The organism is Fusibacter ferrireducens (genome assembly GCF_015352425.1).
Taxonomy (GTDB): Bacteria; Bacillota; Clostridia; order Peptostreptococcales; family Acidaminobacteraceae; genus Fusibacter_A; species Fusibacter_A ferrireducens.
Genome location: NZ_JADKNH010000004.1, coordinates 82,013 through 197,355 on the forward strand (window position 1 = coordinate 82,013; position 115,343 = coordinate 197,355).

Here is a 115,343-nt window from a genome sequence, read left to right on the forward strand (position 1 = left end):
ATACAGGTGCAACGCTTTCTCTATATAAGCCTGATAGCACATTGGTATCATCGAGTCCAACTGCAAATGGGGATGGCACATATCGATTTAACGGACTGGCAGGCGGCACATCCTACTATGTTCAGCAAAGTATCAATAATGTCGTCAGTGCAGCCTCAAGTATCGTCACAGTATCGTCACCATCAGCTCCCACAGCAACGGCAGGGCAAGAACTTATTTCGGTAAGCGATTTTACATTGGGAGCAGATTTGAAATTGTATCTGACATCGGGTAGTGCGATTATTGCAACAGCAAATAATATAACGGAATCTATTTACGTCTTTAACGATGTTGTGCCGAATAGCGCTATGTACTATGTAACGCAAACTGTAAATGGTGTGGAAGGCTCAAAATCTACTTTAACGACTTCAACTCTAAGGACGCCAATTGCCACAGCAGGCATTGGTTACGTGGATGTGAGCAATGTGTATACAGGTGCAACGATGACTTTATACACGACTTCAGGTTCTGCGATAGATATCACGCCAACAGCGAATGGAGATGGGACTTATCGCTTCAACGATCTGGCAGGCGGGACATCCTATTATGTTCGTCAAAGCATAAATAATGTCATCAGTACGGCTTCAAGTACTGTCACAGTATCGTCACCATCAGCACCGACAGTAACTGCAGGACTAGAGAGTCTTTCTGTGAGCGATTTTATACCAGGAGCAGACTTGAAATTGTATTTGACATCAGGCAGTGCAATTATTGCAACAGCAAATAATGTAACGAAATCCATCTACGTCTTTAACAATGTTGTTCCTAATAACGCGATGTATTACGTAACGCAAACTGTAAATGGTGTGGAAGGGGCAAAAACAACTTTAACGACTCCAACTCTAAGGACACCAGTTGCCACAGCAGGTATCAGATATGTGGATGTGAGCAATGTGTATACAGGTGCGACATTGACTCTATATTCAAATTCAGACTCAGTGATATCCACCACTCCAATCGAAAATGGAGATGGGACTTATCGGTTTAGCAATTTAACCGATGGTGCGTCACATTATGTTCGACAAGGTATAAATGGTATTCTAAGTGCGGTTTCTAACACCGTTACAGTTGCATCACCTGATGCGCCAGGAGCTCCAACTGTGACCGCGGGTGTGGAAAGTCTAATTGTAAGTGATATTATTTCAGGCGCAAATCTAAAACTTTATACGACATCAGGCAGTGCGATGGTTGCCTCGGTAAATAATATAACAGAGCCCGTTTATACTTTTAATAATGTTGTCCCTAATAGTTCAAAATACTACGTCACCCAAGTCTTTGACGGTGTAGAAGGGACAAAATCGAATGATGTAACGCCAACTTTGAGAACACCAATAATCAACGCAGGTGTTGATTATGTGGATGTAAGCAATGTTTATCCGGGTTCAATTGTAAAAATATATACCACTTCAGGGGCTTCAATTTCCATTACGCCAACATCGAATGGGGATGGCACTTATCGTTTTAATGGATTAATGGCTGGTGTAGCGTATTATGTGGATCAAACTATAAATGGGGTTGTAAGTGCCGTATCTAATATCGTTACGGTGGCAGTACCGCCAACAATACCATCGGCACCAACACATGTGGTAGCTGTGGCAGGGGATGCTCAGGCAACAGTAAGTTTTATGATTCCAAATGACGATGGCGGCAGTCCTATCAGCAGTTATATCGTAACCTCAAGTCCGGGCAATATAAAGGCGACGGGTAATGGGTCACCGATTACAGTGACAGGCCTTACAAATGGAACTCAGTACGTCTTTTCAGTTGTGGCAGTTAATGGTGTAGGTAGTAGCGTTAGTTCTTCAAATTCTAACGCAATCATACCACGCGCGCCTTCAAGTGGTGAAAATGATAAAGATGAGCCTGAGCCTGAAAAAACGCCAGAAACCAACATCCCTGAGACAGATTCTAATGGGGCAGAAGTTATTGTTAACGGTGTTTCAAATTCAACTGGGATACTGAAAGCAACAAATAATGAAAAGGGACAGACTGTATCCACTTTAGTAATTGATACAGAAAGACTCCAAAAAATATTGGACGAACAAGGCAACAAAGCAAAAATTATTTTACCGGTTAAAACGGATTCAGATATAGCTGTGGGCCTCTTAAATGGCCGGATGGTAAAAAACATGGAAGACTTAGAGGCGACTTTAACTGTTGAGACCAATTCTGCGACGTATACGTTGCCTGCATCTGAAATTGATATTGACTTTATTTCAAAACAATTTGGCCAAGAGATTTCACTTGCCGATATTGAAGTGCAAATAGAGATTGCGAAAACCCCTGCAGATGCTGTAAAGGTAGTTGAAAATGCCGCTGTAGCAGGTGAATTTTCAATTATGGTCCCTGCAATGGATTTCAATATAAGATGTACTTATCAGGATAAAACAGTGGATATTTCGAAGTTCAATGAATATATTGAAAGGACGATTGCGATACCAGAAGGCGTTGATCCGACTCGAATTACAACTGGTGTCATTGTTAAAGCAGATGGTACGACCTACCATGTACCAACAAAAGTATTTGAATCTGGTGGCAAATACTATGCCGTTATCAATAGTTTGACGAACAGCACATATACTTTAATATGGCATCCAATTGAATTTGAAGATGCTGTAAGCCACTGGGCAAAAGCGGCGATCAATAACATGGGATCAAGAATGGTTGTAAAAGGGGTTGATAAGACACATTATGCACCAGAAAACGATATTACACGTGCAGAGTTTATGACGATACTCATACAAGCACTTGGTCTTGCACCAGAAGCAGGTAAAAACACCTTTAAAGATGTGAGTTCAGAGGAGTGGTACACGGGCTATATTGAAGCAGCGCATTCATATGGCATCAGCGATATCGATATAGGCACACTCTTTAGACCAAATGATAAGATTACACGTGAGCAAGTAATGGTAATGATTGCAAGAGCCATGAAAAATACAGGATTACAAATAGCTGTAACACTTGAGGATCGTCAGCTATTTGATGCCAAATATACGGATTTAGATGAAGCAACACCGAGTACCCGACCAAGTATTGAAGCCTGTCTCAAAGCTGGAATCATTACAGGTAGAAGTAGCACTACAGTGGCTCCAAAATCCTATATAACAAGAGCTGAAGTTGCTGTTGTCATTGAAAAATTGTTAAAAAAATCTGATTTAATCGAGTAAATTTTATTCAGCATATTTTTACAAAAGAATTGACGTGGGATCGGTTATTTTGTAGAATGTAAAGTAATAAATCGTCGTATAACCCCATTAATACGGTATGGGGGTCTCTACCAAGCACCTTAAACGCTTGATTACGAGGAAGATGCAGTGTGCATTTTCTTCGCAATCAGGCGTTTTCTATATCCTCTTTTGAGTTGTCCATCACTTCTCGAAGTAGGGGTATATTCCACATTTAGTGGCTGTTTAAGGGGCTACTGAATGCAATCCAATCGGATTGTGCAAGGGTTACGTATGGTAGCGAAGCAGACTGAGTATACGTTTTGATTTAAAAACATTGGATATTCAAAATTGAATACGAAATTTAGATATAGTAAAGTTAATTTGATCAAAAATGACATCGACATATGTCATTCGGGTAAATAAGATTTAATATTTCAATAAGAAATGGAGGCGCAAAATGAACGCATTAAAAATACCAAAAGTTGAGTTGCATTGCCACTTAGATGGCAGTTTAAGACCAGAAACAGTATTAGAACTTGCAAGGCTGATGCATATTGAATTACCGGATGAAAGTATTGAAGCAGTGAGAGAATCACTTATTGCACCAAGTGATTGCGATTCACTGGATACTTACTTAAAGCGGTTTGATTTGCCAATAGAAGTGATGCAAACGGAATATGCGCTTGAACGTGTTGCTTATGAGCTCATGGAAGACGCTTCAAAGGAAAATGTGAAGTATATAGAAATTAGGTTTGCACCCCAACAACACATGAAGAAAGGACTCGACCATAAGACCATTATTGAAAGTGTTGTCAAAGGGGTTAAGAGAGCGGAACAAGCGTTTGAAATCAAAGGCAATGTGATCTTATCTTATCTGAGACACAGTGATGTACAGGGGATTTATGATATGATCGATGCAGGTCAATCTCTTCTTGGAGATGGCGTTGTTGCTGTGGATTTGTGTGCAGGAGAGCATGACCTATTTGCAAGTCGATTTAAAGAGGCATTTTCATATGCGAGAGAACTCGGCTATCGTGTGACGATACATGCTGGTGAGACTGGAATCGCACAAAATATGACGGAATCTATTCTATTACTAGGTGCAGAGCGTATCGGTCATGGGGTCGCCATGATGAACGATGCTGAGGCATACGAATGTGTAAAGTCAAATAATGTGATTTTGGAATGTTGTCCAACAAGTAATTTGCAGACAAAAGCCATCTTAGATATAAAGGCACATCCCATTGCGCAATTTTACGAAGATGGCATATTGGTAACGCTTAACACGGATAACAGAACCGTATCGGAGACAGACATGACACATGAGTTCCAAATTGTGCACACTGCTTTTGACTACGACACCGCATTTGATATTCAAATCTATAAAAACAGCGTTAAAGGTGCCTTTGCAGATGATGCTACTAAAGCATGGTTACTCACTCTACTTGAGTCATAATACCACCGCCGATTAAGAGCGAGTCTTGATAACAGACCATGGCTTGTCCACATGAGGGTGCCCTTACTGGGGACTCAACAGTAATCTCAGCGGAACCGTTTGCATGGGGTATCAAAATGCCCTCATAAACAGCAGACCATTGGCTGACGATAACCTGTACTTTCAAGGGAAAAGTATGATATGAATTCACAAGATTAAAGGACTTAGCAGTGAGTTTGTATTTCAGCAAATCACTTTCTTCACCCAAGACCACTTCATTGGATTCGGGTAATATATCTATGACCACAAACTTGCCAGAGAGTTCTTTAGCAAGTTTTCTTTTTTGTCCCAGTGTATAACTGGCGATACCCTGGTGATAACCTAAGAAATTGCCAGACTTATCCACAAAGCATCCACGATTCATGGCGCTGCTGCCCTGTTCTTTGAGAAATCGTGTATGTTCTTTATGTGAGATAAAACAGATGCCTAAACTGTCTTTCTTTTGAGCTGTTTTGATGTGTACTTTCTCAAAGAGCTGACGCACGGTTTCTTTTGAAGAGATATTTCCAAGTGGAAAGTAGAGTCTGGAAAGGGTCTCTTGTGTCAGATGATAGAGGTTATAAGACTGATCCTTCCTAGCATTAACCGCACGATGAAGTTCAAATTCCTTTTGAATTTCATTATAGTGAACTCTGACATAATGTCCCGTTGAAAATGCCTCAGCACCGAGTTTGATGGCATCTTCTATGAGTCTGCCGTATTTAAAAATACGATTGCAGTGAAGACAGGGATTTGGCGTGTGTCCTTTTTCATAAGTCTCAATGAAGTTACCGATAATCACTTCTTCAAAATCTTTTCTATAGTCCATGATGTGATGCTCAATACCAAGAGCCTCACAAACGCGTTTTGCATTTTCAATTTCTTCAAGTTGATGTTCAAAGAGGTACATGGTCACCCCAATAACCTCGTGATTTTGTGTCTTCAATAGGAGTGCAGTGGTACTGCTATCAATGCCACCACTCATGCCTACAGCAATTTTCATGTGAAGCCTACCTTTTTAATGTAATTATATTTCAATTTTTAACGTTCCAATAGACATTATAACGTATCAAGGCCAAAAATGCTTTCAAATGTTACTCTTTTATACCCATAAGAGGCTTATTTTATGTAAATATTAAAATAATTAATTTCAATATTTTGTAAATTTGTTATAATAGCATTGGAGGTACTTAATATGTCGAAAATTATTGGAACAAATAAACTTATGAAACATCTTAGAACCAAGCATAATATCAGAATAGTGGGTTCTTCTCATAAGCAAAAACTCCGTACCTTTGGTTATTATCACGGTTATAAAGGATATCGCTTCATAAGGACTTCAACCAATAAAATTCCATTTTCAAGTTTTGATGAAATAATAGCATTCAATCAATTTGATTTAGAGTTAAAAACGTTATTTTATCCATCAATTATGTTTATCGAAACTGCATTAAAAAATTATGTACTTGAAGAACTTTTAAAAAATGCTAAATCAAGTAGTTTTGAATCCATTTATGATGATAATTTAACTTGCTATAAAGCATTTTCTGCAACTGATCCTAAATATAGAAAAGAATTTCAAAAGAAATTAAGATTGAGAAATCAGATATACAATGTGCTTTCACGAGAATATAGTAATGAAAGAAAAATAGTAAAACATTATTATCATTCCAATAAAACAATTCCAATTTGGGCTATCTTTGAATCCATCAGTATGGGTGAATTTGGAACATTTACTTCTTGCTTGGATTCAAAAATAAAAAAATCATTATCTTCATCGATTGGTTTTAATCAATCATGTGATACAGATAATCGACTTACAGAAAAAATAATTTTTCAACTTAAAGACCTTCGTAATGCAATTGCACATAATGATGTCATATTTGATACTCGTTTTAAAAATAGCAATGCGAGCAATGAATTGAAAAAATGTTTGATGCTTGACACAGGTATAAATAATATTACCTTTAATACTCTTACAGATTACTTTATCTTGGTTGTATACTTACAGAAACTATTGAAAGTTTCTAAGACGGAACTTAATCGTTCTATAAATCAATTTGATCTTCTTCTAAATACATTTAGAACAAAAGTGCCTATCAATGTTTTCCACAAAATTTTTGAAACCAATTCTCGTAATAAAATAATTGCATTGAAAAGCTTTGTATAAAATATTGATTAACTTGTTAATCTGGTGTAAAATAACATTAGGAAATGCGGTGAATGTCTTCGGACTACACCTAAAAGAACTGGATGCGTCTGGTTCTTTTTTATTTTTTGTGTAATCAAAATATATCAATTGTGTTGCAATTAAATCAGTAGATGCACTTACTCACGATACCCCCCACATATAACTTACGCAGGTTCTTCCGCAGGCATGAGGACTGGGAACCGAAGTGAGTTATTGGTGGGGGTTTTGTGTTTAAACGTTCAAGCTGTTGTTTCAAGTCAATTTAATTTTTAACGTTCCAATAGACATTATAACGCACCAAGGACAAAAATGCTTTGAAATTTAGTGTGAAGATAAGCTCTTTTGATAGAATAATGATCATGAAAATGTGTTTTAAAGTGAACGGGAAATTAAAATTTGATTAGAAAAAAATGAAAATACTTCCTATAAAGTGTATAAAGCGGTAATGTTAAGTTGGATCTGCGCAGATTACATAATAAGTGGCCTTGAATGAGAAGGCTTTGGTTAAAATCCTTTTTGAACGAGACGCAATCTAAAACGCCTCCTACCGTGCTTTATGGTGTAGTTACTTCTTAAGATACTTGTAAAAAGATGGTGCAAAGGCGATATTAGATTCTATTTTTAGTTCTGATACTATCGACGTATTTAATGTGATGAGAGTAAATCCTGGTACTATTGTTTATGGCGGAATTAGTGCAACTTTTAATCAAATGGATGTTGCCGATTATGGGATAATAGGAAGTTCAACAAATTCATACAGTTATGCAAGTGGTCAAAATATATATCTAAAGACTGAAGGGGATTCTGGGTTTATTCAGAATAATACAGGATGGGCATATGTTGGTAAGGCGTTTATTTATAGCGGTAGTACTCGTAATGCTTCTGTGTATGTAAAGGGAAACTATAAAGGGATGCTTGAAACATCACAAGGTTCACTGGGGGCACTGCCGGGAAGTACATCATCAGCAATTTCAATAGTAGCATCTGTTTATGATATGGAAACAGGAGCGAGAGCCGCTCAGAGGACGATTTTATCTAGAAATATTTCAGGTATGTTTGATGCTGAGTATCCTACTGGAAATTACTATGATGAATTATCGGTATATTTACAAAATGGACACGCATATAAAATTGTACTTGAAGCCACTGCAGAGTCAAAAGCATTTGGGGTAACCAAGTCAAAAGTTGATTTTAAATTTTTCGATAGATCAATAAAAATGACAGAGTGTGGTGTTGTATTCTAATACTAATTGATTATTAAAAAAGTATTCAACATGATAAGAAAAGTAGGAGGAGAAAAGTGTTAAAAAAAGTAACTCAAAATTTGGTGATTTCATTTATTTTGCTCTTTATTTTTTCGATTGTAAACTTTGTTATATTTTTTAGTACACCTAATTTCGAGATGAGGGATGCGATAGATTTATATAAAGACAGTTTTTTTGATTTTAAGAACTTCGTGATTTTTTTGTCCCTTATTTTTTTCAATATTAGTGTATTGCGTATTTTGGTAGATTATTTTAGAAAGAAAGCTTAAAAAGCACTTAATATAATGAATGTCCGAATTTGCGATGGGAACAAGAACATAAAAAGAGACTATTCTCTAGTGTGGTTTAAAAACAATACTAGGATTGAGATTGATGTGAAAAAATAAATAGGAAGAACAAATGATGATACGGTAGAAATGAATGGGCATCAATTGGTGTTACCAGAAGAAGTATGTTATTTTAAAGGGAAGTCATTAATTTAAGCACTATATTCACGATAACCCCCCCACAATATAGATTACGTAGGTTCTTCCACAGGCACGAGGACTGGGAACTGAAGTATGTTATATGTGGGGGGGTTGTGTTTTAACGTTCCAATAGACATTATAAGACATCAAAGTCAAAAATGCTTTCAAATTTAGTGTAAAGATAAGCTCTTTCGATAGAATAGTGATCATGAAAATGTGTTTTTGAAGTGAACGAGAAATTAAAGTCTAATTAGAAAAAAATGAAAATACTTCCTAAAAAGAATATAAAATGGTAATGTTGAGTTGGATCTGCGCAGATTACATATATAACTACGAAGAGAATAATTAAATGAAAAAAGTAAGTCTGATTTTAGTAATTGCAATATTAGTTTTGGGTTATACCCATACAGAATCTGGAACAACTCTAGTTACAACGAATGCAATTACAGTTGTAATGGATATATATTTGAATGCTTTTTTGTCGGTATAGTGTAATTTTAAAATTCATTATACCGACTGAATTTTATTTCGAATTACCAAATGTTAGGAGTGTAAAAATGATTAAAAGATTTTTGAGATTTAATACTTATTCGGGAACGCTATTTATCATTGTGATACTGGTTATTTTCATGAGATTATATGGAACAACTTTGACAGTAACAGAAAGTAATTGGTTGGGAATGCACACTCAATGGGCGACTATTTTACTTAATTTACATAGTTTTTATTTTAAATTTATCGAGCCTTTTTTTGTCATCGTTTTAGTTCGCGCTCTTCAAATATATTTAGAAGATAAAAAAATAGCACGATGAATTTGAATTAAAATAATAGATCAAGATATAAAATGACAGCAAAGTGATTCGTATCAGCATCTGATATGTATCAGATTTATAAGTGAAATCACTGTCATCGATTGGTGTTACCAGATGAAATATATGATTTCAGAAATAAGTAAGCTAATTAAGCACTGTATTCATGCTAAAACCCCCACATATAACATACGTAGGTTCTTCCGCAGGCACGAGGACTGGGAACCGAAGTAATTTATATTGTGGGGGGTTATGTTTTAGTCATAAAGCGGGTTGTTAATCTTCTCTCTGATCACCCAAAAAAGCCACCGCAATCATATTGGGGCCAACATGAGAAGCAATCGTCATAGAGAGTTCTGAGATGATGATCTCGCATGGATTGATCTGCTCTTTGATCATATCTCTAAGAAGTGCCGCGTCTTCAGGACAATTTCCATGTCCTAAAAGGACAGTACCATTTTCACGGTCCATCAAATGGGTTTCAATTTTAGAGACTAAGAATGACATGGATTTTTTTCGACCACGCACATTGCCATAAGATTTTAATTTACCCTCATGGTCCACAATTAAAGTAGGTTTGACGTTTAATACATTGCCGACCATTGCAGACGCAGGCGAAATACGGCCTCCGCTTTTGAGATAGTTCAAGTCATCTACACCAAACCAATGGTTGAAGTTCATGCGATTATGTTCAACCCATTGTTTGAGTTCATCAATGGTGTGACCTTCTTTTAGACGTTTGAGAACTTCCACCACAATAGCACCTTGGCCGATTGAAGCAGAAAGTGTGTCCACAAGTTCGATTTTAGCATCGGGATAATCTTCTAAAACTAAGGATTTGGCCACACACGAGCTGTTGTATGTACCGCTTAATCCGGATGAAAATCCAATATATAATAGTTCATGACCCAATTCTATATTTCTTTTAAAGGCTTCCTCAAAACGATAAGCGTTTATCTGTGAAGTTGTTGGCATGAAGCCATTTCTTAAATAGTTATAAAAAGTGTTGTGATCAAGTGTTTGTCCAAGATCGTCTATATAATCAACACCGTTTATATGCACTGGCATACCGAGGATCTCTAGTATATCTTGATGCGCCCCAATATAGTGAAGTGGTAAGTCACAGCAAGAATCAGTGATAATTTTTACACTCATAGTTTACCCTCCTAGTTCATATACTATTTTAATGTAAATTGGGAGGATATTCAACATAAGACATTTGATATTTTGCTAATTAATCAAATTTTAATCTTAGCCGTATTTTTATAGATTAGGATGTAGGAAATAATAGCAATAATCTTGAGCAACATTGAAAAATAAATGCCATAGCGCAGGAATGGTTGTTGAGGGAACCAAAGTAAAAGCAATATAAAAGAACTGAAAGATACTGTGGCAATTTTCCCATAAATGTTGGAGGGGATTGCCTTTTTTTCATGCCTAAAATAGAGAATAGTGCTTCCAATGACTAATGAAAACTCTTTGAGATACATCAGTGCAGGCACCCAAATGGGCAGCACATTTTTCATGGCCATACAAGTTAAGACAGACAAGAGCATAAGTTTATCCGCCAGTGGATCGAGAAGTGTTCCAATGGTGGTGATGAGATGATATTTTCGGGCAATATAGCCATCTAGAAGATCGGTAAGTCCCGCTATGATAAAGACTGTAAGCGCAATTGCATTATGATCTTGTAAATAAGTGAATATAAAAATAGGGACCAATAGAATTCTAAAAACAGTTAATAAATTGGGTACATGACGCATTTTATCACCTCCATATACTCTCTATACCCCAAGTTTATATGATATATAGTAGTAAAAAAGCTTCATTTTTGATATCCGTGGCGATGAAGGGGAGAAAAGAGAAGTAAATTGCACAGAAGTTGTTAAATTTCTTAAATATCTTATTTCCAGCGTTAGATTTAACATTTATTAGGGTATAGATATTCTAGATTAATATTGGAGGGCAATTTATGAAAACACCATTGAAGCAACTTCTTGACGAACAATCCAAGTCTTTAAATAGAACGCAAATGACTGAGCAAGAGAAAAGAGAAGCTTTAAAAGGGCTAAGTGAGACTGTAATACAAATTACACAGTTTAAAGCCACAGAACGACCTTTTCACAATGCGTATTGGGATCATGAAGAGGAGGGCATTTACGTGGATGTCATTTCGGGAAAACCCCTTTTTTCATCGAAGGATAAATTTGATGCGGGATGCGGATGGCCCAGTTTTACAAAGCCGATTGAAGATGAAGCCGTGATTTATGAACTGGATGAAAGTCATTTTATGAAACGTGTGGAAGTGAAGAGTCAGTTTGCAGATATACACCTTGGTCACGTCTTTGATGATGGCATTGAGCCCACTGGACTTCGATATTGCATTAATTCTGCTTCGATTAAATTTATCCCAAAATCTCAAATGGCTGCTCTGGGTTATGAGGCGTATCTGGATTTGTTTCAAACAGAAGATGAAAAGTAATACAAGTGGTTGGAAATAAAGAGAATAGATCGAATGCATTGAGAGTATTTGAAAAAATGTGATGAGATGATTCCAACCGGAGTCTCTAAAAGTATCTGTAACAGAATTCTAAAGAGGAATTGAATAAAAAAGGAGGTTATTTATGAAAAAAATATTAGCAATTGTACTCATATTTGTTTTCGTTTTATCGGGGTGTGCGTCTAAAGCAACTGAGGCGACACCAGAAAACAAAGTGCTGAAAGTCGGTATGGAACTCAAATACCCGCCATTTGAAACCAAAGATGCCGATGGCAACCCGGATGGTGCATCTGTAATGCTTGCAAAGGCATTGGGTGAATATCTTAATAGAGAAGTAGAAATAGTAGATACGGCGTATCCAAGCCTGATTCCTGCACTTGAGCAAGGGGATATTGACATCATCATTTCATCCATGACCATCACTGAAGAGAGGGAAAAAGTAGTTGATTTTTCAGAACCTTACACCAACAGTCAACTGATGATGCTAGTCTACAAAGATTCAAAAGTTCAGTCTGCAGATGATTTGAACTCCAGTGATGTGACAATTGCGTCTAAAACAGGTACAATCGGTGCGCTTTGGGCTGCAGCAAATGCGCCTAACGCTAAAATACTCAACATTGACGAAGAAGCCAGTGCTGTACTTGAAGTGGCACAAGGCAATGCAGACGTCTTTATTTATGATCCCCTTTCAATCATTAGGCATCATGAGAACTACATGGAGACCACACGTACGATTCTAGAACCGCTACCGAATACTAAAGGGTGGGGGATTGCCATGAAAAAAGGTGAAAATGAACTTAGAAACCAAATTAACGAATTCATAAAAAAAGCCAAAACAGATGGCACGTATGATAAAATTAGAGAGACTTATCTAAAAGAGAAAATGCAGGAATTTGAACAGTACAATCTAGAGTTTTTCTTCTAAACGATTTCAAAAAGAGGATTGCAGAATCAAAGCAAAAAATAAAGTGCAAAGAGCTTAAAAGAGATGGACTTCACTAAAAGAAGCAACTCTTTTAAGCTTTAATTTTAAAAACGAGGTACGACATGAACTTACTCAGAAAAGCATTCAATTTTTTTTCAGCATTATTACTCTATATTTTATTTTTTTACTTTGTCATGGTGAGATCATTGGATAAAGGCGTGGATTACGCTGTTTATTATGAATATCGAAAAGTTATTTTTAATGGATGGCTAACGACAATTTCCATTAGCCTGATGGCACTTATTTTGGCGCTCCTAGTTGGACTTATTTTGTATTGGATGAGCATATCGCATTTTGGCGTCTTAAGATATCTCCAAGAAATACACAAGATGATAATCTTTGGAACACCTTTAGTGGTTATCGCCATTGTGGCGTATTACTATATTGGACATGCCTTTAATATCAGGTCCAAGTTCTGGGTTGGTGTCATCACGCTTGCACTTTACATTGGGGCTTATATAGCAGATATCTATAAGGGGGCTGTTGAATCCATTCATATCAATCAATGGCAAACAGCTAAGATGTTTGGATTTACGAAGGTACAAACCTATAGATACGTCGTATTCCCACAAGTTTTAATGACGATTTTACCACCACTTGCAGGACAGTTTGCGCTTACGATAAAAGGAAGTGCCTTACTCTCGTATATGTCTACAGATGAATTTTTAAACACCATTAAAACAGTACAAGCGGCAAGTTTTAGGTACTCAGAAGGTTTTATTATCGTCACATTGGGATATCTGTTGTTGACGATACCGTTAATTTTACTGGTCAGATATTTAGAAAAACGTATGAACTATAAGGTGGCAAAATGAATTTAGAGTTGAAACACTTAACTAAGAAATATCAAGATAAAACGGTTTTAGATGATATCACTTTAAAACTGGAAAACATACAGATTTTAGCGCTATTAGGTGCATCGGGTAGTGGTAAATCCACTTTGCTGAGGCTAATTGCAGGCCTTGAACCCTTCCAAGGTGGTGATATTATCGTCAATAATAATGCCATGAGGACTTCACCCTTGGATCAATTCAGAAAAAATGTAGGCTTTGTCTTTCAGGATCATAATCTATTTTCACATCTTTCAATTATGGAGAATATTTTGTTGGTGCTTGAAAAAGTGCATAAAAGGAAAAGAGCAGATGTCATTAAACCGGTTTCAGAATTGCTTGAAAGATTTGGACTGATCGAACACGCGCATAAATTGCCACATCAAATCAGTGGTGGACAATCCCAGAGGGCATCTATCGTAAGAGCTCTTGCCATCCAACCCGAGTTGATACTACTTGATGAACCCACATCGTCACTAGATCCTGTGTTAACGTATGAAGTGCTCAGCGCCATTAAGCAATTGGCGGAAGATCAAAAGGATTTTATCATTGTGACACATGAAATTGGGTTTGCAAAGAGTGTGGCAGACTATATCGTATTCATGGAAAATGGTAAAATCGTGGAGCATGGCTATCGCTCCATATTGGATCAACCTCAAAGTGCGGAGCTTAAACGATTTTTGGACAAAGTACTCACTTTCATCCCCACTTAAATTCAATTGTAAATAAAATATGAATTATAGGGGACGGTACTTGAATTTTGATTTGAATATGGTAAACTAAAACCATAAAAGAGATTGAGTGGTGATGATATGGCACGAAAAGCGAGGGATGCCGAGGTGTATGGGTTATATCATATTTATCAATTAGGCAATCAAAATAGAAAGCTTTTTGAATCCCATGCAGATCGACAGAAATTTTTAGAAATATTGAGTAAGGCGAGAAAACGATTTGGTTTTAAACTCTATGCCTATTGTATCAAAACCTCAGATCAATATCATTTGATTGTGGATACCAATGGCAGTGATTTATCAAAGGTGATGAAATCGATTAACATTGCTTATGCCATGTATGCTAAGTGCGATGGAAAACTCTTTAGAGATCGTTATAAAAGCGAGGTCATAGAGACACCAGAAGCTTTAAACAGGATTATGGAAGCACTTCACAAAGAAACGCCTAATAATGAGTACAACAGTTATTGTGTTTATGAAAGCCAAATGGATGCCAATTTGTTAATCGACATCGAACCCTTATCCGTCCTCACAGATGAGCAGGTTGACATTGAAGATGCGATTTCAGTCTGTAATCGCAACAGAAATCAAGAGAAACAGCCCTGTGAGAACTGCATAAAAGATTTTGATGAAGCACAAAATGCACTTTTGCAAAAAGCTTCCAATGAAGGGTATGCCTTAACGGAAGTTTTTAGTGATAAAGCAATTCGAAACCAATATATTCATTATTTTAGGAAACACAGCTTATTGTCGTTAAAGGAACTGGGGCAGTTGTTTGATGGTTTAACCGAATCGACAGTTTGTAAAATATTGAGTCAGAAATAAATTTTTAGATATGGATTGCATGGCAGAGTCATGCAATTAAAAATAAACTGATATTCAAGAACCGTCCCTGAGACGTCATCAGATTATATGAACAAAGGAGAATACCCATGATGGATTTTAATTTGAATTTGAATTTTGGAAGTCAAAAGAAAAGTGACTCCGTTCAATCGGATAAACTATATGATTTACTGATTATAGGGTCTGGACCAGCAGGCTTAAATGCGGCACTTTATGCAAAGCGAAAAGGGCTTGAAGTTGCAATCCTATCCACAAAAATGGGTGGTCAAGTACTTGATACTTCATCGGTTGAGAACTATTTAGGCATTCAAGGCGCCTCAGGTGAGGATTTAGTGCATGAATTTATCGCACATGTGAATACTTTAAAGGTCCCTATTATCAAGGATGAAAATGTTAAACACATTGAAAAAAAAGAAGTTCAATTTCAATTGACCTTGGGCAATGGCACTGTATATAAATCAAAAGCTGTGATTGTTGCCACAGGCAGTAAGCCGAGAGAACTTGGCGTAAAAGGTGAAGATGAATACAAAGGTCGTGGCGTTGCATATTGTGCGATTTGTGATGGACCGTTATTCGAAGGTCGGGATGTCATCATAGCCGGCGGCGGGAATTCCGCTGTTGAAGCTGCAATTGATCTCTCCAAAATCGCAAAAACAGTTACTGTGGTGCATCGAAGTCAGTTTAGAGCAGATCAAATTGTCATCGATAAACTTAATTTAGCTGAGAATGTCAAGATTCATCTTGAAACTCAAATTACAGAAGTTGTGGGTGAAAATTTAGTGACAGGCGTCAATGTCATAGATAAGAAGACAAAGGAAACCTTTTTTATACCTGCGGAAGGCGTGTTTGTTGAAATAGGTTATTTGCCGAACAATGAGCTCGTAAAAGATCTTGTTGACTTGAACGACAAAGGTGAGGTAATCGTCAATGCGAAAAATGAAACCAGTCTGGCAGGTCTCTATGCTGCAGGAGATATAACAGATACCCCTTATAAGCAAATCATTGTGGCGGCAAGTGAAGGGGCAAAAGCAGCCTTGTCAGCCAATGACTATATAAATCATTTATAACTAGAAAGAGTGAATTTTGGCAATATAGGGGTAAGTAATATCCAATCAACACTTTAACTATAGATTTAAATAAATAGAAACTCAATTATATGAATGCACAGAGCATGTGCAATAAGGAGGAAAACATGGCATTATTAAATGAACAATTAAGAGCACAATTAAGTGAAGTTTTTTCTGCAATGAAAAAAGATGTGACTTTGGCAGTATTCACCAAAGAGGGTGAATGCAATACTTGTACTGAAACCGTAGCTTTTATGGAAGAAATTGAGTCGTTAAATGACAAGATTCACTTGAAAAAATTTGATCTAAATGTAGATGCAGAAAAAGCAAAAGCATTTGAAGTTACTATGGTACCAAGTATTGTTCTTTTAGATGATCAAGAAGCTTATTTGGGCATTAAATTTAATGGTATTCCTGCTGGACATGAAATCAACTCTTTTATACCAGGTATTTTAGAAGTTGCAGGTGCAGGTGAAGCGTTGCCAGAGGCACTGTTATCTGAGCTCACAGCACTTACAAAGCCTGTAAACATTAAGGTGTTTGTCACTCTAAGTTGTCCTCACTGCGCAGGCGCTGTCCAAAAAGCGCATAAACTTGCACTTGAAAGTCCAGTTATCACAGCTGAAATGGTGGAGGCACAAACTTTTGGCGAGTTGTCGAATAAATTTAATGTTTCAAGTGTCCCTAAAATTGTGATCAATGATCAATATGAGTTTGTGGGCAACCAACCACTGGATGTTTTTTTAGAAGAAATCAGAAAGACACAATCATAAAGAGAAAGCATTTATTTCAGCATTGCTCTTTAGAGGTGAATAAAATCGTAATTAGGGGAAATACCAGTTGAGGTGTTTCCTTTTTTTATGCTATGATTAATGGAACATGAAATTTATATTTTGGAGGTACATGTGGAGAAGAATAAAATGGGCTATATGCCTATACCTAAATTAATATTGACGATGTCTCTACCGGCGATCTTTTCCATGATGACACAAGCGCTTTACAATATTGTGGACAGTATTTTTGTGGCGCAGATTGGTGAAGCGGCGATAACTGCATTATCGTTGGCATTCCCCGTACAACTTGTTATTGTTGCATGCTTTGTGGGGATGGGGGTAGGGATCAATTCACTGATTTCCAGAAGTCTTGGGTCAAAAAATTATGAACAAGCTGCATTGGCGGCAGAACATGGCTTCTTTATAGCCAGTATATTGTATGGATTTGTGGCTTTAATGGGTGTTTTAGTCATGCCGTCATTTGTGAGGATGTTCACAGATGATCCCATCATTATAGAGTATACGATTCAATATCTTGAAATTATCATGGTCTTTGCGTTCGGCCGAATATTTGCACAAGCTGGTGTTAGCATTTTACAAGGCTCTGGAGAGATGGTTATTCCGATGTTTTCACAATTAATTGGCGCAATAGGAAATATTATTTTAGATCCAATTATGATCTTCGGCCTTTTTGGATTTCCAGCTCTTGGCGTAAAGGGTGCAGCAATTGCCACGATCACCGCGCAGATTATATCCATGATCTTTGTACTATTGATGGTCTTCAAGTTCAAACGCGTGTTGGCATTTAAACCTCTTTCATTTAGAATCAATCACAACATCCTAAAAAAAATCTTGGTGGTGGGTCTACCGGCTGCCATTATGCAAGCAGTGGGCTCCGTAATGCTCACAGGATTAAATTTAATATTGGCAAGTTTTACAACGACTGCGGTTGCAGTACTTGGTATCTACTATAGACTTCAATCCTTTATATTTCTACCTATATTTGGACTTTCTCAGGGCATGATGCCCATTATTGGTTTTAACTATGGGGCAAAATCAAGAGATCGATTATTAAAGGCACTTAAAATGGGCATGGTCATGGCCATTATTTATATGACATTGGGTTTTATTGTATTTCAAATATTTCCAAGGCAACTCATATTGTGGTTTAAGGGGACAGATGAATTGCTTCAAATTGGTATAAGAGCATTTAGAATTATAAGCTTAGGATATCCGTTGGCGGCAGTATCCATTGTTTTGAGTACAGCCTTCCAAGGTATGGGGCAGGCGCATCTTAGTATGATGGTTTCAATTTTCAGACAGATCGTTTTACTATTGCCATCGGCGTGGCTTTTAGGGCACTTTGGATCATTGGAAATGGTCTGGTTTGCCTTTATCATTTCAGAGATTGGCGGCGTTATCATGGTGGTGTCCTTTTTTTATAAGCTGTACCGTAGCAAAATAGAACCACTTTAACCAAAGGGAGAACAGAAAGATGTATTATTTAATATTGGGCATTGCAGTGATTGTCCTCTCAGGATACAGTGTTGCAGAATACTTTAATAAAAAAATAATCTATCCGCGCAATTGGCAGTACGAAGAAACCCTAAAAAAAGAAATCGAGGATGGCAGAATTTCAGAAGGTTACTTTGAGTCTCTTTTCAAAGTACCTTTTGAAATTAGATCAGAATATGGCTATGTCATTAGAGGCTATTGGATTCAAGGACACGAAGCTACAGCCTCAAAAACGATTATCATATGTCATGGCATTACGAACAATCTCATAAGATCGCTTAAGTATTTAGAACCCTTTATTTCCAGAGGGTATAATGCGGTGATCTATGATCATAAAAATCATGGCAAGAGCGGCGGTCAATACACCTCATTTGGTGTGGAAGAAAAAAGTGATCTCAAACGGATTGTGGATTATGTCGTCAAGAGGACAGGTGAGGCGAGTATCATTGGTACACATGGTGAATCCATGGGTGCAGCCATAGCGCTTCAACATGTGGGCATAGATGAAAGGATTTCATTTGTCATAGCGGATTGCTCTTATAAAGACGCGAAATCAGAATTTGCCTACAGACTGCGTGTGGAAAATCATCTGCCGGCATTTCCAATATTAACACTAGCTTCTGCATTGAATAAGATAAAAAGAGGATTTTCATATGATGAAATAGCACCGATTGAGGCTATTAAGGACGTTCAAAAACCAATTTTGTTCATTCACGGGTTATCTGATGATTACATTCCCTATAGTCACTCGAAAGAGATGTATGACCTAAAAAGAGGCGCAAAGGCACTTTATCTAGTACCAGAAGCAAGACATGCCATGTCTATTGCAGTAGACAGAAGTGAATATTTAAATCAAATTAATCATTTCTTGGATCAATACGGTTTCTAAAACTCAAAAGAAGACTGATCGATTGAAATGCCTTCTCTAAGGCCGTCGATAAAACCTTCGTACAGAATGCTCTTGTTATCAATCTCAAATAAATCTATCGTTTGCACTAAACCGGGTACTTTATCAAAAGTGACGATCCCATGTTTTTTGAGCATGGCATAGACAAATTGAGAGCAAAAGTAATGATAATTTCTATCCAAAGGTCTGTTGAGTAAAATACCAAAGAGGCCTAAAAAATTGTACCTATATAAATGCTTATTGGTCACAAAACGCTCCACATCTTTTAGTAGGCCATCATATTGGAGTTTAGTGACATTGACTTCAAATATGAGACATTCACTTTTACCATATTTTTTAAAGACGCCATCATATATGTTTTCGCGTACAAATCCACCAGAAAAAGGGTTGTTGGGATTTGAGCGGCCAAATGAGTACATAGAGGTAAAAGAAGCATCAAAACTGATAGAGGTATGAACATATTTAGTTGCTGAGAAGTATTTTAGCGTACGTGCCAACCATGTACCTGTTTTGGTAAACACAATATAGATTTTCTTTTGATTTTCTGTTAAATTCATATGATCTCCCTGAATCGCATATATGTTTATGCAAAATTATAAAGTTATTATATACATAATTCATATGACTATTATAATACATCAAATGCACAAAGGATACTTAAAGATTTATTTCTGTATAAAAATGTTATTTTTATTTAATAGAATGGGTATATATGGTACGGAAGATCAGAAGAGAGAAGGTGAGCAAATGTTAGACGATTTAAATTATAAAAAGATTTTAGATCAGCTATTTGATGGGGTTTACATTGTGGATAAGGAAAAACGCATCATATATTGGAATGAAGGCGCCAAGCGCATTTCAGGCTTTAAAAGCGAAGAAGTTATCGGCAGGTATTGTCATGATAATATCCTCAACCATGTGGACGAATATGGCATTAATCTTTGTCTCAACGGTTGCCCATTACATCAGACGCTTAGTGATGGGAGCAAACTCGAACTCAATGTTTATCTTCAACATAAAAGAGGGCACAGAATTCCTGTTAAAATTAGAAGCTTTCCTGTCTATGAAGCGGATGAAATTGTTGCATCTGTTGAAGTTTTCACAGAGAGCTTTGATCATAATAAAAAACCAAACGCTGCTTTTATGATGGACAGCAATATTTTGAAAGAAGTCCTAACAGATCCACTCACAAATTTGCCAAACAGGCGGATGATTGATCACTATTTAAATTCCAAGATGGAAGACTACAGGGCGCTTGGAATTCCTTTCGGCATTGTCATGATTGACATTGACAGTTTTGAAGAATTTAATAATACTTATGGTGAAGATTTATGTGACCAAGTGATACAAATGTTGGGCAGAACATACAGTAAGGCCTTTAGAATAGCTGATCTCGTTGGAAGATGGCGAGAGGATGAATTTATATTTGTATTTACGGGCATTAAAAGTGGGGCACTTAAAATGCTTGCCGAAAGAATTCGGATGATTTCCGAAAACTCTTCTCTACGCGGAGAAACTTTTAAGGATATTGAAGTAACAGTGTCTGTTGGGGCGACATTGGTACATCAGGATGATACAGCGCTTAAAATGACCACAAGGTGTTATGAACGCGTTAAGAAGAGTAAGGCAAAGGGTGGCAATAATATCACCATGAAATAAAGATAAGTTGGGGTAGGTTATGACGGACTTTAATAGGTATCTTTTGCAAGAAGGCAAGCATGATTCCAAAAAAAAACTTGCGTTGATTTTTATTCTTGTGAGCATGTTTTTTTGCTTTGCATATACAATCGTTTTCATGCTGTTGGGGGCAATAGTGCCAGCTGTGATCCAATTGGTTACTGGAGGATTGTTTGTTTTAGCGTATTTTTTATTGAAATCTGAGTGGGAAGTCAGTGCAAAAGTTTTGGCAATAGTATCTAGTTTTCTGGTGACGAGTATTCAGTCGATTCTTTTTTTTGGGAATGCTTATGGATTTCAGTTTATGATTATTGGACACATAGTCGTTGTGGTGATGATTTTTAACTATAACCGAAAATACGCAAATAGTCTGTTGATTGCTTATTTATTGCTTTCAATGAGTACTTTTATCTACATTGAGAATTTGGAGTTTGGGATCTATGAAAATTTAGTGTCGACGAATTTGGAAAAATGGTTTTATAATACGGCTGCTGGCGGGACAATTATTGCATTGATTATAATTATGTATTTTTTTTCTAAGGAAATCGATCAGGCTAAAGAAGACCTTTTCGTAATGACTTTGACAGACGAACTCACCAACTTATACAATCGCAGAATTTTCATGGAATATGGGAATAAACTCTTTGAATCCAATTTAGAGGCTCAATTCACATTATTGCTGATTGATATTGATCATTTTAAAGTCATCAATGACACTTATGGACATAAAAGTGGAGATGAGGCATTAAAGCAACTGTCATCTATCTTTAAAGAGCAGATGAGAATGTATGATTTGGTCGCAAGATATGGTGGTGAAGAATTCGCAATAATATTGCCAAGGACGGATCGCAAATCGGGTGAGCAAATTGCAAATCGAATTCTGAGGGCAGTGGCAAATAAGCCCATAAGAATTGGCGTTGATCAAGAGATTCATATAACAGTCAGCATTGGCATGTCGGATCGGTCCATACCTCATAAGGATTTTTCAAGTATGATTTCTAAAGCTGATGAGGCTTTGTATCACGCTAAAAATCAAGGGAGAAATCAGGTTGTCCTCCATCCTAAAACAGAGTTTGCTTGAAATGAGCAAAGGGAGATTTCAAAATCTGCTAGGATTTTGAGATCTCTCTTAATTTTGAGACCTCCCTTATATGTTGTGGATTAATCCTCAAGGTAGATGCGTTCAAAATCGGATTTGCTCACTGGACGGCTAAAGAGGTACCCCTGTGCAAAATCACAATTAAATTTTTTTAGAATTTCCATGTGCTCTAGTTTCTCGACGCCCTCTGCAATGACTTTTAGGCCTATCCGATGCGCCATGTAGATGATCGATTCTGTTATGGCACCTGTCTTATCATCTTGACCAAGCGAATAGACGAAGGATTTGTCTAATTTTAGATAGTCAATCGGCAGTTTCTTGAGATAACTCAATGACGAATAGTTGGTTCCGAAGTCATCCAGAGCAACTTCAAAATGGAGCGCTCTTAGGGCTTCTAATTTGGCAATAGTTGTGATACTATCATCAATCGCAACATTTTCAGTAATTTCAAAGACGATTTTTTTGGGTGCAATATCATAAGCAGCAAAAATTTCGTCAATATGATTTAAAAAGGCTGAACTCAGTATCTGAACACCAGATAGATTGATCGATACTTTACCATAATTCAATTTTCTTTCTTCCCATTCTTGTATATGACGGCAAACTTCTTTGATTACCCAATCGCCGAGTTCTATAATAAAGCCCGTTTTTTCTGCAATGCCAATAAAACGGTCTGGAGGAATTATGCCTTTATCAGGACTATTCCATCTGAGGAGTGCTTCTGATCCAATCATTTCATTGGTGTTCATATTGAATTGTGGCTGATAATACAGCTCAAATTCTCCTGCTGTAAGTGCGTTCTTCAGGTTGCTTTGAAGTTCTACATATTCAAGAATTTCGTCGTGAAGCAAGTCTCTAAAAACAGTGGTTTGATTTTTACCATTATTTTTTGAAGCGTACATGGCGGTGTCAGCTTTTCGAAATAGGGTCTCGAAAGTATCGCCATGATCTGGCGTATAAGAAATACCTATGCTACAAGAGAGATGAAACTCTCTTCCAATGAGAGTCCATGGGGTCCTAATAATTTTGAGGATTTGTTCAGATAATTCGATCAAGGTATCTTCATGATCAAAATCTATTATAATAAATCCAAATTCATCTCCGCTAATTCGGGAAAGCATGTAATAGTGAAGCTTTAAATCATGAAATTTGGAAGCCATTTGTTTTAGAAGCAAGTCACCTTGATTGTGTCCCACCAGATCATTGATCATTTTAAAATTATCGATATCTAAGTAGATCAGCCCAACTTGGTGTTTTTGAGCAATCAAATTGTTGACGACCTCATCTAATCTTGCACGGTTGGGCAGACCTGTAATGTGATCATAATAGGCAAGGTATTCTATTTTATCTTGAGTTTTCTTGGCGTCGGTAATATCTTTTATGGCGCCAACCATCTTAATGGCGTTGCCTTCGCTATCCCAAATGGCCTTACCAGTGTTTTGTACCCAGATGTAGCCATTGGATTGGGTTTTCAAGCGAAACTGTGTATCGTATAGGGTCATGTTTTGATCTAAATAGGCATAAATTTGATTGAGAACAGTATTTTTTTCATTTGGATGTAATATTTTTTCGAATTCCTCCATTGTAAAATGAGGTGTTTCAAGAACTTCATAACCTAAAATCTCAAAGAATTTATTGGAGACAATAAAGATACCGGATTTAATATCCCAATCCCAAATGCCATCGTTTACACCTTCAAGCAGAAGTTGATAACGCTCTTTGCTTGCCTTGAGTTCGTATTCTCGGGTTTTAAGTTCCAGTATGTTATCGGAAAGGGTTGTTTTAGCCTTCTGCAGGGACTTAAATTGCAAGTCCAATCTGCGGGTGAGGTCATAATCTGTTTTGATGCGCTTATAAATAAGGCTAAACAGCAAAAATGCAGTGACCATAATATAAAGCCACCCCTTATAAAGACTTATCCTATAAAATTGATCTGCACTTGAGCTCACAAAAAGTAGAATTTTATCAGACAATAAAATCCATAGCACGCCAAAAATAGTGTAAGTAATCGTGATTTTAAGTGATGCCCACAATGGAGATGATGCAGAGGGCATCCATTTGTTTTCAAAAAAATGAAATTTTTTTGGAGATTGTCGATTTTGGGACATTTTGACCTCTTTTCGAAATTAATACTCAAAATATATGGATTATATACCCGATTGAAGAATTAAAAATCAAAGGTATTTTATAGATGGGTGTTGTCATTTGTATCATAACAGATTAGACTAAGGTTGAGGAGTAAAAATGGATAAAAAATTATTGATATGGTATCAAGAACATAAACGGGAAATGCCTTGGAGAGAGACACACGATCCCTATTGCATTTGGCTTTCAGAGATTATGCTTCAGCAGACTCAAGTGGTTACAGTAATTGATTACTATAATCGCTTTATTAAAAGATTTCATGATGTTAAAAGTTTGGCTGAGGCAGAGGAACAGGAAGTTCTAAAGTATTGGGAAGGTCTTGGGTATTACAGCAGAGCTAGAAACTTGCATAAATGTGCTCAAGCAATTGTTTCTATTCACGGAGGCCAATTTCCTAGAGATTATAAACAATTATTAAAATTACCTGGAATTGGACCCTATACGGCAGGGGCTATTTTAAGCATTGCTTTCAATGAAAAGGTACCTGCTGTAGATGGAAATGTCATGCGGGTTTATTCTAGATATTTTGAGCTGTCATGTGATATTTCGGATTCCAAGAGCCGAACAATTTTTGAATCCAAGGTAATTGAGACAATGCCAGAGGATGCAAGACACTTCAATCAAGCCATTATGGAGCTTGGCGCAACGATATGTACACCTAAAATGCCCAAATGCGATGTCTGTCCAATTGCATCCAATTGTCTGGCCCGATCCACTAATTCTCAATTGACTTATCCCATCAAAACTCAAAAAATAAAGAAGAGACATGAAAAGGTCTCTGTATTTTTGTTTGTGAATCAAGGGCGAGTGATGATTGAAAAGAGAAATGATGCTTTGCTGCTCAAAGGCCTTTGGGGATTTCCAACGCATCATGTTGCAATGTCTCAAAAAGAAGACGATTTGACATCAGAAGTTTTATCAAATGAGGCGATGATGAATTGGATTCATGCGAACTATGATTTTAGAGGTCATATTGTAACAAGAGTACCTGCAAAAAAACATGTCTTTACGCATTTAGTGTGGCATATGACGTTAATTGTAGTCCAAATAGAATCGCCTAGAGCAATCGATTACCCTGAGATAAAATGGGTAGAACCTTCTAGTCTTGAAGCATTTCCATTGCCAACAGCATTCAAGAAAAATCTGTCCACTGAAATGCTAGAAGCATTATTTCGATTATAGTGCTTAAACTTGCATAAGTCTTAACCTTAAGGAAGTAGATATGATTCGTAAAATGGAACTTGAAAGTGATTATGAGAACGTTAGAGAAATGGTCTATAAGATGCCTGCCCAAAATTATTTTATATGCATGGCATTTGAGATGTCGATTTCACCTTTTAGAGAGATTATGCTCTGTGAGGATAACCATCATACATTGACTATGGTCCTGTTTTATAGAAAGTCTGGCAATTTACAGATTGCCATCCATCCTGATTATAATTTTGATCATGAATGTGGCCAAGCTGTTTTAAAAGAATTAAAAGCGCATTTGAATCATTTCACTTATCAAAAACTGATTATCTCAAAAAGTATTTTTAAAAAAATTGAGGCAGGCGTTCCTCATGAGCAAATAGAAAAGCAGGCGGAAATTCATCATCTCATCATGAGTCATCCCTATGAAATGAATCTTGCTTTTGAGAGCACATACAGATTTAGAAAGCTGCAATGTGAAGATCTAGATGAAGTTGAATCACTGTATAGAATGGTTTTTAACGGATTTGCAAGTAAAGATTATATGAAACAAAAAATCAAATCAGGTCGTGGCATGGGTTATGGTGTTTGGAAAGATCAAAAACTGGTAAGCGCCGCACAAACGGATTTTGAAAATAGAATTCTTGTAGGTGTTGCAACGCATCCTGCATATCAGCACTTGGGCTTGTCTAGAAAATGCGTTCAAATTTTGCTCAATGCCATTTATACGAATCAAAAAGAAATATATTTACAAGTGGAAAATCCAATAGCGATTAGATTCTATAAAACACTGGGATTTAATGTCGTTGATCTCACACTTTATGTGACTAATTTCTGAGAATTTGGGTATAAATATTGTGGCGTTAATTATAATTAGAGTATCTGAATTCAGTTTAGCATAAACCTTCCACACGATGCTGAAGCGTGTACTTCCCATAAATGATATCATCGGGAGAGGGGATGGTCCACTTTTGATTTTTGGCACTCTAATGCATGAGCTATTTTAGAAAAGGAGTGAGTCGATTGAAAGAAATTATCATGTTTACCAGTAATACCTGTCCACATTGCAAATCTGCCAAAGCGTATTTAGACGAAAAAGGCTATAAGTATATAGAAAAAAATGTCCAAGTAGATCAATTTGCGAGACAAGAGATGATGGCTAGAAAAATGATGGGCGTTCCAGCTTTTATCATTGGCAATGAGAGCGTCGTCGGTTTGGATCGTTTCAAGATTGATGCCTTAATTGACTATACGGTTGAGACCTGTCCACATTGTAGCCATAGAACAAGAGTGCCTAAAGGCAAAGGCAAAGTTAAAATCACGTGTAAAAAGTGTACAAATGACTTCGTGATTCAAACTCGAAATATGTAGTATTTTATATCAGGTTTTATGTCATATTTAAGGAGACAACTGTAATTATGAAAGCATTGCTGCTATACAATCCAAGAGCGGGACTTAAAGGATTTCAAAATCAACTGGATTATATAATAGATCAGTTTCAACGACGCGATCTCTTTGTAATGCCCTATCGATTGAATCAAATCAAAAAATTAGAAACCTTTCTTCGCGGAGAAATTGAAACACAGTATGATCGTGTTATAATTGCAGGTGGTGATGGTACAATCCATCAAGTGGTGAACACGCTTCTTAAACTTAATTGGACGCGCCCTATAGCTATTTTTCCAGTTGGGACAGCAAATGACTTTGCACAAATGTTCGAAATCCCAAAAACTATAGAGGGCATGGTTGATAACGCGCTTTCTCAAAACTGGGTTGATTGCGATGTGGGCGTAGCCAACGATCAGTATTTTATCAACGTAGCCAGTTTTGGCTACTTGGTTGACATCAGTCAAAAGGTCAATGAGCAGATCAAGAATATCATTGGTGTTTTGGCCTATTATCTAAAAGGCATTGAGGAGTTTCCAAAATTAAAACCGTTTGATGTGACCATCTTCACAGATGAAATGGTATATGAAGAACCCATCTATTTTGCGTTGATCATGAATGGCAAGTCAGCGGGTGGTTTTAGAAAAATTTCGCCAACATCGAGGATAGATGATGGCGTTCTGGATGTTTTGCTCTTCAAAAAATGCCCTGTTCTTGAAATAATGCCACTTTTGATTCAGGTTTGGAACGGGGAGCATCCTGAAAGTCCCTATATCGAATATTTTTCGACCGAACGGCTGAAAATTATGTGTGATGAATCCATATGTTCAGACTTGGATGGAGAAGCGGGAGTCAACTTTCCAATGGAAATAAGCATTCAATCAAAACGCTTGCAGATCATTACTACGATTTAACAAAAAGTTTATATTTCCGCTATGGAATACACCACTTATATAAGTTATGATTTAATGCATAAAGAATAGAGAGAACCTTGCTTGTCAAGGAGAGAAAGCGGAGGTATTTTATGCTTGTATGGAAAAAAGAATTCGAATTTGGAATCCCGGCAATAGATGATCAGCATAAGCGTTTGATTGAAATTGGCGGCAGTATGTTCGAACTCGTAAACGATGATACTCGAGATGATTATTTTGATGAAATCGTTGCGATGCTAAAAGAGCTTGAAAATTACACGGTTAATCACTTTAGAGATGAAGAGGCCCTGTTTGATGCAGTGGGGTACGTGGGTTCGATGGCACATAAGTTTGAGCACAAGATATTTGTCAAGAAATTAGAAACCTTTATGTCTGATTTAGATGCAGTGGATTCTAATCAAAAGGAGACTTTACTGAATCTCTTGAATTTTATTGCGGACTGGCTTGTGCTACACATTGTGAAAACAGATCGTGAGTATGTGCCTTTGTTGTTGGCCGCTCAAAAATAAGCTGTAAAAGGGGGATGCAATAATTAACTTTCGGGTTTCTTATTAAAGACTCCTTTTTTTCTTTTTAAATCACAATAATTGGGTAATAAGTACTTAAACGAAATTTAGAAAAGAGGGATGATATGAAAATAGGTTTAATAGGACTCGGTAAAATGGGATATGCACTTGCTCTGAATATGAGGGACCAAGGCGTGGATGTCCATGTTTACAATCGTTCAAAGGAGAAAGTGGATCACATTAAAGAGGAGGGCATTCAGGGCTTTTACGATCTAAAGACACTGGTATCACACTTAGATGAGTCCAGAAAGGTGATCTGGCTTATGGTGTCAGCAGGAGAAACAGTGGATGCGTTAATTGACGAACTCATCCCTATGCTCAAGCAGTCGGACATCATTATTGATGGCGGCAATTCCAATTATAAAGACACTCAGAGACGTTACGCAAAATTAAATGAACTGGGCATCGATTATGTGGATGTCGGCACAAGCGGCGGCATTTCTGGTGCACGCTATGGCGCTTGTCTCATGGCAGGTGGCGACCCAGAGCCGGTGGAATATATCAGCGACATTTTGCAAAAGATTTCAGTTAAGGATGGCTACGGCTATTTTGGTGCTTCAGGGAGTGGACACTACGTCAAGATGGTTCATAACGGCATCGAATATGGCATGATGCAGGCTATAGGTGAAGGCTTTGACATACTAAAGGCTTCTGAGTATGATCTTGATTTTGAATTGACTTCAAAAGTGTGGAGCAATGGTTCCATTATTGAGGGACTTCTGATGAAATTAATGCATAAGGCCTTTATGGAAAGCGAGACACTAGAAGGCATTAAAGGCATTGTAGATGCCTCTGGAGAAGCAGATTGGACGGTTGAAGAAGCACTGAGATTAAAAGTATCTGCCCCAGTGATTACGCAGTCGCTATTTACAAGATTCAAATCAAAAGATGACGATCGATTTAGTGAAAAATCAATTGCAGCACTTAGAAATCAGTTCGGTGGACATAAAATATATAAAGAATAGGGTGGTCAAATGATTTTTACAATATTTGGGGCAACCGGGGACTTAACAACAAAAAAATTGATGCCGGCACTTTATAAACTACACGAAGATGATCAGATGCCCACTCATTTTTTAGTCAACTTGATTGGCAGGCAGATTTACGAAGAAGAGGCCTTTATAGAGCATATAAGGGCACAAATAGAAGGCAATTATCCAAATTGGGATGAATTTAAAACACATCTTCGCTATATCCAAATGGATTTTACGGACCCTGATGCCTATGTTGCATTTGCAGAGCATATGATGTCTGTAGCAGGTTATGAATCGCAAGAGCGCATCTATTATTTGGCCACAGCACCTCGGTTTTTTCCTATGATTGCAAGTGCACTTGTTGGCAATGGCCTTGTGGTTAAGGGCAATATGAGAGATAAGATCATTTTTGAGAAACCCTTTGGAGAGAATCTTGAAACGGCGAAGTCTTATAATCAACTGCTTTTAGGGTTGATAGAAGAGAGTCAAATCTACCGTATAGACCACTATTTGGGCAAAGAAATGCTTCAGAATGTCTTGATGGTGAGGTTTGCAAATAAAATATTTGAAAGCATTTGGGATAGTGAGAATATAGAACATATCACAATATATGCTTTTGAAAAAGAAACAGTTAAGCAAAGAGGTGGATACTACGATCGCTCAGGTGCGCTTCGAGACATGGTCCAAAATCATCTATTTCAGACATTGGCGCTGGTCGCAATGGATTCTCCAAATGGTCTCAATGATAGATTGATCAAGGATGAAAAGGTTAAAGTGCTTGAAAAATTAGAGTTTTCAAGTCCTATGATCTTTGGTCAATATAAAGGCTATCTCTCTGAAAAAGGCATTCCAAGCGATTCAAAAACAGAAACCTTTGTGGGCCTAAAAATGTTCGTCAATTCCCGCAGATGGTCAAGAACACCGTTTTATCTCGTAACAGGTAAAAAAATGAAAGATAAACGAGCAGCGGTGGTAATCACTTTTAAAGAATCTAATTGCTTTTTTGAGAGTGGGCAACCCGCGAAGAATACGCTTACGATAGAGATTGCCCCCAGAGAAGGACTGGCACTTACTTTTAATGGTAAAGCGCCGGGTCTTCAGTCTTATGTGATGCCTATGAAAATGGACTATTGTCATCTTTGCAATGTCGTTGGGAATACGCCAGAAGCTTATGAAAAATTGATATTGGATGTTATTCACGACGATGCGTCACTCTTCACGAGATGGGATGAAATTGAAAGCTCTTGGAAGATCATCGATCAACTGGAGCAGCTTAAGACCTATGAGCCCTTATATCAATATGAAGATGAATCAGAGATGTTGGCAAAATTAAAGTCTGAGTGGGGTGACTTTTTAACTTACTTATAAAATTAAACGCGTGTGCAGGTGGCAATTGACCTTACAGCATGAATGAGGTTTAACTTTACCTGACAGAAAGGAATTCTAATGAAAATAAATAAATGGCTGGATGTCACCATGACAATAGAACCTAATATGATGGTCTATAAAAATTTAGAAGCCAAAAAACCAACGATTATCACAAGAGCAAATTATGAGACGCATGAACATTACGAAAGCAGTATTTCTATGGATATGCATACGGGGACACATATTGACATGCCCCTTCATATGATCAAGGATGGGGAAACATCAGATACTTTTAGTTTAGATTATGTAAATGGCAAATGCTTTGTGATTGATCTGACTCAGATTGAAGAAAATCATATTGAAAAGGCCCACTTAGAGCCTTATGAAGCGCAAATCAATGCAGGGGAAATTGTCATATTGAAAACAAAGAATTGCCTTAAAGATGAATTCGACTTTGACTTTGTGTTCTTGGCGGAAAGTGGTGCACAATATCTGTTGGAACAAGGCGTTAAATCTGTTGGGATCGATGCACTAGGCATTGAAAGAAGCCAGCCAGAGCATCCAACACATAAAATTCTTCTTGGCAATCACATCTATATCATTGAAGGTCTTGCATTAAAAGCAATAGAAGAAGGACCTTATAAGTTGTTGTGCTTGCCTATAAAAATAGCAAATGTTGAAGGCCTACCTGCAAGAGCTCTACTAAAACCGCTATAAAAACATTGAGATAAAAATATTTAAATCTGAAATACGAATTTTAGTTCTATTAGAGGAGATTGAAATGAAGAGAATTGTATTAGCAGGAGGCTGCTTTTGGGGTATGGAAGCTTATTTTGAACGTCTTAATGGCGTGGTAAAAACAGAGGTGGGCTATGCCAATGGAGATACAAAAGAACCCACCTATAAAGAAGTTTGCAGCAATACCACAGGACATGCAGAAGTTTTAGATATAAATTATGATCCTGAGCGCATAAGCTTAGAGACTTTGCTCATGCATTTTTGGAAAGTTATTGATCCCACACTTTTAAATCGACAAGGCGGCGATGTTGGTTCGCAATACAGAACAGGTATTTACTTCGTCGATGAAGCAGATGTGCCAACGATTGAACGTTCTAGAGATGAAGAGCAGAAAAAATACGAGAAACCAATTGTGACAGAAGTGTTACCACTGGACTATTATTATCCAGCAGAGACATACCATCAGATGTATTTAAAGAAAAATCCAGGTGGCTATTGTCATATTAAGCTCGACTAGAAATGTGAGTAAAGGCGTAGACAATCCCATAAGCATTGGGGTGTGCTACGCCTTTTAGTCTTTTAAAATTACAATTTGTGCAGTTTAATTTTAGTGCCATTGGGAAGTGCCTCTAAAAGAACATGATATGCTTCAGGGACTTTTCCAATGACGTTGACACGTTCATCACTGGGAAAGTTGGCTTTTGTCAGCTGAATTTCGCCAGAATAGCGTTTGTACTTTATATTGTCAATGGTCAAGGTTCCCTTATGCCGATCTTGACAATTGTACGGTGGAATCGTCATACCTTGAGTGGCGTATGCTCTGGACTCTTTAAATCGAATAAGAGTAGAAGGCGAGTCCGAACGGATGGTAAAAATGGTATTGTCAAGATGATTATAATTTGCATCAAGGACAATGGGAATGGAATAGACCTGATCAACGCATGCTTCATGAATCCAATCTGATTGCTGATCTGAAATCGTGCCATCGCCCACAAAGACCCACTCTACTTTATGTGTAAGCGACATACTTACAAATGCGGCATAGGGTGTTAGATTTCTATGGTACTCAAGTGTTGGCAGGCCTTCAAATAGCGGTCCTCTCTTGATCAGATCTCCAGGAATAAACGCTATTGCCTTGATGCCGAAAGCATTTAGGATGAGGTTTTTTTTATGAAATTGCTGAACATCTAGGCCCGTTTCCGGCCTAGGATAATAGTTGTGCATGGCATAAAATTGCTGCGGTAGACCATGAAGCACTTGTAGCCAATCTTCTTGAAGGGTGGATGCATTTAAACAAATGGAAACAGATTTAGAAGCTTCTACGATTGCTTCAAGTGTAAAGCCATAATCCACACGAATAATCTGTAAATTAAGGGATTCACTGAGTTCTTTCAAAGAGTGACATCCGAAAATCGTCAAGGTCCGTGGGGATACATCTGCCATTATTTTATAGCCTAAAGAGGTACAATAACTCAACATTTCAAGAACGTTTTCTGTGTAATCATCACAGAATTCTTCTGCTATGTGCAACGAAGTAAAAATAGTGCTCCCTTCTCTAAAAAGAGAAGAGAGCTGATTTTTTTGTTGCTGCCATGTGGTGGGAAAGATGGCATATCCAATTTGTTTAAACATTTGCAACATCCTCATCCTTGATGACAAAATAAGTGATTACAAAACCGCCAATATAAGAGATGACGAGACCGAGGAAGAAATTCAACATGCTTTCTGGTTTCATAATTGGAATTGCCACGAGTCCAGAAGGCCCCCATGCGTTTGCCAATACTTTTGTAAGCATAATGTATGCACCACCAAATCCAGCCCCAAGTCCTGCTGTGAAGAAGGGTTTGAAGAGTGGCAACGTAACACCGTAAATCAAAGGTTCTCCAACGCCTAAGAAGCCAGCAGGCAATGCACCTGCAATGACCTTTTGAATATTTTTATTGTCAACACGTTTGGCAATTAGGAATATTGCAATTGCAGCGCCCACTTGACCTGCGCCTGCCATTGCAAGCACTGGGAATAGAGATACACCCCCCATTGTTTCAAGTTGAATTGCATAAATAGGAATTAGACCGTGATGTAGTCCAAGAAGTACCATTGGTAAGAATAATGCCGACAATACATAGCCGCTGATAACGCTGACAATAGGATTTGCAGAGTCGATAATGACACTGAGACCTGAAACCAAAAGGTCAGAGGCAAACCCTGTCACAGGCATGATCACAAGAACAAAAATGAGTGCGGTAATAAAAAGTGATAAAAAAGGTGTCAAAATAAGATCGAGGACATCCGGTACGCGCTTTCGAATTGCTTTTTCAATTTTAGATAAAATCCAAACCCCTAAGATTACCCCCATGATACCGCCTTTACCCGTTGTTAGAATGGAGTTTAGCGGTACTTCTGCATTATATAAGCCAAAAATAGTTGAAATTGCAACAATATTTCCGCCTATTGAAATAGCGCCAATCATTCCCCCCATACCTTCGGTAGCGCCAAATTGTTTTGCAGAGTTGATACCCGTATAAATGGCGAAATAGCCTAAGAAACCACTGCCAATTAGAGAAAAAATCAATTGCAATACTTTCCAGAAGCCGTCACTTGCAAGAACCTGTTGACCTTGAAGTGTGGAGATGAGCGATGAAAAGCCGTTAAAAAGTCCGGCAGCAATAATGGCTGGAATAAGAGGAATAAAAATCTCTGCAATGGTCCTGATCGCTTTTTTTACAGGATGTTCTTTTTGGAGTGCCTTCATTGCAGCTTTATTGTCTTGCCAATTGCCCAAGCTGTCATTCACCTTTGTGAGACCGAGTTCATCTGTACAGATATCTGCCACTTTTTTTGCTTTACCGGGCCCCAATACAATTTGATAGGCGTTGTTTTCTTTGACAAGACCTAAAACACCTTCCGTTGTTTTGATCTCCGCTTCCTTCACACGCGAGGGATCTTTTACTGTAATTCTCAGACGCGTCATGCAATTTGTGGCTTTGAGGACATTGTCTTTACTACCGATGAGTTCTACTAATTTTTTTGCAAGTTCGGTGTTATTCATGTTTTTCCTCCTTTAGTGAATAGTTACCTTCTAATGCATTTCGAATATGCCCATTTGATTTTTCTAATAAGTTTTGGGCTTCTTCAAAAGAACATTGAAGGAGAATCATAGTGATGGCAATTTTTACACTGCCTTTTGACTTTTCTAGTGTGCTCTGGGCTTGACTGCGTGAGCATTGGGTGGCATCTATAACGATGTTCTCTGCACGTGTAACCAGTTTGGCATTGGTTTGCATCACATCGACCATGAGATTCTGATAGACTTTTCCGATGCCAATCATGGCTCCTGTGGAAATCATATTGAGAATCATTTTTTGAGCCGTTCCAGCTTTTAGTCGAGTGGACCCTGTAAGCACTTCTGGTCCAGTGACAGGTTCTATGGCTATATCAGCTTCCTTACTCATTTCGGAGTTTTTATTACAGGCAATGATTGCTGTTTTGCAACCCATTTTTTTTGCATACTTTAGAGCATAGATGACATAAGGGGTTCTACCACTAGCAGCAATGCCAATCACAATATCATTTGCGGTTAAGGCAATTTTCTTTAAATCGTCCTCTCCCAGCGTAGTACTGTCTTCGGCACCTTCAACTGCTGTAATAAAAGCACTTTCGCCTCCAGCAATTAGACCTACAACTCTCTCGGGAGAAATGCCAAATGTTGGAGGACATTCTACAGCATCCAACAACCCCAACCGTCCGCTGGTACCTGCACCAATATAGATGATCCTACCTTGATGCTTTAAAGCATATGTGCACCATTCAATAAGTGTAGAAACTTCTGGGAGCACTTCTTGAACAGCTTCAATAATGTGACGATCTTCCTTATTCATGAGGGTTGCAATCTCGATAGGGGTCATATGATCTAGTGTCATTGTTCTTGGGTTTCTTGTTTCTGTAGTGAGTTTTTTTAAATCTATCAAAATATTTTCCTCCTGTTGTCACTCTCTTCGTGTGCTGTTTTATCAATATGTGTTTTTTCGAATTGCTTTACACTCAATTCATATTCTTTGTTGATAAATGCGGTATAAAGTATATCTATAATGTTTAATTGAGCAATTCGCGAAGACATGGCGCCACTGCGAAAGATAAATTCTGTAGCAGCCACACTCAAGGTATAATCTGCTAGTCGAGATAGGGGATTGTCTTCAAATCGTGTTATGGCAATTACGGGAGAACCATTATCTTTAGCGATCTCCACACAGCGCAATACTTCTTCCGTCAGACCAGAATAGCTGATTGCAATAGCGATATCATCCTGAGTCATATTTTTTGACTGTAAAAGTTGTGCATGCCAATCTTCACTGAGGTTGCAGGGTTTGTTAATTCTTAAAAACTTTAGATAAGCATCTTTTGCAACTAAAAGTGAAGACCCCATACCGAAAAGACAAATTGTTCTAGCGTTGATTAATAGATCAATACATTGTTGCAAGGTGTTAAGGTCTATGAGTTTACGCGTATTCTCTAAAGAAATGATATTTTTATAGGTCACTTTATCTAATATGGTTTCAAGAGCGTCATCCTTGCTGATTTCTTTGCCCTTTTCATCAGAAGTTGATTGCCTCAAGGCCAATTCATAAACTAGAGATGTATGCAATTCCCTATACCCCTTGAACCCTAATTTTTGGCATAGCCTAATGATCGTTGAAGCGGAGGCATAAGATTCGCTTGCAAGCGCGTGAATACTGTAGTTAGAAACAGCTTCTGGATTTTCAATTAAAATTTTAATAACGGATTTTTCGGCACCACTTGCCTGATTTCTATATTCTTGTAGTCGTACTAAAACACTTTTCATTGGAGGCCTCCTTTGAATCATGTACGTGAATCAGTACATGATTTCAGTATAATCTGATGGTATTAAGTTGTAAATAGATGCGCATTTTAATAAAATAAAATTTCATACAATGACTTTTTATATGCCAATTTATCAGAAATCTTGGATGATAAATTGACATTTGTATATGGCTGTCCAAATTTATTAATGATACAATCAAGTCAATGATGCATTGAAAGAGAGGTATTCGCATATGTTTGGTTTTAATAAAAGGACATGTATTCATTTTTTACCGGTTGCAAAGGGCAAGACGATTCGTCTTGAGGAAGTCCCAGATGCTGTTTTTTCGCAGAAGATGCTGGGTGATGGGTATGCTGTAATTCCAAGTGAAGGCGTGATTTCAGCACCAGTATCTGGTACGATAGTTCAAGTGTTTCCAACATTACATGCAATCGGCATTGAAACAAAAGAGGGCTTGGAAGTTTTAGTCCATATCGGTCTGAATACGGTGACGTTGAAAGGGGAAGGATTCTCGCAGTTATGTGAAGTGGGCAAAAAGATCAAAGCAGGTGATCCCTTAGTCAGAGTCGATTTAGCATTGTTAAAAGAAAAAAATATTTCAGAGATTACGCCTGTTTTGATCACCAATATGGAAAAAGTAAAATCTGTCAAAATATTTGAAGGAGAACACGTAAAGATAAGCGCTGAAGTTAATTTGGTTAAGTAAACAAATCCGGCTCTAGTATTCTTTAAATTTTTGTCTTTAATTTATAAAATTATGTTCTTAAAAAGAGGGCTTCTTAGCAAATAAACACAAAAAATCATCTCAATTCATGAACGGAGATGATTTTTGATGGTTTATCTCATTTTATTTTGAAAACAAATCCGTCGCAATTTGAATACCGGTCTTAGTCGTCGCAAGTCCGCCTAAGGCCGTTTCCCGAAGTGAAGAAGGCATGGATTTGCCCACGCGATACATGGCGTCCACAACTTCGTCGAATGGAATGATGCTCTTAATTTCTGCAAGAGACATTTCAGCGCAGAGCAGAGCGTTAGCAGCCCCAATGGCATTGCGTTTGGCACAAGGACTTTCAACTAATCCTGCAATGGGGTCGCAGACGAGTCCAAGAAGATTCTTAAAGCACATTGCAGAAGCATTGAAGACTTGTTCTACACTGCCTCCCATCATGTGAACAACGGCAGCAGATGCCATGGCAGATGCTGTGCCCACTTCTGCTTGACAACCTCCTTCTGCACCAGAGATCGTCGCGTTTCTAGCGACAATGCTCCCCACCATATTCGCAGCGAGAAGGCCCTTAATAAGTTGCGCTTCTGTGAGATCAAAGCGTTCTTTTGCAGTGACTAGTACAGCAGGTAATACGCCACATGAACCCGCTGTGGGTGAAGCGACGACTTTGCCCATGGAAGCGTTCACTTCCATAGTACCTAGAGCGTAAGCAGCAGCCTTGGCAATGGTTTCGCCACAGACAGTCTTTTGGGATTCATATCGCTTTTTCAGTTGAATGCTATCATTGCCTATGATTTTACCGTGAATATGATTGTCCACATCGTTAATGCCTGAAGCTACGGCATTTTCCATAACTTTTAAGACCGATTTAAGATAGCTTTCAATATATTCTGGCGTCTTTTCAGTTTTTTTGGTTTCATAGGCCAGTGCAAGAGCATCCAAGCTGACACTACTTTTGTGACAATAATCTATAATGTCTAAAGCACTTGTTAGTTTCATACGCCCTCCTATTCATATATTTTTTGAATGACATTTACCGAGATCATACCATCAATTTGGGTGAGTTCATCCACGACATTTTTGGGAATTCTTTCATCTGCTTCTATGATGCCAATGGCCTTTTGGCCTTTTTCTTCTCGATAGAGTTTCATGAAAGCAATGTTAATGCGGTTTTGAGAAAGTATAGTGGATATCTTGGCGAGCATGCCTGAACTGTCTTTGTGATGCGTCACAAGCGTATTGAACTCACCTGTAAAGTGGACATCAATACCGTTGATTGACTTGATGATCATCTTGCCACCACCTATTGAAATACCTGTAATTTCCCAGGTCTCTAGCAAGTTGGTCTTTGCATGTATTAAAACGGTATTAGGGTGTTCAGAATCGTCATCCGAAGAGATAAACTCATATTTTAATGTTCTATTTTCTGCAATCTTAAAGGCATCTACAAGGCGCTCATCATCAGGTTTAAATCCTAAAATGCCACCCAGTAAAGCCACATCTGTACCATGACCTTTATAGGTTTTAGAGAACGAACCATAGAGCACAAAACGAACTTCCACAATTGGAGACTTGATGATCTTTTGTGCAGCATATCCGATTCGACAGGCGCCGGCAGTGTGCGAACTCGAAGGCCCAATCATAATGGGGCCGATAATATCAAAAATATTATAATCTTTCACTGAAAACCTCCAATAGTTTTTTAAATATTTCTCTTTGTTAATAATTAAATCTATAATAACAAAAAAAATATATAAATGCGATATAGATTGTATAAATATTCTTTGATCATAGAATTTGAATTGGAAGAGCATGTTGACCATTGCTTGGATAATGAGACAATAGCGGGTAAATTCAATCCTGTTTTGTACTGATGGCTTCGAGCCTGAAAAATACATGAATATAAAAAAAGCTATGCTGACAGTATCGAACCCCTTTTTTTCTTCATGAACGGGCGTTATAAAAAATTTGATTATATGGGGTTGTAGAGGTTATAATATCTAAATAGAAAGTATTATTTGAATAAATAAACGGGGTGTGGATACTAGGAGGGCAATATGAAAAAGATAAGAACGAAATTGATTTTGATGGTTTTAATTAATATGTTGCTTATAGCCGCAATTGTTGGTGCAACGGCAGTTTATTTTATTCATTCAAGTAATATAAGTCGATTAAATCAACTTGAAGGTAAATTGAGAGAAAACTATGATCTGAATATCAAGAGTCAAGTTGAAATTATTGTTTCTGAGTTAAACGGGATACAAAAGCAGATCAGTGAGAAAAAGATTACATTGGCTGAGGGACAAGAGATTGCAGCAGATGTGATTCGAAACGCTCAATATGGTGAAAATGGTTACTTTTGGGCAGATACAGTAGATGGCGTAAATGTCGTCTTGCTGGGGAAAAAAGATGTTGAGGGCAGCAATAGACTTGACCTTGAGGACAAACTGGGGAATAAAATTGTTCAGCAGATGATCCAAATAGCCACATCAAATGGTGAAGGTTTTTATGACTACTATTTCCCAAAACCAGGTGAGACAGAGGCACTTCCTAAGCGTGCATTTGTGAAATTATACGAACCTTTCAATTGGGTTATTGGCACAGGTAATTATATAGATGATATTGATGTCTTTGTTGTTAAAGAAAAAGGGATTGTTACAGAAGATGTCAGTCGCATTATTTTATTACTCAGCACCTTTATCATCGGTGGATTGGGTATTGGATTTCTCGTTTCTTTTGTCATGAGCAATTCCATATCAAAACCTATTTTGTTGCTGGCGGAACTTGTGGATAAGACGGCCAATCTCAATATTAAAGATGATACAGGGTATGACCACTTGGTAGAGTATAAAGACGAACGCGGTGTCATCGCACGTTCTATAGCCAATTTAAGAGCGGTTCTTAGAGATTTGGTTAAAGAAATGAATGCGGATTCCATACGGTTGACAGGTGCATACAATGAGCTCAGTGGGATTGTGACACAAGGACGAGAAGGGATTGATGCGGTGACGCAAACTGTAGCAGACTTTGCAAAGGGTGCCAATGAGCAGGCGGAGGATGCACAGGAAGCGGCAATTAATATGGATAGTCTTGCAAATGAGATCAATCAAAGCGTTAGGAGTGCTGAACAACTCAGAAGCTATACCGGTGAAGTTACAGAAAATAACGCTTCTGGTGTTAAACTCATCAGAGAACTCGATGAAAAGTTTAAGGGCACGAAAGAGGCCAATGCCAGTTTGAATGAAAATGTAGGCACACTGACTGTAAAATCGTCTTCTATTGTTCAAATTACCAACACCATTCAACAAATTGCAGAGCAGACTAATTTATTGGCATTGAATGCAGCTATTGAGGCAGCAAGAGCAGGCGAAGCAGGTAGAGGTTTCGCAGTTGTGGCAGATGAGATTCGTAAATTGGCAGAGGAAACTTCTAAATCCACTTTGCAAATTGATCAAATTATCCAGGAAATTCTTGGCGAAATTGATGAAACTGAAATCAATATGCAAAATGCAAATCAAGCGGTTGAAATTTCAGGAGAAGTACTTCAAAAGGTACAGTTCTCATTTGATGCAATTGAAAAATCCATGGTGGACACTATTCTGCAATTGGATAATATCACAAAAAATGTCCATAACGTCGATCAAAACAAGGATAGGGCAATTGAATCCATCAACGGGATATCGGCCGTTACAGAAGAGAATGCCGCGGCCTCTGAGGAAATCTACGCAACGATGGATACTCAGGCAGAACTTATGCGACATATTCAAGATAATGCATCAGAGGTGGGTAAGATTGCAGGCATACTGACAGAAATTATTAGTCGATTTAATGTATAGTTTAAGGGTTAAAATCTAGGTTTTGAGCATCTTTTAAAGCACGATGATTTCAAATTAAAAAGCACACTTACTGCAGCAATAAAATGCGCATGAGTGTGCTTTTGATATTATACAATTTTAGTAGTCCATTCTTCCAAATTCCAGACATCTGTAACAATATCTCTATAGAATTCGGGTTCATGGCTGATGAGTAATACAGAACCTTTGTAAGCTTGCAATGCTCGTTTAAGCTCTGCCTTTGCATCTACATCCAGATGGTTTGTAGGCTCATCCAAGATGAGAAAGTTAGTTTCACGATTAATCAATTTGCAAAGTCTTACTTTAGCTTGTTCACCACCGCTTAGGACAACGACTTTACTTTCAATGTGCTGATTGGTTAAACCACATTTTGCAAGTGCTGCTCTGACCTCGTATTGCGTAAATGCAGGGAAGGACTCCCAGACTTCTTCAATACAAGTTTTATAATTGGCATCCTTGATTTCTTGTTCAAAGTAACCAATATGAAGAAATTCGCCAAGATCGACTTGCCCTGAAAGCCCTTTGATTTCACCAATAATGCTCTTGAGTAAGGTGGTCTTCCCCAGACCGTTGGCACCAGTAATGGCTATTTTCTGTCCTCTTTCCATTAAAAGATTCAATGGGCTACATAGAGGTTCGTCATAACCAATCACAAGATCAGTGACTTTAAAAAGCATTTTACCACTGGTACGTGCCATTTTAAAGTTGAATTCAGGTTTTGGTTTTTCTTTGGCAAGTTCAATGACGTCCATTTTATCTAATTTTTTCTGTCTTGACATGGCCATATTTCTGGTAGAGACACGTGCTTTATTTCGAGCTACAAAATCCTCAAGATCTGAAATTTCTTGTTGCTGTTGCTTATAGGCAGATTCGAGTTGTTTCTTTTTGGCCTCATAAATGCGCATATAGTTGTCGTAGTCGCCAACATAGCGATTGAGGGCCTTGTTATCCATATGATAAACTAAGTTGATCACACTGTTTAAAAATGGAATATCATGTGAAATTAAGATAAAGGCATTTTCATATTCTTGAAGGTAGCGTTTAAGCCATTCAATATGCTCTTCATCAAGATAGTTTGTAGGCTCATCCAGCAACAAGATATCTGGTTTCTCAAGCAACAATTTGGCCAGAAGTATTTTAGTGCGCTGTCCACCGCTTAAGCTCTCCACAGGTTTATCTAAGCCGACATCCAGAAGCCCAAGACCTCTGGCGATTTCGTTTACTTTTGCATCGATTACATAAAAATCGTTGTGATTTAAAATATCTTGAATCGTGCCGACTTCTTCCATGAGCTGATTGAGTTCTTCTTCATCGACCTCGCCCATTTTCATATACATATCATTCATTTCCGCTTCTAGATCAAAAAGATATTTGAAAGCGCTGTCCAATACATTTTTAATGGTCATGTTTTTTTCAAGAACCGTATGCTGATCTAAATAACCGACTCTAACACGTTTAGACCATTCAATCGTCCCTTCGTCAGGTTCAAGTTTATGGGTGATAATATTCATAAAAGTGGATTTACCTTCACCGTTGGCGCCAATGAGGCCGATATGCTCCCCCATTAAGAGTCTAAAAGATACATTATTAAAGATTGCTCGATCGCCAAAGCCGTGGCTCAAGTTCTTTACTGTTAAAATACTCATATAAAATCCTTTCTTTAAGTCCCAATAGTCCTTTGATATTATATAATAAAAGATGTTAAAAAAGCAAAAATAATTTTTAATATGTTTAATCAGTATAGAATAACTCGAAGATAGAAGATGTAAAGAGAGGATAGATTCACATGAAGGTAAAAAAGATAACAGAATTGGACTCATTGAAATACTTAAAGGGCTATGGCATTGACTATATCACGAAAGAAGGCAATTCTGCATATTGGGAACTTGTCTCTAGAGCTGGGATTGAACGTCTTGAATCAGAAATATTTCAAGGGAAAGTCTATACGGATGGGGCCATGATCGTGGCATCTGACAAGGCAAGAGAGCATCTCGTTATGATCAGAGAATACAGAGTATCTGCTGGGAAATATCTATATATGTTTCCAGCGGGCCTCATAGACGATGGAGAACAAATTGAGCAGGCTAGTATTCGGGAATTTAAAGAAGAAACAGGCCTTACATTCAGCCCTGTGAGTATTTCAACACCGAGGTATGTATCCGTTGGGATCGTGAATGAGCGTGTCAATGTCGCCTATGGTTACTATTCTGGGACTGCTAGTACGGCATATCAAACTGAGCATGAAGAGGCTGAAATTATCTTTGTAGACCGTGAAAAAGCAAATCAAATTTTAGAACATGAAGAAATCAGCATACGATCGGCGTTGATATTAGAGCATTTTTTTAAATTAAATGTCTTTATTGACGGTTAGAATTATGTTTTTAAAATGTAAACAAATTAAAAAGACATGGATTGGCAGCAAGAAGTGTGATATAATGACTTGTTGATGAAATCACCTGATTTCGCAACCCGTTGATAATACGTAAATGATTATTAAAGATGTGCGAATGCGCATCTTTTAACCATTTTGTTAGCAGAAAATCTTTCTGGATCGTAAGGCATCCAGAATTCTGTGGATGTAAGATTGAGAAAGGAACAATTAAATGAATAAGATTCAATTCAGTGAACTGAAAGTTTCAGAAGAAATTCTGAAAGCCGTTGAAGCTATGGGATTCGAGGAAGCTACTCCTATACAGACAATGGCGATTCCCGTAGCATTAGAAGGTAGAGATTTGGTAGGTCAGGCACAAACGGGTACAGGTAAAACAGCAGCCTTTACAATTCCGATGCTTGAAACGATTGATGTGTCAAATCGTGGTGTTCAAGCACTTATACTCTGTCCAACACGTGAGCTTGCCGTACAAATTTCTGAGGAAGTAAGCAAAATTGCAAAGTTTAGAAGAAGCATTAGCATTATGCCTATTTATGGTGGACAAGATATTGAAAGACAGATTAGAGGTCTTAGAAAGGGCGTTCATATTGTAATTGGGACACCTGGTAGAGTATTAGATCATCTTAGAAGAAAAACACTTAAATTAGCAGATTTAAAGATGCTTATATTAGATGAAGCAGATGAGATGCTCAACATGGGCTTCAGAGAGGATATTGAGCTCGTACTGGACAGTGTAGATCATGAAATCCAAACCATGCTGTTTTCCGCAACAATGCCAAAGGAAATCATGAGAATCATCAATAAATACCAGAAAAATCCAGAAATTTTGAAGGTAGCTCATAAAGAACTGACAACGCCAAATATCAAGCAAGTTTATTTGGAAATGAAAGATAAGGATAAACTTGAGATTTTAAGTAGGCTTGTGGACATTTATGATTATAAATTATCTATCGTATTTTGCAACACAAAGAAACGTGTGGACGAAGTAACCGATATGCTACAGGCAAGAGGTTACCAATGTGATAAGATCCACGGTGATATGAAGCAAGCGTTGAGAATGAACGTTATCAATAAATTCAAACGTGGTGATATTGATCTCTTAGTTGCGACAGATGTTGCGGCAAGAGGACTTGATGTTGAAAATGTCGAGGCCGTATTCAATTATGATATGCCAAGCCATGAAGAATACTATGTACACAGAATCGGCAGAACAGGTAGAGCAGGTAAAGAAGGCGTCTCATTTACCTTTGTAACTTACAGAGAGTATCATTTGCTTAGAAATATTAAGCAGTATACAAAGTCAGATATCGTTCATCATCCAATTCCAAAGATTACAGATATTGAAGCTATGAAACGCGAATTGTTCCTTAGAAAGGTAAAAGAACGTATTGAAGAAGGTCTTGATGCCAAGTTCATTAAGATCATTGAAGAATTTTCTGATGATGTCTTTTCACCAATTGAAATTGCAGCTGCATTACTTCAAATGGAGCTTGAAATGGAAAAGACAAAAGAAATTGATTCAATAGACAACGAAAAGAAAGTTAGAAGCGGTAATTCAAGATCTGATTCAAGATCAGACCAAAGATCGGGGTCTAAGTACAGAGGCAGAAACTCTGGACCGATGATTCGTATGCACATTAATGTGGGTAACAATCATCATGTGCGTCCAAGAGATATTGTTGGTGCTATTGCCAATGAAGCCAAAATTGATGGCAGTCTCATTGGCAGTGTGGATATTTATGATTCATTCTCATTTGTTGAAATTCCTGAAAGCCATGCAGACAGTGTTCTGGAAAGAATGGACAAAAGACAGATTAAAGGAAAACCTATTTCGATTGAACGTGCTAAGGGCAGAACGAATGATAGAGGCAAAGATCGCGGCAAAGATCGTGGGAAAGAACATCGAGGTTTCAGAAGTAAAGAAGGTAATTTCGATGGCGATAAAAAAAGGGTGCGTGTTAAAAAAACAGTAAAGAATTAATAGAATTATGAATTAGATTTAGAATGATAGAGTTCAGTGCATTATGAAAATGTACTGGACTTTTTGTTTTTTTTGATTTGAAAAAGGTATATATAAATTGCGAAGTAGTGGGACATGTTGTTAGTTATTGTTAGGGGAGTGAAGTACATGAAAAAAATATCGACTAGAATCATTCTTGCAATTATGTTAACGTCATTTATTTTAGTATTTGTTATGGGGACAGTAAGTTATCTCAGTGTGAAGTCAATTCTTATTTCGGATGCAGAACAAAATTTAGTAGGTATTGTTGATAAGAATGCAAGCGAAATCGAGGCGTCCATAACGAGTGTTGTTACTTTGACAAATCAAATTTCAAATATTGTTGTCAGCAATATGGACTTTGACAAAGTGAAAAATAATGAAACTGAAATGAAAAATTTCAAAAGTGGTATTGAGACTGTTCTAAAGGGTTCGATCCAGTCGCTTTCAGCACAAAGTGGATGGATTATCTTTGATGATGCTGTCATTAAAAATCCTGGCATCGTTTCGTTTGCAAAATCAGATGATGGCACTTATAAGAAAGATGAAGAATACAATGCTAGAGAATCTGGATACGGTGAAGATGCGTGGTTTAAGGGTGCTATTGAGAATGGTAGCAACTGGACGGAACCGTATTATTGGGAACCTTGGGATGCTATGGTGATCTCCTATAGTCAAAGCGTTTCAAAAGATGGTCAAATCATTGGTGTTGCAGGGACAGAATATTTTTTTGACACTCTTAAAGAGCGTTTAAGTCAAATTAAGATTTATGATACGGGCTATGCCACTTTAATGGATAAAGATTTTAACTTTCTCTATCATCCAGATGAAAAGGCAACTAATTTAAGAGAACTTGCTGGTGGTGATCTCAGTTACCTTGCAGATGAAATCCAAAGCGGGGATACATCTGGCTTGATAAATTATACGTATCAAGGCAAAAAGAAAATTTTGTCCTATTATAAGCTCAGCAATGGTTGGTATCTAACTGCAAATCCTGTCTTATCTGAAATCTATGCGGATTTAAATAGGTTGACCTTTGTTTTTGTCATCATAGGAATTGTTGCCGTTGCAGGTGCTGCTCTAATTGCACTTTTTATCGGGAAAAAACTTGCAAAATCAATTGAACAGTTTAGAACGGCTTTTGAAATTGGCTCAAGTGGAAATTTAACAGCCCGAATTGATATCCGAGAGAAGGATGAATTTGGGATCATGGGGGACCATTATAATAGTTTTATTGAAAAAACACATCAAGTGGTTTCAGAAATTGGCAGGGTTATTCTCAGAGCCGAAGAGAGTAACGATCGCATACACAAAGGCATGGACAATGTTATTCATGGTGAAGAGAGCATTTATAAAAATGAAATCAAAGCGCCAATTACACTTGGCATAGATCAACTTCAAAGGCGTCTAAGTGAAGTTTTGGATAACGTCAAAAATCAGGTGGCAGGGACAGAAGAGTCTTTGGCGGGGCTTGAAGAGATTTTAGCTTCCACAAGAGATTCATTTTATAAGACAGAAGCAGCACTTGAATACTCTGAGAAAACAAGTCAGATTGCAACTTCAAGCTACTCGAGCATTGAAACAATGAATAATAATATGGGAACAATTGATGTCAATGTTGCCAATGCCAATACTCAAATCGTCAAACTCTCTCAACTATCCGAAGATATTGGGGGAATATTGGTGACAATTAATTCCATTTCAGAACAGACGAACTTACTTGCTTTAAATGCAGCAATTGAAGCTGCAAGAGCTGGAGAAGCTGGCAAAGGCTTTGCAGTGGTAGCTGATGAAATACGTAAACTTGCAGAACAGACGAGTTCAGAGACTGATAAAATCAAGAATATCATTGAAAACATCCAACAAGAAGTCAAAGTGGTACAAAAGGCAAACGAGAAAGTCAGTCTAAGCGTTCAAGATGGTATTTCCATCTCAAATCAAGTGAAATCCAGCATCAACGAAATTTTAGAAAAGGCAAAAGTCAATTTGGAACATATCAGGGCAGTTTCATTGACTTCGAAAGAACAGATTGAAGCATCAGAGGAAATTACGAAAGCAGTTAGCGATATTGCAAGTAACTCAGTGGAAATTGAGACATTAATCAATGACTCTTATAATTCATTTGCGAGCATTGCAAAATCACTTAACCAAAATACAGCAGATATTGATGCCTTAACGGCTGACATGGAGAAACTGGCAGATGAGATCAAATTCTTCAAAGTAGAGTAAAATAATCGTCTAAAAACTTACCCGCTTCTAGCTTCTTTTTAATCTTTCTAAAAGAGGATCTTAATCTTAAGAGCCTACAATGAGAACATAGATTAAGATTAAGAGGAGGTAACACATGAGTTTATCACTAGAAAAAATTGATTTGTTAATGGAGCGTGCAAATGTGTCCTATAAAGAGGCAAAAGAAACGCTGGAAGAGACAGATGGCGATTTGCTTGAAGCATTAATTCGCTTAGAGAAAGCTGAAAAAATTTTAGAACCAGAAAAATCAGCATCAGAAAAGAATAGAGCAACAAAAGAAGCGATTAAATCTAAAAGCAAATCCTTTTTCAATGATCTCAAAGAAACACGATTTAAAATTAAAAATAAGGAAAAAGACGTTGTAGATGTGTCTTTATTGACGGCATCGATTGCAACTTTGGTCACAATGCCAGTGTCTATTTTCGTTTTAGCAACACCATATCTATTTGGGCACAAAATTGTGGTTGGGAAAGAACCCTTAGAAACCAAAAAAGATTCTGAGACAGAAAAATAATGTGGATGTCGGGAAATAATTAGCTCGAATGTTGTTGCTGTTATGGTTGGTTTGGGTATCGATCTCATTGCGTATGTATTTATATTTTTAACAATTCTAAAAAAATGACCTATTTGCAGCCAAATTTAATCGGAAATAGATTATAATGGTGGTGAGGTCATATCGTTTTAAGATTATGAATTTAGAATACATTTATAGGAGAAAAAGACCATGCCACATATTATCATTAAAGGTGCTTCAGAAGAACATGTGAAGGAAATTAGCAAGACACTTGTAAAGCCAATGTCTGAAATTATCAAATGTCCAGAAGATCATATTACCATTGAGTATCTGCCAACCGTATTTTATCAAAACGGTGTTGCTGGGCAAGGGGCTTATCCCTTTGTGAATATTCAGTGGTTTAAGAGAGATGAGATGGCTTGCAAGCAGATTGCGGAATTGTTTAATACTTTTTTTATTCAAAAAAAATACGCTGAGAATGCCGTTATCTTTACGGACTTAATCCCAACGTATTATTTTGAAAATGGCCAACACTTTTAAGGATTGACCGTTTTGGATTTTTTTATGACTTTAATAAAGGCAACTTTTAAGTAGTTGCTCTCAGGATAAGCGTGGTTTGTTCTGAAATCTTTCGGTAATTGATGGATTTCTAGAATTTCAAATCGCGCTTTTCCCATGTTAAAGGCCTTGCCAATCATCTGCTTAAATTTTTCTAGGTCAATGGTGCTTGAATTATTCGAAGCCACTATGATGCCATTATTCACTGTAATTTTTATGGTTTCTGCAAGTAGAGTAGGATAGTCTTTTTCTGCAGAGAAAACAAAATTTTTTGACTTAGCAAAACTTGGTGGATCTAGAATAACCATATCAAATTTGAGACCTTTTTTATCACAGTAATTAAAATATTTAAAGACATCTTCAACGACAATCGAATGATCTTCAAGATTTATATTGTTGAGTCTGAAGTTCTCTTGGGTCCGTTCAAGGCTTCTGTTTGCAAGGTCAACACTGGTCGTATTTCGTGCGCCGCCTTTGGCAGCAAATACTGAAAAGGCTCCTGTATAAGAAAATAAATTTAGAATATTTTTACCTTTCGAGTAGTTGTTTCTAATGGTGCGACGCACTTCGCGCTGATCAAGGAAAATGCCAACCATGGCACCATCATTAAAGTAAACAGCAAACCGTTCTCCATTTTCTTTAATAATAATTGGGAATGTCACTGGTTTTCCAGCGATCAATCCGTCATTTTCTTCAATCAGATCATGATCAAATCTCAATTTTTCGTAAATGGCATCGTATTCGACGATTTCCTTTAAACTTTTGACAATGTTATCTTTAAAACTGAAGATCCCCTGACTGTACCAGTTGATGAGGTAAATGCCATCGAAGAAATCTATGGTTAAACCGCCAATGCCATCCCCTTCTCCATTAAAAACTCTAAAAGCACTCGTTTTAGGATTGTTATAGAGTTTTATACGTTTTTCAATCGCACTGTACAATTTCTTTTTGAAATAAAGTGCATCTATTTTTTCCTTTTCGATACGACTCAATACCCAACCAATACCTTTATTTTGGATGCCATAGTACGCGGTGGCAATAAAATGGCCTCTTTCATCCGTTAATTTAAGAAGTGTACCTTCTTGGATGCTGTTGTCTTCAAAAACATGATTGCCCATAACCGCTTCTTTAAAGAGCAAGGGGTACTGATTTTTATATTTATCTAAATGGCGTTGGTGAATCTTTAATTCCAGAAATTTATGTTTCATATTGCCTCCTATGCTAACGTATACTGAACGTCCTACCATTATATTATATACCATCTAATTAAACAATTAAAAAAGATGTTTTACACGAAAACATTGTATACAAAGTACAAGGTTAGTGCTAAAATGAGGATGTATTAGAGGAGGGACATATGTCAACATTCATACCTAAGTTATTTACAACTTTAAAAGGATACAATAAGGAACAGTTTTTCAGTGATGTCACTGCAGGCATTATCGTTGCAATTATAGCATTGCCGCTTTCAATCGCACTTGGCATATCATCAGGTGTCACGCCAGAAAGAGGCCTTTTTACTGCAATTATAGCAGGTTTTATCATTTCACTACTCGGCGGCAGTCGTGTTCTCATAGGGGGCCCAACAGGTGCTTTCATGGTGATCGTCTATGGCATTGTGATGCAGTATGGCCTTGATGGCTTAATTTTGGCCACGATGATGGCGGGGGTGTTTTTAATTCTAATGGGTGTCTTGAAATTGGGTAACCTGATTAAATTCATGCCATACCCCATAACGACAGGGTTCACAAGCGGCATTGCAGTGGTCATATTTTCTTCTCAAATTAAGGATTTTTTTGGACTTACAATAGAAACAGTTCCAACTGAATTTGTCGAGAAATGGCGTGTTTATTTTGAAAACTTTAATACGCTTCATATGGAAAGTGCTCTTATTGGAATCATTGCGCTTTTGATCATTATATTTTGGCCAAAGGTCAACAAGAAAATTCCTGGTTCGCTCATTGCGTTAATTGTAACGACTTTAATCGTGACTTTAGGCCATTTAGATGTACCCACAATCGGTTCAAAATTTGGAGTTCTTTCATCCAGTTTTCCAGCACCGCATTTTCCGGAAATATCAATTGAGCGGTTGCAGTTGCTTCTCAAACCGGCATTTACTATTGCAATGCTAGGGGCTATTGAATCACTGCTCGCATGTGTCGTTTCTGATGGTATGATCGGTGGAAAACACCGATCGAATATGGAGCTTGTGGCACAGGGGATTGCCAATATTGCATCGGGCTTGTTTGGTGGCATTCCAGCTACAGGTGCAATCGCAAGAACCGCAGCAAACATAAAAAATGGCGGGAGGACACCGGTTGCAGGCATGGTACATGCAGTTGTGCTCCTGTTGATTGTACTCATATTTATGCCACTTGCTCAGATGATTCCATTGGCATCATTGGCAGCCATTCTTATTATTGTTGCCTACAATATGAGCGAATGGCGTGAATTTTTAGGGCTTCTAAGCGCACCGAAGAGTGATGTCATTGTGCTTTTGGTGACCTTTTTCTTGACCGTGGCAGTGGACTTGGTCGTTGCGATTCAATTTGGCATCATACTGGCAGCTTTTCTATTTGTCAAGCGGATGTCAGATGTGGCAGAGGTCAATCACCTCATGTACGAGGCTGGTGAAGAAAATGATTTAACGGCAGAAGAACTTACAGAACAAACCAAGAATATTACAATTTATGAGATCAACGGGCCATTTTTCTTTGGAATTGCAGATAAGTTCATCAATACACTTGATGAAGTACAATATGATACTCAATATTTGATTATTCGAATGCGCAATGTCCCTGCGATGGATGCCACCGCTTATCATGGCATTAAGAGGCTTGAAAAACTTTGCAAAACGTATAAGATTGAGCTTCTTTTTTCCGGTGTCAATGAACAACCTTATAAAATGATGCAACAAGATGGGTTTATAGAACGAATAGGCGAGTCTTCTTTCTTTGATTCCGTACATGAGGCCAAAGCTTATGCAGAAAAAAAATTAGCAGCATCTAAAAAGAGTGCGTAGGTCAGAAATGAATGTATAAATCAAAAATGAGTGCATAAATCAAAACTAGGGTATAAAGATAAAGGTTGTTTAGTAGAAATGACTATAAGACTATGAAATCTGTAAATTGAGGAGAACCCTATGTTTAAAGACAGAATAACTTTCCTAAATGATCGATCCATTACAGAGGGACATTATGTGCTTTACTGGATGCAACAGGCTCAAAGAACGATTAATAATCATGCACTCAGCTATGCAATAGAGTGTGCAAACAATTTAAAGTGCCCTTTAGTGGTGCTTTTTGTCGTTTCAAAACATTATCCCAATGCCAATTTAAGGCACTATCAGTTTATGCTTGAAGGGCTTAAAGATATCATGCCAAAACTTAAGAGACTTGGATGTCATTTTCATATGGAGATGGGGTCACCTGAAGAAGTTGTTCTCAGAATTTCAAAAGAGGCAAGACAAACAGTGTTGGATATGGGCTATCTTAAACATGAAAGAGAGAGCCGTGATATTCTAGCTCAGAAAATACAGCATTGTGTTGTGATGGTCGATACGAATTGTGTGGTGCCGGTGAGTCGGGCTTATCCTAAAGAAGCGTATGCAGCTTATGCCATAAGACCTGCTATTTTAAAGCAGTTAAATGATTTTACTCAAGAGGTTGTCTTGTGTAAAGTCAAAAATCCATGGACAGAAGATGATAAAAACCAGAGAACACATTTAATAGAAGCCAATTTATTAGAAAAAGATATTTCTGGGGCATTGAGCGATCTAGAAAATTTCATGGATAGGTATCTTAGTCATTTGGAATCTCTGCCAGATGTAAGTGCGTATTTTCTGGGTGGAGAGCAGGAAGCTTTAAAGCGCTTGAAGCGGTTTTTAGATCAAAATATAATGCATTATAGCAGTCGACCAGATGCAAATAATGACTCAAAACTCAGTCCTTATCTGCATTTTGGTCAGATTAGCACTTTGACCATTTACTTAGAGATGCTTAAACGCAATCAAATGAATGATGATTTCCTGGAACAGCTCATCATTAGAAGAGAACTTGCTGTAAACTTCGTGTACTACAATGATCACTACAGAACATCGTTAGAGGCAATACTCCCAGAATGGGCGTGGAACACCCTTAAAGCACATGAAGCAGACACAAGTGTCCAATATACGCTTGAAGACATAGAAATGGGCAAAACAGATGATCGCTATTTTAACACAGCCCAGCATGAAATGGTGTATACAGGTCACATGAATGGTTATATGCGTATGTATTGGGGCAAGAAAATTCTAGAATGGTCCAAGACGCCCACTGAAGCATTTGAAAGATTACTGTATTTGAATGACAAGTACGAGCTGGATGGTAGAGATGCCAATGGATACACAGGTATAGCTTGGATATTCGGAAAACACGATAGGGCTTGGAGAGAGCGTCAAAAATTCGGAAAGATCCGTTATATGAATGCCTCTGGCCTTGAGCGCAAATTTGATATGACGCGATATGGTGATTTTTTAGAAAAATAAAGATGGGGGCATGATATTTTGGTATGAAATTTCAGGGTCTATAAACGGCATGATTTATTTGTGAAATGCATTTAGCACGATGTTATAAGTCACATGAAAAGCCACATGAAAAAGCCATATGAATACCTCAGAAGAGGGCTTTGAGAGCAGAAGCGCTTTCCTGAGGGACTCATATGGCTTTTTTAGAGGTTTTTATGCGCAGAGATCAGATGACTAATGCGTCTGAAATAACTTGTCTACAATTTTTGTATCCTCCTGAATTTGATCAAAGATATTTTTAAGAAGGCTTGAGAGTGCGTCAGATTGGGCGCGCAGTTTTTCAGTATGTTGCACAATATCTTGATAAATTTCGTTTTGTTGACTGGATTCATGATCCAATTGTTCAATGCCATCTATGATCTGTTGGATAAGTGATAAAATCTCAGCCAGTTGATCGACATTTTTCTTTGAAAATAAAAGCGTGTCTTCTAAATCCGTTGAAAGTGATTTACTCAGTTGGCTATTCGCTTTTATTTCGACATTGAGTTCTGATTGAATTGCTTGAATTCTACCGAGAATCGTTTCTGTATGTAATGATAATTTTCGAATTTCATTTGCAACAACTTCAAAACCTCTACCGTATTCTCCTGCACGAGAAGCTTCAATAGAAGCATTGAGTGCAAGCAATTGGATTTGACTTGAAATTTGGAAAATGGCAGAGAGTTCCGTATCAATTTCAGCGGAGACTTTAGACAACTTTTCATTGGAATCAAGGGCACTTTGGAGACCAGCAGTAAGTGCTTCAAGCGTCTTACTATTTGAATTCATAAAGGCTAAAGTATCACCATATCTTAAATTGAGATGTTCTAAATCGTTTTTAGAAGTTTTAAGTGTGTGATTCACACGTGTTACTTGATCCGATAAACTGATCATGGCATCTGAAATCTCAATATTATGAAGATTTATGCTTTGATCTTCTTTTTGTATTTGTGAAGTTGTCTCCTGTGTACTTCTAAAATTGAGCATGAGCTCTTGAGAATATTTGGACAAGGCTTTCAACAACTGAGCTTGATCTTCAGAAACTTTTTGAATGGCTTGTTTTGAAAGGGCCATTTCACCCAGTAATTTTTGATTTTCCTGAAGTAATTTTACGGCATGGTCTTTACTAATACCACCAATCCAAGCGAATATGCCTAAAAAAAGTGGAGCACTATCTATCATGAAGAGCAGTTTGTTTTCAGCATGAATAAGGGCAATTGATCCAAAGGATAGAGGTTGCTTTTTTAAAATGAGTTCTAATGTAATTGCCATTAAAGGGAACATAAGCCCAAATAAGCTACCTACTAAAAAATAATTTCGACGAATATGATTTTTCATAAAGGCCTCCTAGGTTAATAAATATCTTATACCCCGTACAGATTATAATAATTGATTGAAATGCCTAATTTATATATTTTTTTGATATAATAGAGTGAATTATAATTAGGAGGATGAAATGAATTCAATTTTAAAATTTTCAGATCCTTTAATTCAAATAGAAGGACTCCAAAAGGGAATTTTTAAGAAAAGGCCCAATCGTTATCTATCAGAAGTAGAGGTAGATGGTCATATGGAACTTGTACACGTTCACGATCCAGGGCGTTTAAAAGAGTTGTTATTTGAAGATAATGCTTGTCTAATTAAACCTGTTCAGAGTGAGAAGCGCAAGACGAAGTGGGATATGGTTTTCGCTAGAAAAGGTGATGAATGGATTCTAGTTCATTCGGCATACCACAGATATCTTGCTGAAGCACTTTTAAGGCGAGGGCATGAACCTTTTGGAACACTTAAAGATCTGAGAGCAGAAGTCAAAGTTGGCAAATCAAGGCTGGATTTTAAAGTTCAAAGTGAAGCCGAGGAAACCGTTTGGATTGAAGTCAAAGGATGTTCACTTTCAGAAGACGGACTTGCTAAATTTCCAGATGCACCAACGGATAGGGGGCGTCGACACTTGGAGGAATTGATGACTTTGTTGTCTGAGGCGGCACCCAATACACGGTGTGCGGTTTTAATTCTTGTTTTAAGTGAAGCAACGGCATTTGAGCCCAATTTTGAAACCGATCCCAAGTTTTATCATACATTTTACAGTGCTTTAGAGAGCGGTGTGGAGATTTATCCATGTAAAATTCTATATGATCATAAGATGCAGGCCTTCACATTTAAAGGCATTTTACCGATTAAGGAGAAACGATATGAGTAGTATATTTTTGTATTTGCTATTGCTTATAGTAGGTGGTTTTCTGAGTTATAGGGGCGTTGTGCCACGAAAGCTCTTTGATAAACTTGAACATATTCAGCTCATTTGTCTCTTTATTTTACTTTTTGCAATGGGGTTGAGAATTGGAATGGATGATCGCGTGATCAATGCTTTTTTAAAATTGGGGATTCATGCGACACTATTTGCTCTTGTATCTATTTTTTTCAGTATTTTAACCGTATGGCTTTTTAGGAAAACATTATTAAAACTTCTGACGAAAAAAGAGGTGCAATCATGACATTAAAGATTATTGGCGTAGTTATTCTTGGGATGATCCTAGGGTTATTTATTCCAGAAACTTACTATGGTATGACAGACCACATGTTGAATATAGGCCTTTGTTTCCTGCTCTTTTTCGTAGGGGTGGATATCGGTAAAAATAAGGATATTTTTAAAAATATTAAAAGATCAGGACCGCTTTTTATACTCATTCCCATGGGAGTTGCAGCTGGGAGTATCTTGGGGTCCATCATACTTGGGTTTGCATTGGGCTATCCCATTAATGAATCCGGTGCCATCGGTGCAGGATTTGCGTGGTATTCATTGTCTTCAATCATTATAGCACCGTATAGTTCTGAACTCTCAGTGCTGTCATTCTTAACCAATTTGATCAGAGAAATATTGGCGATTATGATCATCCCCTTTGTCGCAAAACACATTGGATTTGCTGAGGCGATTGCACCTGGTGGTGCCACAGCCATGGATACAACGCTCCCCATTGTTTCAAAAAATACAAATGCCGAAACCGCGATTTTATCCTTTACGACAGGATTGATTCTTTCGATGCTGGTGCCTATACTGGTACCGTTTATATTGAATTTAGGCATTTTATAAAATGCATTTCTTTGGCAGTACAATGGCATGTATAGGTCGCGTAATGAAATGCATATTAAAAGAAGGCAATCTCAATGAAATATCGAACCGACTTCCCGCTACTGGACATCAAGTTTATCAGAGGGGAGTCGGTTCATAGGTTCAAAGTGAGATTGCCTTTTTAATCTATAAGAGATTGATACTATTGTTTAAAGTAATGTTTTTACGAATTCTAGCGCCTTATCATAATCAGGATGCGTAGCAACTTCCTTGACGTATTCCACATATTTTACGGTTTCATCCTTATCTACAATGACAATACCTCTAGCAAGCAAGCGGAGGTCTTCAATAGCAAAACCATACTTCATGCCGAAGTCAAGTGTCCTATGATCTGATACAACAATTGAGTTTTCGATGTCATTTGCCACACAGAATCTCTGTTGCGCAAAAGGAAGATCCACGCTGATGGTGAGTACCACAACTTCAGGATGTTTTGTTGCCTCTTCATTAAAAGAAATCGTTTGGAACTCACAAATTTTTGTATCCACAGATGGCACCACGCTAATAATTTTAAGTTTGCCCTTTAGTTCTGAAAAATTGAAAGGTGTCATGTCTTTATTAACTGCCGAAAAATCAGGTGCTTTATCATTGACTTTAATCTCATTTCCCAACAATTTGATTGGATTGCCGCCCATTGTAATATTTTCTCTCATTTTTGCCTCCAAGTAAGTTTAGTGTTATTATATTTAACAAGTATTGTTCCTTATATTCATTCCATTTTAAATGCATTTTAAACACCCTATAAGATTATTTACAATTTATTAAAATGTTGAAATGTTAGAAATTTGAGTGTATCATTAATACAGGTTCGCCCCTGGGGATTAAATGTGTATGATGGCGGATAATTGTGGATTAAAAGCGTAAATTTATTATGTTATCCACAGAAAATGTGTGTAAACAGGTTAAAAGTGTGGATAAACATTCATATATAGGAGGATAACATGTTTAAAGAAATGAGAAGGAAAGAAAAAGAAATGACTGAAGAACGCGTTACAGAAATTTTAATGACAGGAGAATATGGCGTTCTCAGCGTACTGGATGCATCGGGATATCCTTATGGTGTTCCAGTGAATTATGTCTATGATCAGGATAAAATATATGTTCATTGTGCGAAAGCGGGTGCTAAGCTTGAAGCCATATTGAAGCACTCCAAGGTGAGTTTTAACATCGTTAAGACACATGGTGTCATCGCTGAGCGCTTCACAAGTTTTTATGAGAGTGTAACCGTTTTTGGAAATGCATTTCTTGTGGAAGGTGAAGACACGATTGCACCACTTAAAGCGTTTATTGATAAATATGCTTCTGATTATACTGAAAGTGGATATAAGTATGCGGAAGGCAGTTTTATGAAGACTATGATCATAGAAATCAAACCACAAAACATCACTGGAAAGTCCAGTAATATGCCTGTGCAGGCATAATGAGGAGTTAAAATGTCGAATTCAATTTTAAATCAAGCAATTCATTCAGAATATGCTGAAGTGATTCAGATTTCAAAAACAGCTGGTGAAATTCAAAAAGAGTACTTTCGAACCCGCTCATTTAAAATTAAGACGAAAAGTAGTGCAGTTGATCTCGTCACTGAGGTGGACGTTAAATGTGACCAATATATTGTGGAACAACTTAAGCGATTGTTTCCAGAGGATCAAATTCTCTCTGAAGAGCAAGGGCTCTATGTGCCTGAAACTAAAAAGAGCGCCTATAAATGGATCATAGATCCACTGGATGGTACGACAAATTTCAGCAATGGCATTCCTATTTTCGCTGTGTCCATTGCAAGATGGTGTGAAAATAAACCCGTTTTTGGTGTGGTTTATGTGCCCATGCTGGATGAACTCTTCTATGCTGAAAAAGGACGTGGTGCTTATCACAATCATGAACGCATACAGCGTTCAGATTGTGATCAATTGAATCAAGCGGTTGTCGGCACAGGATTTCCATATAATCGTGCCACGGCTCGGAATAACAACGGAGAGAATATTCAAAAGATGATTCCATTAATCAAGGGTGCTCGTCGATTGGGTGCTGCTGCATATGACCTTTGTCTTGTGGCAATGGGTGTTCTAGACGCATTTTGGGAACTCCGTTTGGCTCAGTGGGACTTGGCAGCAGGCATGTTGATTATTGAGGAAGCTGGGGGTACATTCTACTATATAGAAGAAGGGCAAATGTACAATGTGATTACTGGTAATGAGCATTTAGTTGCCCAAATCCAAGAGCTTGTAGATTTGGAGAATTAAACATGGGCAAATCCGTTATGCTCATCATGGGCAGTCATCGTAAGCATAAGAATACGGCGTTTTTTAGTGAACGCCTAAGAATTGCGTTTGAAGAACGTGCATTTGAGGTCTCTTATTTTGATGTCAACGATCTTAAAATAGAACATTGTACAGATTGTGGTTACTGTAGCAAGCACTTTTCAAAATGTGTTTTTGAAGATGATATGAATTCGGTTTATGAGGCCTTCAAGACGAGCAAACATGTGATCTTTGTATCTCCAGTGTACATGAATAATATTACAAGTAAGCTTAAATTATTAGTGGATAGGTGTCAAATGATTTTTATGTGTAAATACGCACACAATGAATCTTTCGTTTTGGATACGCATGTGACGACAGCGCATGAGGCATTAAAGGGTTCAGAGCAATCTCATTTAAACAGGTGTGGCACAGGAATCATCGTGTCATTGGGTGGTGCTAGATCATATGAAAATCAATATGTAGGAAGCGAATTGACGCTTGACTTAATCTTCAATAATTTGAGCCTTCCTCTGAAAAAACATATTCAGTTTAGTGGAACAGACCATGTTACACTTGAAGGACGGTTAGAAGAAGTTGATGCTGCAATTGAACTCATTGTAAACGAGGTGATCAAAAATGAGTCAAAAATTTAAATTAGCTGTTATTCAGATGAAAATTAGTGAATCTAAAGTAGATTCTGTCCATAAAGCGATTGAGAATGTTGCCTATATGGCAGATAAGGGTGCGAATATGGTTGTTTTGCCTGAAATGTTTAACTGTCCATATGAGACATACCGTTTTCCAGCTTACGCAGAAGCAGAGGGTGGGGATACTTATCAAAGACTTTCTAAAATAGCAAAAGAAAAAAAAGTTTATCTTGTTGCGGGTTCTGTCCCAGAAGTAGAGGCGGATCGTATTTATAATACAACATATATTTTTGGCCCGAGTGGTGATCTCATTGGCAAACATAGAAAAATGCATCTCTTTGAAATTGATATCGTCAATGGACAATATTTTAGAGAAGCGGAAACGCTAACAGCAGGAAAATCTGTGACCGTGGTGGATACTGAGTTCGGCAAAATAGGTGTGGCAATCTGCTTTGACGTCAGATTTCCAGAACTTGCAAGACTTATGGCCCAGCAAGGGGCTGAAATGCTCATTTATCCTGCTGCATTTAACATGACCACTGGCCCTGCGCATTGGGAGCTCCTTTTTAGATCACGCGCGATTGATCAACAGGTTTTCACAGTGGGATGTGCACCTGCACGAGACTATGAATCCAATTATATTTCATATGGCAACTCTATTATTGTCAACCCGTGGGGTGAAGTCATCGGACGATTAAATGATGAAGAGGGGTATCTCTTTGGAGAAATTGACCTGAGTGAAGTGAGTCAAATTAGGGCTCAGTTACCTTTAAATCAATCCATCAGAGATGATGTCTATGAGCTCAAAACGATTTTAAAGGAGGACTAAGCGTGAAATTTTATAAGATGCAAGGGACTGGAAATGATTTCATTATCATTGATGAACGCAGGGCAGTTGAAAAATTTGAAGAACTCTATGAACACAATTCAGAAGCGCGTCATCAGATTGCGCAAAATCTCTGCGAAATTTTCGGGACAGATGGCGTCATGTTTGTACTTGAAAGCAAAATTGCGGATGCAAAAATGCGTATTTTCAATGCAGATGGCACAGAGGCAATGATGTGCGGCAATGGCTTAAGATGTTTTGGCAGATACGTATTAGATGATCTGGGGTTAGATGAAATCAAAGTTGAAACGGCAAAAGCTGAATATTCCGTCAAACGTGTTCCTGATTTCAATCCATATCTGGAGGGTTTTGAAATCCTGTTGAATAATGTCAAAGCATTTGGGAAAACAGAACAGTCAAAAGCGCTTGAAAAACAATTTGACTTGAAATACGCCTATGATTTTGAGTTTTTTACGATTTCCAATCTACATGTTGTGAGCATACAGGAAAAAGCAATTCCAAATGATACGACATTATTAGAAATCGGGGGATATGCCAATAGTTCCGATTCACCTTTTGAGCTAGGTGTAAATGTAAACTTTTGTACCGTGCTGGATGAGGATAAGCTTTATGTGAGAACCTTTGAAAGAGGCGTTGGGATTACAAAATCTTGTGGGACAGGTATGACTTCCAGTGTGACGAGATATGCAAGAGATCAGAATCGGTTTCAGAAGTGGATAGAGGTTTTTAATGATGGTGGCATGATCCGATGTAATGTTGAAGAAGTGGCCCCTGATACTTATCATGCTAAATTTGTAGGCAATGCTTCTTACGAATTTGCATTTGAAGCAGAGGTTGAACGGTTAGGCACGCTTAAAAGGTCCGAGTTAAAGATTGAAGACGCGACACATGAGGTTAATCAATATCAATTATTTTTAGAGTGGACTAAAAAGCAAATTAGATAGCAAGAAAATCAGAATATCTCCGCATCAAATGAACATGTATTTGATGCGGAGATATTTTTTTGATTTCAAGTGAATAAGCTACTTTTAATATTCATAGGTTGACAGCTTTTAAATAATTATTATAGAATAAAGACGATAAAAAATAGGGAAGGGGCTTTTATGAAAAAAATTATAGTCATATTATTAATTTTGGGGTTAATTTTAACATCTTGTGGTACAGAGAGTGTTTCGCCACCTGAAAAAGAGCTTGATAATAAGGCGAACTTAGAACAAGTCAATGAGAATGAAGTCAGTAAAAAAGAACCAACTGATGAGCAGAATACCTCTGCAGCTGATTTAAATGCTGAAGTGGATCAGACTACACCAGATTCGACCACACCAGATCCGACAAACCAGGTATTGGGTTCTGTGGATAGAACCAATATACCAGAAGCGTTAGGAGGGCATAAGGTCCGATCATATGAAAAGACTGATACATCCTTTAATATTGTAATGGATGGAATATATGAAGCGGTTGAAGGTGTTCTGATTAAGGATGAATTGAATGATGGGTATGGATTTTCAATGGCAGATCGGTATTATGATACGCTGGAATCCTTTGAGATCTCATTTCCCGATAATGGCAATTTTGAGACGTTTAAAGTGACGCCGCCAGGTGGATTGATCGAAATGGATAAGGCACAAATTATAAGCGTTATGGGGCATGATGCCATTGCAAAGCTGGACAATGGGGAACAGATACAGGTAACATGCAATATAAGAAATTATACGAATTCAATTTACTATAAATCTGAAGGCTTTTCAACTGCAGATATTGAGATTATCGTTTTTAATAAATCGCTGTTGGCAGATTTAATCTTAAAATATTTTGAGGATATATCACTTAGTAAGCAAGAGATTATAGACCAGTTAAGGTATGACTATTATGATTTCACGTCTGATGGCATAGCAGATGTGATCTGTTATTCGCCTAGTGGCAATGGCTTCAATAATACAGCTTTTTTCACTGTAAAAGAAGGCGAGATTACTTTAGTGCCCTGTGATTATGGCTGGGCAAAATATGAGCAAGCATATCATCTCAATGGGCCTTTTATTATTAAAGATGCCACCGGCGGCGGGACAGGATTATATACTCAAACGCGAGAACTCTTAGTCTATAATGGTGAAAAAGTTATTTCTACTGGTGTCATATTGGTGCAAAATGCCAGAACATCAGCACCGGATTATGAAACAGAGACAGTGGGCACAACACAGTTTGATGCCTCAGAAGATTATACACGTTTTATTCATGAAGTCGAGACGACAGGTACGGAGCACTCTTATAAGAAAACGAAATACGTTTATGATCCAAGTACCTATACGTTTGAGATTACTGAGCTAGAAAATACAAATTCAAATCAGAATGAAGTTGTGAATAATGACCTCAATAATGGTTCGACATCGAGCTACGATATAAAAACATTAAAAGAAGGTCAGAAAATAGAACAATTTACGATTAAAAATATAAATTATATAGAAAATGAAAGTACCTCATTTGAACTAGAAGGAGAAGTAACTCTAGAAGGCGTCATAGAGTATGATGAGATGTGGTATGAATTTGTATTTACAAGTCACGAAAATATGCTTAATCGTCCAATACAAATAGATGATTATTCATTCTATAAGCCCGAGTATGTTGCCTTTGATCAAGAGCTGCTCTCGAAAGAGGCAATGGCATACGTCAAAGAAAATAAGGATATAAAAGTCAATGTTACATTTTCCAAATACAGTATGGCTACAAAAGATGGTACTGAAGGCGGTAGTCGTATTGAAATTAAAGACATCCAAGTGTTGACCGATCTCAATCAGAAGAGCGGTGGCACCCAAGACAATAATAACGCCACAGGGCAGATTTTACAGGGGTTAGAAAATGAGGTTTTCTTGACGGACAATGGAGATTTCTTTGTGGACTATTCTAAGTATAGATGTGTTGTGGTGCCTATGAAAGCATCTAAAAATCTGGATGTCATATCTGGTCATCTGATACCAGTCCAATTTTCAGATGAAGAACCGAGGTTATCTTTCTCCGTATTCGGTGAGTTGGAGGATGTTAAGATCAATTATGTAGCTAACATGGGAGAAGAAGGACTTTGGCAAGAAGTGGGGCGCATTAAGGATGCATTGGTCTTGATTGCCGCGTCGCTCCCAAATGACATGTCTTTTGTCAAAGTGTATGGCAGAGTCCATAAAGGTGATGGTACGTATGAAAATGTCGAGTTTACGTTGGATGATGTAAGAGATGACATTTCTTATAAGGTTTATACTGTGGAGTAAGTCAAGGTAATTGCTAGTAGTATGCCATTTGTATCTCAAAAAAAGAAGCAGATAAAAAACATTTTTTAAGTGTTTTTTATCTGTTTTTCTATTTTCATTTTTGCTTGGAAAGAGGCGCAATTTGAATATCTTTGATCAATGTCGTTGCATGCCCCATGGGACAAACGACGCACCAACTTCTAGGACTAAAGATGATGCCAAGTATTATGCCAACAATGAAGGAGATGCCCATAAATCGATAAAAGGCATGTGATAATTTGAGCAAGCTACCCTGAGTATGATAAAGGGCATATGAAAGTATACTGACCATGACCATTAAAAGTATGTTTTTAAAAAGCTTGGTCTTCGCAAATTTTGGAAGCGAGCGATTTAAACTCACTCTTTTTAGAAAGCGTCCTAAAAATGAACCCCGTGGGCAATATTTAATACAGTGTATTTTTCCATGTCCTCTTAACGCATGGATTAAAGGCGTTGTCATACATAAAATACCCAAAATACCAAATCTGATATCTAAGGTGCTGAGTATAAAGAAAGTGATGATGATAATCCAAGACCACTTCATGTGGCTTTTAATGTTTGTAATCATATTAAGTGGAGACCTCCCTAAAAATATACCCCCTATCACAGGGGGTCGAAATGTATTTTAGCATATGAATTTGGAAGGTGTCAACTTTTTTTACGAAGATTTATAGAAATAAATCACTTTCTGAGATGATTTCAACGTCTGCATCCATTTTATAGATGACATCTTTGCGTTCAATGATGATGGTTGCATTTTCTTTGAGTTTATCGGAATGCTTGATGTTGAGAAGCAATTCTTTTGCAGGATTGATGGCAACAGGATGACCGACACGAGTTAACATGGATAAGTCGCCGTTGGTATCACCATAGGCATAGCTTTGGCTTAAGTCAATATTGTATTCTCTCACAAAATCATCAATGGCCTTGTTTTTGCTGATGGAATCCCACATGGGAATAACTTCGCCAGTGAAGCGACCTTTTTCGTCCACGAGATAGTCTGTACCTCTAAAACCATCAATTTGATATTTTTGTGCCATTTTGCCCACAAGAAATGAGGGACTACCCGAGATGAAAAACACTTTATGTCCTTGACGTTGATGCCATAATATTCGATTGCGAGTGTATTTGTAGACAATATCACCATTTAAGGTGATTACTTGATTAGAGATAAACTCTAGGTCAGCGGCACGTCTGCCTTTAAGCGCTTCATAATAGATGTCCACAAGCTCTAACATGTAATCCTCGTATTCACCAACGCGCTTGCGCCATTCGATAAAGGCATCTTTGACGCTTGTGTGCCATAAACCCGGATCAACGACTTCGTATTTGACAAGTTTCTTGAAATGTTCTATCATCAATGAGTTGCGGTAAAGTGTGCCATCTATGTCTAAAAATGCTGCTATATTCATGTTTTCACATCCTTTCTGTAAGGTTTAATCATTTTATACTCCAATATACGCTTTTTTATTCAAAAAGTCCACTATTATCATTGAAAATATCTAGTGTAAGCATTGATTTTTAAACCTGTATATGGTAATCTATGTCGGGCAGTATTGTTAATGGAAACTTAAATTAGGGAGGAAACATTCGTGAATCAAAACGAAAGAAAAATTTTTACAGCAGACCCGTCTGCATTGGGATTGTTTGGACTTGCAATGATTACATTTGTTGCATCGACACAGAAATTGGGTTGGACCACTGGCACATCATTTATCATTCCTTGGGCTATATTTTTAGGCGCTTGCGCACAAATATATGCTTGTGTAAACGATGCGAAAAAGGGAAACGTATTCGGAGCAACTGCATTTGGGGCTTACAGCTTCTTTTGGCTTGCAGTGGCAATGTCTTGGATGATATCAAATGGTGTTTTCGGCAGTACAATGGCTCAAAGTGCTGATTCAAAACAATTGGGTTTTGCATTTTTAGGATATTTAATTTTCTCAGTTTTCATGACAATTGGTTCTTTAGAAACAAACAAAGTATTGATGATCATTTTTGTTCTCATTGACTTCTTATTCTTAGGATTGAGCATGAGCGTCATTTGGGGGATTGAAATAGGTCATGAAATTGCGGCTTGGAGTGAGTTTTTTATCTCTTTAGTTGGTTTTTATGGTTCTGGTGCAAATGTATTAAACCATACATTTGGAAGAGAATTCTTGCCAGTGGGTAAACCACTTGGAATTTTTAAGAAATAGCCATTTTAACGAGCGAGATAACAAAAAAAATTGACGAGCAATATGACATTTAAGTGGATGACAATTTGGGACTTGAGGCATAGCCTTGGGTCCCTTTTATTAATTGAAACAACAAGATTTGAGCCGAAAGCTGTGCTGAGGAATGTTCACCCTCAAACAGCGTCAGCGAAAATCGTTTTGAGGCATCGAGAGATGACTCAAATGTTGTTGTATGCAAGATTTGAGCCGAAAGCTGTGCTGAGGAATGTTCACCCTCAAACAGCGTCAGCGAAAATCGTTTTGAGGCATCGAGAGATGACTCGAATGTTGTTGTATGCAAGATTTGAGCCGAAAGCTGAGATGAGGAATGTTCACCCTCAAACAGCGTCAGCGAAAATCGTTTTGAGGCATCGAGAGATGACTCAAATGTTGTTGTATGCAAGATTTGAGCCTAAAGCGGCGTCAGCGAAAATCGTTTTGAGGCATCGAAAGATGACTCAAATGTTGTTAATATCATTAATTTTCACTAGAAATCATCTTAAATCAGGCTGAGTCATCTTAATAGTTTTTTAATCAAAATGAATTAAATTCATAATCAATAAATGCTACAATGAAATCAAACGATATTACATAGGAGTGATCAAATGGATGCAGTAATAAAAATGACTAATTTGAGAATGCGTTATAACGATAAAGCAGATTATGTTTTGAAAGGAATTGATCTTGAAATTATGCCTGGACAGATTATTGGCTATATTGGGCCAAATGGCGCGGGCAAAAGCACCACGGTGAAGATCATGCTCGGTATGATTCAAAATTATGAAGGCGATGTGGAGATCTTCGGTGAGAACATTAAAACAAATGCAGTGATGTATAAGCAACGTATTGGCTATGTCCCAGAAGTTGCTGTGATTTATGACAGTTTATCCGGTTACGAATACCTAATTTTTATTGGGGAACTTTATAAATTGGATCTCAAACTTGTGGAGTATAAGGCTAAAGAAATGTTCAAATTATTTGGAATTCAAGAGGCGCTTTATAATCGCATCTCATCTTACTCTAAGGGGATGAAACAAAAACTTTTGATTATTTCAAGTCTTATTCACGATCCGGATATTCTCTTCTTTGATGAGCCCATTAGTGGTCTCGATGCCAACAGCGTCATGGTCTTTAAAGAGATGATTAAGCAGCTTTCAGAGCAGGGAAAAACCATCTTTTATTCTTCTCATATTATGGAAGTCGTTGAGAAAATCAGTGATCGAATTATTTTACTCAACAAAGGTGTTATTGCAGCAGATGGTGATTTTGAGATGCTTAAAGAAAAGAGCAAAGAGGGTTCGCTTCAAGATATATTTAATCAATTGACCGGATTTAATGAACACGAGATCATTGCAAAGTCTCTTGTGGAAACAATAAGGCTCAATAGTATTGGCGAACATGACTCAGCTGATACCATGATACAACAAGAGGTGTAGTCATGAAAAAAGATTTTTTATTGATTAAAATTTTGACTAAAATTCGAGGTGTTTTTAAGAATACATCTGTTAATTTTGAAGATCTCATAACCATCTTATCTTTAAAATTGACTTTGGATGATCGAAAATCCAGTGCCATGGGCATGGCCAAAAAGCAAAAATTGACTGGTATGAAGTCCAATTTGCTCATGCAGGGTTTTTTTGGTCTCTTTATAGGGCTGGTCATGCTTGTCCCCTTTGATCTTTTTTACAAAATCTCCATTATAACGGCTATGGATTTGTTTTTCATGGTTATGTTTATGATCTCTGATTTTTCAAGTGTTCTATTGGACACGCGGGACAAGGATATTATTTTGACCAAGCCCGTTAGCCTTGAGACCATGAACGTGGCAAGATTGATTCACGTCATCTATTATATGATCAGCTTGTTTTTAGCACTCAATGCAATCTCAATATGTATTTTAACCTATCAATATGGGGTAAAGATTTTGCTTGGGTTTGTGATAATGCTCGTATTGCTATCGCTTTTCATTGTATTTGTAACGACAATACTTTACAGTATTTTATTGGAACAATTTAGTGGTGAAAAGTTAAAGGATATCATCAATGCCTTTCAGATTATGCTTTCAGTTGTAACCATTATATCCTATCAATTAGTGGGGAGAATCTTTGAGTTCGTCGATTTTGAAATGGTGATCCACATCAGGTGGTGGACATACCTTCTACCGCCAGCATGGTATGCATCGCTCTTTAAAGTGTTAGTAGAAGGAGATTTTACAAGGGCTTATGTGATCATGGCGATTTTATCCGTATTGGTGCCTATTATTTCTGGAAGTGCTTTGATCAAATGGATTTTACCAAAATACGAAAGTTATCTTTCGAAACTTCAAATAGAAGATGGGGTTTTTATTCCCAAGAACTCACTTAAAGAAAGGCTAAAACAATCTCTTTATAATATAGTAGCGCGTGATCATAAAGAGCGTGCTTTTATGAAATTTGCAGATGCCAATTTAAGTCGGGATAGAAAATTGAAACTCATGATTTTACCCAACCAAGCTCTTGGATATGTATTCCCTTTGATCATGATTTTACCGTTCATAAGCAGAAGCAACGGCATACAGGGATTACTTACTGAGTTAAACGGGTCTTTGCTCTATATGAATGCGTATTGGGCAATTGTGATGTTTACCTCCAATTTTGAATTTATGCAATACAGTGAAAAATTCGAAGCGTCTTTCATTTATGATAGTTTTCCAATTGAAGACAAACGCGTCATTTTCATTGGTGCAATTAAGGCATATTACATCAAATACATGTTGCCGGGAATGATATTCATCAATGTTCTATTCTTATTTTTATGTGGCATGTCATCACTTGTAGGGTTGTTGATTATAGATGTCATGAGTTTTTTCCTACTTTTACTCAGATACAAAATGACACATCTGGAGTTGCCATTTTCTAAAGAGGTCAGTTCTTCAGGCAATAAAAATCCAGCCCCCGTTTTTGGACTAATGGGCTTATGTGCATTAGTTGCAGGTGCACAATTCCTGTTTGTTAAAAACAATGTACTCATGGGATTGCTGGTCCTCATAGTCATGGTGATCATGACACAGTTAGCTTATGTATCTCTCTTTAAAAGACCAGAAAAAATAAAACAAAATTGATTTTATGACTCACAACGCCCCACTGTCAAATGCCTTATTTCAGGCCCTATTCGCATGAACTGCGAACGACCCTGATTAAAGTATTTGACAGTGGGGCGTTATATGTTTTTGATATAGTTTGATTGTTTTTTTAGACTTATGATCAGGCCAATATTTAGAAGAATTCGCAGACTACTTCTGAAGCAACTTTTCGATGTCGTCGATCATGTCCAGTGGATCAACTGGAGATTCAAAGCGCTTGATGATATTGCCTTCCTGATCGATCAAGAATTTTGTAAAGTTCCATTTGATGCTGTCACCATGCAACATTTCAGGATATTTTTCTTCAAGGACTTTTTCAAGCATCTTATGGCTTGCTTGGCTGCGATCAAAACCTTTAAAGGGTGCTTTTTCAGTTAAGTATTTAAAGAGTGGATGTGCTGATGTGCCTCTGACATCCATTTTTTCAAAAAGTGGAAATGTAACGCCATAATTGAGTTCGCAAAAGGATTTAACTTCATCATTTGTGTTGAATTCTTGGTCTGCAAATTGATCACAAGGTGCTCCTAATATAACGAGTCCCTTTTCTTTATACTGGTTATAAATTTTTTCAAGATCTTTATATTGTGGTGTAAATCCACATTTGCTTGCAGTGTTTGCAATAATCATAACCTTGCCTTTAAATTGGTTTAAATCGACCTCATTTCCATCGATGTCTTTTACATTAATATCATATAGTGACATAATATCCTCCTTAGATTTTTAATCACACAAAATATAAATTGTGTGCAATTGAATTGTATAAAATCATTATAACGATGGGACATTATTTTGTCAACCCAATTTTAACAGTTTTTAAAACTCTGATTAATTTACTGATCTTGACAAGATTTTAGAATTTACATATAATTAAATTGTACAAAACTTAATTGTGTTTAAAATAGCGAGGTGGTTTTATGGACTATGATCAATTAAAATTAGAAAATCAATTGTGTTTTCCACTATATGCGGCATCTAAAATGACCACGCGTTTATATAAGCCACTATTGGAGCCTTTTGAACTCACATATACACAATACATCACTTTGCTGTCTCTTTGGGAAAAGGATGGTGTCACAGTAAATGAGCTTGGAGCAACATTATATCTTGATTCTGGAACCATGACGCCTTTATTAAAAAAACTTGAGAAAAAGGGTTGGGTTTCTAAAAGTAGAAGTGTAGAAGATGAACGAACTGTCTTGATATATTTAACAGAAGAAGGCTGGCAATTGAGGGCGCAGGTGGCAGATATCCCGTCAAAACTCGCCAAGTGTTTGGATCTGCCCATGAGTGATATTCTATCGCTTCACAGAATATTGCATCAGATGTTAAACGCCCAAATTGAAAGAGAAGAGAAACAAAATTTGAGTCATCATCCGATGTCTCAAACCGATTTTCGCTGACGCCGCTTTTGGCTCAAATCTTGTTGTATAACAACATTTGAGTCATCATTTGATGTCTCAAACCGATTTTCGCTTACGCTGTTTGAGGTTGAACACCCCCTCATCACAGCTTTTGGCTCAAATCTTGTTGTTTTATTAAAAAAAGCAATACTCTTAAAATAAGAGTATTGCTGTAAGTTCAGGTTGAGAGGCTTAATAGCCAATGGGTTCGCCAACGATAATCACATGGATTCTGTCTTTAGTACGCTGATATCTGGTGGTGACATAATGACAGCAGATACGGCCTGGACTCATGCAGTCCTGACATTCGCCTGTGACCACACAAGGTGTATTACAGTTAAGTCTTGAACAATTGGATGGCGCTGCAATTTGCCTGTTACGATGAACGGCTTCATCCAGATTTCTAACGAGCTTATTGATACCAGCGATGACGATGACTCGATCTGGACCATAAGTGAGCGCAGCAACACGGTTACCGCTGCCGTCTACGTTATAGAGTTCTCCATTTTCCGTAAGTGCGTTGGTACTCATGAGATAGGCATTTGCAGAAAACGCACTTCTATGAACTTGTTTTATTTCTTCCGGTGTCAGATTAGGTGCGTATCGATCCAGAAACTCATATTCACCTGAGCGCAAGAGTTCAAAAATATCGGTTTCAAACAAGGTTTGAGAGCCACCCACTGCAACACGATCTCCAGGGGAGAGCAGTGACTTTATGAGCGGTTTTAACTCAGCGATGGATTCGATGTAATGTCCCTTCATTTGGTTTTTTTCAAGATTTTTAAGTGTACGATCAATTTTGAGCGACATGATTTTGTTTGTATTATGATCCATAAGAACCTCCAATAGAATCGCGTGGTATAGTTTATCATCTTTATTGTAAGCAATTGATAAAAGAAAAGCAACCGCTATAAGTGTTCATAGAAAATTTAAGGTTTATGAGCGAATACAATATAAAAATAGTGTATAATGAGTTTGTGAAAAGGTGTAAACTCTATAGAAAAGGATGAAAACTCATGAAGAAATGTTCTGTATGTAATAAAAATGTTGCGATGATGCGCACCGCTAAAATAGAAAACGGCAAAACTGAATATATAGATTTATGCCTCGAATGCGCTGAGAAGATGGGTTATCCTGTTATGGACGAGATCATGAATCAAATTAATCTCAGTCCTGAAGAAATGGATAATCTGTCTAAACAAATGAATAAGCTCTTCGATAATATCTCACAGGATGAAGATAATCCGCTTATGAATTTGATGAATTTTGATCAAGAAGGTCTGGATGCTGACGAGACTTACGAAGATTATGAAATTCAAGAAGATGATGAATATGAAAAAGGGATCGATGATTACGATCGTGGTGAAGATATTGGGGCAGAAGATGTGGAAGATTCAGAACCACAAGAGGCCCAAAACAATCGCAAATCCGGACGCAAGGCGAAGAAGATCAAATTGAAATCTTTATCAAAATATGGTGCCAACTTAATAGAGAAAGCTCAAAATGGTGAAATTGATCGCATTATCGGTCGCAATCGAGAAATAGATAGAGTAGTTCAAATACTAAATAGAAGAAGTAAAAATAATCCAATTTTATTGGGAGAACCAGGCGTGGGCAAAACAGCCATAGCAGAAGGTCTTGCAGTGAGAATTGTCGATAAGCAAGTACCCGAAAAATTGCTGGATACTGAAATTTATCTTTTGGATATGACTGCTATCGTGGCAGGGACACAATTTAGAGGGCAATTTGAAGGTCGCATGAAGGCGATTATCAATGAAGCCAATCAACATGGCAATGTGATTTTGGTGATTGATGAAGTGCATAACATCATGGGCGCAGGAGAAGTTCATGGTGGTGTTATGAATGCCGCTAATATTTTAAAACCTGCACTTGCGCGTGGTGAAGTTCAAATCATCGGTGCTACGACTATGGAAGAGTATAGAAAGCATATTGAAAAAGATGCAGCACTTGAAAGGCGTTTCCAACCTGTAATTGTAGAGGAACCCAATATAGCGGATAGCATAGAAATTCTCATGGGCATTAAGGATTACTATGAGCGTTTTCATAAAGTGATTATTTCTGATGAAGTCATTGAAGCCGCTGTGAAGCTTTCAGAACGCTATATTACGGATCGCTTTTTACCCGACAAGGCCATTGATGTTATCGATGAAGCTGGATCGAGAGCTAATCTCAAAAATCACGGTTTGGTGGAAGTGAAAGCACTTGAAGACGAGCTTGCACGACTTGAAGATATTAGAGAAGATGCCATTGAGCGCGATCTCTTTGAAAAGGCAGCTGAGTTGAGAGTGGATGAACTCAAACTACAGGAAAAGATAGATCGCATTAAGAAAGCTTCAAATGAGGTCAATTTAACAGTTGAAGATGTGGCATATGTCATAGAAGCATGGACCAAGATTCCCGTTCAGAAAATAACGGAAGAAGAAGCAGAAAAACTTATAGAACTTGAAAACAGATTACATCGTCGCGTAATTGGGCAAGAACATGCGATTGAGTCCATTGCCAAGGCCATTAGACGTAACCGTTCAGGATTCCGTAAGAAGAGAAAACCTGCATCGTTTGTATTTGTGGGACCTACAGGTGTTGGGAAAACAGAGCTTGCCAGAACGCTCTCAGAAGAGCTCTTTGGCACTGAAGATGCTATGATTCGAGTGGATATGTCTGAGTTTATGGAAAAGCATACGGTTTCAAAATTAATTGGTGCGCCTCCAGGCTATGTGGGTTATGAGCAAGGCGGACAACTCACTGAAAAAGTGAGACGCAATCCCTATTCGGTCATCCTTTTGGACGAAATTGAGAAAGCGCATCCCGATATTTTCAATGTGTTGCTGCAAATACTTGAAGACGGTAGATTGACAGATGGTCAGGGTCGAACTGTATTTTTTGAAAACACGGTTTTGATTATGACATCTAATGTGGGCACTAATCTTAAATCCACAGGTATTGGTTTTGGAAGTGAAAGCGATCTTAAAACGGAAAATAAAATCAGAGAAATGCTTAAAGAAACATTTAAACCAGAATTCCTGAATCGAATCGATGACATCATTGTGTTTAGAACTCTTAAGAAAGAAGAACTCAGAAAGATTATCGATTTGCAGCTTAATGAGGTAAGAGAAGAAGTCAGTGAAAAGCATATGACTCTAGAAGTCAGTGATGAAGTTAAGGCGCTTATTTTATCGGAAGGTTTTGACGAGAAATATGGTGCAAGACCGCTTAGAAGGACGATTCAAAAACTTATTGAGGATGAAATTGCAGAACTCTACATCCGCAAGCTCATCAAAGATGGCATGACTCTAAAAGCGATTTTAGAAAATCAAAAGGTTAAAATTGAACTCTCGTAGAGGGCAGATAAAATAATTTAGTCGTGTGTGCATTTCATTGATGGCTTTAAAATAATAAACAATAAAGGTTTATTAGAAAACAATTTATAGGTATGTGAAATTAGAGAAGCTGAACCATTCACTTTTGCAGGAGCTCCGCAGGCGTAACGCCGAGGACTGGTCTCCAAAGCAAGTGATGTGTTCAGCTTCTGTTAGTTTATTGAGTGCTTATTTTATAAGTCTATGGTGTCATGAGATTAAAGCGTCATGAGATCAGAATTTTGACCTTTGGCAATATCTGCCTTCATGATCTCTTCTGGAACAAGATTACCACCTGTTGCCCATGAGAGGTGTGTACAGTTTTCCATCTTGTCTAATAAATTATGGTCTTTTAGATAATTGAAACCAGGCGTATCATAGAAAAGCTTAATCGGACCAATGGCACCTGCCAGTGCTGAAGGTTCTAGACTCAGCTTTTGAGACTCAGCCATAAGATAGAGCATACGATAAAGTTTTTCATCTGAAACAGTGTAGATACCGCTTAGAAGAGGACTCATAACTCTGCCCACAAGTTTTGAAGGTCTGCCAACAGCCAATCCATCTGCGATGGTTTTATTATCAAGGCCAATGTCGTTTACTGAAATGGCATCATATTTTCCAGTGGACATCCCTAGCATCATACATGGAGCATGTGTAGGTTCTGCAAAGAAGACGTGTACAGCATCGCCATATATGAGCTTTAGAGCATAGGCGATACCACCGGGAGCGCCACCAACGCCACACGGCAAATAAGCAAAAAGTGGATGATCTTCATCAATGAGACGTCCAATTTTAGCAAATTGTTCTTTGAGTCTAAGCACAGCAACGGCATATCCAGTAAAGAGATCCAGTGAATTCTCATCATCAATAAAATGACAATATGGATCAAGATCAGCCATTTTACGGCCTTCTTCAACCGCTTTTGAATAATCAGAATCATAGAGAATCACATTGGCGCCTCTATCTCTTAACATCTGGATTTTCCACGGTTTGGCATCATGTGACATGTGTACGTTGACTTTAAAGCCCAGAGCACGACTGATGGTGCCAATGCTGAGGCCTAAGTTTCCGGTGGAGCCCACTGCAATTGAATACTTTGAAAGATGCGCTTTGACGGGTTCGGATAAGAACTTATCATAGGAGTCTGACAAAGTGATGAGCCCAGCTTCAAGTGCAACTTTTTCTGCGAATTTGATGACTTCGTAGACGCCACCTCTGGCCTTGATAGACCCTGCAATTGGCAGGTGGCTGTCTGCTTTTAGAAACCAATCGCCTAAGATGCGACCGCCGATAAAAGTGATGACTGATTTTTGGTAGTTTTCTATAGAAACCAGAGGTGATTCAATAATACCGTTGGATGCTTTTGTCTCTTCAAATGCAGCCTCAAAAAAAGGTGCAAATCGTCTAAGTCTTGCATCTGCATCTTCAATTTCGCTAAGAGTAGGAAAATGAACGGGCAGTTTATCTATCACTGAAGTTGCTTCTGAAAAAGGTTTGAAGTTTGGATTAATCCAAAGCGCTTCATTGTAAGATTTGAGATGATCCATTACATTAATCATGTCTGTGCCTCCTTAAGAAATCATAGTTATCACATCAATCATATCAGACAATATATCAAATATAAAGATAGATTTATCATTTAAATGTCATATTGAAGAAATATAAATATGCTATAATAAAGTCATATTAGGACTTATTATCAAAAGGAGAGGTATGTATGAGACAATCAAATTTTCTTCAGCATAAACAAACCATACGGATGAGTATGAGTTTAATTCTCATTATTGGATTTTTCTTGCCTTGGTTTACAATGGACCCCAATTTCAGTATGTTTGCCACTTCAAAAGCGGGTTTTTCAGGAATGAGCCTTGTCATGGGGATTAATTTTGCGGTACAGATGATCAATGCCTTTGGGACGGCATATAATTTTCCGGCATCGGCAAATGTGATCTATCTTGGCTATTTGTTGTTGTTGATACCTCTATTGGGCGTCATAGCGATTATACTGAGTGGATTGAGACATAAATGGGGCTACCGATTGCATTTAATTCAGTATGCCTTTGCACTCTTCGTATTTATAGCGATCATTATTGTGACTAACATCAATGCAGAAATGAGAGAACTCGTTGGAAACGTCACCAACACTGGATTCGGATTTTACTTGTGTTTAATTGTTTCATTGGCAGGGATTGTCTATTCTATTTATGAATGGAGAAAAGGGAAGCGTTAAACGGATTTATTACTGGAAATGGTTTTGTTCTAGGCAATGCTGTTCAACCTGTTTTATCTCGTTGGGCGAGAACAAACTATGCAAAATAATATATTCTTTACATGACAAAAAAGATGATTTTGATTTATTCAAAATCATCTTTTTAAATGGTGTTAGAAACTTGAAAGTGTATTGAAAAGCATAACTTGCAGCGGATGAATCAAATTTTTTCCTTAGGCACATAATGCGTATGAAGCAGTTCATGTGCTTTATGACTGTTTGGTTTGCCTAGGAACTCATCATAGAGTTTCTTAATATAAGGATTTTCATGTGATTTTCTAAGCACCTTATTGCGATCTTCTTGATAAATTGCAGCCTGTCTCTTCTTGATAATTTCCATGTCCCCGTGATGGTATGGTTGACCACCACCGCCAATACAGCCTCCTGGGCATGCCATGATTTCAATGGCATCAAAGTGAGAGGTGCCAGCTTGAATTTCTTCAAGGAGTTTTCGAGCGTTGCCGAGACCATGAGCAATGCCAATTCTGAGATTGAGATCGCCAATTTGTACATGGCCTTCACGAATCCCTTCAAAACCCCTTAGTTGTTCAAAGTCTACCTTTTCAAGCGTTTCATTGGTAATCCATTCATAAGCAGTTCTAACCGCAGCTTCGATGACGCCGCCAGTTGTACCGAAGATGACAGAAGCGCCGGTACTCTCGCCGAGGATGGAATCAAAATCACTTTCAGGCAATCCTGCATAATCAACAGCGGCTTCTTTAAGCATAAGGCCCAGCTCACGTGTGGTGATGACGATGTCAACATTGTTGTTCTCATCTTTAGTGAGTTCTGGTCTTGCAGCTTCTGCTTTTTTGGCAAGGCAAGGCATAACGGAAACCACGACGATATCCTCAGGGTCCATATTCATTTTTTCAGCATAGTAGCTTTTCACAATGGCACCGAGCATGATCTGTGGTGATTTACAGGTGGATGGAATATCTAGAAGATCAGGGAATTGATGCTCGAAGAATTTAACCCATGCAGGGCAGCAACTTGTGAGCATTGGCAATCGACCACCGTTTTGGATTCTGTGAATTAATTCAGAAGCTTCTTCCATAATGGTAAGATCAGCCCCAAAATCGGTATCAAATATAGCATCGAAGCCGAGACCTCTGAGCGAACTCACCATTTTGCCTGTGCTAATGGTACCCGCAGGCATGTCAAAGAGTTCCCCAATGGCAACACGCACAGCTGGAGCCACTTGAACCACCACGTGTTTTTTAGGATCGTTTAGCATATCCCAAACTTTATCGGTGTTATTGACTTCAGTGAGGGCCGCTGTAGGGCAGACTGCCACACATTGACCGCAGTAAGTACAGGAAGTGTCCACCATATCTAGGTTGAAAGCAGGACCGACAAAGACATCAAATCCTCTGTTCACAGCAGACAAGATGCCGCAGGTTTGGACCTCGTTGCACATGGTTTCACAGCGACGGCACATGACGCATTTATTGGGATCCTTGACGAGCGAGAAAGAAGAGGTATCTTTAGCGTAGTTCATCTTTTCACCGTTATATCTGATTTCGCGAATGCCGAGATCAGAGGCCAATGCCTGTAGATCACATTCCAAATTTTTTGGACAAACGAGACAATCGTAAGGATGATTTGAGAGCAAGAGTTCCACAGCCATCCTTCTTGCCGTGATAGAACGAATATTATCCGTCCTGATGACCATGCCATCTGTACATAGCTCTGAACATGATGGCACAAGAGCCGGCCGTCCTTCGACTTCTACCATGCAGACGCGGCATGAAGCCGTTTGATTCACAATGCCAAATTCATGAAGATTGAGATGGCATAACGTCGGTATTTTTATGTTAACTTGTTTGGTTGCTTCTAGAATAGTAGTGCCTTCAGAAACTTGTAAATCTAGGTCATTTATTTTGATATTAAGCATCTTCAAAAGAATACCCCCTTCTTTATGGTTTGATGACTGCGTCGAATTTACACGCTGTATAGCATGCGCCACAAGCAATACACTGTTCCTCGTTAATGACGTGTTTTTGCTTTGGCTTACCTTCGATACAACTTACTGGACAAACTCTCGCACAGGCCGTACAGCCGATGCATTTTTCTTCATCAATTTTATATTTGGCAAGAGCTTTACATGCACCAGCAGGACAACGTTTATCCTGAATATGTGCAAGATATTCGTCATAGAAGTATTCAAGTGTGCTCAGTACAGGATTTGGCGCAGTTTGACCAAGACCGCATAATGCACTGTCTTTAATCATTATACCTAGGTTTCGAAGTTTAGTGATATCTTCCATAGTGCCTTCACCAGTGGTAATTTTATCTAAAATTTCATACATTCTCTTAGTGCCTAGTCGACATGGTGTACATTTGCCACAGGATTCATCTTGTGTAAAATCTAAGTAGAATTTCGCAATGTTGACCATGCAGTCATCTTCGTCCATGACGATCATGCCACCAGAGCCCATCATGGAGCCGATGGATTTTAAACTTTCATAATCAATAGGTGTATCCAAATCCAATTTGGTGATGACGCCACCAGATGGGCCACCTGTTTGAACCGCTTTGAATTCTTTACCGCCGATGATCCCTCCGCCGATGTCATAGATAATTTCTCTTAGGGTCGTTCCCATTGGCACTTCCACAAGGCCTACATTGTTCACTTTACCTGCAAGGGCAAAAACTTTTGTGCCTTTTGACTGCTCTGTACCAATACTGCTGAACCATTCAGCACCTTTTAAAATAATAGGAGCAATGTTGGCATAAGTCTCTACATTATTAACGCTTGTCGGTTTTTTATGATAACCTTGGATAGATGGGTAAGGTGGCTTTTTAGTGGGTTCACCACGACTGCCTTCCACAGAGTGAATAAGTGCTGTTTCTTCACCGCAGACGAATGCACCTGCACCTAATTTGATCTCGATGTCAAAGTTGAAGTCAGAACCAAAGATGTTCTCGCCGAGCAAACCAAATTCTTTAGCTTGTTCCATAGCCACTTGAAGTCTGGAGATGGCAAGGGGATACTCAGCGCGGATATAGATGATCCCTTTGCTTGCGCCAATGGCGTATCCTGCAATTGCCATGGCTTCAAGGACAGAATGTGGATCACCTTCAAGGATAGAACGGTCCATAAAGGCACCAGGATCACCTTCATCTGCATTACAGATAACATATTTTTGATCTGCAACAGGTTTACGTGTGAGCTCCCATTTGAGACCTGTGGAGAATCCGCCGCCACCACGGCCTCTAAGACCGCTAGCTTTAACGATTTCTATAACCTGTTCAGGTGTTTTTTCAGCTAAAACCTTGCCAAGTGCTTCGTAGCCATTGAAGGCGATGTATTCATTGATATCTTCTGGGTTGATTAGACCACAGTTCCTAAGGGCGATTCGATATTGTTTTTTATAAAAGCTCATCTCATCATGTTTAGCAAGATTAACTTGAGTTTCTGGTTCTTTATAGAGTAATCTTTCAACGGTTCTGCCCTTTATGATATGTTCGTTGATAATTTCATCGATATCATCAAGCCCTACCTGAACATAAAAGACATTATCCGGATGAACTTTGATGATAGGGCCTTGACCGCAAAAACCGAAGCACCCCGTTTTAACCACATTGACTTCTTGATCATAGCCTTTCTCTACTAATTTACTCTTCAACAAATCTACCATTTCAAGGCTCTGTGCAGAAACACAACCCGTACCGCCACAGACCATTATGTGCGTTCTTTCTATAGCCATAGTTTCCCCTCCTTACAATGCACTGTTAAACGTTTTAATAAGCACATGATCATCGATGATGATACCTTGTTTAATGTATTTCTCCACGATGTCTTTTACCGTTGCTCTATCGACATTACCGTAGATAATAGGCTGCTTACCAGGCATATTAACCTGAACAGTAGGTTCACTATGACAATACCCCATACATCCAACTTGTACAACTTTGATATGATCGATGGATTCAGCACTGATAATGTTCACAAATTCGTTGAGCACTTCACGACTACCTGCTGCAATACCACAAGTTGCCATGCCTACGAGAATTTCGATTGTTTGGTCTTCGGAATCACCCGATTCACGAAGTTTTACTTTTTTGATTTGATTATCGCGGATTTTTTTGAGTTCATCTAAAGATTTAATGGGCATGTTTATTCGCTCCTTTCGCTATTTTTACAGGTTTCGATAATATTAGCCACATCAGAAGCTTTGACATGACCGAACACTTTATCGTTGATCATAACCACAGGTGCAAGTCCACAGGCACCTATACAACGGACGTCGTTCATTGTGAAGAGACCATCAGGTGTCGTTTCGCCAAATTTGACACCAAGTTGTTTTGTAAATTCATCGACAACTTTATCAACGCCCTTGACGAAGCAAGCTGTTCCCATGCAGACACTAACTGTGAATTCACCGCGCTTTTCTTGCGTAAAATAGGAATAAAAACTAACAACACCATAAACCTTTGATGCAGGAATGTTGAGCTTACGAGCAACATAGAGTTGTAGCTCGCTTGGTAAGTACCCGAATAGATCTTGAGCTCTATGAAGCACCGCAATAAGGCCATCTTTCTTTGATACCTGTGCATCAATGAAAGCATCTAATGCTTCAAGTTTTTCTTTAGCGTTGTCAAGACTAAAAACATCTGCCATAAATAAACCATCCTTTCTAATTTCGCTGCTCAATTAACACAAATGATTGCAATTCGTTAAAATTTAGACGGATCACAAATTATTTTTACCCAAAAAAAAGGCGTTCATACAAAAAAATATGCACAAATTATTGTGATCTCTCTTTTTGATTGTTAGAGAGCTCATTTTGATACAAATATGAAAACAGCACCCAAAGCAGGAAACTTGGATGCCGTTTTATTTTTATGGATGCCGTTTAAATTTATAATGGGTCATTTTTTATTTTCCAGAAATGGCTGTTCGATAGTAATACTGCACGGTTAACAAATAGAAACACAGATAAATGAAAATGTACATGCCCACCGATATGAGGATAGGTGTTATAAGTGAAGATGTCATAAGGGATTCAAAGGCACGCAGTGCAAAGAGTGAGTGCAAGATACCGAGTATGATCGGCAAAGTGAACATCGCAGCCATTTGCTTATAGATCGCTTGTTTAATCATGGGGTGGCTATAGCCAATTTTTCTCATAATCGTGTACTTGGGTTGATCTTCCTCAGCCTCATTGATCATTTTAAAGTAGAGGATGGAACCGGTTAAAATCAAAAAGACAATGCCCATAAAAATACCTGCAAATAGCATAAGACCCTTCATATCTCCAAGAGATATATATGTTCTATAAAAGCTATGAAGTTTTACACCATCATACTTATTGATGATAGTCCCTAAATCTGCCTCAAGTTGTTTGACGCTTTTGTCATTTTGTACGGTATATGCATGGAAATAGGTCTTCAAAGGCGAATTGAGATGATTATAGCTTTCATCGTTCATAATATAAATGGGTGGTTCCATCTGTGAGGTCAAATAATAAGGCAATACATCGGTAATTTTAAGGTCATGTGTAGTCTGATTAGACGTGTAGATTTGTTTAATACTACTATAACTGTACCAACCTCTTGCAGCATATGGGTCCATCGCAATAAATTCACCTTGGGGTACAGAAATTTCATTGAGATGGTGACTTTTAAGGTAAAGATTTGCAGTGGATTCAGATATAAACCAAGCATCTCGCTGTGCATCGAGAGCAAAATTATCGACTGCATCTGATTTCGAACCTGCGGAGACAATCTCAACTGGAACATATGAAACTTCAATTTGGTAATCATAAACCAATGGATGACCAGAGTTTTCGATTGCATTTATAAAAGCAGGTGCGATTTCGTTATCTTGACTTAAATCATCATATTGATAGATATATGAATGTGGATAACGTTCATGCGTACTTTGATCATAATTAAAGAAAAATGAATAGCAGACGCCAAAAGCGGTTAAAGTCGTGGCGCTGAGTATGGCAATTAAAGCCAATGTTCGTGCATGTGTTTTAATGCGATAGACAATGTTTGAAACCGCAATGAGGTGATCACCTTTGTAATAAAAACCTTCAAATCTTTTGAGTGTTTTTGTAAAAGTCACAACCACTGATGAAAAGAGTCCAAAAGTGCCTAAGATCACCAGAATTAAAACGGCAAGTGCAATAAGGGCTAAATGTTGATTGAGCATATGTTGAGATAGATAATACCCTACACCTAAACATAGAATAGAAGCTATGGATAAAATAAAACTCGTCTTGGGTTCCTGTTCCACTTTTTTAGAGGCAGAAAAGAGTTCTATGATTTGAAATCGATAAATGAGTGATGCACTGTGAAATGAAGCAATCACAAAGAGAATCACAAATATAATACCTGTGTCCAGGACCGCTTGAAAAGGCACTGAAAAGCCCACTTCAACAGGAATCTCCATAAGCTTTAGGACCAACATCATAAAGAATTTAGAAAAGAGGATACCGATTAAGATGCCCAAAGTAAGACTTAAAACCATTACGAGCATATTTTCGAAAAAGAGCATTCTGGCAACTCTCTTTTTCGGAACGCCAAGTAAAGTATAGAGTGCCACTTCTTTTTTTCTCTTCTTAGTGAAAAAGGCATTACAGTACCATATGAAAACAGCGGAGAATAAGACAAGAACTACGCTGGACATGTTCATAATCACTAGAAATTTCAAAGAAGTGTCTGAGGCAAACATGATTTTTGAATTGTATTTAATGGAACAGAAAATGTAGTAAAAAGTGATGGCGATTGTAACTGAAAAAATATAGAGTAGATAGTTTTTAAAGTTACGGTGAATATTCTTAAGCGCTAAACTAGAGAAGGTCATTGATACCACCTCCAAGAGCCCCTAATGTGGATATAATCTTGTTGTAAAAGGGCTTTCGGTTGCCATCGCTGTAGATTTCCGTGAATGTTTTGCCATCTTTGATGAAGATAATACGATCACAATAACTTGCAGCATAGGGATCATGGGTTACCATTAAAATCGTTGCATTTTGAGTCGTATTGAGTGTTCTTATGGATTCCAGCAGTTTTTGAGAAGACTTGGAATCCAATGCCCCAGTGGGTTCATCTGCAAGAATAAGTCTGGGTCTGTTAATCATCGCCCTTGCAGCAGCAGTTCTTTGTTTTTGACCTCCAGAGATTTCGCTTGGGTACTTGTGAAGAATATCTGTTATACCAAGTAATTTAGAGGCATTTTCAATGCGCGTCTTAATTTCAAGTGAAGGAACTTTGCCAATGGCAAGTGGCAATAAAATATTTTCTTTTACATTTAAAGTATCCAAGAGATTAAAATCTTGAAAAATAAAACCGAGTTTTTCGCGTCTGAAATCTGAAAGCGCTTTCTTCTTAATGGTAGAAATATCTGTTTGTTCGTAGAGAATTCTACCAGACGTGGGTGTATCAATGGTGGAAATTACATTTAAAAGAGTGCTTTTTCCACTACCTGAAGGGCCCATAATGCCTAAGAATTCACCTTCATGAACTTCAAACGAAAAATGATCCAATGCCAAAGTTTGATTGTTTTTTGAACCATAAATTTTAGTGATGTTTTCCGCACACAGTATGTTGGTCATGATTTGCTCCTTTTCAAAATATAAAATGACGATATTTGTATTTTTGTTATTCTCTATTTTCAGTATAAAGGTATACAGGGTTTCAAACCATCGAATGAACTTACAAATAGTTGTGCTATCTTACACTTGTGTAAGATTCAAAATCCAAATAGTAAATATGCCATTTTAAGCTTTAAAAAGAGAGATGTCATGATAATCGTTGGGAAGTTTAAATCTCAGAGAGGCAGTGGTAAGATCGTCTTCAGAAGTGATCCATAGATCATGGCCTAATTTATCGCAAGATTTTTTTGCAAGATAGAGTCCCATTCCCGTGGATTGATTTTGAGAGCGCACATTTGAACCAGTGAAACCTCTGTTGAAGATTCGAGGGATATCAGCAGGTGCAATGCCTACGCCTTGATTTTGAATCTTGAGAACACAGAATTGATCTGTACATGTCGTTTTAATTGTGAGTTTAGACTTTGGATCTGCATATTTAATTGCATTTGAAATCAGTTGATCCAAAATGAATCTCAGCCATTTATCATCTGTGAGTACATCGACAGGCTCTATATTAAGTTCAAGCTGTAGAGCTTTTAAAATGAACGAAGATTTGAACTGCTTAAAGGCACGATTAAATACATTGTTTAAAGCATGTGGCTTGATGTGGTAATCATCTGAAAAGCTTTCAAGGCGCGCGTAAAAGAGCGTTTGATTAATGTAATATGCCATACTGTCAATTTCTTTGTTTAAATTTTGATGTGCGGTATCATAAGGCAACTCCTCAAGGAGCATCTTTGCTGCTGAGAGTGGTGTCTTAATACCGTGGACCCAGCTGTTTATAAAATCTCTAAAGTTCAGCTGTTCCAGTTGATGTTTAGTGATGGCATCATCTTTTTGACGCGCGGTTTCTTGCATGCGCAATATGGCCTTGCTGGTGACGGGGTCCAGTGTGGCAGGAGGATCAAAGTCAAAATGATCTAGCCAGTTGAGGTTGGATTTAAACTTTTGATAATCCCAAAGGAAAAATAAAATCGTCCAAAAGCCTACAAGTCCGTTGATGTAGACAATACTGGAAACTGTGATTTTTACAAGGGGGTCCAGCATAAAAATAGAAGATATTGTAATGACGATGACCAGTTGAAGTAATAATAGATTTTTACGATATTTAAAGTAGTTTTTGAGCATTTATGGCGTACCCTTGTCCTTTCTTGGTTTGTAACCAATCGGTTAATGACAATGATTCTAATTTCTTTCGAAGACGATTGATGTTAACGGTGAGCGTGTTGTCGTCGACGAAACTTTCGTGATCCCATAAGGTGCGCATAATGTCTTCTCTTGTGACCACTTGTGGTGCTTTTTCTATGAGACGCTTTAAGATTCGGAGTTCGTTCTTAGTGAGTGAGATTGTGGCATCAAAGTAAGTTGCGGTCATTTGATCCAGATTGAGTATGAGATGGTCGTATTCAAGGAGTGCAAGTGTGTTCTCTTGATACGCGTAACTTCTTCGGAGCAGTGCGGTAATTTTGGCCAGTAACAGATTGAGATCAAAAGGTTTTGTGATATAGTCATCTGCGCCTAGATTGATCGCCATGATGATGTCCATGTTGCTATCTCGAGAGGACATAAAGAGTATGGGCAATGTGGCGTGTTCTCTGATTTTCTGGCAAAAGTAATAACCATCAAATTTAGGAAGTGTGATATCCATAAGAATTAGATGCGGTGAAAAGGTGATAAAGTGTTCCAGGACATTGTCAAAGTCAGTGACAATAGAAGCTTCATAACCCCATTTTTCAAGTGTATTTTTAAGTGTGGATGCAATTGTAAAATCGTCTTCTACTACCATGATTTTATACATTTTTACCTCCTGATATTTAAAACAAATTTGAGGGATGGTCTTTAGTAGTATTATACTGAATTTTAGATTCAATAGGCGCGTTTTAATTGAATTTTAAGATTGGGGGTTAAAATTTGATTTCAGACATTTAATTTAGGCTGTGGTATAATGATTTCAATAATAGGATGAATTCTAGGGTGAGTTGAGGTTGATAAAATGTCAATTGCGGTTGAAAAGAGGTCCATCAAAGAAGCACTTAAAGAAAAATGGCAATATATGACTGGAGGCATTTATATGCCTAAGGCACTATTGGAAACCAAAGGGGAGTTGCTCGTACATATAAGCGATACGCCTTTAATGAGTTATGCTGCCATCAGTCATCTTTTAAAGAGACTTAATCCTAAATGGATTATTCATACTGGAGATTTGGTGGATAACATCAAACTGGAACTGTCCTTTTCAAAAATTGATCTGTATAGAAAACACCTTGTGAAGTTAACAAGAATGTTAGAAATGTCCAACAGTGAGGTATATATATCATTGGGAAATCACGATCATTATGATTCCATAATGGCTCTTAACACCCCATTTCATATTTGTAAAAAGGCAGAAACTTTAAAATTGGGAACATTTACAATAGCTTATAGCCATTATATTGAACTTTTAAACGATTATGAGGCGAATATTTATCTCTTTGGGCACAATAAGTATAAAAAAACAGAAGTGAACAATGATGGGAAAATTTATTTAAATGGGTTAGAGCAAATTACAGTGATGGATATTACCAATAAGCAGTACTTTTTTTTAAGATATCCCATTGGGACGGACGATTCAAGAATGCTTCGAATGAGGATTGGTATATAGAAGTGTAATGAAGCGCACAATATAATGAAGTGAAGGAGAAAATCATATGATGTCATTTGTCAGAAGTGGTCCTAAGGTACTCATTATTGAGCCTGAAAATGAAATGCATTTTAAGCAGTTCATTATAAAACATTTTGAAAGTAAGTTGTTACATGAAACGGTTTTAACTTTCAATGATGCGATCTCAGAAATGAATCAGCACCAAACCCTTGTTTATCTCGCAGATAATGCAAAAGAGAATATTCAAAAATTTAATCGTGAGAAGTGCATCATCATCAATGAAGGGGCCCAAAATTTTCTTATGTTTGCCATTAATCAGAATATGGCTTCTGAGATTAGACAGGTTAGGAAAGCTTCACGAATTGTCATCATGCAAGTTATCAGCAATATGGATTCGACTATAGAAAATGTCGCAGATGATTTCGACGGTGTGATTGAACCCATCAAGGAAAGCTTCAATGGGCACACTCAGGGCACTGTGATTTGCTTCACTAAGGCCAATATCAATCAAAAGGTACAATTTAGTGATTTGTATGAGCGTGCTGTATTTACAGAGATTCATTTTTCTGAAGTGATTAAAACATTAGACAATCACTCTTTGAAGTATATCAATAGAAATTTGGATAAACAGCAATGGTATGATTTGACGATTAAAATATACGATAGCTATGAGGCCTATAAACTGCAATATGATCGATTGATTCACGTACTCGACAAGCTTGGTGCAGGGATTATTCTAAGAGAAGGATGGGGAGAAGATGCCGCAAAAATTTTTCTCATTGTGGGCGTCTACAAGGTGACACTTTTTACGTACCTCACGCCACATGAGATCAAGGCGATATTGCTTGCGCTTGAATATCTAGAAAATGGCGAACGGATTGTTGATTACGACCTCTTTTATAAGAAGAAAAAAGTCCATTGGGATGAGATTAGAATTAAGGGGATCAAAGGCAAGGAAGCCCTTAGTTTGCACTACAGAAAAGAACTCTATAAGAAACTGGAGAAAAAAGATATCGATAAATTATTGGATTTGGAAGAGTATATTTTTGTATCCCGTTAAAGGGGAGTAAAGCTGGAAAGTAATATACTAAAGTATATTGAAATCACTTGAATTTTTACTTCAAGTGATTTAGGTGTTGTTTTCAGATTTAATTTGGTATAATGGAGTAAATAATATAGTAAGGCAAGATTAGAGGGTACAGAGCACCCACGAAATCTTGTAATGGACTTGGAGGATAAAGATGAGCATAAAATATTCAGTTGTTGTAGTTGCTTATAAGGATGTTGCACCAGAAATTGAAGCAATTGTGAAAGAACACAGCATTAGAGAAATCAATGAACCTTCGGATATAGTTACATTTTGTAACTATGGCAGACAATTTAATCAGGATGCTAGAGCTTGTATCTATTTGGAATGGTATGAAAAAAATATACTCAAATATTTATCGGAAGGTTATGAAGTTGTATTACTTGAAATTCCTTATTCTTCAGATAAATCTGTCATGGAAGTATTAAATACAATTGATGAAAAATTAGGAGAGAATCTGCTTGTAATTGAGCATGATGAAATTTAATCTTCCCTTACAAAGCTTGCACAGGACAAAGGATTGGATTTGAATTTTGTTACAGATTAGGAGAATGCTGACGAGAATTTTTCGTTGGCTTTTTTTAGATTAAAAACGAGGAGGCATAAAATGAAAATTACTTTTTTAGGACATGCGGCATTTTTAATAGAAACAGATCAGTTTAAACTTATGATAGATCCTTTTTTGGAAAATGGGATCACTAAAATGAAGGTGGAAAATTTCCCTGAAATAGACTATATTCTAGTGACACATGGGCATGGTGATCATATTGGCAGTACAGTTGAAATTGCAAAACAGACAGGGGCAACGGTCATTTTAAATCCAGAGCTGGCACATCATCTTCAAAAAGTTGGTGTAAAGACACACACCATGCATATAGGTGGCAAAAAAAGTTTTGAATTTGGAAGTGTGAAAATGATTCCTGCATTGCATGGCTCTTCCATCATGATTGACGGTGAACCAAAAGAGGGTGGGAACCCTTGTGGGTTTCTTATTGAGATAGAAGGAAAGGCCATTTATCATGCTGGTGATACAGGGGTTTCTATTGAAATGCAATTGCTGGAATCGGAGAAAATTGATTTTGCAATGCTTCCAATTGGAGGTAATTTCACAATGGACATAAAGGATGCGTTGAAAGCAGTCCAGATGATTAAACCTATAAAAGTGATGCCAATGCACTACAACACATTTCCAGTGATTCAAACCGATGTGTCTCTTTTCATGGAAGGCGTTAAGGCTTTAAAGTGTGGAACAGTCCCCATTTTATTAGAGGGAGACGCATCCTATGAATTATAAAATGGAAATCGCTTATGAGGGCACTAGGTACAGAGGATGGCAAAGACTTAAAAATACAGATATGACGATTCAAGGTAAAATTGAAGCGGTGTTATCCCGTTTTTTAAACGTAGCAACTGAGATAAATGGGGCAAGTAGAACGGATTCTGGTGTGCATGCCCTTCATCAAATTGCAAATTTTAAGTCAGAACAAGTTATTGACCGTTTAGAATTGATAACTTATATGAATCAGTATCTTCCGGAAGATATTTGCATAAAAAGTATTGAAACTGTTTCTGAGGCATACCACGCTCGGTTTGGCGCCAAGAAAAAAATTTATCTCTATCGTATATGGAAAGCAAGTTACCCACCTGTTTTTGAACGAAAGTTCGTGACTCAATATCATGGTGTGCCTCTGGATATTGGTGAGATGAAATCTGCGGCGACATTTCTTGAAGGTGAATATAATTTTAAGGGTTTTTGCACTGATAAGACGAAGAAATCCACTGTGAGAAGAATTGATGCGATTACCTTCTCAGAATCCGATGAAGAGATCAAAATTTTCGTTGAGGGCAATGGATTTCTTCATAATATGGTTAGAATTATTGTAGGCACATTGATAGAAGTGGGAGCAGGTAAAAGAACTGCTGAAAGCGTAAAACGTATTTTAGAAACGGGTGATAGGCGTATCGCCGGAGAGACTGCGCCCCCTCAAGGATTAACACTTTACAAGATAGGACAAGGTTCTATATAATTAATTCGCGAGGCAAAATAATTGAACTTGAAATAGCAATGAAGTTGAAGATATGGATTTATGAACGTCAGCAGATTGGCAATTAAGGAGGTTGTAGTGAAAACTTTATATTTAGATTGTTTTGCAGGGATTAGCGGCGACATGTTTATGGGCGCAATGGTAGATCTTGGCGTGGATTTCGAAATGCTCAAATCAGAATTGAGCAAACTTGGTTTGGATCATGAATTTGATTTGAAAATGAGAAGAGATTCAAAATTGGGTATATTTGGGACGAAAATTGATGTGATTGATCACAATAATGCTCATGATCATGGGCACAATCATTCACATGACCACGGGCACGATCATCCGCATGAGCATTTACATGAGCACTCACACGACCATTCACACGACCACGGGCACGATCATAAGCATATTAGAGACTATGGTGAAATTAAAGCAATTATAAAAGAGAGTAAGCTTTCAGATCGCGTCAAACAAGATAGCTTAAAAATCTTTGAACTCATAGCAAAAGCAGAGGCTAAAATACATGGCAAAACAGTGGATGAAGTTCATTTTCATGAAGTGGGTGCTATTGATTCTATCGTTGATGTCATCGGTGCAGCAATTTGCATGGAACTGCTTGAAATCGATGAAATAATGGCGTCACCAATTGAAATTGGCGAGGGCTTTGTCAAGTGTGCACATGGTAAAATGCCTGTACCGGCACCTGCAACTTCGGAAATTTTAATTGGTGTGCCTACACTTGCAAAAGTTAAAGGATATGAGATGACCACACCGACAGGTGCGGCAATTATTAAAGCTTTTGTTACAAAGTTTCCAGAGCATAAGGAAATGAAAGCTCAAAAAATCGGCTTTGGTATGGGGACAAGGAATCTAGATATTCCCAATTGTCTTAGAGCGATTATCGTAGAGAAGCAAGAAAGTCAATTACAGTGGATTTTAGAAGCCAATATTGATGATATGAGTTCAGAACAACTTGTATTTGCAGAAGAACGCTTATTAACAGAAGGGGCACTGGATATCTATAAAACGCCAATCATTATGAAAAAGGGCAGACCAGCCATTAAAATGAGTATCTTGGCAAAAACTAAAGATATAGAAACCCTTCAAAGAATACTTTTTACGGAAACCACAAGCATCGGTTTACGCAAGTATCCTGTGGACAAAGTAAAACTTGATAGAACTTATCAACAGATTGAAACGCAATATGGTAAAGTAACGGTTAAAACCGCTTTTTTAGAAGGTGAAATTGTCAATCAAAAGGCAGAGTATGAAGAATGCAAACTTCTGGCACTTGAAAATCAAGTGGCGCTTTCTGAGATCTATAAAGCAGTAAATGAGGCTTTATTAAGGAATTCACTGGTAAATAAACGGTAAAATTGGAGAGGAAGGTTATCAGCTCGATGAATATAGGAATGAGCCATTCAAGTTTAAAATCAAAAATAGATGAACTGAGAAAGAATGACCCCAAATTTGAAATGTTGTGCAAGTATTTAGAAGAGAAACCCTCAATTGTAGTGGCTTTTTCAGGCGGTGTGGACAGCACCTTTTTAGTGGCAGTTGCTTCTGTGGTTTCGAGACGTGTTATGGCACTTACAGTGCGTTCACCCTATATCGCCACATGGGAAATAGACGAGGCTGTAGATTTGACTAAGGTGTTAAAACTGGAACATCGCATTTTAGAAGCTGAAATTCCAGAAACGATTAAATATAATCCAAGTGATCGTTGCTATCTATGTAAGCATGAAATCTTTAGCAAGATCAAAGTCATCGCTGAACGAGAAAAATACGATGTGGTTTGTGATGGCTCAAATTTTGATGATCTTGGTGATTACAGACCTGGGATGAGAGCACTTAAAGAACTTGAAATCGAAAGTCCACTACTCAATTGTCAAGTGACTAAAGCGGAGATTAGGGCTTGGTCTAAAAAACTAGAACTTGAAACTTGGGATAAGCCGCCCTATGCGTGTTTATTGACACGAATTCCCTATGATACCCTGGTGGAACCTGAAGCACTTAAAATGATTGAAAAATCAGAAGCTTTCGTGATAGGACTTGGCATTAGAGCAATCCGAGTAAGAAAGCATGGGGACTTAGCACGTGTTGAAGTGGATGAAAAAGAAATGCATAAAATGCTCAAACCAGAGATCATGTCTCAAATATCAGAGACTTTAAAAAGTTTTGGATTCAATTATGTCACTTTGGATTTGTCAGGTTATAAAATGGGCAGTTTCAATGATACCCTTGAAAAGGAGTAAATTATGAATAAAAATCAACTGGAGTCATTGCTACAAAAGGTTAAGCAATCTGAAGTCACCATAGAAGATGCCATGCAAACATTATCTTCACTCCCTTTTGATGACCTTGGATTCGCTATGATTGATCACCATCGACACCTTAGAGTGGGTTATCCTGAGGTTATTTACTGTGAGGGCAAGACCATAGATCAAGTGATTAAAATCTTTGAAAATATGGTGTCTAGACAAGTCAATATATTGGCAACTCGAGCGTCTATGGCACTATACGAAGCTATAAAACCTCTTCATATGGAAGCCAAATACAATGAAGCTGCCAGAGTGATCACTTTGACTCACGAAGCTATACCTGTGACGGAGGACTATATTGCTATTGTAGCGGCAGGAACTTCTGATCTGCCAGTGGTTGAAGAAGCATATGAAACAGCTGTTGCTTTTGGAAATCGCGTAGAGAAAGTTGTTGATGTTGGCGTTGCAGGGATACACCGATTATTTGCAAGACTAGATGTGATCAGAGGTGCAAAAGTGGTCATTGTTGTTGCAGGCATGGAGGGTGCGCTTGCAAGTGTCGTGGCAGGACTTGTGGATAAACCTGTAATCGCAGTACCTACCAGCGTTGGTTATGGAGCCAGTTTTGGTGGTATCAGCGCACTGCTGACCATGCTGAACAGTTGTGCAAGTGGTGTGACGGTTGTGAATATAGATAACGGATTTGGTGCGGCTTATGCAGCATCGCAGATGAATAAATTATAAATTTTACAGATCTTATTATAAGAAAAATTTTATCAAAAAATTTAGTGAGGATGCCTCTATGAGGTATCCTTTTTTGTGTAAAGCATAGGGGGCATCCCTAGTGTGGTGTACATAAAACCTATAACAGCTTATTGATTGTTAAATGTAACACATGTTACCGAATTCTCTTTGAGTTTAATATATGATTAGCACAGAAGGTTGAAGGATATAAATAAGTTGCAAAGGGAAATAATGGGAATACTTGTTGCTGATTTGAAATGAGTTCAACTGTGAAAAGGTGTTTATTAAAGTAATAGCTTGAAGCTGTTATTCAAGCTATGGGAATGATTATAAAATTTGAAAGGAGATTTAAAATGAGTATGTTTTGTTATCAATGTCAAGAAGCAGCGGGCGGAAAAGGCTGTACTAAAATCGGTGTATGTGGAAAAACGGACAATGTGGCTAATCTTCAAGACTTATTGATTTACACATTAAAAGGGGTTTCTGAATACAATCAGCAAGCAAGAGCGGCGGGATTGAATACGAAAGAGGCAGATCAAGTATTATTAGATGGTTTGTTTGCAACAATCACAAATGCAAATTTTGATAAAAATGCGATTTCAGCTAAAATTGAAAATGCAATTAAGGTCAGAGATGCGATTAAGGCGACTTTAGATTCAAATGGTAAACTTGCAGCTAAGGCCTATCATGATTCAGCAGTATGGACAGGCGATAGAGCTTCTTTCGAATCCAAATCTACAAGTGGCGTGGGTGTTCTATCCACAGTGAATGAAGATGTGAGAAGTCTTAGAGAACTCATTACTTATGGCTTAAAAGGTATGGCAGCATATGCTGAACATGCGGCGAACTTAGGCTTTGCAGACGAAACGATTTATGATTTCATCGAAAAAGCACTTCTTGCAACACTCGATGATGGCTTATCGGCAGATGAGCTTGTGGCATTGACACTTGAAACAGGTAAATACGGCGTTAATGTGATGGCCCTTCTTGATAAAGCGAATACAACTTCTTATGGCAATCCTGAAATCACTGAAGTTAACATCGGTGTGGGCACAAACCCTGCAATCTTAATTTCAGGTCATGATCTTAAAGATATGGAAGAACTTTTGGCACAAACTGAAGGCACTGGCGTAGATGTTTACACACATTCTGAAATGCTTCCAGCACATTACTATCCAGCATTTAAGAAATACAGCCATTTCGTAGGCAACTATGGTAATGCTTGGTGGAAACAAAAAGAAGAATTTGAAAAGTTTAACGGACCGATCATCTTCACAACGAACTGTATCGTACCACCAGCAGATTCGTATAAAGATAGAGTTTATACCACTGGTTCAGCTGGTTTTGAAGGGTTTAACCACATTCCAAATAGAGTTGATGGCAAAGCGAAAGATTTTAGTCAAATCATAGAACATGCTAAGAAATTACCAGCACCAACAGAAATCGAAACAGGTAAGATCGTCGGTGGCTTTGCACATAATCAAGTGATCGCACTTGCAGATAAAGTGGTTGACGCCGTGAAGACAGGCGCAATTAAGCAATTCTTCGTTATGGCAGGCTGTGACGGTAGAATGAAATCAAGGAACTACTATACCGAGTTCGCAAATGAACTTCCAAGCGATACTGTGATTTTAACTGCTGGCTGTGCAAAATACAGATACAACAAGTTAAATCTTGGCGATATCGGTGGTATCCCTAGAGTATTAGATGCAGGTCAATGTAATGATTCGTATTCACTAGCAGTGATTGCTCTTAAACTTAAAGAAGTCTTTGAACTCAATGACATCAACGAGTTGCCGATTTCTTATAACATCGCATGGTATGAGCAAAAAGCAGTTATCGTGCTGTTAGCACTCTTATACCTCGGCGTTAAAAATATCAAGCTCGGACCAACACTTCCAGCATTTTTGTCACCAAATGTGGCGAATGTTTTAGTTGAAACTTTTGGCATCAACGGTATTGGAACTGTTCAAGAAGATATCGTTCAATTCTTAGGTTAATTTGTATTTAAAATATAAGTGATCTCCAAAATAGAGAGATTGAGATTGGGTAAGGTAGAACACCCCTCATAAATCATGCGGTAAATGCATGGATTTGTGAGGGGTTGTTTTTTTGCAAGATATATTACAAATAGTGTATAAAAAATGTTTTTGTTCCAATTAGGACGCTTTTTGTTCCAAATAGGCCATGCATATTAAAAATAGAAAAAAATGATATAATCACATTGAGTTTGAGATTGCTTGTTATAATGTAAATGATAAGATTGAAAGGGAGGCAGCAGATTTTATTTAAAAAACTATAATGGATAGAGTGTTAAAAGTTAGTTTCGTGTATACCATATAACATGTGATGCAATACATACTTTCCGCAAACAAAATCATAGAATAGAGAGTTGATCAACTTTTGACTTTTGGTACCCTAACTAATAATTTATTGACAAAATTAAGGAGGATCACTTTTATGAAAAAAATTACGAGAAACATTTTGTATAGTTTGTTACTGCTCGTATTGATTGGATGTCAATCAGATGATACAGACGAAAATGCGAAACCGGAGTTTTTGTACAATGTAGATAAAAGTATTGATTTATTTGTTTATGAAAAAATGGCTTACGTGAATGCGAAAGATGTTGACTGGGTTATTGAATTGGCCCTTGAAAAAGGGACTCTGATTGGGACGATAAAAAATACAGGTGCAACATCAAATTTTAGCGATTGGGATGCGACTGTATGAGACGTTGGCTGCAATATATACACATCAAATTGTTCGGATATTTTACTAGTAGAGAGCAATGGTGAATTTATCCCATATCTTAAATATGTCGAAGGATAGCTTGAAATTAGATATTCAATTGTAGGAATGGAGGGTGGACGAAAGAGGGAATTTCAACAGCGTTTTTATTTGAATAATTTAAGGCCCCTTGATAAGTAATTTACTTCTAATTTATCAAGAGGCCTTTTTAAATTTAAATAGGATTAAGTGTTGAATGTTCTCTTCAACTTCAGTTTTTCTATGAGTTTATTAATATGAAGGACTTTATATTAATCATTTTAGAATTCGCAGTTGAGCATCAAATTTAAGCTCTAGTCATTTTTATAAGCTGCTCAACTCCTAAGTTGAGTTTCTTTTTTATTTATAGCAAGATAATAAATGTTGGCATTATTGAAAGCCTTTTACAATACATATTTGAGTTTAAGTCTTCAGTAAGAGTCAATAAATATGAATTGGATCTGAGGAGGGCATGTATGAACATTAGAAGTAGAAAACAAAAGATCGTATGGAGTATTTTATTAACACTGATTTTAATGGTAAATGGTATTGGGTATTCGGAAGGAGAGAGTGCTTGAGAAGTTAAGGCGCAGATGCATTTTCAGAGAATCAGTCACCAAGTGGTTGTATTAGATGGGAAAATTTATGCGATTGGTGGAATAGGGGGTCAATATTTAAATACTGTAGAAGAATACAATCCTATAACAGATATTTGGGAAATAAAAGCATCTATGAATATAGCGAGAAGAAATTTTGAAGCAGTTACATTAGGAAATAAAATATATGTTTTGGGTGGGAATAACGATGCAAATGCTTCACTTGTTCTAAACTCAGTAGAAGAATATGACCCAAGTGAAAATGAGTGGACAATAAAGGCGTCTATGTTTAAGAAGCGTCAAAATTTAAATGTGTAACGATAAATGAGAAAATTTATATAGTAGGAGGTCTTAATGCCACAAATATAGAAGAATATGACACTATAAATCAATCTTGGACAAGTACTAAATCGATGCCTATCCCCCCTTACAGTTATGAGGTTGCAGTAGTAGGTGATACAATATATTTTGTTGAGAGCACTTCGACAAAAGCATACACTCCATCAGCTGAACCAATTCCTCAAGAAATCACTTTACAAGCGGAAGCAGGCGATTCTAAAGTTTCACTATCATGGATAGCGACCACAACCGCATCTGCATACAATGTAAAAAGAAGCACGACTGCTGGGGGACCATACACGGTGATCGATACCAGTGAAACCACAAGCTATGTGGATTTAACAGCAACAAACGGGGTGACGTATTATTATGTGGTTTCTTCTATGGGTAATGATGACGTAGAAACGAATTCAAATGAAGTGATGGCAACACCTATGGGGTCTAGTAATCCGAATACCTTCCAAGGCAATAGAGCGATTTTAATGTTGAGAATAGATGGGTTAGAAAAAGAATACGATATGCCGATTGATGAAATCTACAGTTTTATCAATTGGTATGAAGCTAAGAGTGGCAGTGTTGCCAATACCAAGCCCTTCTACATCATCGATAAGAATTACAATGTCAGTCCATTTTTAAATCGATTTGACTATATCAACTTCGATCATTTACAATACTTTGAAGTAAAAGATTATAACCAATAGATCTATCCAGAAATCACAGTTAGAGTGTCAAAAGTCAGTCCTCTCTACCATCTGCTGCATCGAGTACTTTCCGTAAACGACATCATAGAGTAGAGAGGGCCCAACTTTGACTTTTGGCACTCTAATAATAGTTTAGTTTTTAGGTTTGTCCTCTATTGTGATAAACTTAAGGGAGAAACTATGATTTTCTTTCTTCTATTTATTTTATGGATGTGAAAGTGAAGTCTACATGCCTGTAAAAAAGCATTTTCTTATGTAAACGAAAGGTCAAACGATGAAAAGCGACAGACAACTAGCCATTATAAACCTTCTAACAGAGTATAAGACCCTCACCGCTCCTATGTTAGCTGAGCGCTTTGAAGTGTCCAGAAGAACCATAAATCGCGATATTGATGAACTCTGTCTAGCGGGTATTCCCATCGTCACAACTCAGGGCAAAAATGGGGGCATCTCGTTGATGGAGGGATACACCATCGATAAACGCATCCTTAAGAAGGAAGAATTAAAGGATATTGTCGCAGGCCTCAAAGGGATAGAGAGCATTAGCAAAGAACATGTACATAAGCATCTACAATCAAGACTCTGTGATGATGAAAGCGACATGATTATAGATTTGGCATCACATTACAAAAACAGTTTGTCAGATAAGATCGAAAATCTCAAGAGTGCCATCAGAGCACACAACCTCATAGCATTTGACTACTATAGTCCTAAAGGGTGTGAAATTAGGCAGGTAGAGCCTTATAAGATCATGTACAAATGGTCTGGATGGTATCTTCTGGCTTATTGTATAGAAAAAGAGGCCATGCGCGTGTTTAAACTCAACAGGTTATGGTCGATTAGGGTACTCGATCAAACCTTTGAACCCAGAAAGATCAGCCAAAAAGATCTGGAACTGGGTGGTCATCTATCGGATCATAACGCACTTGAAGTCTTATTTGATAAAAGTGTCGCCTATCTATTGGTGGAAAGTTATGGACCGGATTGTTATGTGGAAACAGAAGCAGGTAAACTTCACTTTAAAGGCACCTATACCAATGAAAGCTACATCATCAGTTGGCTCCTCAGCTTTGGGAATAAGGCAAAAGTGATCAAACCAGAGTCTCTTATTGCAAAACTCAAAGAAAATGTGATGCAATTTGAGTAATCTTTTTAAACATGACATATAGCTGTCATGTTCTGTATGATAAACTGATCATAAGAATGACTTAGGAGTTAAATGCAAAGTACTTCAATTTGAGGAGGTAAAAGATGTATACGGATATTTTTAAGCAAGCATCGGATATCGTCGATGTGTGCGAGGTTGGCTATTTTTCCACACTGGACGAAAATGGTTATCCTAATGTGGCCACTAGATCTAGAGTCAAATCAAATGGCATTATGGAAATCTATTTTTCCACAGATACCAGTGGCAATATGGCGAGTTCAATTCTGAGAAATGCAAAATCATCGGTCTGTTTTAGAGCGGATGGAGATAATATTTCACTAGTGGGTAAGAGCGAGATCATCACTGATATGGCAGTTAAAAAAGCATTATGGCTTGACTGGTTTATCGATCATTTCCCTAGTGGTATTGAAGATCCAGAATATTGCGTGATCAAGTTTACTACAGAGAGGGTTTCCATGTGGGTGGACAGAAAGGTTTATAAATTTGGTATCGATGAAATCACAGAAATTACGAGCCGATGTGGGTTGATGTGCAACAGTTGCGATTTTAAAGAACCTAACGATTGCAAAGGGTGTATAGCCTCTAATGGCAACCCGTTCTATGGGAAATGCCCCATTGCACATTGTGCACAAGAGAAAGGACTCATGCACTGTGGACAATGTGATGAAATGCCTTGCGACAATTTGAAAGATTATTCTTGTGGCGATTCAGAACACAGTGATCATCCTAAAGGTGCAAGATTGGATGTGCTCAGAATGTGGGCACAGCAGTTGAATGATTGATAAAAAATATGATTTATGAGAGCTCATAGTTGTAAAAGACTGTGAGCTTTTTATAATTTTAAAAGCATTTTTGCAATAAAATTAAAGAAAGTGCATTTTATTTAAAGCACATTTTGTTGAGAAGGATTATCATTATCGATACAAAAGAAGAAAGGAAAACACATAAATGGTATCGGTAAATCAATCAGAAAAAACATATGAAAACAGTCAAGAAGAAAGATGGGATCAAAGAGCTTTTCAATTTAACAGAAACCAGTTAAGTGAGATCCAAGTCATTCCAGAAGCAATTGTTGAGTATTTAGGCGAAAACTTTGTTGATATTGAAACCGTTATGGATGTTGGTGGCGGTTCAGGACGTTATGCTTTATTATTTGGAGCGCGAATGGCACATGTGCTCATGACCGACATCTCAAGTAATATGCTCAGGTATGCACGTGAAAATGCAGAGGCACAGGGGCTTAAAAATATTGAATTCTCAAAATTAGACTGGGGGAAGCATACTGAAATAGTGAATCTTCAAGCAAAATTCGATTTAGTATTTTCATCGATGTGCCCTGCCACGCAGTCTATTGAAGGGGTTAATAAAATGATGCAGTTCTCAAAAAAGTATTGTGCCATTAATCAGTATATCCTTTCGACAGATTCACTGAAGACCTTTATTCAGAGGGAGATGAAAGATTACAACCAAGAGAAAGGAAAAAAATTTGAACGCAAAAGAGATCCCCATAACAATCGAGAATTTGTACAGAAATTGTTTAACGATCTATGGTCAAGAAACTTTTCTCCAGAAATCAAATTGTTCTCTGAAGAAAAAAATATTGAAATGACTGTCAATCAAGCAAGAGAAAAATATGTGGATCATACTGTGATGCCCTCTGATGAAAGAAACTTTCAATATGATGTAATCGAGAAATTTAGCCAAGAGGGGATTTGTAAAATTACGAGAAAAAATATAACGGCTATTATTATTTGGAAGTTAGAGAAGGAGTCTATCAATGAAAAAATTTAAAATGGTATTAATAGCAGTTGGTATATTATTAATGGCAGTTGGCTGTAGTAATAAAGCGCAAGAAGTGACTCAAACGGATCAACTTGTTGCATCCGAAGAAGCGTCAACGGTACAAGAGACGGATCAAGATAAAGAGAGCGCTGAAGGGCGTCCAGTGATTAGGCTAGCAGGTTCAGACACAGGCATACCAAATCCCTTTAGACATCATACGCGGGGTCCCGGTATGTCTAAAATGCAAATTTTATATGATTCTCTTCTGGAAAGCGGTGCGGATGACTATGTGCCATGGCTTGCAAAATCTTGGCGCATCGATGAAAGTGGTTTGACTTATTCATTTGACCTTGTGAACAATGCGGTTTGGCATGATGGTGAGCCATTAACGGTAGAGGATGTGATCTTTACTTTTGATTATTATAGAGAGCATACGCCGGTTTTAAATAATCTAATTGTAAATGGGACGTACATTGTAGAATCTGTAGAAAAAACGGGTGATTGGACTTTTGATGTTAAGGTGAATACTCATGATAATACGTATCTATCCAGACTTGGCGGTGCGAGAATTTTGCCAAAACATATTTGGCAAAGCGTAGAGGATCCAATTGCGTATGAAGCGGAAGATGCAGCGGTGGGATCTGGACCTTATAAGATGACCTATTATGATGCTGTCAAAGGCGAATATCGATATGAAGCTTTTGATGAGTACTGGGGGTTAAAACCCGCTGTTGAGGCAATAGAATGGGTGCCTGTAAGTGATTCGGTGTTGGCCTTTGAAAACGAAGAAATCGATTTGATCAATATTGCCCCCGATCTACTGGCGAGATATTCAAGTGATGCTAAATACACCATTCAAAATCTACCATCTTATCACAGTTATCGCCTCATGATGAACATGGATGCTGTAGATGCTTTGAAATCAGTAGAAGTTAGAAAGGCTTTAGCATATGGCATCAATCGCAAATCTCTTATCGATAAAATTGCAAGAGGTGCAGCGGAGATCAGTAGCATGGGTTATGTTCCAAGTACGAGTTCTTGGTATAATCCCAACATTGAAGCCTACGACTATGATATGGCAAAAAGTAAGCGCCTTTTAGAGGGCAAAAAATTGAGTTTTAAACTTTTAACGGGCAATGCACCGGCAGAGGTGAAACTTGCCGAACTTATTCGAATAGATCTTGAAGCGATTGGCGTTGAAGTGACTATTGAAAGTGTAGAGAGTAAGACGCGTGACCAAGCCGTAAAAAAAGGGAATTATGAATTGTTGCTTATTAATTCAGGCGGTATGGGTGGCGATCCAGATTATCTGAGAAGTATTTATGGAAATGCATCTTCGAATACAGCAGCTTTAAATGCGGCTACTCTTAAAGGTTACTACAATGAAGAAGTTTCAAGGCTTGCCACAGCACAAGCTACTGTAAAAAGCGGCGCTGAACGGAAAGAAATGATTTTTGAAATGCAAAAGCTTATTGCAGAAGATGTGCCTATGATTATGCTATATAGTAATGATGACAATTTTGTGTATCGTCAAGAATATTATGATGGATGGTTTGCGCGGTTTGATCATAGCAAGTTAGATCACAATAAGTTGTCCTATGTTGTAAGAGAATAATGATTAGGAAAATTATTGGAACACTTATAGTGGTATTGGTCATCAATTTCTTTTTACCAAGGCTCATGCCAGGAGATCCTTTTGATTTTCTTTCTGTGGAAGAGGGCAACGTGACTGTGACACTCACAGAAGATCAAATTGAATTTTATAGAGCTTATTATGGAATGGATAAGCCACTGGGAGAACAATTTGTGGATTATGTAAGACGAGCTATTACGGGAGACTTTGGAAATAGTATTTATTATAACAGGCCAGTGCGCCAAATGATTATTGAGCGAATTACTTGGACATTTGCCTTAGTGGTCATTTCTCTATTCGTAAGTTGTATTATTGGAACTGCGTTTGGGATGATTTCGGCATATTATACTGGAACAAAAAAATTTTTAGATGGTATGCTCATACGTATTATGACGATTCTTTCTGAAGTGCCCGATTTTATGCTTGGGTTATTGATGCTCTTTATTTTTTCAGCAAAGCTAAAGTGGTTCCCTCTATCCGGCGGCGCCACGGCCTTTGCTGAATATGATAATGTGCTAGAGTGGTTTATTGATTATGGGACGCATGCGGCACTGCCTTGTCTTGTGCTCATTTTATCAAGTCTTGGAGATTTTTTCCTGCTGGGAAGGCAGAGTATGATTGCCGTGCTTAGAGAGCCATATGTTGAGACTGCAAAGGCAAAGGGATTATCCAAGAGACGTGTGATGATAAATCATGTGTTGGTCAATGCATTTTCTCCAATTATAGCGCGGGTATTTATGCGGCTTGGCATGATGATTGGCGGTGCAGTTCTAGTGGAAAATGTGTTTGCTTACCCAGGTGTGGGGAGATTAATGCGTGAATCCGTATCGCTAAGAGACTATGTTATGATTCAAGGTGTTTTCTTTTATGTTGCAATTTTAGTTCTATTTTTTAATATTTTGGCAGATTTGATTTATAAGAGGACAAATAAGCGAGGCAATCATGAAAATTTATAGGTTATATCTCTTATTGATTATAGTCCTATTTTTGACTTATACAATATTTGGCGGCAATGTTCACCGTGTGGTAACAAATGATTCTTTAGCGGCACCTTCTCTAGAGCATATTTTAGGGACGGATGATTTGGGTATGGACATATTTGCACAATTATGTCATGGCGGTGGCTACAGTATCTTGCTAGGAGGATTAAGCGCTCTATTTGCAGTTGTCTTGGGGACGATGGTTGGTGTCTCATCAGGTTATTTTGGCGGTGCATTGGATCGCGTTTTAATGGCGATTTGCGATATTATAACGGGCATGCCTCAAATGATACTACTCATCTTATTTGGCGCTTTTTTAGGCGCAAGCTATTTTTCCATGGTTTTAGTACTCGCACTTTTATCGTGGACGCAAATCGCTCGGATGGTAAGATCACGTGTGATTTTTATAAAGAACCAAAATTACATGACGTATTCCAACCTGTTCGGAACTTCGTTTATGACAATTCTCTTAAAGCATTTTTACCCTGCGCTAAGGGAATTGTTGAGCTTATCTTTTATTAAGATTATGAGTAGGAGTATTGTAATGGAGGCGAGTTTGGCTTATTTGGGGCTAGGTGATCCAACTTCAAAGAGTTGGGGGATGATGTTGAATCGAGCAATGGCGTTTCCAGGGATTTATTTTACTCCTTTTTGGAAGTGGTGGGTGCTGTCCCCGCTGGTTGCATTGATGGGGTTGATTCTCTCATTAATGATATTGAGTAAAGAATTTGAGGTGGTGAAATGAAACAGAGTATTCTAACGGTTAATGCCTTGTCCATTCAATATAATGGACAAGAAAATAGAGCGGTCCAATCCTTTAATTTAAAAGTATTCAAAGGCCAAACCGTGGGCCTTGTGGGAGAATCGGGAAGTGGAAAGTCCAGCATTGCACATGCAATCATGGGACTTCTACACGAAAAAGCGCATATAGAGGGTGAAATCATATTTCAAAATAAGAGTTTATCCTGGGATGAAATGAACGATTGGGACTTTATAAGATGGAAAAGGATAGCTTTAGTATTCCAAAACGCACTGAATGTTCTGAATCCAATGATGAAAGTATATAAGCAAGTTTCTGAACCCATTGTAAAACATTTGAACTTATCCAGAGAAAATGCACGGCGAAAGGCCACTTTGCTATTAGAAGAAGTAGGTTTGGATCAAATGTGGTGGGATGCCTACCCGCATCAGCTGTCTGGGGGAATGCGGCAAAAGGTTCTCATTGCAATGGCGCTTTCTTGCGACCCTGAACTTTTGATTATAGATGAACCCACAATGTCTTTAGATCCAGAAGCCAAATATCAGGTTGTTGAATTACTGAAGCGATTACAGGCAAAATTACAGTTTGGATTGATTGTCATTTCACATGAGATGAATATAATCAAGGCATTGTGTTCTGAAATTCATGTTCTTTACAAAGGTTATCCGTTGGAATATGGGATAACTGAAGACGTTCTGGAACAGCCTAAACACCCTTATACAAAAGGCTTATTAGGTGCATCTTGGGAGATGGATGCCTATAAAGACATCTGGGGAATTCCTGAATTAATCCGTGAGCAAGGTGCCACGGGATGTCCCTTTTATTCAAGGTGCTTTCAAGCTCAAAAGGCGTGTCAATCGTTTGTACCACAGGCACTTGAATTAAATCAGGGGCATGTTACGTCGTGTGGTCGAGGTGGTATTGTCACCTTGTTAAATGTAGAAGGCTTGTCTAAAAAGTATAATGTGGGCAAACGTCAAGTCTTGGCGGTTTCCAATGTGGGATTTGAAGTGAATGCAGGTGAAGTCCTTACGATAATTGGACCTTCTGGTTCAGGAAAGTCGACACTGGCTTTACTCATTTCCGGATTTGAAAAGAGCGATGCAGGGCGGGTTTATTTTGAAGGGTGTGAGATCAATCCACAAAAAGCTATGAGTATGGAGAATGGCATACAACTTGTTGTTCAAGACCCTTCATCGGCAATGAATCCAGATTGGCGTATTGAGGAGGTGCTTTTTGAACCCATGCGCAAGAATCGCACGATGTGCAAGCATAAAGCGCATAAATGCATCCGAAAAATGCTCAGAAACGTACACTTGCCAAATGATGAAATTTTTTTAAGCTCAAAGGCGGGCACGTTAAGTGGCGGCGAAAAGCAGCGTATAGCAATTGCAAGGGCACTGTTGATGTCCCCCAAACTTTTGATAGCGGATGAATTTACGGCAATGCTAGATCCATCCAGTGCGGCTAATCTTGTGAAACTGCTCAAAGGGATGCAAAATCGGTTTGGTTTTTCGATGATCTATATTACGCATGATTTATATTTAGCAAGGAAAATTTCGGATAGGACATTATTGCTACAAAATGGTATCGTTGAAGCTTATGGCAACAGTGCTACTCTTATTGATCAGAAACTATTGAATTTAAAAACGACTCAAGTTGAAAATAAAATGGATCATCCAAAAGAAGTGTATGCTATGTAATACACTTCTTTTTATATTCGCTAGGTGTCATTTTATAAATTTTTTTGAAACAGGTTGAAAAATAAGTGCTGGAGTCAAATCCCACTGTGAGCGCAATATCCGTTAAAGAATGCTTGGTGATGTCCATGAGCAAAAGTGCACGTTTCAGTCTATAGGCCACTAAATAATCACGAAAAGTAATACCCACTTCTCTCTTAAATTGTCTCGACAAATAGGACGGTTGAACTTGGAGTTTAACAGAAATGTCTTTAAGTTTTATGTCTTGAGCATAATCTTTATGAATGATCTGAAGCAATTGTTGGATGTTGTAAGAAGTATCTGTATTTTGGACAGTGGACAACAGTTTGATAGAAACTTCTAAAAAACTTTGTGCGAAGATAAGTTGATTGCTATAATGCTCTTTTTCTATAAACTGGATTAGAGCCGTTTGATGCAACTGAAATAAATTCTCACTGAGATTGGGCCGTAACCGCACGAGTTCATAGATCATTGCCGTCATAATATATGCAAACCGACCTTGTAATGTTTTATGTGGCAAAAGGCCATTAACAGAAGATCTAATTTGATGGAGAATTTTATAATAGTAATTTCGTGCATGATCATAGTCTTCGCCAACAATTGCTTTTGTAACTTTTCTGATGAGATTATCAATTGTCTCAGGATGATCTTCACTGTGAACTTCGTTTAAAATAACATTTTCACAGAGCATATCACAGCTTTGGTTTGAATGGTGGCTTCTAGAGTCATAATTAAATTTAATAGGGGGCTTGTTTTTCTGGAACATGATGATGAGCTGTTCACCTAAAATACGCAAATAATCATGAGAAGCAGATTTAAACACTGTTGTGTCAATGATACGGTTACATTTTTCACAACATATAACTTGATGGTCTTGATTGCTTTCAATCACATGGAAAACTTCTGAAAAAACAATGACAGGATTATCAGAGTCAAATAAATTGGGCCAGATCAAAAAATAGCATTGCGGATAGACTGCGTAAATGATAAAAGACATGCCTTTTAAACTGGTATTTTGAGTATTTTTTACATCTGAAACAATTCTTGTATTCGTCTTGTCGTCATAGGGCAACTCACAGTTGAGCGTCACATTAGGATATTGGAATAAGCGAACTTGAGTTAATAACTGAAAGTCTTGTAAAAATCTATGCATGGATAACGCTCCTCGCTAAAAAATACTACAAATGAAAACCATTCTCAACTGTAATATTATACCTTTAATTCGGGTCAGTTGTCAAAACAAACACTAAAAAAAGTGTTTTGTAGAAAAACTGAAAGAAATTAAAATCAAAGGGTATTACTTAAGTGAAATGGAAAGTTTAGGAGGTGTCTCATGATCCAAAATGAATGGTATGCAGTGTTAAGTGCACATGAAGTTCCTGATGGGAGGCCAATTACCGTTAAGAGATTGGGTGTAAAGTTAGTCGCTTTTAGGAATAAAGAAGGAAAAATTTGCATCTTAGAAGATCGATGCTGTCATAGGGGGGCATCTCTTGGATTGGGAGAAGTTCATGAGGGTTGCTTGGCGTGTCCCTTCCATGGGTTTGTCTATGACGAAAATGGCAAAGTGATCAAGATACCAGCAAATGGTTCGAATTTTAAAGTACCTGATGTCTATAAGGTTAAAAGTTACAGAACTCGTGAAATTGGCGGCATGGTTTACTTGTGGTGGGGATCGGATTTCTTTGAACCTGACTGTGAACCCGTTGTCTTTAAAGATTTATTAGGAGCAGATTATTCTTATAGTGAATTTAAGGATCAATGGTCTGTTCATTACACGAGAGCAATAGAAAATCAATTGGATGTGGTGCATTTACCCTTTGTGCATCGTACGACCATCGGTAGGGGGCAAAAAACTGTGATTCATGGCCCTGTGGTTGAATCAACCGATGATTATATGAAATTCTATGTAAAAGCAGATGTGGATAATGGACAAAATAGCCCCCTTAAACCCAGCGAAGTCAAAGATTTGGGAAATCTCAATGCACTTGAATTTCAACTTCCAAACCTGTGGCATAATATTATTTCAAATAAGCTGAGCATATTTGCGGCCTTTGTGCCGGTGGATGAAGAAAACACGGTGGTATACATAAGGTATTATCAGCGTTTTATAAAAGTGCCTGTGTTGAAGCAGCTCGTCAATAAGCTTGGGATTTGGCTGAGCATCATTATTTTGAGACAAGATAAACGCGTGGTACTCACACAAGAACCGAAATATTCCGAATACCGAATGCATGAGAGGCTGATACAAGGAGACTTACCTATTGTAGAATTCAGGAAGATGAGGGCAAAAAAAATCAATGAAGATGATAATATCTTATAAATTTTTAGAGGATCAATTTTAGAGTGTATAAAATAAGAGCATATAAGATCAGAATAAGAGCACATAAGATCAGAGCAGAATCAATGGGGATAAGTTGAGGCTTGCTCTTTTTGCGCGTTTGACACTTAAAAAAGGTTTCTATTTAAAAATTTTTCGTATAAAATAATAAAATCTGGATATAAAATAAAGCTTCAGTTCGACTTAATACATATAAGAGCTCTTATTGAGAGGAGAAATAATTTAATGAAAGTAAATGAACAGAATGTGATTTCACAGCTTAAAAAGAGAAATCCCAAAGCACTGGACTACATAGTTGATCAGTATGGTGGTCTAATCTATTCTATTGTATCGAAAACACTTTTAGAATTTAAAGGGAGTGGGCGTGTTGAAGAATGTATCAATGACGTTTTATTGGCGATCTGGGATAACATTTATAAATTCAATAAAACCAATAGCTTTAAAAGCTGGATCGCAGCTATTTCAAAGTATAAGGCGATAGATTATAGGCGTAGATTAATAAGAGAATTACACAATGAAGACTTAATGACACTGGACAATCCATCTGAGATTGGAAAAGAGGACTTAACTTCAAACCCTGTTTTAGAAAAAGAAACGCGGGCCGAGCTGATCCAATTGCTTTCTAATTTAAATCAAGAAGATCAAGAAATTTTTATCAGAAGATACTTTGAGGAAGAGAGCACAGGAGAAATCGCAGCTCATGTGGGCATGAATAGAGCGGCTGTAAATAACAGATTGAGCAGAGGGCGAAAGAAGCTTAAGTCAATTGTTTTTGGAGAGGTGAACAAATAGATGAAAGATATATATGAACTTCTTAATGAAGCCGAAATAGATTTAGATGAGTTTGAAGAAAATTCGCTAGATGAACTTTATAGAAAAAAGATTAAAAGAAGTGTACATGGGCAGATTAGAAGACGAAAAAGCCTATTTATTCAAGGTTCAAAAATCGCCGCTGTATTTTTGTGCATTGTATTCACTGCAACATTTATTTCTTTTAAAATAAATCCAACTTTTGCGACGAGCATCCCTGTGGTGGGGAGTATTATTAAAGATATAACAGGATATGGAAACGACCTCTTTGATCAATACACGGCAGTGATCAATAAGTCCTCAGAAAAAGAGGGCATCAAAATTACGCTTAATGAGGTAATGCTAGACAGTAACCAGCTTAGAATAGCAACCACAATAGAAAGTGAAAAGGCATACAATGAAACTTTTTATACGACACCTCCAACGGTATTTGTCAATGGTGGTATGCTGAGATCTTATAGCAGCAGTGGTGTTGGATCGTATAGGGATGCACATACCTTAGTGGATATTGCTACCATAGATGTGCATGACGTTAAAATCCCTTCACAAATTAATATGAAAATTGTATATGAAAATTTCTCATATCAAGATAACAATGGAGAGAACAAGGTGATAAAAGGGCCTTGGGTCTTTGACTTTGCCATTTCGAAGGCGGCTATTGAAAGCGAGACGATCACTTATAAGATCAATAAAAATATAACCTATAAGGATATAAAAATGTATTTTCAGGATATCACCATAACGCCTCTCACCACATATTTAAAATACAAATGTAAAGGAGAAAAGCCGCTGGAAATATTGATCGTGGATGACCGAGGCAATGCATTGGTAGAAGAAATGTCAGGGTATGGCACGGGCAGTTTAATAGATGCTCTCTTTAAAAAGAACAGAGGTGAGGTCAATTTTTCGGCAGTGCAAGAAGGCGTTAAAGCACTCACTTTGATACCTTATTATGAGAAAAGAAGAATGGGTCAAAGCCCAAGGACAGAACCTCTAAAATATGAAGGCAAATTGCCTCTGGTATTAAAGCCTGACGCTGAAAATGTACTTACCATTAACAGTGTGGAACGACGAGACGGTAAAGTGTATGTGGCCTTTACAACAGAGGGCATCTTGTATGATATTTACAGGTATAGGCTGTACTTATACAATGACCAAAATGAAGTGCTGGAGCAAAGCATAGAATCGGATGGCTTTTACAGTGATGAAAGCCGTGATGGTATTTTGACACTGGTCTTTGAAGATGATCCAAAGAGCGCACTTTATTTTGCAACAGATACAATGGCAGACATAGAGGTAATCAAAGATGCTTCATTTACGATTAAATTGGAGCCTTAGATTTAAAAGGATAACCCTAGATCGATAAAAAATTTTAATTAGCAATTGCAAACTAAAAAACTCTAAACCACTGAAGTTTAGAGTTTTTTAGCTTAAAAGAGCTAGATTGATGGGATCTAGCTCTCTAATCATCAAGATAGGAAGTTAAGTTATTTAAACCTGCACCAAAATAGTTGGCAGAAGGTTTTAGATAGTCATATGAGGATGTATCCTCTCTCTCAAATGCTACAATCTTACCTGAAACTTGTTGAATGGTTTCAGGTTCATTATTTTTGACAGTGCCAGTTTCTAGTTTCATAATAAGACCTCCATAATTTATAGTTGGATTAATCATTTGAGCAGTATATTTATTCTTATTTCAGCATAAATATGCAATTTTGGGTATAAAAAACCTCATCCATATTTACAATAGGACAAGGCAAATTGCGGAACCACTTATTTATACTAAAGTCTTTAACGGAACTACCCAAAATAATTGTTGAATTTGCAACCATCGTGGTTAAAATTCTGATTGCAAAGTGTCGGTATATTTATACCAGACGGTTATATTAATAGGTATTATAGCAAGAGATGAATCATCTGTCAATACAAATTGTGAGAAAATTTAAAAAAAACTAATAATTTAAATTGAGAATCGTATGTTGGACTAAAGTGTTGCTAAGTGGAGGATTTTAAAAAGTTCATGGTTAGAGGCCTTTAAGTATCCTAACTTTAAATATCATAAATAGAAACGTTCAAGAAAATATAACATTTCCTTGATTGAATTATAAAGTTATTTTAGTTATACTAACTTTAGTTGTACGATATGCATACTCTTATGGTATGCATAATTGTAAGAGACATATATCTGTAGAAGGAGGTGAATATTTTATGGAGAACAACAAGAAAATCAAGGCAGTTATTTCTGATTTAGATGGAACACTTTTAAATCAATATCACACATTGAGTGAGTTGAGTAAAGAAACCATTAAAGCGTTAAAGACGCATGATGTACAGTTTCTGATTGCAACTGGCCGACATCACTGTGATGCAAAGAATATAAGAGAACGATTGGATGTAGATGCTTTTATTATTGCTGCCAATGGTGCTACCGTTCTAAATCCAGCGGGTGAAATCATTCATCAGGCGGTGATGAACCCCGAAGTTGTTGCACAATTGCTGTCGATGGAAATTGAAGCAGGTGTTTTTAAAAACATCTATCAAGAGGATCGATGGATGGTGGAAACGATTGACCGTGTTTTTGAAGACTATCATCAAGAAGGTGATTTTGTCTATACTCTTTGTAAGTTTGAAGAGCAGCTTTCTAAGCCAATCAACAAAGTATTTTTTACATCCAGAGATCACTCGCTTTTGATACCAATTGAAAAACAAGTGCTTGAGCGCTATGGCGAGCATGTGGATGTGGCTTTTTCTGTGCCAGAATGTCTTGAAGTTATGCCTAAAGGCACTAATAAAGGCCAGGCACTCATTGAGACATTAAAACATTTGGGGATTACATTAGATGAAAGTGTTGCCTTTGGAGACGGCATGAACGATTTTGAGATGCTGAGTGTTGTGGGCACGGGTTACCTCATGGCAAATGCCAATGAACAGCTTAAAAAGCGATTGCCTAATAATCCGCAAGTGGGACATCATTCAGAAGACGCTGTGGCAAAAAAGATCATTGAACTATTTTCAATTGAATCCGTAAAAAAAGACCCTTTAAGTGCTTCATGAGAACTTAATAGGGTCTTTCATTTTATGCCCAATCTCCGTTTTTGAAAATTTGAATTTTTTCACCTTCATGAGTGGTTGCGGTGATGTTAAGCGCTTTAGAGCCCACCATGAAATCCACATGGATTAAGCTATAATTGCCACCGAGTTTTTCTAAATTTTGTGGCGAAACATCCATACCGCCTTTAATTGTGGTTGGATACGCACGACCAAGTGCGAAATGACAAGTGGCGTTTTCATCAAACAGTGTGTTGTAGAATATTTTACCACTTTGATAAATGGGACTGGTAATAGGCACGAGAGCAACTTCACCAAGATAGCGTGCACCCTCGTCAGTGTCAAGCAAGGCCTCTAATGTCTCATAGCCTTTATCGGCAGTGAATTCTACAATTTTCCCATCTTTAAAGGTAAATGCAAAATTTTCAATAAGGACACCATTGTGGCTCAAGGGCATGGTAGCTTTGAGCGTCCCGTTAACACCCAACTTATTGGGTGCAGAGAAGACCTCTTCAGTTGGGAGATTAGGGACATAATAGGCGTTGTTTAAGGTGTTGACACTGCCGCCGCCTTCAAATACATAACCATCAGGAAGTGCCACGGTTAAATTCGTACCAGGTGCATCATAGTGTAATGACTTGATCTTCAGCTGATTGAGGTAATCGACTTTCTCTTGAAGCGTCTTCACGTGTGATTCCCATGCCGCAACAGGATCTGAAGTATCAATGCGGTTTACTTTATAAATCAATTGCCATAGAGCTTCTATGCCCGCTGCCTCTGACAATTCTGGGAAGACTTTTTGTGCCCACTCTGGTGAAGGGACCGCGATCACGAGCCAGCTCACACCTCCTTTGCTGAATATTTCACGATACTTTGAAATGCCTACAGCAGTACTTTTGTTAACACGAGCAATTTTAATCGGATCGACATTTGCAAGTAAGTCGGGATTAGGAGCCAAAACCGAAATGACGCAGGCGCCATCTTGTGCATAGCCTTCCATGTAATGGGCTCTCCAAGCTGGAAAATAGTCAAGGTGTTCGTCGTCTGAGTACAAATAGCGCATCTTATTTTGCAGTTCATCATGGTATTCGCATTTAACGATACTTGCTCCAGAGCGATAAGCTACTTCCGTAAGTGCTCTGACATATTCAAGTGCCGTCACAGGTGCGTTGATGATTAGAGGTTGTCCCGGTTGTAGATTTACACCTACTCTGATGGCAACTTCAGCGTATTTTTTTAAAAGATTTATAGTCATAGAGCCTCCATAAAATTTATTTTATATGTCTATATTATCATGTTTAATTTGAGTTGAGTTGAATTATTTTGGAATGTGAAACACAATTACGAAAAAATTGGCAGTCAAAAAAATTGAAAGTAAATTTCAAAAAAGCTGTTGACAGGAACTTTGAGAGTGTTATAATCAATCTCAAATCAACATGAACTATTTGGGAGCAATCTCATCAATTATGAAAGCGGTGTTGTTATGTTATCTTCGAAAAAATTCCTTAAAAACAATACATTTTACTTTTATTACGGTTGGAGCTATTTTTACTTTAGCGCTGACTATTTGTATTGCAATGGAATATTGAAGAAAAACCTAATGAGTTTAGGAACGGCATAGCACTACACACATGCTGGAATTAACAACCAAGAACTAGTAGAGACTCATAGGAGTCTCTTTTTTTTATGTTAGTAGAAGCAAACTGTTAGATTATACCAAGGAGGTAATGAGATGGTAAGTGCCATTCAGAAAGAACAAAGAGAACAAGAAATTATCGAAATGATTGCGAGAATTAAAGAACCTTTTAAAATGGCAAGTAGAGCATATAAAGGCGTTGATTCAGTAGTTACCGTAGAAGGCAGAAGTATTGGTAATGGTCACTTTGCAGTAATCGCTGGACCGTGTTCTGTGGAAAGTCATTCGCAAATTATTGATATCGCCAAATCCATTGATGGTTCGGGTGCTAAGTTTTTAAGAGGTGGTGCATTTAAGCCGAGAACATCTCCTTACGATTTCCAAGGTCTCCAAGGTGAAGGATTAGAACTTTTAAGAGCGGCTAAGAAGGCAACTGGGTTGCCGGTGGTTACAGAAATCATGTCAGTAAAGCAACTTGAAGACTACGCAGATATCATTGATGTGATTCAAATTGGTGCGAGAAATATGCAGAATTTTGATCTACTAAAAGCGGCAGGTAAAATCAATAAACCGGTACTTCTCAAAAGAGGCATGTCAGCTACGATAGAAGAATTCCTGATGGCATCAGAATACATTTTAGCCGGAGGCAATCAACAAGTGATTTTATGTGAGCGTGGCATCAGAACTTTTGAAAAATACACGAGAAATACTTTGGATTTAAGTGCAGTACCTGTGATTAAAAGATTTTCTCACTTACCAGTGGTTATTGATCCATCACATGCAACAGGTGATGCAAGGTATGTTGAATCCATGTCGCTTGCGGCAGTGGCAGCAGGTGCAGATGGTTTGATGATTGAAGTTCACAATAATCCTGAAAAAGCCGTGTCTGATGGCAAGCAGTCATTAACACCAGAGGCGTTTAGAGCATTGATGGTTAAAGTGGAACAAATTGCAGAAATTACAGGAAAGATGATGTGATATGAATATGAATTCAGTGAAAATACAAAGGGGGAATCCAATTGGGGTATCAGTTGCAATAATCGGGTTAGGTTTAATCGGAGGTTCTTTAGCAAAATCAGTTAGAACCCATACAGATCATCATATTATAGGTTTTGATGTTCAGAGAGATGTGATGATGTCAGCATTATCAGAAGGTGTGATAGATGAAGCACCTGAATCTATAGAAGAAACACTTGGCAAAAGTGATATCGTATTTTTATGTCTTTATCCATTTGAAACCGTTGAATTCGTTAAACAACACTACAATAATTTCAAAGAAGGTTCAATTGTCACAGATACAGCAGGTCTGAAAGAGGATATTGTCAAATTTTACAGCAAACTCACTCATAATGAAAAGGGCGTGGATTTTGTAGGTGGACATCCCATTGCAGGTAGTGAAAAGTCAGGTTTTTCAAACTCATCAGATCGTCTATTTATAAATGCATCTTACGTTTTAACGCCTCATAGAGGCAATCGAGAATCTTCAATTGCACAGTTGACTACTTTGATTCAGCAGATTGGATTTGGTTCTGTAACTTGTATGGAAGCAAAGGCACACGATGAAATGATTGCATACACAAGTCATTTGCCACATATTATTGCATCCCTTCTTTTAAAAAACAAGCCAAATGATTCTATTAACTCACTTGTGGGGGGGAGCTTTAGAGATGCCACAAGAGTAGGACATATGAATACGGCACTTTGGACAGAGCTTTTAATGTGCAATCAATCCAATGTCATTAAGATTTTGGAATCTTTTGAAACTGAAATCAAGGCGGTGCAATTAGCACTTAAAAATCAAAGTATGGATGATTTAAGCGGTCTTATAAATTTAAATGGTATTCGATAATCTGGGACTCGGAGCGTTTAGAAGCAATTATTTCACTGAATAAAAAATAAGGAGTCCATAGTATGGCTAGAAGCATTACGGTTACAACACCTCAGACAGAATATGATATCACCATTGATGCTGGGTGGATTGATACACAGAAATTAAATGAAATTATTCAAAATCGAAAGTACCTAATTGTGACAGATGAAACAGTCTATTCACATTATGAAGAACTCTTAAATCCGTTTGAATGTGTGGTCCTTCCTGTGGGAGAAGGTACGAAAAGCCTTAAGTACTTTGAAAAGGTCATCGATATGCTACAAGATAAGCAATTTAATCGGTCTAGTGTATTGATTGCCTTTGGTGGTGGTGTCATAGGCGATCTTACGGGTTATGTGGCTGCGTCTTATATGAGAGGCATTCATTTCGTTCAAATTCCAACGACAATGTTGGCTATGGTCGATAGCAGTGTTGGCGGAAAAGTCGCTATAAATCATACCAGCGCAAAAAACTTGATTGGTGCATTTTACCAACCTGAAGCGGTCTATATTGACATTCATTTTTTAAAAACATTGCCTAAGAAAATACTTTCTGATGGCATGGCAGAAGTCATCAAATATGGATTGGGTTTTGACGATCATCTTTTTGATAAGTTGGAAACTTTGAACTTAGATCAGTTGAATGATTCAGAGCATGAAAAAACTGTACTGGATATTGTTGAGACTTGTTGTCGAATCAAAGCTCAGATTGTACATGAAGATGAAAGAGATGTTGCTATGAGGCAATTGCTCAATTTAGGGCATACCATAGGACATGCCATTGAGCAATTCTATCAGTATAAAAAATATACGCACGGACAGGCAATCGCCATCGGCATGGTGGTAAAGAGCAAAATTGCCCTTTTGGAAAAGAGAATTGATCAACAGACCTGTGAACGCATAGAAAATTTATTTGAGCAGTATCATTTACCTCTTGAACTGGATGATCCTAAAATGTTTTCTACTATATTAGAAG

General features: G+C 37.7%; 107 protein-coding genes, 1 pseudogene and 1 riboswitch (1 of these 109 cut by a window edge). Of the genes and pseudogenes, 77 read left to right on the forward strand and 31 right to left on the reverse strand.

Going from position 1 to position 115,343, the window contains the following annotated elements:
• Positions 1 to 3,206, forward strand: a 3,206-nt coding sequence (locus tag ISU02_RS07345) for an S-layer homology domain-containing protein (protein ID WP_194701167.1), incomplete at its 5' end; no start/stop codon positions are given.
• A 54-nt stretch (positions 3,207 to 3,260) separates the two neighbouring features.
• Positions 3,261 to 3,360, forward strand: a riboswitch (purine riboswitch).
• Between the two features lie 303 nt (positions 3,361 to 3,663).
• Positions 3,664 to 4,662: an adenosine deaminase gene (gene add, locus ISU02_RS07350; protein ID WP_194701168.1), complete on the forward strand. Its 999-nt coding sequence runs from the start codon at positions 3,664 to 3,666 to the stop codon at positions 4,660 to 4,662.
• Here the strand turns inward: add and mnmA are convergent.
• Positions 4,643 to 5,683: a tRNA 2-thiouridine(34) synthase MnmA gene (gene mnmA, locus ISU02_RS07355; RefSeq protein WP_194701169.1), complete on the reverse strand. Its 1,041-nt coding sequence runs from the start codon at positions 5,681 to 5,683 to the stop codon at positions 4,643 to 4,645. The two genes, add and mnmA, sit on opposite strands and share 20 nt — an antisense overlap.
• A gap of 192 nt (positions 5,684 to 5,875) precedes the next feature.
• On the opposite strand from mnmA, the gene ISU02_RS07360 reads away from it, so the two are divergent.
• From ISU02_RS07360 to ISU02_RS07375, 4 genes are all read left to right on the forward strand, one after another.
• On the forward strand, positions 5,876 to 6,850 hold the full coding sequence (locus ISU02_RS07360) for an Abi family protein (protein WP_194701170.1): 975 nt from the start codon (positions 5,876 to 5,878) through the stop codon (positions 6,848 to 6,850).
• Positions 6,851 to 7,521: 671 nt separating this feature from the next.
• Positions 7,522 to 8,115, forward strand: coding sequence for a hypothetical protein (locus ISU02_RS07365; protein WP_207736220.1), 594 nt, complete (start codon positions 7,522 to 7,524; stop codon positions 8,113 to 8,115).
• Between the two features lie 837 nt (positions 8,116 to 8,952).
• Positions 8,953 to 9,093, forward strand: a complete 141-nt coding sequence (locus tag ISU02_RS07370; protein ID WP_194701172.1) for a hypothetical protein — start codon at positions 8,953 to 8,955, stop codon at positions 9,091 to 9,093.
• A 67-nt stretch (positions 9,094 to 9,160) separates the two neighbouring features.
• Complete coding sequence (locus tag ISU02_RS07375; RefSeq protein ID WP_194701173.1) at positions 9,161 to 9,415, forward strand: hypothetical protein; 255 nt, start codon at positions 9,161 to 9,163, stop codon at positions 9,413 to 9,415.
• Positions 9,416 to 9,688: 273 nt separating this feature from the next.
• Here ISU02_RS07375 and ISU02_RS07380 read toward each other — a convergent pair whose 3' ends face one another.
• Together ISU02_RS07380 and pgsA are read right to left on the reverse strand one after the other, a co-directional pair.
• Complete coding sequence (locus tag ISU02_RS07380) at positions 9,689 to 10,567, reverse strand: DegV family protein (protein ID WP_194701174.1); 879 nt, start codon at positions 10,565 to 10,567, stop codon at positions 9,689 to 9,691.
• 83 nt (positions 10,568 to 10,650) lie between these two features.
• A complete protein-coding gene (gene pgsA, locus ISU02_RS07385) occupies positions 10,651 to 11,175 on the reverse strand; it encodes a CDP-diacylglycerol--glycerol-3-phosphate 3-phosphatidyltransferase (protein ID WP_194701175.1) in 525 nt (174 codons plus the stop codon).
• Between the two features lie 269 nt (positions 11,176 to 11,444).
• Between pgsA and msrB the strand changes: the two genes are divergently transcribed.
• The 9 genes from msrB to ISU02_RS07430 all read left to right on the forward strand — a co-directional run bounded on the left by msrB (position 11,445) and on the right by ISU02_RS07430 (position 19,545).
• Positions 11,445 to 11,894 carry a peptide-methionine (R)-S-oxide reductase MsrB gene (msrB, locus tag ISU02_RS07390; protein ID WP_194701449.1) on the forward strand — a complete coding sequence of 150 codons (450 nt, stop codon included), beginning with the start codon at positions 11,445 to 11,447 and terminating at the stop codon, positions 11,892 to 11,894.
• Positions 11,895 to 12,036: 142 nt separating this feature from the next.
• A complete protein-coding gene (locus tag ISU02_RS07395) occupies positions 12,037 to 12,837 on the forward strand; it encodes a transporter substrate-binding domain-containing protein (protein WP_194701176.1) in 801 nt (266 codons plus the stop codon).
• 122 nt (positions 12,838 to 12,959) lie between these two features.
• On the forward strand, positions 12,960 to 13,712 hold the full coding sequence (locus ISU02_RS07400; protein ID WP_194701177.1) for an amino acid ABC transporter permease: 753 nt from the start codon (positions 12,960 to 12,962) through the stop codon (positions 13,710 to 13,712).
• Positions 13,709 to 14,440, forward strand: coding sequence for an amino acid ABC transporter ATP-binding protein (locus ISU02_RS07405; protein ID WP_194701178.1), 732 nt, complete (start codon positions 13,709 to 13,711; stop codon positions 14,438 to 14,440). The genes ISU02_RS07400 and ISU02_RS07405 overlap by 4 nt, the downstream gene beginning before the upstream one ends.
• 99 nt (positions 14,441 to 14,539) lie before the next feature.
• On the forward strand, positions 14,540 to 15,283 hold the full coding sequence (locus ISU02_RS07410) for a transposase (RefSeq protein WP_194701179.1): 744 nt from the start codon (positions 14,540 to 14,542) through the stop codon (positions 15,281 to 15,283).
• Positions 15,284 to 15,390: 107 nt separating this feature from the next.
• The gene (locus tag ISU02_RS07415) at positions 15,391 to 16,368 is read left to right on the forward strand and encodes an NAD(P)/FAD-dependent oxidoreductase (protein ID WP_228727753.1); all 978 of its coding nucleotides are present in this window, start codon (positions 15,391 to 15,393) and stop codon (positions 16,366 to 16,368) included.
• Between the two features lie 125 nt (positions 16,369 to 16,493).
• Positions 16,494 to 17,141 (forward strand): protein disulfide oxidoreductase, encoded by a 648-nt coding sequence (gene pdo, locus ISU02_RS07420; RefSeq protein ID WP_194701180.1) that lies wholly within the window; start codon positions 16,494 to 16,496, stop codon positions 17,139 to 17,141.
• 132 nt (positions 17,142 to 17,273) lie between these two features.
• Positions 17,274 to 18,617: an MATE family efflux transporter gene (locus ISU02_RS07425; protein WP_194701181.1), complete on the forward strand. Its 1,344-nt coding sequence runs from the start codon at positions 17,274 to 17,276 to the stop codon at positions 18,615 to 18,617.
• A 19-nt stretch (positions 18,618 to 18,636) separates the two neighbouring features.
• The gene (locus tag ISU02_RS07430) at positions 18,637 to 19,545 is read left to right on the forward strand and encodes an alpha/beta hydrolase (RefSeq protein ID WP_194701182.1); all 909 of its coding nucleotides are present in this window, start codon (positions 18,637 to 18,639) and stop codon (positions 19,543 to 19,545) included.
• Here ISU02_RS07430 and ISU02_RS07435 read toward each other — a convergent pair.
• Positions 19,542 to 20,120: a hypothetical protein gene (locus ISU02_RS07435; protein ID WP_194701183.1), complete on the reverse strand. Its 579-nt coding sequence runs from the start codon at positions 20,118 to 20,120 to the stop codon at positions 19,542 to 19,544. The two genes, ISU02_RS07430 and ISU02_RS07435, sit on opposite strands and share 4 nt — an antisense overlap.
• A gap of 190 nt (positions 20,121 to 20,310) precedes the next feature.
• On the opposite strand from ISU02_RS07435, the gene ISU02_RS07440 reads away from it, so the two are divergent.
• Positions 20,311 to 21,222: a sensor domain-containing diguanylate cyclase gene (locus tag ISU02_RS07440; RefSeq protein ID WP_207736221.1), complete on the forward strand. Its 912-nt coding sequence runs from the start codon at positions 20,311 to 20,313 to the stop codon at positions 21,220 to 21,222.
• Positions 21,223 to 21,241: 19 nt separating this feature from the next.
• On the forward strand, positions 21,242 to 22,321 hold the full coding sequence (locus ISU02_RS07445) for a GGDEF domain-containing protein (RefSeq protein ID WP_194701185.1): 1,080 nt from the start codon (positions 21,242 to 21,244) through the stop codon (positions 22,319 to 22,321).
• Between the two features lie 80 nt (positions 22,322 to 22,401).
• On the opposite strand, the gene ISU02_RS07450 is transcribed toward ISU02_RS07445, so the two are convergent.
• Positions 22,402 to 24,447 (reverse strand): sensor domain-containing protein, encoded by a 2,046-nt coding sequence (locus ISU02_RS07450; RefSeq protein WP_194701186.1) that lies wholly within the window; start codon positions 24,445 to 24,447, stop codon positions 22,402 to 22,404.
• A 136-nt stretch (positions 24,448 to 24,583) separates the two neighbouring features.
• Between ISU02_RS07450 and mutY the strand changes: the two genes are divergently transcribed.
• From mutY to msrA, 9 genes and pseudogenes are all read left to right on the forward strand, one after another.
• On the forward strand, positions 24,584 to 25,666 hold the full coding sequence (mutY, locus tag ISU02_RS07455; protein WP_194701187.1) for an A/G-specific adenine glycosylase: 1,083 nt from the start codon (positions 24,584 to 24,586) through the stop codon (positions 25,664 to 25,666).
• A 40-nt stretch (positions 25,667 to 25,706) separates the two neighbouring features.
• Positions 25,707 to 26,513 carry a GNAT family N-acetyltransferase gene (locus tag ISU02_RS07460; RefSeq protein WP_194701188.1) on the forward strand — a complete coding sequence of 269 codons (807 nt, stop codon included), beginning with the start codon at positions 25,707 to 25,709 and terminating at the stop codon, positions 26,511 to 26,513.
• Between the two features lie 185 nt (positions 26,514 to 26,698).
• The gene (locus ISU02_RS07465; RefSeq protein ID WP_194701451.1) at positions 26,699 to 27,046 is read left to right on the forward strand and encodes a glutaredoxin family protein; all 348 of its coding nucleotides are present in this window, start codon (positions 26,699 to 26,701) and stop codon (positions 27,044 to 27,046) included.
• Positions 27,047 to 27,093: 47 nt separating this feature from the next.
• Positions 27,094 to 27,975: a YegS/Rv2252/BmrU family lipid kinase gene (locus ISU02_RS07470; protein ID WP_194701189.1), complete on the forward strand. Its 882-nt coding sequence runs from the start codon at positions 27,094 to 27,096 to the stop codon at positions 27,973 to 27,975.
• A gap of 110 nt (positions 27,976 to 28,085) precedes the next feature.
• On the forward strand, positions 28,086 to 28,502 hold the full coding sequence (locus ISU02_RS07475; protein WP_194701190.1) for a bacteriohemerythrin: 417 nt from the start codon (positions 28,086 to 28,088) through the stop codon (positions 28,500 to 28,502).
• Positions 28,503 to 28,609: 107 nt separating this feature from the next.
• A pseudogene (gene gnd / locus ISU02_RS07480) lies at positions 28,610 to 29,524 on the forward strand (phosphogluconate dehydrogenase (NAD(+)-dependent, decarboxylating)); the annotation flags it as partial.
• A 9-nt stretch (positions 29,525 to 29,533) separates the two neighbouring features.
• Complete coding sequence (gene zwf, locus ISU02_RS07485) at positions 29,534 to 30,901, forward strand: glucose-6-phosphate dehydrogenase (protein ID WP_194701192.1); 1,368 nt, start codon at positions 29,534 to 29,536, stop codon at positions 30,899 to 30,901.
• Between the two features lie 78 nt (positions 30,902 to 30,979).
• Positions 30,980 to 31,618, forward strand: coding sequence for a cyclase family protein (locus tag ISU02_RS07490; RefSeq protein ID WP_194701193.1), 639 nt, complete (start codon positions 30,980 to 30,982; stop codon positions 31,616 to 31,618).
• A gap of 64 nt (positions 31,619 to 31,682) precedes the next feature.
• The gene (gene msrA / locus ISU02_RS07495) at positions 31,683 to 32,156 is read left to right on the forward strand and encodes a peptide-methionine (S)-S-oxide reductase MsrA (RefSeq protein ID WP_194701194.1); all 474 of its coding nucleotides are present in this window, start codon (positions 31,683 to 31,685) and stop codon (positions 32,154 to 32,156) included.
• Positions 32,157 to 32,224: 68 nt separating this feature from the next.
• On the opposite strand, the gene ISU02_RS07500 is transcribed toward msrA, so the two are convergent.
• From ISU02_RS07500 to ISU02_RS07515, 4 genes are read right to left on the reverse strand one after another with little or no spacing between them, the layout of a single operon-like run.
• The gene (locus ISU02_RS07500; RefSeq protein ID WP_194701195.1) at positions 32,225 to 33,271 is read right to left on the reverse strand and encodes a MupG family TIM beta-alpha barrel fold protein; all 1,047 of its coding nucleotides are present in this window, start codon (positions 33,269 to 33,271) and stop codon (positions 32,225 to 32,227) included.
• The gene (locus ISU02_RS07505) at positions 33,264 to 34,688 is read right to left on the reverse strand and encodes a PTS transporter subunit EIIC (protein ID WP_194701196.1); all 1,425 of its coding nucleotides are present in this window, start codon (positions 34,686 to 34,688) and stop codon (positions 33,264 to 33,266) included. Before ISU02_RS07505 ends, ISU02_RS07500 begins: the two co-directional genes overlap by 8 nt.
• Complete coding sequence (gene murQ / locus ISU02_RS07510) at positions 34,681 to 35,607, reverse strand: N-acetylmuramic acid 6-phosphate etherase (protein WP_194701197.1); 927 nt, start codon at positions 35,605 to 35,607, stop codon at positions 34,681 to 34,683. The genes ISU02_RS07505 and murQ overlap by 8 nt, the downstream gene beginning before the upstream one ends.
• On the reverse strand, positions 35,604 to 36,479 hold the full coding sequence (locus ISU02_RS07515) for a MurR/RpiR family transcriptional regulator (RefSeq protein WP_194701198.1): 876 nt from the start codon (positions 36,477 to 36,479) through the stop codon (positions 35,604 to 35,606). Before ISU02_RS07515 ends, murQ begins: the two co-directional genes overlap by 4 nt.
• A 232-nt stretch (positions 36,480 to 36,711) precedes the next feature.
• Here ISU02_RS07515 and ISU02_RS07520 point away from each other — a divergent pair, with 232 nt between their 5' ends.
• Complete coding sequence (locus ISU02_RS07520) at positions 36,712 to 37,185, forward strand: PTS sugar transporter subunit IIA (RefSeq protein WP_194701199.1); 474 nt, start codon at positions 36,712 to 36,714, stop codon at positions 37,183 to 37,185.
• 141 nt (positions 37,186 to 37,326) lie between these two features.
• Here the strand turns inward: ISU02_RS07520 and sdaAA are convergent, their stop codons facing one another.
• A complete protein-coding gene (gene sdaAA / locus ISU02_RS07525; protein WP_194701200.1) occupies positions 37,327 to 38,205 on the reverse strand; it encodes an L-serine ammonia-lyase, iron-sulfur-dependent, subunit alpha in 879 nt (292 codons plus the stop codon).
• 8 nt (positions 38,206 to 38,213) lie between these two features.
• Positions 38,214 to 38,888 carry an L-serine ammonia-lyase, iron-sulfur-dependent subunit beta gene (sdaAB, locus tag ISU02_RS07530; RefSeq protein WP_194701201.1) on the reverse strand — a complete coding sequence of 225 codons (675 nt, stop codon included), beginning with the start codon at positions 38,886 to 38,888 and terminating at the stop codon, positions 38,214 to 38,216.
• A 375-nt stretch (positions 38,889 to 39,263) separates the two neighbouring features.
• On the opposite strand from sdaAB, the gene ISU02_RS07535 reads away from it, so the two are divergent.
• Positions 39,264 to 41,042 (forward strand): methyl-accepting chemotaxis protein, encoded by a 1,779-nt coding sequence (locus tag ISU02_RS07535; protein ID WP_194701202.1) that lies wholly within the window; start codon positions 39,264 to 39,266, stop codon positions 41,040 to 41,042.
• Positions 41,043 to 41,149: 107 nt separating this feature from the next.
• Here the strand turns inward: ISU02_RS07535 and abc-f are convergent, their stop codons facing one another.
• On the reverse strand, positions 41,150 to 42,706 hold the full coding sequence (gene abc-f / locus ISU02_RS07540) for a ribosomal protection-like ABC-F family protein (RefSeq protein ID WP_194701203.1): 1,557 nt from the start codon (positions 42,704 to 42,706) through the stop codon (positions 41,150 to 41,152).
• A gap of 140 nt (positions 42,707 to 42,846) precedes the next feature.
• On the opposite strand from abc-f, the gene ISU02_RS07545 reads away from it, so the two are divergent.
• The 5 genes from ISU02_RS07545 to ISU02_RS07565 all read left to right on the forward strand — a co-directional run bounded on the left by ISU02_RS07545 (position 42,847) and on the right by ISU02_RS07565 (position 48,755).
• On the forward strand, positions 42,847 to 43,431 hold the full coding sequence (locus ISU02_RS07545) for an NUDIX hydrolase (RefSeq protein WP_194701204.1): 585 nt from the start codon (positions 42,847 to 42,849) through the stop codon (positions 43,429 to 43,431).
• 232 nt (positions 43,432 to 43,663) lie between these two features.
• Positions 43,664 to 45,433 carry a DEAD/DEAH box helicase gene (locus ISU02_RS07550; RefSeq protein ID WP_194701205.1) on the forward strand — a complete coding sequence of 590 codons (1,770 nt, stop codon included), beginning with the start codon at positions 43,664 to 43,666 and terminating at the stop codon, positions 45,431 to 45,433.
• Between the two features lie 147 nt (positions 45,434 to 45,580).
• A complete protein-coding gene (locus ISU02_RS07555) occupies positions 45,581 to 47,680 on the forward strand; it encodes a methyl-accepting chemotaxis protein (RefSeq protein WP_194701206.1) in 2,100 nt (699 codons plus the stop codon).
• A gap of 115 nt (positions 47,681 to 47,795) precedes the next feature.
• Positions 47,796 to 48,215: a UBA domain-containing protein gene (locus ISU02_RS07560; protein WP_194701207.1), complete on the forward strand. Its 420-nt coding sequence runs from the start codon at positions 47,796 to 47,798 to the stop codon at positions 48,213 to 48,215.
• Between the two features lie 210 nt (positions 48,216 to 48,425).
• Positions 48,426 to 48,755 (forward strand): DUF1904 family protein, encoded by a 330-nt coding sequence (locus ISU02_RS07565; RefSeq protein WP_194701208.1) that lies wholly within the window; start codon positions 48,426 to 48,428, stop codon positions 48,753 to 48,755.
• Here ISU02_RS07565 and ISU02_RS07570 read toward each other — a convergent pair.
• Entirely contained in the window at positions 48,752 to 49,981 is a 1,230-nt protein-coding gene (locus ISU02_RS07570) for a class I SAM-dependent rRNA methyltransferase (RefSeq protein ID WP_194701209.1), read from the reverse strand. The genes ISU02_RS07565 and ISU02_RS07570 overlap by 4 nt on opposite strands.
• Before the next feature lie 149 nt (positions 49,982 to 50,130).
• Here ISU02_RS07570 and ISU02_RS07575 point away from each other — a divergent pair, with 149 nt between their 5' ends.
• Positions 50,131 to 51,795: a SulP family inorganic anion transporter gene (locus tag ISU02_RS07575; protein WP_194701210.1), complete on the forward strand. Its 1,665-nt coding sequence runs from the start codon at positions 50,131 to 50,133 to the stop codon at positions 51,793 to 51,795.
• Positions 51,796 to 51,915: 120 nt separating this feature from the next.
• Positions 51,916 to 53,298 (forward strand): deoxyribodipyrimidine photo-lyase, encoded by a 1,383-nt coding sequence (locus ISU02_RS07580; protein ID WP_194701211.1) that lies wholly within the window; start codon positions 51,916 to 51,918, stop codon positions 53,296 to 53,298.
• Between the two features lie 213 nt (positions 53,299 to 53,511).
• On the opposite strand, the gene ISU02_RS07585 is transcribed toward ISU02_RS07580, so the two are convergent.
• Positions 53,512 to 54,654 carry a methyl-accepting chemotaxis protein gene (locus ISU02_RS07585; protein ID WP_194701212.1) on the reverse strand — a complete coding sequence of 381 codons (1,143 nt, stop codon included), beginning with the start codon at positions 54,652 to 54,654 and terminating at the stop codon, positions 53,512 to 53,514.
• Between the two features lie 118 nt (positions 54,655 to 54,772).
• On the opposite strand from ISU02_RS07585, the gene sfsA reads away from it, so the two are divergent.
• From sfsA to ISU02_RS07600, 3 genes are read left to right on the forward strand one after another with little or no spacing between them, the layout of a single operon-like run.
• On the forward strand, positions 54,773 to 55,516 hold the full coding sequence (sfsA, locus tag ISU02_RS07590) for a DNA/RNA nuclease SfsA (protein WP_194701213.1): 744 nt from the start codon (positions 54,773 to 54,775) through the stop codon (positions 55,514 to 55,516).
• Positions 55,509 to 55,811: a DUF340 domain-containing protein gene (locus ISU02_RS07595; RefSeq protein WP_194701214.1), complete on the forward strand. Its 303-nt coding sequence runs from the start codon at positions 55,509 to 55,511 to the stop codon at positions 55,809 to 55,811. Before sfsA ends, ISU02_RS07595 begins: the two co-directional genes overlap by 8 nt.
• A complete protein-coding gene (locus ISU02_RS07600) occupies positions 55,808 to 56,407 on the forward strand; it encodes a LysO family transporter (protein WP_194701215.1) in 600 nt (199 codons plus the stop codon). Before ISU02_RS07595 ends, ISU02_RS07600 begins: the two co-directional genes overlap by 4 nt.
• A 188-nt stretch (positions 56,408 to 56,595) precedes the next feature.
• Here the strand turns inward: ISU02_RS07600 and tpx are convergent, their stop codons facing one another.
• On the reverse strand, positions 56,596 to 57,099 hold the full coding sequence (tpx, locus tag ISU02_RS07605) for a thiol peroxidase (protein WP_194701216.1): 504 nt from the start codon (positions 57,097 to 57,099) through the stop codon (positions 56,596 to 56,598).
• A 288-nt stretch (positions 57,100 to 57,387) separates the two neighbouring features.
• Here tpx and ISU02_RS07610 point away from each other — a divergent pair, with 288 nt between their 5' ends.
• From ISU02_RS07610 to ISU02_RS07635, 6 genes are all read left to right on the forward strand, one after another.
• Positions 57,388 to 57,867, forward strand: coding sequence for a pyridoxamine 5'-phosphate oxidase family protein (locus ISU02_RS07610; RefSeq protein ID WP_194701217.1), 480 nt, complete (start codon positions 57,388 to 57,390; stop codon positions 57,865 to 57,867).
• Positions 57,868 to 57,879: 12 nt separating this feature from the next.
• A complete protein-coding gene (locus tag ISU02_RS07615; protein ID WP_194701218.1) occupies positions 57,880 to 58,686 on the forward strand; it encodes an inositol monophosphatase family protein in 807 nt (268 codons plus the stop codon).
• 2 nt (positions 58,687 to 58,688) lie between these two features.
• A complete protein-coding gene (locus ISU02_RS07620) occupies positions 58,689 to 59,339 on the forward strand; it encodes a flavodoxin family protein (RefSeq protein WP_194701219.1) in 651 nt (216 codons plus the stop codon).
• Positions 59,323 to 60,162, forward strand: a complete 840-nt coding sequence (locus ISU02_RS07625) for a carbon-nitrogen hydrolase family protein (protein WP_194701220.1) — start codon at positions 59,323 to 59,325, stop codon at positions 60,160 to 60,162. The genes ISU02_RS07620 and ISU02_RS07625 overlap by 17 nt, the downstream gene beginning before the upstream one ends.
• A gap of 2 nt (positions 60,163 to 60,164) precedes the next feature.
• The gene (dapF, locus tag ISU02_RS07630; RefSeq protein ID WP_194701221.1) at positions 60,165 to 61,124 is read left to right on the forward strand and encodes a diaminopimelate epimerase; all 960 of its coding nucleotides are present in this window, start codon (positions 60,165 to 60,167) and stop codon (positions 61,122 to 61,124) included.
• 159 nt (positions 61,125 to 61,283) lie between these two features.
• On the forward strand, positions 61,284 to 63,437 hold the full coding sequence (locus ISU02_RS07635) for a hypothetical protein (protein WP_194701222.1): 2,154 nt from the start codon (positions 61,284 to 61,286) through the stop codon (positions 63,435 to 63,437).
• A gap of 94 nt (positions 63,438 to 63,531) precedes the next feature.
• On the opposite strand, the gene ISU02_RS07640 is transcribed toward ISU02_RS07635, so the two are convergent.
• Together ISU02_RS07640 and ISU02_RS07645 are read right to left on the reverse strand one after the other, a co-directional pair.
• On the reverse strand, positions 63,532 to 64,023 hold the full coding sequence (locus ISU02_RS07640; protein ID WP_194701223.1) for a 4Fe-4S ferredoxin: 492 nt from the start codon (positions 64,021 to 64,023) through the stop codon (positions 63,532 to 63,534).
• Between the two features lie 100 nt (positions 64,024 to 64,123).
• Complete coding sequence (locus ISU02_RS07645) at positions 64,124 to 64,867, reverse strand: HAD-IB family hydrolase (protein WP_194701224.1); 744 nt, start codon at positions 64,865 to 64,867, stop codon at positions 64,124 to 64,126.
• A gap of 180 nt (positions 64,868 to 65,047) precedes the next feature.
• Here ISU02_RS07645 and ISU02_RS07650 point away from each other — a divergent pair, with 180 nt between their 5' ends.
• From ISU02_RS07650 to ISU02_RS07665, 4 genes are all read left to right on the forward strand, one after another.
• Positions 65,048 to 65,653, forward strand: coding sequence for an acetate uptake transporter (locus ISU02_RS07650; RefSeq protein WP_194701225.1), 606 nt, complete (start codon positions 65,048 to 65,050; stop codon positions 65,651 to 65,653).
• Positions 65,654 to 65,845: 192 nt separating this feature from the next.
• A complete protein-coding gene (locus ISU02_RS23745; protein WP_207736224.1) occupies positions 65,846 to 66,184 on the forward strand; it encodes a hypothetical protein in 339 nt (112 codons plus the stop codon).
• Between the two features lie 92 nt (positions 66,185 to 66,276).
• The gene (locus ISU02_RS07660) at positions 66,277 to 67,107 is read left to right on the forward strand and encodes an ABC transporter ATP-binding protein (protein WP_194701227.1); all 831 of its coding nucleotides are present in this window, start codon (positions 66,277 to 66,279) and stop codon (positions 67,105 to 67,107) included.
• Between the two features lie 2 nt (positions 67,108 to 67,109).
• Positions 67,110 to 68,771, forward strand: coding sequence for a hypothetical protein (locus tag ISU02_RS07665; RefSeq protein WP_194701228.1), 1,662 nt, complete (start codon positions 67,110 to 67,112; stop codon positions 68,769 to 68,771).
• 171 nt (positions 68,772 to 68,942) lie between these two features.
• Here ISU02_RS07665 and ISU02_RS07670 read toward each other — a convergent pair whose 3' ends face one another.
• Entirely contained in the window at positions 68,943 to 69,494 is a 552-nt protein-coding gene (locus ISU02_RS07670) for a glutathione peroxidase (RefSeq protein WP_194701229.1), read from the reverse strand.
• Positions 69,495 to 69,706: 212 nt separating this feature from the next.
• On the opposite strand from ISU02_RS07670, the gene ISU02_RS07675 reads away from it, so the two are divergent.
• The gene (locus ISU02_RS07675) at positions 69,707 to 70,192 is read left to right on the forward strand and encodes a MarR family winged helix-turn-helix transcriptional regulator (protein ID WP_194701230.1); all 486 of its coding nucleotides are present in this window, start codon (positions 69,707 to 69,709) and stop codon (positions 70,190 to 70,192) included.
• Between the two features lie 192 nt (positions 70,193 to 70,384).
• Here ISU02_RS07675 and ISU02_RS07680 read toward each other — a convergent pair whose 3' ends face one another.
• Complete coding sequence (locus tag ISU02_RS07680) at positions 70,385 to 71,026, reverse strand: lactate utilization protein (RefSeq protein WP_194701231.1); 642 nt, start codon at positions 71,024 to 71,026, stop codon at positions 70,385 to 70,387.
• Positions 71,027 to 71,208: 182 nt separating this feature from the next.
• Between ISU02_RS07680 and ISU02_RS07685 the strand changes: the two genes are divergently transcribed.
• Positions 71,209 to 73,551 (forward strand): ATP-dependent Clp protease ATP-binding subunit, encoded by a 2,343-nt coding sequence (locus ISU02_RS07685; protein WP_194701232.1) that lies wholly within the window; start codon positions 71,209 to 71,211, stop codon positions 73,549 to 73,551.
• A 236-nt stretch (positions 73,552 to 73,787) separates the two neighbouring features.
• On the opposite strand, the gene ISU02_RS07690 is transcribed toward ISU02_RS07685, so the two are convergent.
• Positions 73,788 to 75,128 (reverse strand): D-serine ammonia-lyase, encoded by a 1,341-nt coding sequence (locus tag ISU02_RS07690; protein WP_194701233.1) that lies wholly within the window; start codon positions 75,126 to 75,128, stop codon positions 73,788 to 73,790.
• 158 nt (positions 75,129 to 75,286) lie between these two features.
• Here ISU02_RS07690 and ISU02_RS07695 point away from each other — a divergent pair, with 158 nt between their 5' ends.
• Complete coding sequence (locus ISU02_RS07695) at positions 75,287 to 75,799, forward strand: hypothetical protein (protein WP_194701234.1); 513 nt, start codon at positions 75,287 to 75,289, stop codon at positions 75,797 to 75,799.
• Positions 75,800 to 75,998: 199 nt separating this feature from the next.
• Here ISU02_RS07695 and ISU02_RS07700 read toward each other — a convergent pair whose 3' ends face one another.
• The 8 genes from ISU02_RS07700 to ISU02_RS07735 all read right to left on the reverse strand — a co-directional run bounded on the left by ISU02_RS07700 (position 75,999) and on the right by ISU02_RS07735 (position 85,246).
• Complete coding sequence (locus ISU02_RS07700; protein ID WP_194701452.1) at positions 75,999 to 77,735, reverse strand: NADH-dependent [FeFe] hydrogenase, group A6; 1,737 nt, start codon at positions 77,733 to 77,735, stop codon at positions 75,999 to 76,001.
• A 22-nt stretch (positions 77,736 to 77,757) separates the two neighbouring features.
• The gene (locus ISU02_RS07705; protein WP_194701235.1) at positions 77,758 to 79,551 is read right to left on the reverse strand and encodes an NADH-quinone oxidoreductase subunit NuoF; all 1,794 of its coding nucleotides are present in this window, start codon (positions 79,549 to 79,551) and stop codon (positions 77,758 to 77,760) included.
• 12 nt (positions 79,552 to 79,563) lie between these two features.
• Positions 79,564 to 79,959: a (2Fe-2S) ferredoxin domain-containing protein gene (locus ISU02_RS07710; RefSeq protein WP_194701236.1), complete on the reverse strand. Its 396-nt coding sequence runs from the start codon at positions 79,957 to 79,959 to the stop codon at positions 79,564 to 79,566.
• Positions 79,960 to 79,961: 2 nt separating this feature from the next.
• Positions 79,962 to 80,465 carry an NADH-quinone oxidoreductase subunit NuoE family protein gene (locus ISU02_RS07715; RefSeq protein ID WP_194701237.1) on the reverse strand — a complete coding sequence of 168 codons (504 nt, stop codon included), beginning with the start codon at positions 80,463 to 80,465 and terminating at the stop codon, positions 79,962 to 79,964.
• A gap of 258 nt (positions 80,466 to 80,723) precedes the next feature.
• Entirely contained in the window at positions 80,724 to 82,658 is a 1,935-nt protein-coding gene (locus ISU02_RS07720; protein WP_194701238.1) for an FtsX-like permease family protein, read from the reverse strand.
• Positions 82,645 to 83,409, reverse strand: a complete 765-nt coding sequence (locus ISU02_RS07725; RefSeq protein WP_194701239.1) for an ABC transporter ATP-binding protein — start codon at positions 83,407 to 83,409, stop codon at positions 82,645 to 82,647. Before ISU02_RS07725 ends, ISU02_RS07720 begins: the two co-directional genes overlap by 14 nt.
• 165 nt (positions 83,410 to 83,574) lie before the next feature.
• The gene (locus ISU02_RS07730; RefSeq protein ID WP_194701240.1) at positions 83,575 to 84,576 is read right to left on the reverse strand and encodes a sensor histidine kinase; all 1,002 of its coding nucleotides are present in this window, start codon (positions 84,574 to 84,576) and stop codon (positions 83,575 to 83,577) included.
• Positions 84,557 to 85,246, reverse strand: a complete 690-nt coding sequence (locus tag ISU02_RS07735; protein WP_194701241.1) for a response regulator transcription factor — start codon at positions 85,244 to 85,246, stop codon at positions 84,557 to 84,559. The genes ISU02_RS07730 and ISU02_RS07735 overlap by 20 nt, the downstream gene beginning before the upstream one ends.
• 195 nt (positions 85,247 to 85,441) lie before the next feature.
• Here ISU02_RS07735 and ISU02_RS07740 point away from each other — a divergent pair, with 195 nt between their 5' ends.
• The 19 genes from ISU02_RS07740 (at position 85,442) to ISU02_RS07830 (ending at position 104,645) form a co-directional block, all read left to right on the forward strand.
• Positions 85,442 to 86,089 (forward strand): metallophosphoesterase family protein, encoded by a 648-nt coding sequence (locus tag ISU02_RS07740; protein ID WP_194701242.1) that lies wholly within the window; start codon positions 85,442 to 85,444, stop codon positions 86,087 to 86,089.
• A gap of 46 nt (positions 86,090 to 86,135) precedes the next feature.
• Positions 86,136 to 87,149, forward strand: coding sequence for a hypothetical protein (locus tag ISU02_RS07745; protein ID WP_194701243.1), 1,014 nt, complete (start codon positions 86,136 to 86,138; stop codon positions 87,147 to 87,149).
• Between the two features lie 181 nt (positions 87,150 to 87,330).
• Positions 87,331 to 87,663: a hypothetical protein gene (locus ISU02_RS07750; protein WP_194701244.1), complete on the forward strand. Its 333-nt coding sequence runs from the start codon at positions 87,331 to 87,333 to the stop codon at positions 87,661 to 87,663.
• Between the two features lie 120 nt (positions 87,664 to 87,783).
• The gene (locus ISU02_RS07755; protein ID WP_194701245.1) at positions 87,784 to 88,470 is read left to right on the forward strand and encodes a metal-dependent hydrolase; all 687 of its coding nucleotides are present in this window, start codon (positions 87,784 to 87,786) and stop codon (positions 88,468 to 88,470) included.
• Positions 88,460 to 89,203 (forward strand): tRNA pseudouridine(38-40) synthase TruA, encoded by a 744-nt coding sequence (gene truA, locus ISU02_RS07760; RefSeq protein ID WP_194701246.1) that lies wholly within the window; start codon positions 88,460 to 88,462, stop codon positions 89,201 to 89,203. The genes ISU02_RS07755 and truA overlap by 11 nt, the downstream gene beginning before the upstream one ends.
• A gap of 96 nt (positions 89,204 to 89,299) precedes the next feature.
• The gene (gene larC, locus ISU02_RS07765) at positions 89,300 to 90,583 is read left to right on the forward strand and encodes a nickel pincer cofactor biosynthesis protein LarC (protein ID WP_323985026.1); all 1,284 of its coding nucleotides are present in this window, start codon (positions 89,300 to 89,302) and stop codon (positions 90,581 to 90,583) included.
• Positions 90,584 to 90,621: 38 nt separating this feature from the next.
• Positions 90,622 to 91,464, forward strand: a complete 843-nt coding sequence (gene larE / locus ISU02_RS07770) for an ATP-dependent sacrificial sulfur transferase LarE (RefSeq protein WP_407646429.1) — start codon at positions 90,622 to 90,624, stop codon at positions 91,462 to 91,464.
• Between the two features lie 3 nt (positions 91,465 to 91,467).
• Positions 91,468 to 92,214, forward strand: coding sequence for a nickel pincer cofactor biosynthesis protein LarB (larB, locus tag ISU02_RS07775; RefSeq protein ID WP_194701248.1), 747 nt, complete (start codon positions 91,468 to 91,470; stop codon positions 92,212 to 92,214).
• Positions 92,215 to 92,567: 353 nt separating this feature from the next.
• Positions 92,568 to 94,214 carry a hydroxylamine reductase gene (hcp, locus tag ISU02_RS07780; RefSeq protein ID WP_194701249.1) on the forward strand — a complete coding sequence of 549 codons (1,647 nt, stop codon included), beginning with the start codon at positions 92,568 to 92,570 and terminating at the stop codon, positions 94,212 to 94,214.
• Between the two features lie 460 nt (positions 94,215 to 94,674).
• The gene (locus tag ISU02_RS07785) at positions 94,675 to 94,947 is read left to right on the forward strand and encodes a hypothetical protein (protein WP_194701250.1); all 273 of its coding nucleotides are present in this window, start codon (positions 94,675 to 94,677) and stop codon (positions 94,945 to 94,947) included.
• A gap of 629 nt (positions 94,948 to 95,576) precedes the next feature.
• Positions 95,577 to 95,897 carry a Kelch repeat-containing protein gene (locus tag ISU02_RS24110; protein WP_194701251.1) on the forward strand — a complete coding sequence of 107 codons (321 nt, stop codon included), beginning with the start codon at positions 95,577 to 95,579 and terminating at the stop codon, positions 95,895 to 95,897.
• Positions 95,898 to 95,992: 95 nt separating this feature from the next.
• Positions 95,993 to 96,619, forward strand: coding sequence for a hypothetical protein (locus ISU02_RS24115; RefSeq protein ID WP_267459418.1), 627 nt, complete (start codon positions 95,993 to 95,995; stop codon positions 96,617 to 96,619).
• A gap of 274 nt (positions 96,620 to 96,893) precedes the next feature.
• Complete coding sequence (locus tag ISU02_RS07800; RefSeq protein WP_194701252.1) at positions 96,894 to 97,766, forward strand: helix-turn-helix transcriptional regulator; 873 nt, start codon at positions 96,894 to 96,896, stop codon at positions 97,764 to 97,766.
• A gap of 104 nt (positions 97,767 to 97,870) precedes the next feature.
• Positions 97,871 to 98,569 carry a pyridoxamine 5'-phosphate oxidase family protein gene (locus ISU02_RS07805; protein ID WP_194701253.1) on the forward strand — a complete coding sequence of 233 codons (699 nt, stop codon included), beginning with the start codon at positions 97,871 to 97,873 and terminating at the stop codon, positions 98,567 to 98,569.
• 166 nt (positions 98,570 to 98,735) lie between these two features.
• Positions 98,736 to 99,578: a class I SAM-dependent methyltransferase gene (locus ISU02_RS07810; protein WP_194701254.1), complete on the forward strand. Its 843-nt coding sequence runs from the start codon at positions 98,736 to 98,738 to the stop codon at positions 99,576 to 99,578.
• A complete protein-coding gene (locus tag ISU02_RS07815) occupies positions 99,565 to 101,184 on the forward strand; it encodes an ABC transporter substrate-binding protein (protein ID WP_228727754.1) in 1,620 nt (539 codons plus the stop codon). Before ISU02_RS07810 ends, ISU02_RS07815 begins: the two co-directional genes overlap by 14 nt.
• Entirely contained in the window at positions 101,184 to 102,158 is a 975-nt protein-coding gene (locus ISU02_RS07820; RefSeq protein ID WP_194701255.1) for an ABC transporter permease, read from the forward strand. Before ISU02_RS07815 ends, ISU02_RS07820 begins: the two co-directional genes overlap by 1 nt.
• Positions 102,145 to 102,927 carry an ABC transporter permease gene (locus ISU02_RS07825; protein WP_194701256.1) on the forward strand — a complete coding sequence of 261 codons (783 nt, stop codon included), beginning with the start codon at positions 102,145 to 102,147 and terminating at the stop codon, positions 102,925 to 102,927. Before ISU02_RS07820 ends, ISU02_RS07825 begins: the two co-directional genes overlap by 14 nt.
• Positions 102,924 to 104,645, forward strand: a complete 1,722-nt coding sequence (locus ISU02_RS07830; RefSeq protein WP_194701257.1) for an ABC transporter ATP-binding protein — start codon at positions 102,924 to 102,926, stop codon at positions 104,643 to 104,645. Before ISU02_RS07825 ends, ISU02_RS07830 begins: the two co-directional genes overlap by 4 nt.
• Here ISU02_RS07830 and ISU02_RS07835 read toward each other — a convergent pair.
• Positions 104,638 to 105,816: a helix-turn-helix transcriptional regulator gene (locus ISU02_RS07835; protein WP_194701258.1), complete on the reverse strand. Its 1,179-nt coding sequence runs from the start codon at positions 105,814 to 105,816 to the stop codon at positions 104,638 to 104,640. The genes ISU02_RS07830 and ISU02_RS07835 overlap by 8 nt on opposite strands.
• Positions 105,817 to 105,996: 180 nt before the next feature.
• On the opposite strand from ISU02_RS07835, the gene ISU02_RS07840 reads away from it, so the two are divergent.
• From ISU02_RS07840 to ISU02_RS07850, 3 genes are all read left to right on the forward strand, one after another.
• A complete protein-coding gene (locus ISU02_RS07840) occupies positions 105,997 to 106,986 on the forward strand; it encodes an aromatic ring-hydroxylating oxygenase subunit alpha (protein WP_194701259.1) in 990 nt (329 codons plus the stop codon).
• 243 nt (positions 106,987 to 107,229) lie between these two features.
• The gene (locus ISU02_RS07845; protein WP_194701260.1) at positions 107,230 to 107,796 is read left to right on the forward strand and encodes a sigma-70 family RNA polymerase sigma factor; all 567 of its coding nucleotides are present in this window, start codon (positions 107,230 to 107,232) and stop codon (positions 107,794 to 107,796) included.
• On the forward strand, positions 107,797 to 109,152 hold the full coding sequence (locus ISU02_RS07850; protein ID WP_194701261.1) for a DUF4179 domain-containing protein: 1,356 nt from the start codon (positions 107,797 to 107,799) through the stop codon (positions 109,150 to 109,152).
• Positions 109,153 to 109,276: 124 nt separating this feature from the next.
• Here ISU02_RS07850 and ISU02_RS07855 read toward each other — a convergent pair whose 3' ends face one another.
• Complete coding sequence (locus ISU02_RS07855; protein WP_194701262.1) at positions 109,277 to 109,450, reverse strand: hypothetical protein; 174 nt, start codon at positions 109,448 to 109,450, stop codon at positions 109,277 to 109,279.
• A 572-nt stretch (positions 109,451 to 110,022) separates the two neighbouring features.
• On the opposite strand from ISU02_RS07855, the gene ISU02_RS07860 reads away from it, so the two are divergent.
• Positions 110,023 to 110,868 carry a Cof-type HAD-IIB family hydrolase gene (locus ISU02_RS07860; protein ID WP_194701263.1) on the forward strand — a complete coding sequence of 282 codons (846 nt, stop codon included), beginning with the start codon at positions 110,023 to 110,025 and terminating at the stop codon, positions 110,866 to 110,868.
• 22 nt (positions 110,869 to 110,890) lie between these two features.
• Here ISU02_RS07860 and ISU02_RS07865 read toward each other — a convergent pair whose 3' ends face one another.
• Positions 110,891 to 112,117, reverse strand: a complete 1,227-nt coding sequence (locus tag ISU02_RS07865) for an aminopeptidase (protein ID WP_194701264.1) — start codon at positions 112,115 to 112,117, stop codon at positions 110,891 to 110,893.
• Positions 112,118 to 112,594: 477 nt separating this feature from the next.
• On the opposite strand from ISU02_RS07865, the gene aroF reads away from it, so the two are divergent.
• The 3 genes from aroF to aroB form a co-directional block, all read left to right on the forward strand.
• A complete protein-coding gene (gene aroF / locus ISU02_RS07870) occupies positions 112,595 to 113,476 on the forward strand; it encodes a 3-deoxy-7-phosphoheptulonate synthase (protein WP_194701265.1) in 882 nt (293 codons plus the stop codon).
• 1 nt (position 113,477) lies between these two features.
• On the forward strand, positions 113,478 to 114,347 hold the full coding sequence (locus tag ISU02_RS07875; RefSeq protein ID WP_207736225.1) for a prephenate dehydrogenase: 870 nt from the start codon (positions 113,478 to 113,480) through the stop codon (positions 114,345 to 114,347).
• Between the two features lie 62 nt (positions 114,348 to 114,409).
• Positions 114,410 to 115,343, forward strand: partial view of a 3-dehydroquinate synthase gene (gene aroB / locus ISU02_RS07880; protein ID WP_194701267.1) — the 5' portion only. Its footprint extends 128 nt past the window's final position; 934 of the gene's 1,062 nt are visible here — the first part of the coding sequence; its start codon is at positions 114,410 to 114,412; the stop codon falls past the right edge of the window.

What these genes read in the sequence shown, in the direction of transcription:
- add (WP_194701168.1), top strand. Translation starts at nt 3,664, where the DNA reads ATGAACGCATTAAAAATACCAAAAGTTGAGTTGCATTGCCACTTAGAT.
- mnmA (WP_194701169.1), bottom strand. Translation starts at nt 5,683, where the DNA reads ATGAAAATTGCTGTAGGCATGAGTGGTGGCATTGATAGCAGTACCACT.
- ISU02_RS07360 (WP_194701170.1), top strand. Translation starts at nt 5,876, where the DNA reads ATGTCGAAAATTATTGGAACAAATAAACTTATGAAACATCTTAGAACC.
- ISU02_RS07370 (WP_194701172.1), top strand. Translation starts at nt 8,953, where the DNA reads ATGAAAAAAGTAAGTCTGATTTTAGTAATTGCAATATTAGTTTTGGGT.
- ISU02_RS07375 (WP_194701173.1), top strand. Translation starts at nt 9,161, where the DNA reads ATGATTAAAAGATTTTTGAGATTTAATACTTATTCGGGAACGCTATTT.
- ISU02_RS07380 (WP_194701174.1), bottom strand. Translation starts at nt 10,567, where the DNA reads ATGAGTGTAAAAATTATCACTGATTCTTGCTGTGACTTACCACTTCAC.
- pgsA (WP_194701175.1), bottom strand. Translation starts at nt 11,175, where the DNA reads ATGCGTCATGTACCCAATTTATTAACTGTTTTTAGAATTCTATTGGTC.
- msrB (WP_194701449.1), top strand. Translation starts at nt 11,445, where the DNA reads ATGACTGAGCAAGAGAAAAGAGAAGCTTTAAAAGGGCTAAGTGAGACT.
- ISU02_RS07395 (WP_194701176.1), top strand. Translation starts at nt 12,037, where the DNA reads ATGAAAAAAATATTAGCAATTGTACTCATATTTGTTTTCGTTTTATCG.
- ISU02_RS07400 (WP_194701177.1), top strand. Translation starts at nt 12,960, where the DNA reads ATGAACTTACTCAGAAAAGCATTCAATTTTTTTTCAGCATTATTACTC.
- ISU02_RS07405 (WP_194701178.1), top strand. Translation starts at nt 13,709, where the DNA reads ATGAATTTAGAGTTGAAACACTTAACTAAGAAATATCAAGATAAAACG.
- ISU02_RS07410 (WP_194701179.1), top strand. Translation starts at nt 14,540, where the DNA reads ATGGCACGAAAAGCGAGGGATGCCGAGGTGTATGGGTTATATCATATT.
- ISU02_RS07415 (WP_228727753.1), top strand. Translation starts at nt 15,391, where the DNA reads ATGATGGATTTTAATTTGAATTTGAATTTTGGAAGTCAAAAGAAAAGT.
- pdo (WP_194701180.1), top strand. Translation starts at nt 16,494, where the DNA reads ATGGCATTATTAAATGAACAATTAAGAGCACAATTAAGTGAAGTTTTT.
- ISU02_RS07430 (WP_194701182.1), top strand. Translation starts at nt 18,637, where the DNA reads ATGTATTATTTAATATTGGGCATTGCAGTGATTGTCCTCTCAGGATAC.
- ISU02_RS07435 (WP_194701183.1), bottom strand. Translation starts at nt 20,120, where the DNA reads ATGAATTTAACAGAAAATCAAAAGAAAATCTATATTGTGTTTACCAAA.
- ISU02_RS07440 (WP_207736221.1), top strand. Translation starts at nt 20,311, where the DNA reads ATGTTAGACGATTTAAATTATAAAAAGATTTTAGATCAGCTATTTGAT.
- ISU02_RS07445 (WP_194701185.1), top strand. Translation starts at nt 21,242, where the DNA reads ATGACGGACTTTAATAGGTATCTTTTGCAAGAAGGCAAGCATGATTCC.
- ISU02_RS07450 (WP_194701186.1), bottom strand. Translation starts at nt 24,447, where the DNA reads ATGTCCCAAAATCGACAATCTCCAAAAAAATTTCATTTTTTTGAAAAC.
- mutY (WP_194701187.1), top strand. Translation starts at nt 24,584, where the DNA reads ATGGATAAAAAATTATTGATATGGTATCAAGAACATAAACGGGAAATG.
- ISU02_RS07460 (WP_194701188.1), top strand. Translation starts at nt 25,707, where the DNA reads ATGATTCGTAAAATGGAACTTGAAAGTGATTATGAGAACGTTAGAGAA.
- ISU02_RS07470 (WP_194701189.1), top strand. Translation starts at nt 27,094, where the DNA reads ATGAAAGCATTGCTGCTATACAATCCAAGAGCGGGACTTAAAGGATTT.
- ISU02_RS07475 (WP_194701190.1), top strand. Translation starts at nt 28,086, where the DNA reads ATGCTTGTATGGAAAAAAGAATTCGAATTTGGAATCCCGGCAATAGAT.
- zwf (WP_194701192.1), top strand. Translation starts at nt 29,534, where the DNA reads ATGATTTTTACAATATTTGGGGCAACCGGGGACTTAACAACAAAAAAA.
- ISU02_RS07490 (WP_194701193.1), top strand. Translation starts at nt 30,980, where the DNA reads ATGAAAATAAATAAATGGCTGGATGTCACCATGACAATAGAACCTAAT.
- msrA (WP_194701194.1), top strand. Translation starts at nt 31,683, where the DNA reads ATGAAGAGAATTGTATTAGCAGGAGGCTGCTTTTGGGGTATGGAAGCT.
- ISU02_RS07500 (WP_194701195.1), bottom strand. Translation starts at nt 33,271, where the DNA reads ATGTTTAAACAAATTGGATATGCCATCTTTCCCACCACATGGCAGCAA.
- ISU02_RS07505 (WP_194701196.1), bottom strand. Translation starts at nt 34,688, where the DNA reads ATGAATAACACCGAACTTGCAAAAAAATTAGTAGAACTCATCGGTAGT.
- ISU02_RS07515 (WP_194701198.1), bottom strand. Translation starts at nt 36,479, where the DNA reads ATGAAAAGTGTTTTAGTACGACTACAAGAATATAGAAATCAGGCAAGT.
- ISU02_RS07520 (WP_194701199.1), top strand. Translation starts at nt 36,712, where the DNA reads ATGTTTGGTTTTAATAAAAGGACATGTATTCATTTTTTACCGGTTGCA.
- sdaAA (WP_194701200.1), bottom strand. Translation starts at nt 38,205, where the DNA reads ATGAAACTAACAAGTGCTTTAGACATTATAGATTATTGTCACAAAAGT.
- ISU02_RS07535 (WP_194701202.1), top strand. Translation starts at nt 39,264, where the DNA reads ATGAAAAAGATAAGAACGAAATTGATTTTGATGGTTTTAATTAATATG.
- abc-f (WP_194701203.1), bottom strand. Translation starts at nt 42,706, where the DNA reads ATGAGTATTTTAACAGTAAAGAACTTGAGCCACGGCTTTGGCGATCGA.
- ISU02_RS07545 (WP_194701204.1), top strand. Translation starts at nt 42,847, where the DNA reads ATGAAGGTAAAAAAGATAACAGAATTGGACTCATTGAAATACTTAAAG.
- ISU02_RS07550 (WP_194701205.1), top strand. Translation starts at nt 43,664, where the DNA reads ATGAATAAGATTCAATTCAGTGAACTGAAAGTTTCAGAAGAAATTCTG.
- ISU02_RS07555 (WP_194701206.1), top strand. Translation starts at nt 45,581, where the DNA reads ATGAAAAAAATATCGACTAGAATCATTCTTGCAATTATGTTAACGTCA.
- ISU02_RS07560 (WP_194701207.1), top strand. Translation starts at nt 47,796, where the DNA reads ATGAGTTTATCACTAGAAAAAATTGATTTGTTAATGGAGCGTGCAAAT.
- ISU02_RS07565 (WP_194701208.1), top strand. Translation starts at nt 48,426, where the DNA reads ATGCCACATATTATCATTAAAGGTGCTTCAGAAGAACATGTGAAGGAA.
- ISU02_RS07570 (WP_194701209.1), bottom strand. Translation starts at nt 49,981, where the DNA reads ATGAAACATAAATTTCTGGAATTAAAGATTCACCAACGCCATTTAGAT.
- ISU02_RS07575 (WP_194701210.1), top strand. Translation starts at nt 50,131, where the DNA reads ATGTCAACATTCATACCTAAGTTATTTACAACTTTAAAAGGATACAAT.
- ISU02_RS07580 (WP_194701211.1), top strand. Translation starts at nt 51,916, where the DNA reads ATGTTTAAAGACAGAATAACTTTCCTAAATGATCGATCCATTACAGAG.
- ISU02_RS07585 (WP_194701212.1), bottom strand. Translation starts at nt 54,654, where the DNA reads ATGAAAAATCATATTCGTCGAAATTATTTTTTAGTAGGTAGCTTATTT.
- sfsA (WP_194701213.1), top strand. Translation starts at nt 54,773, where the DNA reads ATGAATTCAATTTTAAAATTTTCAGATCCTTTAATTCAAATAGAAGGA.
- ISU02_RS07595 (WP_194701214.1), top strand. Translation starts at nt 55,509, where the DNA reads ATGAGTAGTATATTTTTGTATTTGCTATTGCTTATAGTAGGTGGTTTT.
- ISU02_RS07600 (WP_194701215.1), top strand. Translation starts at nt 55,808, where the DNA reads ATGACATTAAAGATTATTGGCGTAGTTATTCTTGGGATGATCCTAGGG.
- tpx (WP_194701216.1), bottom strand. Translation starts at nt 57,099, where the DNA reads ATGAGAGAAAATATTACAATGGGCGGCAATCCAATCAAATTGTTGGGA.
- ISU02_RS07610 (WP_194701217.1), top strand. Translation starts at nt 57,388, where the DNA reads ATGTTTAAAGAAATGAGAAGGAAAGAAAAAGAAATGACTGAAGAACGC.
- ISU02_RS07615 (WP_194701218.1), top strand. Translation starts at nt 57,880, where the DNA reads ATGTCGAATTCAATTTTAAATCAAGCAATTCATTCAGAATATGCTGAA.
- ISU02_RS07620 (WP_194701219.1), top strand. Translation starts at nt 58,689, where the DNA reads ATGGGCAAATCCGTTATGCTCATCATGGGCAGTCATCGTAAGCATAAG.
- ISU02_RS07625 (WP_194701220.1), top strand. Translation starts at nt 59,323, where the DNA reads ATGAGTCAAAAATTTAAATTAGCTGTTATTCAGATGAAAATTAGTGAA.
- ISU02_RS07635 (WP_194701222.1), top strand. Translation starts at nt 61,284, where the DNA reads ATGAAAAAAATTATAGTCATATTATTAATTTTGGGGTTAATTTTAACA.
- ISU02_RS07640 (WP_194701223.1), bottom strand. Translation starts at nt 64,023, where the DNA reads ATGATTACAAACATTAAAAGCCACATGAAGTGGTCTTGGATTATCATC.
- ISU02_RS07645 (WP_194701224.1), bottom strand. Translation starts at nt 64,867, where the DNA reads ATGAATATAGCAGCATTTTTAGACATAGATGGCACACTTTACCGCAAC.
- ISU02_RS23745 (WP_207736224.1), top strand. Translation starts at nt 65,846, where the DNA reads ATGACTCAAATGTTGTTGTATGCAAGATTTGAGCCGAAAGCTGTGCTG.
- ISU02_RS07660 (WP_194701227.1), top strand. Translation starts at nt 66,277, where the DNA reads ATGGATGCAGTAATAAAAATGACTAATTTGAGAATGCGTTATAACGAT.
- ISU02_RS07665 (WP_194701228.1), top strand. Translation starts at nt 67,110, where the DNA reads ATGAAAAAAGATTTTTTATTGATTAAAATTTTGACTAAAATTCGAGGT.
- ISU02_RS07670 (WP_194701229.1), bottom strand. Translation starts at nt 69,494, where the DNA reads ATGTCACTATATGATATTAATGTAAAAGACATCGATGGAAATGAGGTC.
- ISU02_RS07675 (WP_194701230.1), top strand. Translation starts at nt 69,707, where the DNA reads ATGGACTATGATCAATTAAAATTAGAAAATCAATTGTGTTTTCCACTA.
- ISU02_RS07680 (WP_194701231.1), bottom strand. Translation starts at nt 71,026, where the DNA reads ATGGATCATAATACAAACAAAATCATGTCGCTCAAAATTGATCGTACA.
- ISU02_RS07685 (WP_194701232.1), top strand. Translation starts at nt 71,209, where the DNA reads ATGAAGAAATGTTCTGTATGTAATAAAAATGTTGCGATGATGCGCACC.
- ISU02_RS07690 (WP_194701233.1), bottom strand. Translation starts at nt 75,128, where the DNA reads ATGATTAATGTAATGGATCATCTCAAATCTTACAATGAAGCGCTTTGG.
- ISU02_RS07695 (WP_194701234.1), top strand. Translation starts at nt 75,287, where the DNA reads ATGAGACAATCAAATTTTCTTCAGCATAAACAAACCATACGGATGAGT.
- ISU02_RS07700 (WP_194701452.1), bottom strand. Translation starts at nt 77,735, where the DNA reads ATGCTTAATATCAAAATAAATGACCTAGATTTACAAGTTTCTGAAGGC.
- ISU02_RS07705 (WP_194701235.1), bottom strand. Translation starts at nt 79,551, where the DNA reads ATGGCTATAGAAAGAACGCACATAATGGTCTGTGGCGGTACGGGTTGT.
- ISU02_RS07710 (WP_194701236.1), bottom strand. Translation starts at nt 79,959, where the DNA reads ATGCCCATTAAATCTTTAGATGAACTCAAAAAAATCCGCGATAATCAA.
- ISU02_RS07715 (WP_194701237.1), bottom strand. Translation starts at nt 80,465, where the DNA reads ATGGCAGATGTTTTTAGTCTTGACAACGCTAAAGAAAAACTTGAAGCA.
- ISU02_RS07720 (WP_194701238.1), bottom strand. Translation starts at nt 82,658, where the DNA reads ATGACCTTCTCTAGTTTAGCGCTTAAGAATATTCACCGTAACTTTAAA.
- ISU02_RS07725 (WP_194701239.1), bottom strand. Translation starts at nt 83,409, where the DNA reads ATGACCAACATACTGTGTGCGGAAAACATCACTAAAATTTATGGTTCA.
- ISU02_RS07730 (WP_194701240.1), bottom strand. Translation starts at nt 84,576, where the DNA reads ATGCTCAAAAACTACTTTAAATATCGTAAAAATCTATTATTACTTCAA.
- ISU02_RS07735 (WP_194701241.1), bottom strand. Translation starts at nt 85,246, where the DNA reads ATGTATAAAATCATGGTAGTAGAAGACGATTTTACAATTGCATCCACA.
- ISU02_RS07740 (WP_194701242.1), top strand. Translation starts at nt 85,442, where the DNA reads ATGTCAATTGCGGTTGAAAAGAGGTCCATCAAAGAAGCACTTAAAGAA.
- ISU02_RS07745 (WP_194701243.1), top strand. Translation starts at nt 86,136, where the DNA reads ATGATGTCATTTGTCAGAAGTGGTCCTAAGGTACTCATTATTGAGCCT.
- ISU02_RS07750 (WP_194701244.1), top strand. Translation starts at nt 87,331, where the DNA reads ATGAGCATAAAATATTCAGTTGTTGTAGTTGCTTATAAGGATGTTGCA.
- ISU02_RS07755 (WP_194701245.1), top strand. Translation starts at nt 87,784, where the DNA reads ATGAAAATTACTTTTTTAGGACATGCGGCATTTTTAATAGAAACAGAT.
- truA (WP_194701246.1), top strand. Translation starts at nt 88,460, where the DNA reads ATGAATTATAAAATGGAAATCGCTTATGAGGGCACTAGGTACAGAGGA.
- larE (WP_407646429.1), top strand. Translation starts at nt 90,622, where the DNA reads ATGAGCCATTCAAGTTTAAAATCAAAAATAGATGAACTGAGAAAGAAT.
- larB (WP_194701248.1), top strand. Translation starts at nt 91,468, where the DNA reads ATGAATAAAAATCAACTGGAGTCATTGCTACAAAAGGTTAAGCAATCT.
- hcp (WP_194701249.1), top strand. Translation starts at nt 92,568, where the DNA reads ATGAGTATGTTTTGTTATCAATGTCAAGAAGCAGCGGGCGGAAAAGGC.
- ISU02_RS07785 (WP_194701250.1), top strand. Translation starts at nt 94,675, where the DNA reads ATGAAAAAAATTACGAGAAACATTTTGTATAGTTTGTTACTGCTCGTA.
- ISU02_RS24110 (WP_194701251.1), top strand. Translation starts at nt 95,577, where the DNA reads ATGCATTTTCAGAGAATCAGTCACCAAGTGGTTGTATTAGATGGGAAA.
- ISU02_RS24115 (WP_267459418.1), top strand. Translation starts at nt 95,993, where the DNA reads ATGCCTATCCCCCCTTACAGTTATGAGGTTGCAGTAGTAGGTGATACA.
- ISU02_RS07800 (WP_194701252.1), top strand. Translation starts at nt 96,894, where the DNA reads ATGAAAAGCGACAGACAACTAGCCATTATAAACCTTCTAACAGAGTAT.
- ISU02_RS07805 (WP_194701253.1), top strand. Translation starts at nt 97,871, where the DNA reads ATGTATACGGATATTTTTAAGCAAGCATCGGATATCGTCGATGTGTGC.
- ISU02_RS07810 (WP_194701254.1), top strand. Translation starts at nt 98,736, where the DNA reads ATGGTATCGGTAAATCAATCAGAAAAAACATATGAAAACAGTCAAGAA.
- ISU02_RS07815 (WP_228727754.1), top strand. Translation starts at nt 99,565, where the DNA reads ATGAAAAAATTTAAAATGGTATTAATAGCAGTTGGTATATTATTAATG.
- ISU02_RS07820 (WP_194701255.1), top strand. Translation starts at nt 101,184, where the DNA reads ATGATTAGGAAAATTATTGGAACACTTATAGTGGTATTGGTCATCAAT.
- ISU02_RS07825 (WP_194701256.1), top strand. Translation starts at nt 102,145, where the DNA reads ATGAAAATTTATAGGTTATATCTCTTATTGATTATAGTCCTATTTTTG.
- ISU02_RS07830 (WP_194701257.1), top strand. Translation starts at nt 102,924, where the DNA reads ATGAAACAGAGTATTCTAACGGTTAATGCCTTGTCCATTCAATATAAT.
- ISU02_RS07835 (WP_194701258.1), bottom strand. Translation starts at nt 105,816, where the DNA reads ATGCATAGATTTTTACAAGACTTTCAGTTATTAACTCAAGTTCGCTTA.
- ISU02_RS07840 (WP_194701259.1), top strand. Translation starts at nt 105,997, where the DNA reads ATGATCCAAAATGAATGGTATGCAGTGTTAAGTGCACATGAAGTTCCT.
- ISU02_RS07845 (WP_194701260.1), top strand. Translation starts at nt 107,230, where the DNA reads ATGAAAGTAAATGAACAGAATGTGATTTCACAGCTTAAAAAGAGAAAT.
- ISU02_RS07850 (WP_194701261.1), top strand. Translation starts at nt 107,797, where the DNA reads ATGAAAGATATATATGAACTTCTTAATGAAGCCGAAATAGATTTAGAT.
- ISU02_RS07855 (WP_194701262.1), bottom strand. Translation starts at nt 109,450, where the DNA reads ATGAAACTAGAAACTGGCACTGTCAAAAATAATGAACCTGAAACCATT.
- ISU02_RS07860 (WP_194701263.1), top strand. Translation starts at nt 110,023, where the DNA reads ATGGAGAACAACAAGAAAATCAAGGCAGTTATTTCTGATTTAGATGGA.
- ISU02_RS07865 (WP_194701264.1), bottom strand. Translation starts at nt 112,117, where the DNA reads ATGACTATAAATCTTTTAAAAAAATACGCTGAAGTTGCCATCAGAGTA.
- aroF (WP_194701265.1), top strand. Translation starts at nt 112,595, where the DNA reads ATGGTAAGTGCCATTCAGAAAGAACAAAGAGAACAAGAAATTATCGAA.
- ISU02_RS07875 (WP_207736225.1), top strand. Translation starts at nt 113,478, where the DNA reads ATGAATATGAATTCAGTGAAAATACAAAGGGGGAATCCAATTGGGGTA.